We start from the raw sequence: 113,532 nt of genomic DNA, 5'->3' as shown, positions 1-113,532 counted from the left end.
CGATCATGGCCACGCGCAGGGTGGTCATGCCAGCACAACCCTTCGGTCCACGGCCACCCGGTTCCCGACGTACCGCATTGGAGCGATCTGCATGTAGAGGAGGCGGAGGGTCAGGATGACCTCGACGTCGATTTCCTCGCCGGCGTCGGGAACACGGTCCAACGGGATGATGATGTCCGGCTTGTCAGCCACGAACCACAGGGTGTCCCACTGCTCCGGAAGCTCCGCGATGGAGTAGGAACGGCCCTGCAGTTCGAAGCGGAGGGATTCCTTGGAGATCTCCACGCCGTTGACGGTTGCCGCGACGTCGTCCACGGCGGACAGCCAGAGACTCCGGTACCACGGGAGCTGGACGGCTACGGAGATGCCTTCCGGGTGCCGGCGGACGTCGGCGTCCTGGAACAGCGAATTGTGAGTTGCCATGGGCTTTCCTTACTTAGCAGTCTCGACCAAGGTCGGGTGGGAGTCGGATGCGTTCGGTACCACTGATTCTTCGATGGCCTTGCGCATGAGGGCGTGCTGCTTCTTGACGAGCTCGATGGGGTCGGATTCGCCGAGGTCGGCAAACGCGTGGCCCTCCCACTCGCTGGACAGGAAGCCCTGGTAGCCGCCCTTGACGAACTGGCGCACAATCCTCGGAATGTCCATGGCGGGTTCGTTGCCGTTCTCGTCGATGTCATAGAACTTGGCGTGGACGTGGAACATCTGCGGCATGATGTCCAGCCATTCCTCCGGTGGAACCAGGCCGTGCATGTTGAAGGCCAGCCGGGTGAAGGGACCAAGCTGCGCCGGATCGAAGTTGTTCTCCCGCAGGTAGTCCTCAAATTCCTGGTTGCGTTCCTGCATGGGCAGGGGCTTGCGCCAGATGTCCTGCATGACGGCGAAGTGTTCCTGCGGCAGGCCCATCTGGGTCAGCGTGCGGAACAGGGTGGGAGAGAGGCTGTGCATGGTGGAGCTGAAGTCAGCGGTGAAACCCAGGCGATCGCTGTCCAGCTCGGCGTACATCTCCCGGATCTGCAGGATCTTCGGATCGTTGGGGCCCTGGGGGGCGTGGATCTCGTAGCCCAGCTTCTGGTCGTACTTTTCGGCCAGGGGAAGAAGCCGCCGCAGCAGTTCCTTGCCGGCGGACCGGATCACGATCTTGTTGAAGCCGAGCGTGTTGGCGGTCTTGAGTTGCCTGGCGAAGAAGTCGAATTCCTCGTCCGGCGTCATGTCCCGGTCCTTGCGCCGGCCCATGTCCAGGTTCGTGCCGACGGCGCTCGGGGTGAGGCCGTAGCGGTCCATGCTGTCGCGCCACAGTTTCACGAAGTCGTCATCCACGTCGGGATAGGTGCGCAGCATTTGCGCGATGTTGAATTCGACGCCGGGACCCAGGCCTTCGTCGGCGACGGCCTTGATCAGGGTCTCGGGGGTGTACAGCCCGGCAGCGAATTCGGAGGTGAGTGAGTAAAGGGTGATGCCAAGCTCGATGCCGGAGCCTGCGATTCCTTCTGACATGTTCTGTGATCCCTTCGGTGTCAGCCGCGGACGGGCTGAGCGAGGTGGCTGTTGAGGATGCGTCGCGCTTCGGCGGCGTCGGTGACCATGGCTGAGCCGGCGTCGGCAGCGGCGGAGCGCTGGACGGCCTGCTCGCCGCGGATGATGTCGAACGGGTCCTGCCAGTTGTTCCAGTGCCAGCCTTCGTATTCGCTGGAAATCGCACCGGAATAGCCGTTCTCCACCAGCTGGCGGACCAGGCCGCGCACCGGCACGGACGGCTCTTCGCCGTTCTCGTCGATGCCGAAGAACTTTCCGTGGACGTGCCGGACCCACGGCATGATTTCCAACCAGGTGTCCAGCGGTGCGGGGCCGAAGAGGCCGGTTCCATTGATGGCGAAGTCGATGCCCAGGTCCGGGCGGCCGTTGCGTGCGGCCAGGCCGATAAAGGCGCCGAACCGCTCGCCGTGGACTTTCTGGGTGTTGGGCGGTCCTTCCGCGTAGAAACCGTTCCACAGGTCCACCACCTGCTGGAGCAGGTCCTCGGATGCTCCGCGGCGGCGGTATGCCTCCAACAGCGAAGGGGCGAAGCCGGTGACGGTGGCGCCCCAGTCTGCGGTGAAGCCCAGCAGTGGGGAGTCGAGCTTCTCGTAGCGGTCGCGCAGCGCAAGGACGCGTTCGTGTGCCCCGTGCTGGTCGGCGTGGACTTCCAGCGCCAGTGTGACGTTGTACTTTTCTGCGACGGGAAGGAGGCTCTCCATGGCATCGGGTGTCAGCGAGATTTGAACCCGGGCGATCGGGAAGCCGAGCCTTGCTGCCACTTCGATCTGCTTGCGCATGTATTCGACCAGTTCATCGTGGTTCATGAGCCGGTCGCGGCGGATTCCGGTGTCAACGTTGACGGCGAGCGAGGTGGGCACCAGGTCCACCTCCGCCACAAGGTCCCGGAACTGCCCCACGAAATTGTCATCGACGTGGTCGGGGAAGCCGCGCAGGCTGGAGAAGCCAATGACTTCGAGCCCGGGTCCAAAGCCCTCCGCCGCCACTTTGCGGATCAGGCCGTCGAGATCGTACTGCCGGCCGTGGAAGGCGCGGGTGAAGCTGTAGAGGGTGACGCCCTGGATGGGCGTGCCAAGGCTGGTCATCGTTGTGCCACCTTCATGGTCTTGGTGTCGTGCTCTTCGATGTGCAGCACGCCGTGGTCGGTGATGATGTACGGAATGTAGAGCTTCAGGTCCACCCGCACCTCGTGCCCAGCCTTGGAAGGATCGACGGGAAGGTCCCCGGAAAGCACGGCGGAGTCCAGCGGGAACCACCATTCGCCGGTCTGTTCCACGAGCTCCCCGAAGCTGAATGTGCGGTTGTTCATGGTCCAGCGCAGCGATTCCTCCGGTGCGGCAACACCGTCAATGGTGAGGGCGGCCCCGGCGATGCATGATCCCGGGAGGGCCCGGTACCAGGGAATGCGGACCTCGACGGCGGCGCGGCCGTCCTGGCTGGTAAGTGTTCCTTGCTCGATTATGCGGTCGGCGATCATCGAGACCTCCTTGTCTGCGGCATGCCTTGCCGGCATCGGAATAGCGGCAACGTGCGCTTATTCATTATTTAGTCATTCTATTGTCTGAATCAGACATAAGTAAAGCGTCGGCGAGTTCCGCCGCGATTTTTGCTGCGCCGCGGACCGCGAGCGCCACCGATGTCAGGGTGGGGTTGCACGCCGTGGCGGTGGGAATCACGCCGTTGCCGGCCACGAAGAGGCCGGGGACCTGCCAGACCTCACTGTCCGGGGAACACACGCTTCCGCCGTCGTCGTACTGCCCCATCCGCGTGGTGCCCTGGTAGTGCAGCGAGGCACCCGGCGGGAGGACGAACGGCCGCTCATCGATCGGCTCTCCCACGGCCCTGCCGAGCCGCACAATCTCCTCCTTGGCCCGTTCAAGCACCTCCCGGTCCTTGTCGGTCAGGCTGTAGTGGATGCGCAGGGCAGGCATCCCATAGCTGTCCACGGCGGCGTCGTCGAAGGCGACCCTGTCGTCCCGCTGGAGGTCCTTGGCGCAGAACAGCCCCAGCCCCACAATCGATCCGGGAACGACCGGGTCGTCGTCGGCAAGGGGAATGGGTGAAGCATCCAACTGCATGATCTGGCCATGGAACGGCATCTCATCCGTGTACGGCACCCAGGTCACCCCGCTCTGCTCGCTGAGGGCTCCGTCCGCGCCGGACTGCCCCTCCTCGGCACTGACGCCGCGCAGCCGGGTGGCGAACACCACCTGGGCCTGGTCATTGAGGTACCGGCCCAAGGCCTCCGGCCGGATCCCGGAAGCCCACAACAGTTGGGGGGTGCGCAGCGCGTCACCGCCCACCACCACATAGCGGGCGGCAATCCGGTGCGTGCCGCCATCGCGGCGGTCTTCCACCTCGACCCCGGCGGCGCGGCCGCCCTCAACCAGGACCCGCCGGACCAGGGACTCGTCGAACAGGTCGAACCGCTGGTTTTCCCGGGTGGAAGGACCCATCACGACGTCGGATCCGGACCATACGAGGCGGCCGTCGGCTCGCCGGTGCACGGCGAGGGGCATGGGCTGGACGCGGAAGGCCGGGCTGCGGCCGTCGTCGACGGCGGCCGCGAGCCGATCGTGGACGAGGCCGGAGAACGGTGCCGCCTCAAAGGCAGAAGTGGTGACGCCGAGGAGGCGGTCGGCTTCGTCCAGCAGCTGATCCAAGTCCGGCAGGAACCCGATGCGTTCCTTTCCGCCGGGGCGCGGGCAGGCGGCGGTCCAGTGGGCGGCCATGCCGCCCACGTTGCTGGACATTGCCGCGACGGGCATGCCGTCCTCGCCCGGGAAGGCGTAGCCGTCCTGCAGCAGATACGTTCCGGGACGGGCGCGCCGTTCGCCGCTCTTCACGGCGCCGGGCGAATTGACCGTCTCGGCCCCGGGGCCGGGGCCTTCCGAAGCCCGTTGGGCGGCTGCACGGCGGGCCTCGTCCTCGATGTTCTTGACGTGGGCGCCCGGTGGAGAACTGACCGTGGGTCCCACCTCGAACATGGCGATGCTGGCGCCGGGGGCCCGCTCACTGAGGATGCGGGCGTACGCGGATGCGGTGGGCCCGCTGCCCACGATGGCTACATCGACGGTGGCGGGGTAGCGGCTGCTGCTCACCGTCCTGCCGCCAGTTCTTGGATGCGCCGGACAGACTTGGCGGACTCAATCGTGGGGTAGTACTCAAGCCCGATGGGGCCGGCGTAGCCACTGTCCTGCAGGTCGGTGAGCCTGGCGGCCCAGTCGATGGAACCCGACCCCGGTTCGCCGCGGCCCGGTGCGTCGGCAATCTGGACGTACTTGACCAGCCGGCCCGCATTGGCGAGCTCCGCCGCCACATCCTCCCCTTCCACTGTTGAGTGGTACAGGTCGTAGAGGACGCCGAAGTTGGGCGAGTCCACTCCCCTGGCGACGTAGACGGCCTCGGAGGTCCGGTCCAGCAACGCCCCGGGGTGGTCCACCCGGATGTTGACCGGCTCCAGGACAAGGGTGATCCCGGAGCCTTCGATATGGGCAACGCCCTTGGTGAAGATCTCAATGAGTTCATCGAGCTGGTCCTGCCGCTTGCGGCCGCCGAAGCCGGTGCCGCTGCCTACGACGATCCGCGGGCAGCCCAGTTCCTGTGCGACCTTTACGCCGGCATCGAGGCCCTCGTAGAAGGGCTCGTGGTTCTTTGGCGGAATCATGAACTGCATCCGTGGCTCGGCCAGCTGGGCGGTGAGCTGGACACCGGTTTCCTCAAGTGCCGCCTTGAGAGCCGGGATGTCCTTGCCGGTGGGACCCCACATTTCCACGGCATCGAAGCCTGCCGCGGCCGCCGCGCGTACGCGGTCTGCGGCGCTGTCGCCTGCTTCGGAGAACAAAAGGTCGATATTGGGTGCGAGCTGGAACATGGCAGTCTCCTGGAATTCTTGGAAAGGGGTGGCTAAAACATGGGGTGGTCGTGCACCGGGTGGTCCGGGACGGTCTGGAGCACATCCCAGTGCTCAACGATGCGCCCGGCTTCGAAGCGGTAGATATCTGCGACGGCGGCGTCGGGACGCCCGGGTCCTGATGCCCGGACGTGCACCATGGCCAGGTCTCCGTCAACGAGGATCCGCTGGACCTCGAAGCGCGAGTCCGGTGAACCGTCGAACTTCGGCGTGAGCATCCGGATGGCGGCCTCCGGACCGTCCGGGATGGTGGGATTGTGTTGCTTGTACTCATCGGCAACAAGGAACTCGAAGGCTTCCCGCACCCGTTTTTGGGTGTAGAAGATCTCCACGAAGCGTTCAAACGCTTCGCGGTTGCCGGCCATGCGGGTCAGCCTTTGAGTCCGCCGGAGAAGCCCTGGATGAAGCGCTTTTGCGCGAACAGGAACAACGCCAGGATGGGAATCATGGACACGATGACGATCGCGAAGATGGAATTCCACTTCGAGACCAGCGACCCGATGAAGTAGTACATGGCTACCGGGAGCGTCTGGTTGGCGGATCCGCCGAGGAAGATCAGCGAGGTGAAGAAATCGTTCCACACGATCAGTCCGGCGAAGATGGTGACCGTTCCGGTGGCCGGAGCCATCATGGGAAACACCACCTTGGAGAAGACCTGGGTCTTGCTGGCACCGTCGATCGTGGCGGCTTCCTCGTAGTCCGTCCCGAGGCCCCGGAAGAAGTTTGAGTACAGGAAGATCGAGAGCGGCAGCAGCATCCCGGTATACAGGACGATCAGGCCCCAGGCCGATCCGGTGAGCCCCAGTCCACGGGCGCCCATGTACAGCGGCACTGCGCCGAGCTGTCCCGGAAGGATGATGGCTACCAGGAAGAGGTAGTACGCAGCCTTGCTCCACCTGCGCGTGCTGCGGGAAATGACGTAGCCGGTAATGGAGCCCAGTGCGATCAACCCGAGGATGCTTCCGGTGGTGATGATGACGCTGTTGACCAGTCCGGCCATGACGTTGGAATTGCCGGTTGCCGTGAGGACCTTGACGAAGTTGCCAAAGTCCGGATTGCCGGGAAGCGCCAGGGCGGAGGTGGTGTACATTTCGCTGTCCGGCTTCAGCGCCGTGGTCACCAGGAAGTAGAACGGGGCGAGGAAGACCAGGGCCAGGGCCCACAGCCCGATTTCGCGGATCAGGGTGAATTTCGTGTAGCGGAACATGGGTTAGTCCTCAGGATTCGATCGCGTCAGCCGCTGCTGGATCACGGCGAAGATCAGGATGATGAAGGCGAGCACCAGGGCCAGGGCAGCGCCGCCGCCGAAGTTGCCCAGCGCGAATGCCTGCTTGTACACCTGGGTGGCCAGCGTTTCCGTGGCCCCTGCCGGGCCGCCGCCGGTAAGCGCCATGATGGGGTCGAAGACCCGGAGGCCCTGGACAATGCCCAGCGTGGTGGCGATTGCGACGGCGGGACGGATGGCCGGCAGGGTGACGTTCCGGAAGCGCTGCCACAAGTTGGCGCCGTCGATTGCCGCGGCTTCTTCCACCTCCACCGCAACACCGGTGAGTCCGGCCATGAAGATCACCATGGCGAACCCGGTGGACGACCACACGAGGACCACCAGGACTGTCCAGATGGCCCACTGGGGGTCTGCGAGCCAGGGCTTTGCCAGTTCACCGAGGCCCGCTGCCTTCAGCAGGACGTTGATGGGACCGTTGAAATCGAAGATGTACTTCCAGATGTAGGCGGTGGCGAGGGGGCTGAGGACCACCGGCATGAAGAACAGCGTGCGGAGGATGTAGCGCGTCTTCACCACACGGTTGAGTCCCAGCGCAATGATCAGCCCGGCGATGTTGCCCAGCAGTACCGATCCGAACGCGAGGAACAGTGTGTTGGAGAGGGCGCCAACCTTGGTGGGGTCCTTGAAGATTGCCTCGAAGTTGTTCAAACCGGTGATCTTGAAGGAACCGATTCCCGTCCAGTTGGTAAAGGCGAAGAACCCGCCGATACCGGTTGCCACGTAGTGGATGGCGATGACGAGGGCGATCCCGGGGAGCGCCCACCACCAGTGTCCAAATTCCAGGGAGCGGCCCCGGGGACGGGCAGGCCTGCCCGTCCCCGGGGCGCGCTTGCCTCGCCGGGGTGCTTCTGCTGCTTCGCTCTTGGGTTGCATCGTCGCAGTCATGATAATTCCTTGCTTGTCCCGTTGAGTCGTTGGAACGGTAGTGGAGTGGAAGACTTACTGTCCCCAGGCGGCATCCATGGCCTGCAGGACCTGGTCAGTGGTCTTCTGCCCGGTGATCAACCCCTGGACGCCGGTGGCCAGGGCGTCGTAGACGGACGAGTTGGGCCACTGGCTGTTGGGGAGGGGCCCGTACTTTCCGCCCTTGATCAGGTCGGCTACGTTCTTGTAGGCACTGCCGTTGAAGTCATAGCTGTCCAGTCCGCTGACAGGAAGGGCGCCGTCAATCTCGGCAAAGGCCTTGGTCTGTTCCGGCTCAGCCGCCCAGTCGAGGAAGGCTTTGGCAGCGTCTTTGTTCTTGGAAGCGGCATTGATGGAGAACGCGTAGTTGGCACTGGCGAACGTGTAGGCCTTGTCCGAGGCCTGCTCGGCCGGGAGGGCGCGGACATCGAATTCCGAACCGGCGGCGGCGGTCTTCAGCTGCTTCCAGCTTGGGGCGGGGATGAAGCCGGCAACGGATGTTCCGCTGGCAAGGCCCTGGGTGATGGCATCAAATCCGGCGCCGGCTGCACCTTGCTGGAAGCAGCCCGCATCATTGAGCTTCTTCACGGCGTCGAGGGAAGACTTCCACCCGTCCGAGCCGGCAAACGTCACCTGGTTTGCGGTCCGCTTGGCATTCCAGTCAGGATCGCCTGCATAGACCCGGCTGGCAGCAAGGGACATGGCCATCAGCCCGGTGTTCGGGGCAGCCGCGCCGGCCAGGGCGAAGAGGGACTTGCCGGAAGACTGAAGGTTCTTGCACTGCTTCTCCATGGCGGCGAAGTCTGCGGGGAAATCGGTGATGCCGGAGGCCTTGGCGGCCGTTTCGTTGGCCACCAGGCCTACGACAGTGATCTCCATGGCTTGGCCATAGACCTTGCTGTCCGTGCCGAAGAGGGCGTCGCTGCCGGAGGGAACCAGTTTCTTGGCGGCATCGTCCAGCGGCTCCAGGAAGCCTGCCTGTGCGAGGGGAAGGATGCTGCGCCCCTGTCCGGAACCCGGCGTCGTGACCACGACATCCGAGGCGTTGCCGGCCTGGAGTTGGGTCCGCAGGGTCTGGTCGTAAGAATCATTGGGCTGCGGGTTGAACGTGATCTTCACGTTCGAGTGGGACTTCATGTAGTCCTCCGCCAGCGTCTGGAAGGGGCTCTCGATGTTGTTGGAGGTGGCGAAGGAGAGGGAAAATTCCTGGGATCCACCGGAAGAAGAGGTGCTGCTGGCGGAGGTGGAGCAGCCAGAGAGGGCAAGGGCCGCAATGGTGGGAACGGCGAGGGCGCCGACCACCTTCAATCCCGCGGGGCGACGGTGCTGTGTCATGTCCAGCCTTTCAGACTTCGTTGTCGAGGAATCCGGGGTCGTGACCCCGGTCACTCACAAGTATGCGGGAGATGTGTAGAAAAAGCACATAAGTATTGCAGATGACAGACATAAGTTTCACGAAGGTTCGCAGAAGGATCACATAAAGAGCCGCGATGATGCGGTCGGTCCGGCACGCCCTGTGCGGGCTGCCGCTCGTTGCAACGCCCCGGAGGTCGCGTGGCGGCTGCTTAGCTGCCCGGTCCCAGGTGGATGGTGACGATGGTCCCGTACTCGGGGGCGGGACCGAGGTCAAGCCGTCCGCCGGCCGCAGCGGCAATCCGGGCACAGGTTGCCAGGCCCAGGCCGGATCCGGGCGGGTCGCCCTGGCGGTCGAGGCGTACCAGCGGATCGAGCACGCGTTCGCGGTCGCCGGAGGCGATGCCCTTGCCGTTGTCGATTACGCGCAGGACCGCACCATCTTCGCCACGGTGGCCGGTGATGTGGATGACCGGCGGGACGCCAGGACGGCGGTAGGCCAAGGCGTTGTGGATGAGGTTCTGCAGGAGCACCCGGGTCTGGACCGGGTCAGCGGTAAATACCAGCTCCCCGAGTCCACGGACGCCCCCGACTCCTCCACAGCGGTGGCCAGGTCCACGATGACATCCCCCACCAGGTCCGCCAGGGAAACCGCGGCCGGCTGCAGGTCGCCACCGATCGTGGCGAAGGCCAGGACATCCTCAACCATTGCCAGCATGCGCCGCCCGGTCCGGCCCACAATGCCCAGGTACTCCGGAAGCCGGGCGTCGTCGCCTGCTTCTGCGTCCATTTCGCCCAGCTCCACGAATCCGAGGATCGAAGTCAGCGGGTTGCGGAGGTCGTGACTGATCCGGCCGGCAAACTCCGCCAGGAGGGTGTTGCTCCGCTCGGCTTCGGCCAGCGCATCAGCCAGGCGGCGTGCGCGTTGTTCCAACTGGAGGACGTCGACGATTTGGGCGGCGAGGATTTCAAGGCCTCGGAGTTGTTCGCCGCTGAGCCGGCCGGTTTCCCGGGCGCCGGCACAAAGGGTGCCAAGGACAGAGCCGTCGTCGGTCACCAGCGGAATGGAGGCGTAGAACCTGACCCTGCTGCGCCGGCCGTCCACGTAGGGGTTGTCGCGGTACCGGGAATCCAGGGAAGCGTCCTCGAGGACAGTGGGTTCACCGCTGAGGAACCCCACCGCGCACATCGAGTCTTCCCTGGTGCACAGATACGGTTCCATGCCCGCCGTGGCTGCCTGGTACTGGAGGTCTTCGGTAATGATGTTGATGGCTGTTACCGGCTGGCCACAGACCGTGCGGGCCAGTTCAACAAGATTCTGCAATCGTTCCGACGCAGCCGGAACTTCAACGTGTCCGTCCGGACCTGGAATGGGCAGTCCGGTTCCGGCGAGGACCGCGTCGCGGACCATCTCGTTCACCGTCATGACCTGCGGCCCTTGCCGTCAGCGCGCTGGAACCACCGGCCATCCGCACGTGCGGTGGCCAGGCCTTCCATGCCGGGATCGTCCACCGATCCAGCATCCCATACCGGCGCCGCCGCGCAGGGAGAACACGGGAGGGCCGGCTCAAATGCATGAGTCGGCCCTCCTTGCCTTCCCGGGCGCCGCGGCGTCACGGGGAAGGTGAACCAATCAGCCCGGGACGTTCCGGGGATCGTTGCCGTAGCTGTACTTCTCCCCGATCTGGCCGTCCTGGTTCTTGATGACGTGTTCCACCTTGTCTGCTTTCGCGGCGTCGCGGCCGGCAGCTACCGCCTCTTCCTTGGTGCCGTAGCCGGCACCAAATGCGCGGTCAGCACCTTCGCGCTTGTTCTTCCACTGGCCGTCTTCGTAGTACGTCTCAATATCGCCCTGAGCCATTGCACACTCCCTCTGCTGTTCGGTTCCAAGACACCTGCTGCGCAAGCGCGGAAAGCGAAAAGCCCCGCAGTACCTGTTGATGTAAAGCGGGGCCTCCGTGGCAACCACTCCGCCTGTTGGGGGGCTGGCGGAGAAGCTGACACCAAACTAATAGAAAGCATGCTTAGTTTTCAAGCCGGAACGGAATGCATGCTCTTCCGAATCAGGTCATGCTGCCTGCGCACCAGCAGCAAGGGGTCCACCTCCCCCAGTTCGGCGAAGGCATGGCCCTCCCATTCGCTTGACCAGTAGCCGCGGTAGCCGCCTTCGACGAACACGCGCACCAGCTCCGGATAGTCGATTGCAGGCTCGTTGCCAGCGTCGTCGATGTCGTAGAACTTGGCGTGGACGTGCAGGATCTGGGGCATGATGTCTGCCCATTCCCGCGGACTCACATGGCCGTGCATGTTGAAGGCGAGATGGGCGAAAGAGCCAAGCCGGGCAGGATCGAAGGCCCGGCCCTTCAGGTATCCAATGAACTCCTCCTGGCGCGCCCGCATCGGCGCGTCTGTGGCCCAGATGGCCTGCAGCTTTTCCACTGCTTCGTTGTCGAGCCCGGCACGGCGGACGGCCCGGAGGAGCGTGGGCGACATGCTGTGCATCGTGGAGGAGAAATCGGCGACAAAGCCCAGGAGCGGCGAATCGAACTCCGCGTACACGTCCCGGACCTTCATGATTTCCGGCGAGTTCGGCCCCAGTGGGGCATGGATTTCATACGCGAGCTGGAGTTCCAATCTTTCGGCCAAGGGCAGGAGGCGGCGCAGGAGGTCCGGTTTGGCGCTCTGGATCCGGACCAGCGGGAAGCCAAGTTTCTTGGCTCCGTGGAAAAGAGTCTCCGTGAACTCATACTCCTCGTCCGGGGTCATGTCACGGTCGCGCCGCCGGCCCATGTCCAGGTTGGCCCCAAAGGAGCTGGCGGTGAAGCCGTGCTTGTCGAAGGAAGCGTGCCACGACCGGGCGAATTCCTCCGTGACGCGTGGGTAGGAGGGCAGCACCTGGGATGCCACAATTTCGATGCCTGGTCCGATTCCCAGCTCTGCAACGCGGTTGAGCAGGCCGTCGAAGTCGTACCAGCCGGCCCTGAATTCGGAGCTTGCCGAGTAGAGCGTGAGGCCAAGCGAGAAGGGGTCCCCGGCAGCCGCGGGCGGAGGCGGCGTGTCCGCCGTCGCCAACGCAGGTGCGGGTGCCGCCCTGTCCGTGACGCTCAACTCCAGCGTCTGGTTCACAAAGTTGGGGACGTACATGCCGGGACCGCCATCCGGGCCCGGGGCAATCTGCATGTACGGCAGCCTCAGCTCACCGATGAGCTGGACCGTGTGCCGGCTGCCCAAGGTGGCGGCAGTGGCCCTTTTGGCGATGAGGAGGGGGTGGTCCTGGAGGTACCAGAGGGTTTCGCTTTGTGCGGCCAGGTCCGGAGTGCGTAGCGGATGCCACCGAGTTCCAGGGACAAGTCCCCGGCCGGGATTTCCTCGCCGTCGATGGTGAGAGTGAAGCTGGTGACCGAGGAGAGCCAGAGGCTCCGGTACCACGGCAGGGTCAGGGAGAGGGCAAGGCCCTCCGGGTGGGCCCGGAGGCTGGATTGGTCAAGAAGTCCGTTCGGCATGGGTGTCTCTTTACTGGGAGCAGGAATAGGTCAGACGAGGTCGGAGGTGATGCGCCGGATCAGGGCGTGCTGGCGCCGCACCTGTTCGATGGCCCGCCACGGAGTCCGGTCGCCCTCGTACTCGCTGGAGAGGAAGCCGGTGTAGCCGGAGTCCTTGAGGGCTTGAAGCACCGGGCGCCACGGAATCTGCTGGTCTTCCAACTGTTCGTTGATGTCGTGGAATTTCGCCTGGATGAACACCACGTATGGTGCTATGTCCTTGAGGTCTGCGGGGTCCACGCCGATCCCGTCCAGGAAGGCGGGGCGTGCCTCCCGGGTCTCGCCTTCACGCAGCGGGATGGGGCGGTCCTGGAAGATCCCGGTATCGATGAGCAGGCCGAAGTTCTTGGTGCCAGTGCGCTCGATCAAGCCAATGTAGTCATCCACCACGGGATGTTTAATGGGTGTTGGTGAGTGGATCTCGGGGCAGATGACCACGTCCAACTCATGCGCCAGGTCCAGCGAGCGCTCCACGGATTCGGTCCAGATGGGGTCCGGTACAAGGTCACCGGAGATAACGCCGATCTTGGGCCGGACAAAGCTGAAGCCCAGCCTGCCGGCAAGTTTCAGGTCGCGCTGGAGCGCTTCCGCCCCTTCCGCAGCGGTCATGGACCGGCCCGGGTGCAGCCGGGTGTCGATCCAGGACCCGTAGTTGGTGGGCTCGAGGGAGTACTTTTCCAGCAGGTTGAACCAGGTGTCGATCCAGGCCGGAGAGGGTTCCGGATAGCCGGGGATATGCGCCTCGCCGAGAATCTCCACCCCGGTGGCGCCGACATCGGCAACGTGGGCCAGGGCGGTTTCCAGGTCCAGGACCGTTCCGTAGTCGCCCATATAGCTGTAAAGGGAGACGCCGTAGCGGAACGTACCCTCGCTGCCTTCGGGGGCCAGTGTGACCTTTCGGCTGACCCGGTGGATGGTGGGCTGGTGCTCCACCGGAATGTAGGACATCCGGAGGCGCAGTTCAACCGTAAGGTCGTGCACTCCCTGCGGCAGGCCGCCGTCGAACGGCACGGTGACCACCGCCGCTTCCTCCAGCGGCCAGCGGACGCCGTCGCTGTCCCATAGCTGCCGCAGGGTAAACGTGCGGCCACCGAAACTCCACAGCGGGACGTGCGGTTCCACATCCACCAGGCCGCCGACACGCACGGCGACGCCGTCGATGAGGGACGCGGCCATGCCCCGGTAGGAGGGCATCCGGAGCCGGAACTGGAAGCCCGTGACGCGGCCGCCTTCGGTGACATTACGGAAGCCGGCCGACTGGATGAGGTCTCTTTCGAGAAGCATCGTTGCTCACTCTCTCTAGGTTCCCAACGAGCATACCAGCATTATGTCTCTTTTCTACTAAAGTATGTAGACTTCCATCCTAACTTCCCCACTTTTCAAGAATCGAGGCGTTGATGCCATGACCGAGATGTTGAATGCCCTCATCCTTTCCGGGCACATGACCCGGGAGCACGACAACGAGGTCCGCAGCTTCCGCCAGCACAACGAATGGCTCACCACCGTCCTTGAGGACACCGGCCGGTTCCGGGTCAGGGTGGTGGAGGACCCCCGGGGGCTGGGGTCGAACATCATCGACAAATACGACGTTGTCCTGGTGGTATTCGAGGGCCGCGACGGCTACCACGACAAGGCGGTGGGATTCGGCCCGGAGACCGACGCCGCGTTGCTGAAGTTCGTGCACCAGGACGGCAAGGGCATCGTTTGGTTCCATGGCTCTGCCGTGCAGGAGGACGACTGGGGCTACCCCGAGGAGTACAACATCATGCGTGGCGCGAAGCTCAGCGTGCCCACCGGACTCCGCCCGCGCCCGTGGGGGAAGCCTTGCTGCAGACCGCCGAGCCCCGCCACCCCATCACCGAAGGCATCAGCAGGACCTGGACAGTGACCGGAGACGACATCCTGACCGGCGTACAACTCTACGAAGGAGCAGAAGTGCTTCTCTCGGTATTCGACGACCTGGAATCCTACGAGCAGGCACCCATGTGGCCGATGTCCCACTATCCCGTGGCCATCCCGCTGGAAGGACCAAGCGGCCTTCCGGGCATTAACACGCAGCAGCCGCTGGCTTGGATCAACAACTACGGCGAGGGCCGCAGCTTCACCATCACCATCGGGCACGATATCGACACTTTCCGGCGGATTGAGTTCATCCGGATGTTCCCCGCGGCGTTGAGTGGGCCGCGACGGGGAAAGTCACCCTGGAAGGGCCGGACCGGCGCGGTGAGCGCCGCTTCCTGCCGTGGCCGTACTACAACCACGAAGGATAGCGGCTACCCGCCCACTGTGTTCAGCTCGGTTCGGGTGGGCGGGTTGGCGCCGGGGCGCGACACCGTGACGGCAGCCGCGCGGGCAGCGTGCGCCAGGAGTTCGGCCAGCCCTTCGGCGGGCAGGTCGCGCAGTTCCTCGCGGTTCTGCGCGCCGTCCAGCTCCCGGTCGACCAAGCCGGAGAGGAGCGCGGCCATGAACGAGTCGCCGGCGCCCACGGTGTCCGCCACCTCCACTTTGGGCGCGGGCACTGACGTTTCGCCCGCGCGGCAGATACCCCAGGGCCCGTCCGCGCCGCGGGTGACCACTACCAGGGCAGGGCCCTCCTCCCCGCCAAGCGCCAGCCATGCGCGCGCGGAGTCCAGCACATCCTGGCCGGGGTAGAGCCATTCCAGGTCTTCGTCGGAGGCCTTGACTACGTCCGCCAGGCTGACGAACTTCTCCGCCTGCCGGCGCGCGTAGTCCACATCGGTGATGATGCTGGGACGGCAGTTGGGATCGAAGCTGATGGTGGCGGACGGGTGGGCATGCTCGACGGCGGCCAGCACCTCGGCGGCGCCCGGCGCCAGCATGGTGGCAATGGAGCCGGTGTGCAGCAGCGTGGTGCCCTGCAGCATGAAGCCGAGCCGGTCCGCGAGGCCGGGCAGTTCCCAGGCGAGGTCGAAGGTGTAGGTGGCGGCGCCGTCGTCGTCAATCAGCGCGGTGGCAACGCTGGTAGGCAACTCGTCCGGAGGAAGCGGCAGCATCACGGAACTGGCGCGAAGGTGCGCGGCCACGGAGTCGCCGTAGGCGTCCCGGCCGTAGCGGCCGATGAACTGCACCGGATGGTCCAGCCGGGCCAGGCCGACCGCGACATTGAGGGGGCTGCCGCCCACGTGCGCCTCGATTCCCGAGGCACGCTGGACGACGTCGACAAGGCCTTCGCCAATAACTGTGAGCATGGTCATACTCTGCCAGAAAGCGGCCCTGGTCAGCAGTTCATGTCAGCCCAGCAGCCGGGCCGCCAGTTCGCGGCATACCGCATACGCCGGGGACTCGGGATTGATCAGGTCGAAGTGGTCACCGGGCACCATGACCAGTTGCGCAGGCACGCCTCCGGCCCCGCTTGCGTCCACGTAGAGCGCCGACATGGCCAGCGGCACGTCGTCATCCGCCTCAGCATGCACCGCATAGACCGGCACATCCAGCGGCAGGGCGGCCATGGGGTCGGCGCGGCGGTAGCGTCGGGGAAATTCCGACGACGATCCGCCAAGCAGGTTGGCCACCGCACCGTTGCTGAGGTTGAGGCGTTCGGCCTCGGCCAGGTTCAGGACGCCCGATTGGCTGACCACCCCGGCGAGGCGGACGCCGCCGGTGTCCGCGGGCTCCGCGCCCGGACCCGGCCCGGCCAGGTGCCCGCGGCCCGCCGCCCAGACGGCAAGATGGCCGCCGGCAGAATGGCCCACGGCCACCACTTTGCCGAGGTCAAGCGAGTGCTGCCCTGCCAGTTCAGCGAGTTTGTCGATCCCGGCCAGGACATCCTGGAAGGTGGCGGGCCAGCCCCCGCCTTTGCCGGCGCGGCGGTACTCCAGGTTCCAGGCGGCCATCCCATGTTCGGCAAGATCCACGGCAAGCGGCTCCCCAAGCTCTGCCCCGTACGTTGAGCGCCAGTAGCCGCCATGGATCACCACCACTACCCCCCGGGGCTGCCCGGCCGCGGGAGGATCTGGCAGGAAAAGCTCGCCCCATTGGCTGGGGGCCGCGCCGTAGGAGTACTTCAGCCGCTGCACCATGTGCCAGAGACTACAGGGGTTGCTGCAGCGCTGGCGGGCCCCTCAACGTTCTGTAATAAGCGAAAGTTCCCTCTTATTTAATTCTTCTATTTGCTGGACTTGCCTTCTGACCTGTGCTTATGCTGGGGGCTGCTGTAAAAGCAACTCTGGGGGAGGCGTTCTGAGTGAAGTCACATCTTGATCCGCGGGCTTTTCTCCGCCCCCTCCTGCTTGCCCTCGCCGCTACTGCCGCCTGGGTAGCCCTGTCCGCCGGCGGGGCCTCTGCCGATAGCGGGGCAGACGATTCTGATTCCCGGCATTCCCTGGTGGGATCCCTTAGCTCATCCCTTCGCTCGGCCACCACCAACGTTGCACATCAAGCCAAAGGTGCCTTGGAACCGGTGGAGGCCTCCATCAAGGGCGGTCCGGATCATGCGCCTGTCTCGAGTGTTCCGGCGCTGATCCCCGCGCCATCCCTGGGCCCGGCGGTGAAAGACGTCACCGGACTTGCCGATCAGGTTGTGCAGGCCGTACCTGTAGCCAACAGGGTAGTGCCGGCCGGCACGGTGGGCATGGTGGTGGACCCGGTTGCCGGCACGGTGGATACCGTTGTGGACCGTACCGTGAAAACCGTGGCCCCAGTTGCCGGCGCTGTCCTTGAGCCGCTTGACCCCGTTGTGGAACCGGTCATCGACGCAGTTCCGCTTCCCGGCGTAAACCCGAATGAACCTGACGCGGTTCTTCCCGCGGTCACCGACGCCATCGACTTTGTCGCCCCCGACCCGGCCTCCGACACCACCGCTACTGTGACCGGCGTTCCGCAGGCAGGCCAAGCAGCGGATGCGTCTGTCACGGCCACAAACACTGATGCCGCCGGCACCACGCCAGGTCGAGCCACGATGAGTCACAGGGATGCCCTGCCCGGAGCGGGCCAGGCCTGTGACACCCGAATGAAGTCAGTGGCAAACGTCCCGGCACTTGCCGAAGCCGGCCCAGACCACGCACCAATCCATGAACCTTCGGATGCCCTCCCGGGCATGCCGGGTGCCACCACCGGCGGAATCAGCTCCTCCGGCTTCAACGGCCCGGCCGTCCCCGCGTGGCTCAACGCCCACCATTTCCACGTTCCTGCGGCGGGTACTGCCGCCATCGAAGGCCGCCTGCTGGCGGCCCCCGCGCCGGTGTCTTTCGACCCCGGATCTTCTCCTGATTAGTTGAGGCCCCGCCGCGCATTCACGTGCGGAAACTGAGCCAATTCCGGGCCAAGAAATACGCCCACTTCAACTTTTCAGGAGAACTCAAAATGATGCATCGCAACATTCGCAGGTGCCTGCTCGGCACCGCATTTGCCGGCGGACTGCTGGCCTTCGGCGGTGTCGCCGCCAACGCAGCAGACACCACAACCTCGGGAAATGACGGGCTTCTTTCAGGGACTCAGGTGGTGGCTCCGATCAACATCCCGGTCAACCTCGGAGCCACTTCGCTGGGCCTTGTTGGCGATTCGTCAGCGAGCACCCAGAATGCCGGAGCACCGGCAGCACCGGCCCCGGCACCCGCTGCGACCACCACCGGCAGTGACGGCATCGCATCCGGAACCCAGGTGGTCGCCCCGATCACCGCTCCCATTACCGTGGGAGCAACCTCCGTGGGCGCCGTAGGCGACTCGGCAGCAAGCACACAGAGTCCCGCAACTTCGGGCACGGCACCGGCAGCACCCGCTCCGGCACCCGCCGCATCCACCGGCGGCGGCGAGGGCATCGCATCCGGAACCCAGGTGGTCGCCCCGATCACCGCGCCGATCAACCTCGGGGCCACGTCCGTGGGCCTCGTCGGGGATTCAGCCGCAAGTGTTGAAGGCGCCGGCACCACAGGCACCACGACGGCACCCGCTGGACCCATCACCACCGGCGGAACCGACGGACTCCTCTCGGGAACCCAAGTGGCGGCCCCGATCACTCTTCCAATCTCCCTTGGTGCCACCTCCGTGGGCGTGATTGGTGATTCGACAGCCACCGTAGTGAACCCTCCGGTTGTCACGCCGCCTGTTGTAACTCCTCCGGTCGTGAACCCCCCGGTGGTTACTCCTCCGGTCGTGAACCCTCCGGTAGTTACCCCTCCGACCGTCACCACCCCTACGGTCACCACTCCGTCCACCGAGGTTCCGGCGGCCGGCGTCTCTGACGTCCGCGCCGCAGCGGCTCCAATGCAGGCCAACTATGCTGCAGCCCCGGCCCTCGCCAACACGGGAGCAAATACGGGCATGTTGCTGGTGGGCCTGCTGTTCCTGGCCTTCGGCGGTCTGCTGACGCTGGTCCTGCGCCGGAAGCAGGGCTGACCCAATCCCGAAGTGCGGTGGGCTGCCCCAGGCAGCCCGCCGCACTTTCCCGCGCCCAAAACCCAGGGCCGCCGGGCAGGCCACAGCGGAACGGCGGCCGCAGGATCACGCGGCCAGCTTGGTGCAGACGGGTGTCAGGAATGCGTTGAGCGGATGACGTCGGCGACGCTCTCCAGGTGCACCCGCATCGCGTCAGCGGCGGCATCGGGATTGTGCGCGCAGACAGCGTCGATGATCGCGAGGTGTTGGGGCAGTGAAACTGCCGGCCGGCCGGGCTGCCTGGCGAGCCGGAACTGGAAGCGAACGGCCTGGCCGCGGAGCCGGTGGATGGTAGCTGCGGCCGTTTGCTGTGCGCTGATGTCGATGACCCTGGCATGCAGGATCTGGTTGCACTCCGAATAGGAGTCCCGGTCGCCGCGTTCCACGGCGTCCTTCATCCGCCCGGCAAGCTCCTGAAGCTCGGCGGCTTCATCCTCCGTGATCCGCTCGGCCGCCTTCCGTGCGCAGAGCGCCTCGAGGGCGGCGCGGACCTCGGTGATCTCCACGGCCTCTTCCACGGAAACAGCGCGCACACGGGCGCCGCGGTTCTGGACCCGCTCCACCAAGCCTTCGACCGTCAGTTCCGCCAACGCGGCCCTGATGTTTCCCCGGCTGGCCCCATATTCGGAGGCCAAGTCCGCCTCCACCAGACGCTGGTTTGGCACCAGGTCTCCGCCCACGATGGCGGACCTCAGTACATCCACCAGTTCGGCAACCGTAAGGGACCGGCCCGTGATGCCTTCGAGGGTTTCCATGCCTTGCCACCTCCGTGCGCTTGTCCAGGGCAAGCAATATTGTCAACAACTTTGTACCAGCCTACTTGCCCCTCCACCCAGGGACATCCACCCCCAAAGAGAACCGTCAACATAAATGTACAAGAAATTGTTGACAATCCTGAATGTAACTTGGTTCACTTGAGGCGACGGCGCCGCTATCGAGGACGCCCTCCCACATCACCAAAGGACAAACCATGGATGAGGGCATTCCCCTGGCGGCGGGCACGGGCCGCGTGGACCCAGTGGCCCCGCAGACCACGCCCGCTCACGTCGGAGACCCCGCCGGAGGCCAAACCCCCGTACCCTGCTGGCTTATGCGGGGCGGAACCTCGAAGGGTCCGTTCTTCCGTGCAATCGACCTGCCCGCCGACATTCCAAGCAGGGATGCGGTCCTGCTGGCGGCCATGGGCTCACCGGACCCGCGACAGATCGACGGACTGGGCGGCGCCCACCCACTAACCAGCAAAGCCGGGATCGTCTCGACCAGCGATCGGGCTGGGGTGGACCTAGAGTTCCTGTTCGCCCAGCTCCAGCCGGACAGCGGCCAGGTGGACACCACGCCCAACTGCGGGAACATGCTGGCCGCCGCGCTCCCGTTCGCGATTGAGTCAGGCCTTCTGACTCCCGACGGCGACACCACCACGGCGCGGGTCCTCACCGTGAACACCGGCATGGTCGCCGAGATTACGGTCCGGACGCCCATGGGGCCGGCAGGACGGTACGTCGAATACGCCGGAGACGCCCGGATCGACGGTGTCCCCGGCACGGCCGCGCCAGTGACCATCAACTTCCTGGACACGGCGGGCTCGGTCTGCGACTCACTGCTGCCCACCGGCAACCTCCGCGACACCGTGGATATCGCCGGGGTGGGGGCGGTGGAGGTGACCTGCATCGACAATGGCCAACCGCTGGTGATCATCAACGCCGGTGACCTGGGCCGCACGGGGCTGGAGTCCGTCGTCGACCTTAACAAGGACACCGAACTCAAGGGCCGCCTTGAGGACCTGCGGCTGGCATGCGGAAAACTCATGGGCCTGGGCGACGTGGCGGACAAGAATTACCCCAAAATGACCTTGGTCTCGGCACCGGCCTCCGGCGGTGCGGTCAATACCCGCAGCTTCATCCCGCACGTCTGCCATGAATCCATCGGCGTGCTCGCCGCGGTCACGGCCGCCGCCGCCGCAATCCTCAAAGGGACTGTGGCGCACGACGTCGCCGTCCTGCCAAACGGAACCACGCCCACGGTCGCCGTGGAGCATCCCGGCGGTGAATTCACCGTCGAGCTCGGCCTGGACGCCGAAGACCCCACCAAAGTGGTCAAATCCGCGCTGATCCGCACGGCCCGGCTTCTCATGGCGGGCAGCGTCATGGTCCCCGCCCACCTCTCATTCCAGGAGCACACACTGTGATTATCGATATCCACGGCCACTACACCACGGCCCCGGCGGCCCTGGGCCGGTGGCGGGACCGGCAGGTCGCCGCACTGCAGGACACCGCCTTGGCGCCTTCCCCGGAAGACTTGAAAATTTCCGACGACGAACTCCGGGAGAGCATCGAGACGAACCAACTGCGGCTCATGGACGAACGGGGGATCGACCTCACCGTCTTCTCGCCCCGGGCTTCCTTCATGGCACACCACATCGGATCCTTCGAGACCTCCGCCGAGTGGGCGGCGATCTGCAATGAGCTCTGCTACCGGGTCAGCCGGCTCTACCCGGACCGGTTCGTCCCGGCTGCGATGCTCCCGCAGTCCCCCGGCGTGGATCCGGCCACGTCCATCCCGGAACTCACACGCTGCGTTGAGGAATACGGGGCCGTGGCCCTGAACCTGAACCCCGACCCTTCCGGCGGGCACTGGACCGCTCCGCCACTGACCGACCGGTACTGGTACCCGATCTACGAAAAGATGGTGGAGTTCGACATCCCCGCCATGGTCCACGTCAGCACCAGCGTCAACCCAGCCTTCCACACCACCGGCGCGCACTACCTCAACGCCGACACCACCGCCGTCATGCAACTCATCCAGGGCGACCTGTTCACCGACTTTCCCACCCTGAAACTGGTCATCCCGCACGGCGGCGGGGCCGTCCCCTACCACTGGGGACGCTTCCGGGGCCTGGCCATGGCGCTGGGAAAACCGGCCCTGGAAGAACACCTGCTGCGCAACGTCTTCTTCGATACCTGCGTCTACCATCAGCCCGGGATCGACCTGCTCCTGGATGTCATCCCCACCAGGAACATCCTGTTTGCCTCCGAAATGATCGGCGCCGTCCGCGACATCGACCCCTGCACGGGCCACAACTTCGACGACACAGCACGCTACCTCGACGCCGCCGGGCTGAACGAAGCCGACCAAGCAGCCATCCAGGAACACAATGCCCGCACCGTCTACCCCCGCCTCAACGCCCTGCTCAAGCAGCAGGGCCGCTAGCCATCCCAGGAGCCCGAACATGCAGGAACTCGGCGTGGTCCACACCACCATCACCCGCGCAGCGGAACAAGACGTCAAAGCCCTCTCCGCCTTCGGCGTCAGCACCATCCACGAAGCCATGGGCCGGCTGGGCCTCATGCGCCCCTACCTCCGCCCCGTCTACCCCGGCGCCGCCATGTGCGGCACCGCCGTCACCGTGCTGCTCCAGCCCGGAGACAACTGGATGATGCACGTCGCCGCCGAACAGGTGCAGCCCGGGGACGTCGTGGTCGCCGCGTGCACCACCGAAAGCGAAGACGGCTTCTTCGGCGACCTGCTCGCCACCTCCCTCAAAGCCCGCGGCGCACGCGGATTGATCATCGACGGCGGCTGCCGCGACGTCGCCACGCTGCAGGAGATGAACTTCCCCGTCTTCAGTCGCGCCATCAACTCCAAAGGCACCGTCAAAGCCACCCTCGGATCCGTCAACATCCCCGTTATCTGCGCCAACGCCCTGGTCAACCCGGGCGATGTAGTGGTCGCGGACGTCGACGGCGTCGTCGTCGTCCCGGCAAACCGCGCCGCGGACGTCGCGGAGGCTGCGCGGAAACGCGAAGACAACGAAGAGGCGAAACGCCTCCGTTTTGCCAACGGAGAACTCGGACTCGACATCTACAACATGCGCGGACCCCTAAAAGCAGCAGGCCTGCGCTATGTCCACTGACGCACGCGGGACTGCCGCCCATTCAACTGCCGGCCAAAGGAACCTCATGGACAGCACTTTCACCAAGTCACCCGGCTGGCTCGACTGGTACAGCAACCCCTCCACGCCACGCTTCACGCTTCCGGCGGGCACGGTGGACGCGCACTGCCACGTCTTCGGACCCGGGAACGAGTTCCCGTTCGCGCCGGAGCGGAAGTACACGCCCTGCAACGCCGGCAAGGACCAACTGTTCGCCCTGCGCGACCACCTCGGCGTCAGCCGCAACGTGATCGTACAGGCCACCTGCCACGGCGCCGACAACAGCGCCATGGTGGACGCCGTCCAAGCCTCCGGGGGCCGCGCCCGCGGAGTGGCCACCGTCCGCCCGGACATCAGCGACGCCGAGCTGGAACGGCTGGACGCCGCTGGCGTGCGTGGTGTCCGGTTCAACTTCCTGAAGCGGCTGGTCAACGCGGCACCGCAAGAGGAACTGGCCGCAATTGCCCGCAGGATCGCCCCGCTGGGCTGGCACGTAGTCATCTATTTCGAAGGCCAGGACCTCGAAGGGCTGGAAGGGTTCTTCGGGTCGCTGCCCACTCCGCTGGTGGTGGACCACATGGGGCGCCCCGACGTGGCCAAACCAGCGACCGGACCGGAGTTCGGCCGGTTCCTGCGCTTTGTGGAGAACAATGACGTCTGGGTCAAGGTCAGCTGCCCGGAACGGCTCAGCATCTCCGGCCCGCCCGCGCTGGACGGAGAGCCCGCCCCGTACCGGGACGTGGTGGCGTTCGGCCGCACCGTCGTCGAGGAATTCCCGGACCGTGTCCTGTGGGGAACCGACTGGCCGCACCCGAACCTCACCCACCACATGCCGGACGACGGCCTGCTGGTGGACTACATCCCGCACGTGGCCACCACCCCGGCGCTTCAGCACAAACTGCTCGTCAGCAACCCCATGAACCTCTACTGGCCCGGCGAAAACGCCTAGCCCTCCCCCGGAGCCTCCGACCTCTTGCCCCAAGGATTTCAATGATGCATTCCAACGCCGCCAACCGCCTCGACCGGTTGCCAATTTCCAAATTCCATAAGATCGCCCTGGTGGCCGTCTCGTTCGCCTACTTCTTCGAGTTCGCCGACATCAACAGCTTCGCCACCACCGTGCCCAAACTGATCAAGCTGTGGGGTGTCAGCGTCAACGAGGTGGCGTACGTGACGTCCGCATCCTTCGTTGGCATGTTCTTCGGCTCACTCATCGCCAGCTGGATGGCAGACCGCTGGGGCCGCAAGAACGCCCTGGTCATCACCACCCTCTGGTACGCGACCTTCTCGCTGGTAGCCGCGTTCTCCTGGGACATCGTGTCGCTCGGCCTCTTCCGGATCCTCACCTCGGCCGGGCTCTCGGCCATGACAGTGGTGGCGGTCATCTACGTCAACGAACTGTTCCCCGCGGCCAAGCGCGGCAAATACCAGGCGTATGCGATCGTCATCGGCATCTGCGGGACACCGGCCACCAACCTCATCGCCAGCCTGGTGGTTCCCCTGGCTGACTGGACCTGGCGGCTGGTCTACGTGTGGGGCGCACTGGGCATCCTCTTCATCCTGTTCACGCGGCGGCTCAAGGAATCCCCGCGCTGGTATGAAAACAAGGGCGACTACGCCAAGGCGGACGCCATCCTCAAGGAAATCGAGGCTACCGTCAGCGCAGAAAAGGGAGCCCTCCCCGCGCCCGCCGCCCCGGCCGAGACTCCCGCCGCCGCCAAGGCACCCCTGACGCTGCTGCTGCAGAAGAAATACCTGGCACCTACCCTCCTGCTCACCGTCCTCTGGGTCACCCAGACCATCGGCTTCTTCGGCTACTCCAGCTGGGCACCGACGCTGCTGGCCAAGGAAGGCTTCAGCGTTGAAAACTCCATCTTCTACGTGGCGCTGACCACAGTTGGCGCGCCCCTCGGCTCCTATCTCGCATCCCTGGTCACGGACCGCTTCGAGCGGAAGTGGTCCCTGGTGGTCTTTGGCAGCGTCATCGCCGTGTGCGGCCTCCTCTACGGCCTCACGTTCAACCCGGTGCTGATCGTCCTGTTCGGCTTCCTGGTCAACTTGTTCGAGCGCGGCTACACGGCTCTTGCCTACGCCTACTCGCCCGAACTGTTCGACACCAACGGACGCTCCATGGGCACCGGCGTATCCTACGGACTGGGCCGGCTTTCCAATGCTGCCGGTCCGCTGATCATCGCTGCCCTCTATAACGGCAGCGGCTACCAGAGCGTCTTCTTCTTCATCGCCGGCACCTGGCTCTTCGGCGCCGTCGCCCTGGCCATCTTCGGCCCCGCAACGCAAAAGGCCCGCTTGTTCGCGGCAACGGGAGCAGGCCCCGCAGCCGGGCCGGTGGACGGAACCGCCGCAGTCAGAACGCACGACGGCGGCATCCGCCACTAATCCGTGCGATCCAGAGCCCGGTGCCGCACGGCGGCACCGGGCTCTTCCGTTAACTCCGGGGCCGCATGCTCCCCTCGGAGGGTTGACACTGCGCCACTTATGTCTAATGCTTAAACGAAAGTTTGTGCAGTGGCGCACATCCGATGGGAGCAGTCAATGACAGACACCACATTCCACAAACGGCGCAGTGCCGTTTCCCGCAGAAGCCTCCTCCTGGCCGGATTGGGAACGGCCATGTCAGCGCCGTTCCTGGCATCCTGCGCGGGGTTCGACACCAGCGGCGCGGCCGCAGGCCAGGGAACCGTAGGGTTCCTGTCCACCCAGTTCACCCCGGTGGAAGAAAAGCAACGGTACGAAGCTGTCCTCAAGAAGTTCGCCAAGGTGCCCATGGCCTACAACTCCGTGGACCCCGGCGTTTTCTCCTCAACGGTGAGCACCCAGGCGGCCGCAGGAAACGTGAAAACCTCCCTTCTGGGCGGCCTGCACGGTGAACTGGCCCCTCTCGCCGATTCCCTCGAGGATGTCGACGCCCTCCTCCGGGACCTGGCCGGGCGCGGGTTCACCAAGGAAATGCTTGACCTCACCAAGGTGGGCGGCTCCACCTCGCGGTATGTCCCCTGGATGCAAGCCACCTACGTGGTGGCCGTGAACAAGAAGGCCCTGGAGTGGCTGCCCGCCGGCGTGGACGTCAATGACCTGACCTACGAGGGCTACCTGGCCTGGGCCAAAGCCGCCAAACAGGGTGCCGGCAGGCCGGTATTCGGGATGCCCGCCGGCCCCAAAGGCCTGCACCACCGCTTCTACCAGGGGTTCCTGCTGCCCAGCTTTACCGGCGGCCAAATCACCACGTTCCGCAACCAGGATGCGGTGGCCGCGTGGTCCTATATGCAGGAACTGTGGTCCGCAATGGCCCCGGCCTCCACCAACTACGACTACATGCAGGAACCACTCGCCCGCGGCGAAATCCTGGTCGCCTGGGACCACGTTGCACGCCTGGTCAACGCGCCGGCAGACAAACCCGACGACTGGCTCATGGTCCCGGCGCCCCGTGGGCCGAAAGGGCGCGGATACATGCTGATCATCGCGGGTATGGCATTGCCCAGGAACGGCAAGGACCGCGATCTTGCCGAGAAGGCCATCCGGGCCCTGACCGAGCCGGCCTCCCAGATCGAGACCCTGCGCAGCAACGCGTTCTTCCCTGTGGTCCAGACCGAACTTCCCTCGGACCTGACCGGTGCCATCGCGCTGGAGGCCGCAGCGGTACGCCGGCAACAGCGATCCGCCGGGGCGTTGCTGGCACTTCCGCCGGTAGGGCTGGGCGCCAAGGAAGGGGAAGTTTCACAGATCTTCAAGAACTGCTTCCAGCAGATTTGCCTGGAAACCCGGCCCATCCAGCAGGTCCTCGATACGCAGGCAACCCAGCTGAACACCATCCTGAAGGGCCTGAATGTTCCTTGCTGGGCGCCCGATCCGATCTCGATGAAATGCGAGGTAGCGTAATGGCCGTAGAGGCACCCCCCACAGCAGCCGCAACAGTTGCTCCACCGCGGCGGCGCAGGATACCGCCCGCGGTCCTGCTGATTGCCCCGTCCGTCATCTTCATGGCCCTGCTCCTGGGCTGGCCCGTTATCCAAGGCGTCCTGCAGGCCTTCAAGGATGACCAGGGCTTCACCCTCGAGTTCGTCAGCCGCATGGTGCAGGACCCGTACTTTTGGCCGGCAGTCCGCAACACGCTGCTCCTGATCGTTGTGATGATCCCCCTGCAGTTCGCGCTTGCGATCGCCATGGCCCTGATGCTGCGGAGCAATCCGCGGCTGCACAAGGTCCACTTCTTCATCTGGGCCATTCCCCTGGCCCTCAGCGACCTGGCGGCCGGTTTGGTTTGGCTTGCGATCTTCAACGACCGCGGATACCTGAACTCGGTGCTCTCATGGATGGGCCTGCAGGGCACTTCGTGGCTCGCCTACGACAACCAGACCAGCATGTTCACCTGCGTCCTCATCGCCGAACTCTGGCGGGCAACCTCCCTGGTGCTGATCATCGTCGTCGCCGGGCTCCAAGGCATCCCCAAGGACTACGACGAGGCCGCGCAGGTATTTGGTGCCACGTTCTGGCAGCGCCTGCGGCACGTGACCCTGCCGCTGCTGAAACCCAGCCTCCAGGTGGCCTTGATCCTCCGGACCATCCTCGCTTTCCAGACGTTCGCCGTGGCGCAGGCGCTGACCGGCCAGAACTTCCCCCTGGTGGTGGGCGAAACGTACCGCTGGTACACCGGGCTGCAGAACCCCAACGTGGCTGCCGCACTGGCCCTGGTCATCCTCGTCGTCTCGATGGCCACGTCGATCTTTTACCTGCGGGCGCTCCGCGACAAGAACCAGGGAGGACTCCGATGAGCCCCACAGTGGACACCACACCCATCGCCCGGCAGAAGCGGAACCGGTTCCTGCTGCAGGCGGCATGCATCGCCGTCTCGCTGTTCATGCTGATTCCCATCTACCTGATCTCCCTCGCAGCGCTTTCCACCAGGGCGTCGCTCAACGATTTTCCGCTCTCGCTCCTTCCCACCAACCTCTCCGTGGAAACGCTCAACGGCTTCCTGGGGGCGACGGGCATTTTCGGGGCACTGGGGAACTCGCTGATCGTCGGGACCGGTACGCTGATCCTGGCAGCGCTGATCGGCGTACCCGCGGGATACGCGCTGGCCCGCTTCAGCTTCCGAGGCAAGGACCCCTACCAACTCTTCCTGCTGTTCACCCGTGCCCTGCCGATCGTGGTGCTGTCCGTCCCGCTCGCCAGGCTCTTCCTCACGGTGGACATCTACGACACGACCTATGCAGTGATCCTCCTGCACACCGCGCTGGCGCTGCCCACCACAATCCTGATCTCCGCCAGCGTTTTCCTCAGCGTTCCCATCGATGTCGAGGAAGCGGCACGCCTTTTTGGCTGCTCACCGCTCGGCGCGTTCGGCAGGGTGGTGCTGCCCATGGCACTGCCGGGCCTCGCCGCGGCGTCGATCTTTACCTTCGTCATGTCCTGGAACGAAGTGCTGGGTGCATCGATCCTCACCCTTGACCACCGCACCCTCCCCGCCCAGGTCCTCAGCTCGCTGTCCGACTCCCCGCTGGCTTACCGGTTTGCGGGCGGTTTTGCCCTGGTCATTCCGTCCATCATCTTCATCGCGCTGATGCGCCGCTACCTCACCAACATGTGGGGCTCAACCATCCGTTAGGCCGCGCCGGCCTGCCCCCACTTTCCCCGAAGGAGCCGATTGTGGCTGATATCCAGATTTCCAACCTTGTGAAGACGTATCCGGGCGGATCCGAGCGCGCCACGGACGACGTGTCCCTCTCCATCCGCGACGGCGAGTTCACCGTCCTGCTCGGACCGTCCGGCTGCGGAAAGACCACCTTGCTGCGGATGATCGCCGGACTCGAACTTCCGGACTCCGGCTCGATCTCCATCGGCGGCCGTGACGTCACTTACCTGCCGCCAAACAAGCGCAACCTCTCCATGGTGTTCCAGTCCTACGCCGTGTTTCCGCACCGCAAGGTCCGCTACAACATCGGCTTCGGGCTGCGGATGGCGAAGGTGCCGGCCGACGAGATTGAGCGGAAGGTCCAGTGGGCCGCCGACCTTCTCCAGCTGGGTCCATACCTGGACCGGCTTCCGGCCAACCTCTCCGGCGGACAACGGCAGCGGGTGGCCGTGGCACGGGCCATCGTGATGGATGCCGATGTGCTGCTGATGGATGAACCGCTGTCCAACCTCGACGCCCTGCTGCGCCTGACCTTCCGGTCCGAGCTGAAGAAGATCGTCCAGGACCTCGGCACCACAACGGTCTACGTCACCCACGACCAAAGCGAGGCGTTGTCCCTCGGCGACCAGGTGGCCGTCATGCGCAAGGGCCGCATCGTCCAGCTGGGAGATCCGCTGGACGTCTACGACGCGCCTGCCGACCAGTTCGTGGGCGGCTTCATCGGGTCCCCGCCCATGAACTTCCTGGATGCCGCGGTCAGCCACGACGGCGGCACGCTGGTCCTGGGTGAACAGCAGCTCATGGCGCCGTCCATCCTGCGCTCTTTTGCGGGCAAGGACGTTCTCCTGGGCGTCCGGGCGGAGAACGTGACAGTCAGCAACCAGCGCTCTTCAGGCGACGTGGCGGCCACGGTCCTCGTCGTCGAACCGATGGGATCCACCGTCCTGCTCACGGTGGATGTGGACGGCCACAGCCTCAAGGTCCAGGCACCGCCCACTTTCAAGACGGCTCCCCGGCACACCATCTGGCTGGGCTTCGCCCCGAACACTATGCGCGTCTATGACCGCGAAACATCAATGGCACTGGAGGCCAAATGAACCCGACCCGCTCCCTGTCCAGTGAAGAACTGCGCTCAGCCGCCATCGACGTCCTGAGGATCAACGACCTGGGCACCATGACCAGCGCGGCCCCCAACCTCTACCCCCATATGTGGAGCTGGGACGCGGCATTCGTTGCCATCGGGCTTGCCCGCACCAACGTCCCCCGCGCCGTCACGGAACTGCGCAGTCTGCTGGGCGCGCAGTGGTCCACGGGGATGATTCCGCACATCGTCTTCAGCGACAATGACACCGGCTACTTCCCGGGCTTCGACCGGTGGGGAACAGCAGACGCTGCAGCACTGCCCGCAGGAATCCGCAGCAGCGGCATCTGCCAACCGCCCGTGCACGCCATCGCCCTGCGCCACATCGTTGACCGCGGGCGGGAAAACGGCGGCGCCGACCAGGAAGCGGCCGAGGAGTTCCTGGCCGAGTCCTTTGACGGTTGGCTGGCGTGGCACCGGTGGCTGGCCACGGTCCGCGACCCGGACGGTGTGGGCCTGGTCGAAATCCACCACGGCTGGGAATCGGGCTTCGATAATTCACCCCGCTGGGACGGCCCCTACTCAAGGATCGCGCCGGGGGCCGTTCCGGCCTATTCCCGCCGGGACGTCCTGCACGTCGCGGACGCCAGCGAACGGCCCGACGACGCCGAGTACACCAAGTACCTCTGGCTGGTGCAGCAGATGGCAGAGGTTAAATTCGATGACACCGCAGTGCAGGACGTGGTCGACTTCCGGGTCCGGGACGTCTTCTTCTCCGCCATCATGGCGGCGTCCAGCGAGGTCCTCGCCGGCCTGGCCCTGGAACTCGGACGCGAACAGGATGCCTTGGAGCTCCAGGGAATGGCGGCGCGGTTCCGTGCGGGGGTGGCGTCCACGGTGGACCCGGAAACCGGGCTGGCCAGGGACTACGACGTGCTCGCCAAGGAGTGGATCGGCACCGAGACGGTCTCCGGCTTCGCCCCCCTCGTTGCCGGCGGCGATCCTGCCCTCCTCGCGGCCCAGCGCGACCTCCTGCGCGGACCGCGCTGGATGGGTTTCCCGGAGCTCCGGTTTCCACTGCCCCCTTCGACCTCGCCGGCCAGCGGTGCGTTCCGGCCGCGGACCTATTGGCGTGGACCGGTGTGGCCCTTCCTGAACCTGCTGCTGGGCTGGGCCAGCGCACGTGACGGTGCCACGGGGCTCTTCGAGGAGCTCCGGTCCGCATCACTCCAGCAGCTCTCCGACCTTCAGTTCGGCGAGTACTACGAGCCCTTCACCGGCGAACCGCTGGGGAGCCTCGCCCAGGCATGGACAGCGGCAGCAGCTTTGGAGTGGATGGGAACCGCGCGGGAGGACGCGTCAGGCAAGTAGGCTTGTGGACCGGGAGAAGGGGGCCGCGTGACCGTTGAGAGAGTGCCTGCCAGCTTGGGTGGAGCGACGTCGCACGGACACCTGCTGGAGCTGATCCGCGCCGCGGACGGATTGTCCCGCCAGCAGCTCCTTCCACCACCGGGATGTCGCGGGCCACGCTGTATGAACGGCTGGATACCCTCACCCGCCGGGGTTACATCTATGAAGCAGAACCTCTGGATTCAACCGGCGGGCGCCCTTCGCGGAAGATCCGTTTCGAAGACCGGGGCCGGGTGGTCCTGGCCATCACGCTCGGCCAGACCCACGGCACCGTGAGCATTGCCGACACCACGGGCAGGCAACTGCGCTCCGTGACCAGGGGGCTGGATATCAGTGATCCCGCCGCGTCCGTCCTGGATCCCTTGATCCAGGACGGACGCGCGCTGCTGGCGCAAGGCGCTGATGAGACCCTCCTGGGCATCGGTGTCAGCCTCCCCGCGCCGGTGGAGGCAGTCACCGGATTCGTAAAACACCCAACCACCATCCCAGGCTGGGCCCCGGACTCGGTGGTGTCGGCCGTAAAAGCGGCATGGGATCTACCCCTTGTCATCGAAAATGATGCGCGCGCCGCCGCCCTGGGCGAACGGAACAGCGACACCGAAACGGTTGTCTATGTGAAGGTCGGGACGGGCATCGGCTGCGGCATCGTGGTGGAGGGATCAATCCTCCGCGGCGCCCACGGGTCGGCCGGCGACATCGGCCACATCCGGATGACACCGGACGGACCGCTGTGCCGGTGCGGGCGCCGCGGCTGCCTCGCAGCCTACAGTTCCGGCCGCGCCATCCAGGACCAGCTCGGTCATCTGGACTTTTCGACGGCGGCCCAGGTCAGCGATGCAGCAATGGCCGGAAACGCCGAGGTGCTGAACGCCCTCGACTCGGCTGCGGATGTCCTGGGGCAGGCACTTGCCGCCACCGTCACCACGCTGAACCCGGACCGGCTGGTACTCGGCGGGCAGCTGGGTTCCCTGGCAACGTTCGTGGAGCGGGTGGCCCGCCGGGTCCTCGCCGACGTCGTTGACCGGATCGCCGAAGGCATGGTGGTGGAAGCAGGCCACCCGGAAGACCTGGCGGCCTGCCACGGACTCACCACACTGGTGATGCGCGACATCTTTGCCCCCCGCGCCGTTGACCGGATGTTCTCGGATGTGACGGCCTTGGCGTGACGCCTGGGCCGTCACGCCTCCCACCATCGAAGGAAAGGCTGACCGTGGCACGCATCTTCATCACCGGCTCCACTGAGGGGCTGGGCCTGGCGACGGCGGAGACGCTGCTCCGGGACGGCCACGAGGTGATCGTGCATGCGCGGTCCTCCCGGCGGCTCCCCGCAGTACAGCACCTGCTGGACCGCGGGGCGCGCAGCGTCGTCGGAGACCTGGCCGTCCTGGCGGACGTCAGGCAACTGGCGGCGGACGCCAACGGAATCGGCGGCATCGACGCCGTCATCCACAACGCCGGCGTACTCAGCGGCCCGGCCCTGCTGCCCGTCAACGTGGTTGCCCCTTACCTGCTGACGGCACTCATGCCGGGTCCGCGGCGCCTGGTCTACCTGAGCAGCGGCATGCACCGCGGCGGCGACGCCGGACTGGCGGGCCTGGGCTGGGAAGGGCGCACGACGACGGCCTCCTACTCCACCACCAAGCTCCAGGTCACAGCGCTGACCTTGGCGCTGGCCCGGCTGGTGCCACATGTCGCCAGTAACGCCGTCGACCCCGGCTGGGTGCCCACGCGGATGGGTGGCAGGTCCGCGCCGGACAGCCTGGAACTGGGCCACCGCACCCAGGAGTGGCTGGCCACCAGCGATGATCCGGAGGCCGTGGCCAGCGGCGGCTACTGGTACCACCAGAAGCGGCAAACCCCGCATCCGGCAGCCGGCGATCCCCGCTTCCAGGACGCCTTGCTGGCGCAGCTCGCGGACTACACCGGCACCACCCTGGAAGCGCTCAGCTAGACCGTTCAGAAGGCACGGATGGTGATTCCGGAAAAGACGGCCGGTCCGCCGTCGCTGTAGAACGAGATGCCGGTATCGCCGTCGGTGAACTGCACTTGCTGCGACAAGACCGTGTGCCCGGCGTTCACGAACACCTCCACGCTCTGGGTATCCACGAAGATGCGCAGGTGCACGGACCTGGCGGCGGCGTCAATGGGGGCCGCGGCACGGGTATACGGCACCAGTGAGTAGCCGGCAAGGTCCGAGGGCGCGCGGTCGACGTAGAGCTCAGCACCGTATTTGCCGATATTTGTGTGGCGGGCACCGTCCGCGGAGCGGCCGACAGACACGCCAACGTTCGCCGCGGCGCTCCAGGAGATGTCCAGCTCCAGCTCATAGGCCCTGCCATTCCAGGGCAGGACAACGCTGCCGTCCACCGTCCGGTCCGGGAGCACCATGGTGGAGGTGGCGTAGCCTGCGAGCGCGGGAACCGGGCTGCTCAAGAGGCTGTACCAGCCTCCGCCCTGGCGGACCAGGCGAAGTTCGCGAACGATCGAGTTTTGGCCGTTGTACCCGTCGGTGGCGTCCGTGGGAACATCCCGGGCCGCGTATTTCCAGTTGTTCATCCAGGCGACGGCGTATCGGCGCGTCTCCGGCGCGTCCGGCACCGGCCAGGTCACCGCCGCATACCAGTCCCAGCCCCAGTCCAGCCATTGCGGGTTGTCCACGTCGTCGGCAAGGAACTGGTTTCCGTCCCAGGTTCCGGTCCAGTAGGCGTACGTCATGGGCAACCCGATGCTGTAGGCGTCCATGCTGGCGCCCAGCACCCAATGCCAGGTGCCGTCGTCGGCCTTCATCTGGAACAGGTCCGGACACTCGATGCCGCCCAGCGCATGGTTGGGGTAGTCGAAGTTGCGTTTCAGCTGCCAGTCCCGCAGGTTCACGGATGTGTAGAAGGCGGCGTACCGGGCGCGGCCGATCACGCACACCCATTCGTTGCGGGCAGCGTCCCAGTGGATCTTCGGGTCCCGGAACCATTCCGCGTTGTCGATCTCTGCCTGTGTGGTGGCCGCCCGGCCGTCCGTGTTGACGATGACCGGGTCCGCGAGGGCCGTGAACGTGTAACCGCCGTCGGTGGACCAGTAGAGGTATTGCTCCTGGTATTTCCTGATGCCGTCCGTGGGCTGCGTGGCGAGCACGACGATCGCTCCGGCGCGGAAGCCTGCGGTGTTGGCGGTGTCCACCACTGCGGATCCGGACCACACGGGAAAATCGGGCTGCAGCGGCAGCGCCACGCCGTGATGCGTGAAGGCCACGGCGTCGGTGGTGCTGGCATGGTCCCACCCGCCCTGCCCGTTGTTTTGCGTGGAATGCAGGTAGTACAGGTGGTGGGCCCCGTTGACGAACACCGGCCGCTGGGGGTCGCACAGCCATCCCGATGGCGGGGTCATGTGGAAGACCGCGCGCAGGGAATCCCGGGCGTGCGCGGGTGGGGCGGATATGGCTCCGGCCGCCAGGAGGGCGAACGCTCCTGCTCCGGTGCCTTGCAGGATGTGGCGGCGGGACATGGCATGGGTCATCATTGACTTCCTCTCGCGGGGGCGGCGGCTCCGCCGCCGGGCGCTCAGTGGGGAACCCTCGTTGGTCCGCACGGTCACCGCAGTGATTAAGCGCTTTAGCAGGACAAGATACCCAGCCCGGCTGGATTGGTCAAGCGTTTCAGCAAAGTGGCCTACGTCATAAATGGAGCCTTGGGCCCCTCGGAAAGTATTTTTGCTAAAACGCTTGATCAGCGCTTGCTTTCACGTTAGCTTCTAGGTGATCAAACGCTTTAGCAGAACGGACATCACCGCTGATGAGCTACCCAGTCTTCTTCCAGCCCGCCGATGCGTGGGTTGGCGACCTTATCCCCTTCCAGAAGGATGGCGAGTTCTGGCTCTTCTATCTTCATGAAGTGCGCGCCGATCCGAAGCCCGGTACGGCGTGGAACCTGGTGACCACCAAAGACCTCACGCAGTTCCAGGACCATGGCGTGGCCCTCCACCACGGCACCGCAGACGACCTGGACTTCAACTGCTATACCGGCAGCATCGTCGCCGACGAGTCCGGCGTCCACCACCTCTTTTACACGGGCCAGAACCCGGCCAACCTCGGCCCCGGCGGCCTGCCCCTGCAACTGGTCATGCAGGCCACCAGCACCGACGGGATGGCCACCTGGACCAAGCACCCCGAACTCACCTTCGGCGCCCCGGACGGCTACGATTCCGCAGACTGGCGGGACCCTTTCGTCTTCCGCGATGAGGCAGCCGGCGTGTGGCGGATGCTCCTCGCCGCCAGGCACTCCACCGGACCGGACCGCCGCCGGGGCGTGATCGCGCAGTGCGTCTCCACCGACCTGATGACCTGGTCCGATGCCGAACCCTTCTGGGATCCCCGCCGGTACATCACCCATGAGTGCCCCGACGTGTTCCAGTGGGGCGGCTGGTGGTACATGGTCTACTCGGAATTCTCCGAAACCTTCACCACCCGGTACCGGATGGCCACGAGCCCCGACGGCCCATGGACCGTTCCGGCCCGGGACAGCATCGACGGGCGCGCCTTCTACGCTGCAAAAACGGCGGAGCGGGACGGCCGGCGGTTCTTCTTCGGCTGGATCGCCAGCAAGGAAGGAAATTCCGACGACGGCGCCTGGCAATGGGCGGGCACCATGGCCGTGCTGGAGGCCCGTCAAAACGCCGACGGGACGTTGGCGTTCGGGTTCGCCGACGAACTGGTGGACAGCTTCTGGGACGATGTCCCGCTTGAGCTTGGGAGCGGGCTGCCCCTCCGGCTGGACGTCCCGGACGGCTACGCTGCCGCCATTTCCGCGAATCCGATGCCCACGCAGTTCTACGCCAAGGCGGTGCTGGACATCGGTCCCGGCACCACGGAATGCGGGCTGCTGCTGCGGTCGACTGCGGACGGGGACCACTCCTACGTCCTCCGCCTCGAACCGAAACGCGGACGCCTGGTGTTCGACCGCTGGCCACGAGCCGTCACCGGCGACGCCCAATGGCACGTCTCGGGCGACGTCCCGTACGCCATAGAACTTGAACGCCCGTGCGACCTCGCACCCGGACGCCACACGCTGGAAATGGTGGTGGACGGCGATCTGTGCGTCGCCGTCGTGGACCGGCAGGTGGCCCTGAGTGCCCGCATCTACGACCTCGCCGCCGGCGCACTGGGCGTGTTCGCCGGCGAAGGTTCGGTCACTGTCACAGATCTCGAAGTCCGCAAGCGCACCGACAACTGAATACCCATCCTCCGTTCCATCCGACCCGTTCCAACGATCCGTTCAATCAAGGGAGATTGCCCCAATGAAGAACCTGCTCCGCGCTGCCGCCGTCGCAGCCGCCACCGCCCTGGCACTGACCGCCTGTGGCGGCGGCAGTTCCACGAATTCCTCCGACGTCAGCCCCACCGGCGAGATCAAGCCCCATGAGATCTCCTGGCTCCTCTCCCGCCCGGCAGATGGCGCCGTCATCAACATCATGAAGAAGCTGGCCGACGAATACGCCGCGGACCACCCCGGCTTCAAGCTGAACCTGATCACCACCCCTGACCGGCCCTCCTACATCCAGAAGCTTGAGACCCTGGCCGCGGCCAACAAACTTCCCGAACTTTTCGACACCGATGCCACCCCGTTCGCCCAGCAGCTGGCCAAACAGGGCAAGATGCTCGACGCCGAGAAGCTGCTTAATCCCTGGACATCTACGGCAACTACCGCCCGGGGGCATTGGACTACCAGCGCTTCGACGACGGCTCCCTCTACATGATTCCGTTCCAGTTCGAGCTTGAGTTCATGTGGTACAACAAGGCACTGCTGGCGAAGGCCGGGGTAGCCGTACCCAAGTCCCTGGACGATATCCCCGCCATGTGCACCGCCCTGCGCAGCAAGGGAATCACCCCCATTGCCATCGACGGCCAGGACCAGTGGCCGCTGGAGCGGTACGTCGCCTACCAGCCGTTCCGCGAAGCCGGCCCCGACTTTGTGCAGAAACTGAAGAAGGGCGATGCCAAGTTCAGCGATGCCGCCGGGCAGAAGACCGTCAACTGGATGGCCGAACTGGGCAAGGCCAAGTGCTTCCAGGACGGCTTCTCCGCACAGGGCTACTCCGACGCGCAGAACCAGTTCACCTCCGGCCAGGCCGCCATGTACAACATCGGAACCTGGGAGCTGCCCAGCCTGGCCACCGACAAGCTCAACCCCGCCGTCCGCAACGACGTCGACTTCTTCACCCTGCCCACCACCGCAGGATCGGTGACGGCGGCGAACGAGTTCGTCTCGCCGTCGGGCATTGGCATGGCCGTCAACGCCAAGACCTACGATCCCCTGGTCAGCGACTTCCTGAAGTTCGCGCTGAAGAAGTACCCGGCCCAATACGCGGCCACCGGCGCACTGTCGCCCACCACCGACGTCCAGACCACCGTCCCCGCCAACGCCACGCCGCTGTTCCAAAAGGCCCTGGACCAGGCAAAGGACCTCGGGTCCAAGCAGGCCATGCCGTGGGACACCCAGCTGGACCCCACCACCAACGGCCGGCTCCAGCAGGAACTGGTCCTGCTGGTCCAGGGCGAGGTCACTCCCCAGCAGTTCACGGAAACCCTGGACAGCACCATCGCCCAGAACGCCCCCAAGTTCTTCAAGTAAAGGTCCGCCATGCTGCCCAACAGGTCACGGACATCGGTCCTGGTCTTCCTGCTCCCGCCGCTGCTGCTCTATGGCGCCGCGGTCCTCTTCCCCATCCTCCAGTCCCTGTTCCTGAGCTTCTTCTCCTGGAACGGCATCAGCGAGATGGAATTCGTCGGCCTGGCGAACTACATCCGGATGTTCGTCGGCGATGACATCTTCTGGCGGGCGTTCCTGAACGCGCTGATCTACCTCGCCATCTGCCTGGTGCTGCAGCTCGGCGGTGCCCTGGCAGTCGCCAGCCTCCTCACCTCCCTCCGCCGCGGACGGGAGCTCATCAAGACCCTCTACCTGCTGCCGGCCGTGATTTCCACGGTGGCCATTGCCTTCCTCTTCGTCCGGATCTACTCGCTGGAACCAGTGGGGCTGCTGAACCAGCTGCTCCACTGGATCGGGCTGGGCAGCCTGGAACGGCCGTGGCTGTCGGATGTGAACACGGTCCTGGCGGCCGTGTCCGCACCGGAAGGCTGGCGGTTCACCGGGTTGTACATGCTGATCATCTACGCGGCACTGCTCGCGGTGCCCAAGGAACTGGAGGAAGCGGCCGTCCTGGACGGCGCGTCCCGCTGGACCCTGTTCAGCAAGATCCGGTTCCCGTACATCCGCCCGGTGTGGATCACCACCACCATCATGGCCACCACCTACGGCCTGCGGGGTTTCGACATCCCCTACCTGATGACCAACGGCGGTCCGGGGCAGTCCTCCGACCTGCTCACCACCTATATGTACAAGACGGCGTTCACCAGCACGGACTTTGGCTACGCGAGCACCATCTCGGTGTTCATCGTCATCGAGTGCCTCGCCGCCGTCGGCCTCATCCTGTTCCTGCTGAAGCGAAAGGCAGACGCATGATCACCCAGGCAGCCCCGCCCGCCCAGCCGCCCGCCGTCGTACCTCCCAGGGCCGCCGTGAGGCGCCGCAAACGCCGGCCGGACCTGTTCCGCACACTCTCCCGCGTGCTGATCATGCTCATCGTGATCGTGCAGGTGTATCCGCTGGCCTGGCTGTTCCTGACCAGCCTGCGCAGCGAACACGACTTCGCCACCGGCGACCCCTTCGCGTTGCCGAGTTCGCTGACGTGGGAGAACTACGCCCGGGCCTTCGAAACCGGCGACCTCGGCCGGAACATCCTGAACAGCTTCGTGGTGACCATGGGCGCCAACGTGCTCATCGTCCTGCTGGGGATGATGGCCGCCTATGCCATCCAGGTACTCGGGTTCCGGCTCAGCAAGCTGGTCCGCGGGCTGTTCCTCATCGGCATCATCGTCCCGGTGCAGATCGCGCTGGTTCCGCTGTTCATCGACTACTCGCAGGTGAACCTGCTGGATACGTACCAGTCGATGATCATCCCGCTGGCCGGTTTCTCCCTGCCCATGTCCGTCTATCTGTTCTCCTCGTTCTACGAATATATTCCCAAGGAGACATATGAGGCGGCGACCCTGGACGGGGCGGGACCGTACCGGATCTTCGGCCTGATCACGCTGCCACTGTCAGTGAACACGGTAGTCACCGTGGTCCTGGTGAACAGCATCTTCATCTGGAACGACTTCATTTTCGCCAACACCTTCGTGCTCTCCGAGGACCTCAAGACCATCCCCCTGGGCCTGCAGAACTACATCGGCGCCATGGGCAAGGTGGACTGGACGGCGACCTTTGCGGCCGTGTGCGTCACCATCACCCCGCTCCTGCTGGTGTTCCTGGTGCTCAACAAGGCCATGATCCAGGGGCTCGAGAGCGGGGCGACCAAGGGATGATGGCACCTGCTGCTGGATATACTCCTGAAGGAGGGCAGATGAGTTCAATGGAGAATGGTGCGGGCGCGGCCGGCGGCGCGCCGCAGGATCCGCCGCACGCGCCGGAGCGGGCCCACCCCGTGACCCTCCGCGAGGTCGCGGAAGCGGCCGGTGTTTCCACCGCCACGGTATCGCTGGTGGTCAACAAGAAGAAGGACGCCCGCATTGCCGAGGAAACCCGGCGGCGGGTGAAGGAGGCCCTCCGCACCTTGGGCTACCGGCCCAACGCGATGGCAAAGACCCTGGTCAGCGGCACCTCCAAGTTCATCGGGCTGGTGGCCGACGGCGTGGCCACCACGCCCTTTGCCGGCCAGATCATCCACGGGGCGCAGGACGAGGCATGGAAGCACGGGTATGCGCTGCTCATTGCCAATACCGAGGGCAACGGCGAGCTGGAGCAGGACGCCATCAGCATGATGCTCGAATACAAGGTCCGCGGCATCCTCTACTCCACCTGGTTCCACCGGGCCACCGATATCCCGGCCCCGCTGCGCGAAGCCGACTTTGTGCTGGTGAACTGCTTTTCGAACGAGCCGGGCGCCCGGGCCGTCGTCCCGGACGAGGTCCAGGGTGGCCGCTCGGCCACGGAGATCCTGCTGCGGAACGGCCACCGGCGCATCGCGTTCATCAATGCCACCATTCCGGCGCCGGCCAAGGATGGCCGGCTGGCCGGATACCGGCAGGCCCTGGAGGAGGGGGCGTCCCGTTCGATCCGGCCCTGGTGATGGAGTCCTATCCGGACCAGGAAGGCGGCTACCGGGCCACGGCGGAGCTGCTCAAACGGGATGTCACCGCCGTGTTCTGCTACAACGACCGAATGGCCATGGGCCTCTATGACGGCCTGCGGGAACACGGCCTGGCCATCCCGGACGACATGGCGGTGGTGGGGTTCGACAACCAGGAAGTGATTGCCGCCCACCTGCGCCCGCCGCTGTCCACGGTTGCCCTGCCGCATTACGAGTTGGGCGCTGCGGGTGTCCGCATGCTCCTGGGCCTCGACCCTGCCGTCGACGGGGCAGCGAAGATCCACTGCCCCGCCGTCGAACGGACCTCCGTCCAGACCAAGGCCCGGGCGTAGCCCCCGGCTGGCGAAGGGTCAGGACGCGCGGAGGCGGCGTTCGACGTCGGCCGTCTCCGGGTACGCCGCCTGGGTGCCTTTCCGGGTGGTGGCCAGGGCAGCCGCCACAGAGGCGAAGGCGGCGGCTTCGGCGAGGGCGTCTCCGGCGGCCAGCCGGACGGCAACCGCTCCCGTGAAGGCGTCGCCGGCTCCGGTGGTGTCCACGGCGTCCACGCGCGTGGGCGCCACGAAGGTTACCTGGGCGCCTGGAGCCGCCTCCGAATCCAGCACCACGGACCCGTGCGCGCCGAGGGTCACCAGGACCTGCCGGATCCCACGCCCGGCAAACCGCTCCCGGACCGCATCCCATTGCGCCGCGTGGGCGTCCGCGCCCGGGACCGAAGCCCCGGGGCCAAGGAACAGCGCCGCCTCGTGGGCGTTCACCAGCAGGACGTCTGTCAGTTCAGCCAGCTCCGCCGGAATGTGCGCGTACGGTGACAGATTCAGCAGAACGGTTGCGCCGGCGTCGTGCCCTGCCTGGGCTGCGGCCAGCACGGTGGGCATGGCCACCTCCAGGCAGAGGCTGACGACGGCGGCACCGTCCAGGACGTCCGCGGCGCCGGCGACGTCGGCCGGGGACAGGGTGCCGTTGGCTCCGGCGGAGATGATGATGTTGTTCTCGCCGTGGGCGTCCACGGCGATCACCGCGACGCCGGTGGGTTCGCTGGAGGTCCGCACGTGCCCCACGTCCACCCCTGCACCGGCAACCGAGGCCTGGAGCATGTTGCCGTTGGCGTCATCCCCCACGGCACCCACCAGGCTGACGTGTCCGCCCAGCCGGCCCGCGGCCACGGCCTGGTTGGCGCTCTTGCCGCCCGGGTTCACGGCGAATCCGTTGCCGTGCACCGTCTCGCCGGGCTGCGGCAGGCGTTCGCAGTAGATGGTCAGGTCTGCATTCAAGGAGCCGACGACGACGATCCGGCCGGTGTTCTGCGCCGCGGCACTCACGGGGCCACCTCGGCCTCAACCGGCTTGGGAATCAGCAGCGAGGCGGCGAACGCCGCCACGGTGAGGGCCAGCCCGACAAGCACGACGGTCAGGTAGGAGGCCTTCGCATCGCCGAGCGCCTGCGTGGCCACCAGGACCGCGGGCAGGATGAGGAAGCTCAGGCCCGCACCCAGGTTGAAGGCGCCGGCATTCATGCCGGGCAGGAAGCCGGGGTTGCCGGCGGGCGAGAGGACAACGCCGAGTCCGTTGAGCATGATGTTGACGGTACCGGCGTACATGATGCCCAGCAAGACGGTGCCGGCAATCATCATCGGCAGGCTGCCCAGGCCGAGGAAGGCGATGACGGCCAGTGCGGCGATGCTGCCGAGGAGCCCGATCCGCAGCACCTTGGTGTACCCGAGGACGGGGGCCAGCCGCCCGCTGAGCGGACCCACCAGCCAGCCGAGCAGGGCGTACGGGGTGAGGATGATCAGCGACATTTCGGTGGGGCCGATGCTGAAGCCGGGCGCCGCGGCCTGGACGTAGGCCGGGACGATGCCGTTGATGACGGCAAAGATGCCGGTCATGGTCAGGGTGGTGGTGAGCAGGGGGGCCCAGGTGGCGCGCTGGCGCAGGTGCACGGTTTCCACCATCGGCTGGGCGGCCCGCTGTTCGGTGCGCCAGAAGGCGAAGAAGGCGACGGCGGAGACGAGGACCAGCGCAATGCCCAGCATCAGCGTGGCGGCGGAGAAGCCGGCCACCAGCTTGGAGCCTTCGTTCAGGGCGGTCAGCAGGGCGCCCACGGCCACGACGATGAAGAAGACGCCGCGCCAGTCCATGGTGGTGCCTGCGGCAGGCTTGCTCTCCCTGGCAAGGACCAGGACGAGGGCGGTGGCGGCGGCAGCCAGGACCACCATCAGCCAGAAGATGCTGCGGAAGCCGAAGTGCTCGGCGAAGTAGCCGCCCACGAAGGAGTCGACGCCGGCCACGCCGCCGTTGACGGCGGTGATGAGGCCCATGAGCGTGCCGTATTTGCGCGGGTTGCTCACGGCGGAGCGCAGCATGATCAGGCAAAGCGGGACGGTGGGTCCGCTGACGCCCTGGATGATGCGGCCCACGAAGAGCCAGGTGACGTCCGGGGCGAGCGCGGCGATGACGGAGCCCGCGGCCATCAGCACCATCATGCCCACCAAGACCTTCTTGCGCCCCACAATGTCGCTGAGGCGGGGCAGGAACAGGGAGAACAGGGCGGCGGCGGTGAAGAACCAAGTCTGGGAGAGGCCGATGACGGCCTGGTCGGTCTTGAGTTCCTCGCCCATGGTCACCAGGGCGGGGCTGAGCATGGAGGCGTTGAGCTGGAACGCCACGCAGGCGGCCAGCAGGGCGGTCATGAGGGCTGCGGTATTGCCGCGGCCGGTGGTGGTTTCGGTGGTCGTGGCAGTCATTTACTTGACCCCTCCGGCGGTGAGGTGGGCACTGTGGCCGGGTTCGACGTCGGACGCGTTGCCGTTGTCCTTGTGGTCACCGGTGCCGGGCTCGCCGATGCGGACCAGTGCGTCGGTGACGAGGTCCCAGAACCGCGCGTGGTCCAGGTCCACGGCCACGCTGGTGTGGCAGTCGGCGGGCGCGGGGGCGCGGAAGTCGGCCACGGTCATGCCGAGGGTGAGGGTGCCCTGCAGTTCGATGTTGACCGGCACCTTGCGGGTGCTGACGATGCTGGGATCGATCACGTAGGCCACGGCACAGGGGTCGTGGACGGGCGGGTAGTCGAAGCCCTGGGCGTCCTTGTAGGTGTGGGCGAAGAAGTCCATCAGTTCGGTGACGAACTTCGCCGGGGCGGTGCCGATGGCGGCGATTTTCGCCACGACGTCCGGGGTGGCGAGCGCCTGGTGGGTGAGGTCCAGGCCCACCATCACCACGGGCCACTTCTCGTTGAAGACGATGTGGGCTGCCTCGGGGTCGATGATGATGTTGAATTCGGCCACGGCGCTCCAGTTGCCCACGTGGTAGCCGCCGCCCATCAGGACAACTTCCTTGACCCGTTCCACGATGCGCGGTTCCTTGCGGGCGGCCAGGGCGATGTTGGTCAGGCCGGCGGTGGGGACCAAGGTGACGGTGCCGGGTTCGTGGGCCATGACGGTGTCGATGATGAGGTCGACGGCGTGGCGCGGGTCCAGTTCGATGGTGGACTCGGGCAGGGCGGGGCCGTCCATGCCGGACTCGCCGTGGATGTCCGGGGCGGTTTCGATGCTGCGGACCAGGGGCCGCGGGCAGCCGGCGGCGAAGGGGACGCCGGTGATGCCGGCGATGGTGCCTACGGCCAGGGCGTTGCGGGTGACTTTTTCGAGGGTCTGGTTGCCCACCACCGTGGTGACGGCCAGCAGTTCGATGTCCGGGTTGCCGTGCGCGAGCAGCAGGGCCACGGCGTCGTCGTGGCCGGGGTCGCAGTCCAGGATGATCTTCCGGGGCTGGTGCTGACTCTGTTGCGGGTTTGGTTCCACGATGGTTCTCCACGTCATTGGGGCCTGCCGGGGAGGCAGGGGTCCAGTATTCCGGGAGTGATCATGGCACCGTTTTGTGGTCTACGTCAAGCGCTTAACGTTGCGATGGCGTTTGCCCACGTCAAACGCTTGATGCCTTGCCATCGCTTGCGGCGGCCGGGGGCCGATAAGATCGAGGCATGGATTCCGGGGAACAGGTGCAGCAGCGGGCGCGGCCCCGGAGGGTGACGGCGGCCATGGTGGCCGCGCGGGCCGGTGTTTCGGTTGCCACGGTGTCGCTGGTGGCCAACGGCAAGACGGCCGGCCGGGTCTCCGAGGACAACATTTCCCGGGTGCAGGAAGCCATTGCCGAGCTTGGCTACGTGGTGGATGGCATCGGCAAGCTCGCTGGCCAAGGGCGTCAGTTCGATCGTGATCCTGGTGGCACCGGATATCTCCAACCCATTCTTCGCCAAGGTAATCAGCGGGGTCCGGGAATCGCTGGGGCCCAATTACCAGCTGCTCCTCTCGGTCACGGACTCAGGTGAATTTCCCAAGGCTGCTGACGTCCGGAAGCTGATGTCCCTGCGGCCGGCGGGGCTTTTGGTTGATGCCCCGAATGCCGGGTTCCTGGCGGACCTTTCGGTGGCCGGCCCCCTGGTCCTGCTGGATGCTCCCGGCCTGAAGTCATTTGCGCCGGCCGTGAACCTTGACGTCGCCCAGGGTGCGCGGGAGCTGGCTGCGCACCTTGCCGGGGCGGGCCACAGGCGCGTGGCCTACCTGGACAGCGTTACCGGAACCGCCACGTTCTCCATCCGCCGGGAGGCCTTCCTGGCCGAAGCCGCATCACTGGGCATGACCGTGGATCCGGACCATATGCCCGCCACCACCATCGATGTGGGTGCTGCCGCGGCTGTCTTCGCCGACGCGTGGCCGGACTGGCAGCGCGCGGGGGTGACCGCCGTCGTCTGCGCCACTGACACCCATGCGTACGGGGTGCTGCAGGAAGCCCGCGTGGCCGGAGTGCGCATTCCTGCGGAGCTGGCCGTGGCAGGGTTCGATGACCTGCCGTATTCGGCGACCAGCAGCCCGGGCCTGACCAGTGTGCACCTGCCGGCGGCGAGCCTGGGGCTGAAGGCTGGTGAACAGCTGCGCCGGCTGATGGAAGGGCGGGCGTTGGAGCAGGAGGAACTCGTCCTGGAAAGTTCCCTGGTGGTGCGCGGCTCAACGTCGGCAGGCGAAACGTAGCGGCGCCGGCGGGTTCATGTCGGACCCCGGCCGTAAGCTGGGATTATGCCGAGTAACTGGGAGAGTCTGGACGCGCCGCAGCGTGAGTCGGTACAGCACAATGTGGAGATCTACGAGCGCGTCCGGCCTGCCCTGAAGCTCATCACCCGGGACGTCCTCCTCACCCTTCGGGACATGCTCAAGGGCACCGAGGTGACGCCGCTGTTCGTCAGCGGGCGCACCAAGACGGTGGAGTCTTTCAAGGAAAAGATCTCGCGGACCGAAGAGCCGCTGGAGCCCGGCGGCCCGCGGCTGCTCAAGTTCCCGGACCCGTTCCGGACGCTCAATGACATGGTGGGCATCCGGGTGATCACCAAGCTCCCGGCGGAGAACGCCGTGGTGGCCAACATCATCAAGCGCCAGCGGCAACTCTTCGACTGCCGTGGCGACCGGGAGAAGGACATCGGCTCCATCGAATCCGGCACCTATGGATACTCCAGCCGGCACCTGATCCTGCGGACCATCCAGAACGAGGCCGTCAAGGAGTACCAGCAGGCCTTCAATCCGGACGCAGTGCCCAACGGCAGCTACTTCTTCGAGTGCCAGATCCGTACCATCTTCGCCCATGCGTGGAGCGAGATTGAGCATGACATCAGGTTCAAGGCCGAGGATCCGCGCGCGTGGACACCGCACTTCGACCGGCAATTCACGGCCACCGCCGCCATGCTGGAAACCGTGGAAACGGCTTTCGCGGACCTGCATGAACGGTACGAGGAAGTCCGCAGCTTCTGGGACATGGACGGGGAAGGCGCGGCAGCCCTTACCCCGAACCGGATCCGCGACGTCTGGCGGACCCTGCTCCCGCACGTGGACCGGAAAGTGGACGACGACTGGGGCTGGGCCGCGGAACTCCTGGCCGCCCACGGCCTCAACCAGACCGTGCAACTCGCGGGCCTGCTCAGTGCCAACCGCATCACCGAGGTCCGCAAGGCTCTGGACCACCGCTACTCCCCCGGCCCCGACCGGCTGATGGACGACCTCCTGCTGTGGCAGTACGGCACCAAGCACATCGACCTCACCGCGGAACCGGCCGACGCCGTCCCGCACCCCCGGCGCGACAGCCTCCTGCGGCGGCTGCGGCAGATCGAGCGGTACAGGATGACGAAGACGTAGGGGTTCGTGTTAGGAGCATTTGGCTGGCTCCATGGGCGATCCCCTCTTCCCAGGCCGTTCAGGAAAGGCTGTGGACTGCCCCGGCCCAGCGGGGGCCGGAGACGGCCCGGCGGACCGCCCTGGCGCGCGCGTGGAAGTCGATCTTTGGCGTACGCGGGTAATCGTCAGCGCGACTACCGGGATCACCCAAGGTGGCGGGCGGTGCCGCATTGGCGGCTGTTGTGGCGTGGTCGGCGATCAGTCCCATGCCGGCGTATTCGCGTACAGCGGCGATGCCGGCAACGGCGTCGGTCTTGGTAGCGAAGGGCTTGGACACTGCCATAACGGTTCCATCGGGTGCTGTCAGCCGGAACCTGAACGCTGATTCTGCGTCGATAAACAGTTCGAACATTCCTGCCATTGCGATCCTTTCGTCTGCGGGATCTTTAGGCGGCGCCGTCGCCGCCAAGCAGGCACGAGGCATCGTTGCCTTCGTTTTCCCTGGTAGATCCCGCCGTCCAAATTTTCATCAATTCAGCATGCGTTCCTCGAGTTTCTCGTGGGACACCTTGCCGGCGCAAGATGTCCCCTGGCATCCGGTAGAAGTGATCATCCGCTCTCGGGTGCGGGCAGCTTTAACGAGCCGACGTGGGCCCGCGGCATGCCGTCAACACATGTTGACCAAAGTTCCCTGCGTCAACTAATGTTGACGCATGGAGGTGGAGCAGATGAAGACCTTGGTTGCATCCATGGACGGGAAAGGACCGGCTGAAGCCCTGCAGGCGGTCGCCCAGCTGCAGAAGGAAGTCGGGCGCGCGGAAGCGTCCCTGGTCCGGAAAGCCCGGCAGGCCGGCCTCTCCTGGGAAGCCATCGCCCTGTGCCTGGGCGTGAGCAAGCAGGCCGTCCACCGTAAATACGGGAAGCGGTAGATGCTGTTTCCCGACCCTGGGCTGCGGGCGTGGTGGCGGGCGGCCGCCGAGGTAGCGCGCAGCGAGGTGGCGGGCAGCCACTCCCCTGCCTCGGCCAAGGAACCTTGAAGTGCCGATAATGGAGATTATGTCAACTAGAACAATGATTATTGCATCCGATGCATGATCGTCCCTCTCCTTACCGTCACTCGCCGCCAGGTAGTCGTTCATCTTCGAAAAGTGCCTTTGCCCTGTCTCGGGCTAGGAAAGGCTGTGTATTGCCCCGGCCCATCGGGGCCCGGAGACGGCCCTGCGGACCGCCCTGGCGCGGGCGTGGAAGTCGATCTTTTGAACCATCACGGTATTGGCGGATTGACCTGCAGGATCTTCACCGGTTGAAGGTTTCGTGGGCAAGATTTCTGTGCAGGAGTCGGTGATCAGGCCCATGCCGGCGTACTCGCGGACGGCGGCAATCCCTGCGACAGCGTCGATCTTGGTGGTAAAAGGTTTGGATACGGCCATCACGGTGCCGTCTGGTGCTGTAAGGCGGAACCTGAAGGCCGATTCTGCGTCGATATAGAGTTCGAACATTCCTGCCATTGCGATCCTTTCGGTCTGCGGGATCCGTGGACGGCGTCGTTGCCGTCCGTGCGCATGGCAACGTTGCCGGCGCTTTTCTTGGTGTGTCCCGCTCCAAATTTTCATCAATTCAGCATGCGTTCGACGAGTCTTCCGTAGGTACGCCTGCTGACGCAAGGGATTCCCGGCATCCAGCCGAAGTGATGCCCGGCTCTCGGTCGGCCCGGCCGCACTTCGGGCGACGTCCCCAAGGCACCCTCAGCGCGCCGTCGTCGTTATCACCCAGGACGTTTTTCCTGCCTGAGCCCCTACTGTTGGAATGGCCGACGCGTTGCGTCCGGCGAGACCACGGCCCCAAGCCAACCTCTCTCAGACTCGAGCCCTCAAAGGAGTTCCATGTCGGACCTGGTCCCGGAGTACCTCACCTATGACTACCGCTGCACCTTCCGCGGGGTTCCCGGCGTCCATCACGACCCGGACGATTATCCGATGTTCTGGACCGTGAAGGTCAAGGGCCGGGTTTGGGAGGACGGTGATGATGGTGATGGCAAGGAAGTGACCGTCGGCGAGGCCGAGCTGTACATCGTCCCGGACGCAGGCATCATCGATCTCTTCCTGATTTTGGACGCGGTAAACCAAGAGGTCACCAACATCGGCGAGATGCTCACCGTCGACCGACCAGACCTGATCCACGAGATGAGCCTCGGCGGGGATCTGCTGATCCTGTCGTGGCTGAAAGTCGTACCAAAATTCCGCGGGAACAAGCTTGGCCACTCGATCCTGAAAGCGGTCCTCAGCACGATTGGCAGGTCATCGACCAAAGTCATCATTGAGGCCACTCCCCCTTTGACCGACAACGGTCCTACGGAAGGCAGTCCGGAATACCTTGCCGGGAAGGCCGCGCTGCGGCGGTACTGGGAAAGCTTCGGGTTCCAGCCGGCCCACGGCGACTACCTGGTCTTCGACGACATGGCCGACGGCATCGAGTGAGCCGCATCACCCCACTCCCCACCGCCCAGACCTTGACGTTCCCCCGGCACACCCTGACACTCGATTCCACAAGTTAAGGGTTGGAGGCGGCCGTGAACGGTCAGCGCATCGGCTATGTGCGGGTCAGCACGCTCGACCAGAATGAGCGGCGCCAGCTCGAGGGCCACGTCCTGGACAGGATCTTCACGGATAAGGCCTCCGGCCGGGACACCGCGCGGCCGCAGCTGACAGAGCTGCTCCGGTTTGTCCGCGAAGGTGACACGGTTGTCGTGCACAGCATGGACCGGCTCGCCCGCAACCTCGATGACCTTCGCGCCCTGGTCCAGGGGCTCACCCGACGCGGGGTGGGGGTGGAGTTCCTCAAGGAACAGCTCGTCTTTACCGGCGAGGACTCCCCTATGGCCAACCTCATGCTGTCCGTCATGGGGGCCTTCGCCGAATTCGAACGCTCCCTGATTAAAGAACGCCAGCGCGAAGGCATCGCCCTGGCCAAGCAGCGCGGCGCCTACAAAGGACGGAAGAAGACGTTGACGCCCGAGCGAGCAGCGGAACTAGTTCAACGCGCCGGCAGCGGTATCCCCAAAGTCGTCCTTGCCCGCGATTACGGAATCAGCAGGGAAACGGTCTATCAGTACCTCCGCCAAGGGGCATCGAAGTAGACCACTCCTACTCCCCCGGCGCGCTCCCAGCTAGCGTTAGGGCTGAACCCTCAGGGTTATGCACGGAACCTCAATCGGCGCTAGCTTATGTTCTGATTTGGGCTGATCACTCATCAGCCTCGCTCACTTCGAACCCGATTTGGCCGCGTTCGGCCACGGGTAGCGTTATGGGCGCACCAAAAACTTTGGATGTAATGCTTGCGATGCCTTCTCGTAGGTACGGGAACAGCGTCATAACCGCCACTTCGTTGGCAAAGAGTTCGACATTACGGCGCGGCGGCTGCTCCCCGTGAAGAAGTTTGTATTCGACGGCGGCGACTACTCGAACCTCTCCGATCGCAACCGCGACATCTCCGACGATTCGAATTCCGAACCCATCCAAATCGGCACGGTGCTGGAAGCCTAGGCTGATTTGGCCCTCGTGAGGCTCCTCTGAGTCAGGAACACCTTCAAATCTCTTCGCTGAGACCTCGTGGAACTCAATGGAAGCAAGTTCCGAACGCTGCAGAAGGTCCCTGACCAGCTCAATATCCCTTGCTGCGGCATCTTGCACAGGAGTCACCGAGCAAGAGCAAAGTCGGTTTGCTTGGATGTTGCAGCGGACCAGGCCGCACCTAGTAATGAGCTTTGCGTGTATTGGCTACGCACATCCATGAAACGTATCGCGTCGACGGGCACCCAATCCGATCTCGCAGCTGCCAGTACCAGGGACTGTCCTTGGTCGCGCTCAACTCGGTGCTCTACCAGAGCACCCACGGCGTTGGCGTACCTGCGGACCGTGGAAAGCTTTGGGTCTGAGTCATAGCGTTCGAATTTGGAAACGGCCTGCTGCGTGACGCCCATGCGATTGGCAACGTCGCCCTGAGTCAGACCGGCTTCCCGCCGCAGTGCGACGAGCTCTGAGCGCATGGTTCGGTGTTCGCGAGCCAGGACTTTGGCGCGAGCCCTGACAACTTCTGGGGTCATCAAAGGTGCCGAAAGGGTTGCGGTGGACATGTGGCAATCATTGCTCACAACCTCTAGGTTGTGCAAGCTCGATTGCTAATCGTTATGACCACATCGGGTAGCCATCGGAGTACCGCTTCACGGCGAAGTCGATCTCGTTCTGCTGCTGCCCAGAGCCCTTCATATGCTTATGAAGGGCCAAAAGCCCTTCGGGAAGTTCAGAAGGTTCGGCGTGATAAAAGCGTAGGTGCTTGGACAACGCCTTTCGCCTTAGTTCAAAAACGTCAGGATCCGCTCGAATCGGCTTGATGGGGGTTCGTGCATCCCCCGTATCCTCGAGCTTCGCCCAAAGATGCGGCCTCGAAAAGATCATCAATTTCACCGAGTTCATGACTGCGGCTGAACACGGGAAGACTCTGGATCCAAGATTCGAATGCTTGCACGGATTCATGAGACGTATCGATGTAAAAACGCCAGGTCCTCGGGTAAGGCACGGGCGTGCAGCATCTCGAGTCGCGTCCCCTACGTCGATCCATACAGCACATGCTAATAGGTGGGTCTGACAAATTGATCGATTGCGGGCGCCAGCCAGGCGCCCAGGAACAAAGTACTGCAGCGCATTCCAGGAACGCCTGCTAGACCTCCGTAGGCGGCTTCCCCGAGATAAAGCGGACCAAACTTCTCGCCAACGGATCCTTTTTGGCCAGCCGCATGGCCTTTCCTCGCAAAGCCAGCTTTACAGAATATCCACTATCGGCTCTTTAAATGCGCGGGGAGGGTCGAAAAGGGCCTTCTTTCCCGACGATAAGGGTTCTGTCCGCGGGCGGGGCGACCGCGCTCAGACCTTCGTTGCGCCCCTGTTCCGTTGGCCTGTGTGAGTTGTCGGTGGCATCCCTAGCGAACGACACCGGCTCCCGCTTTTGTGACGTCACCGGGAAAGCCAACGATCATATGGTGGGTGGACGGTGCCCGCTCTCAGACATGATCCAGCCCGCCCCTTTAACAGCCGACCCCCACCCGGCCCGAAAGTGGCCTTGTAGCTGACGGCTGCGAGGGTGGATGTGACCAGAACGACAAAAAGGTTCAAAAAACTATTGACCGGTCATTTACTTAATTGTACGGTCAATACATGAGCACGCCACTTCATGTGAAGATCCGCACAGGCCTCGAGGCGCGGATTCAGTCCGGCGAGCTGCCTCCCGGGGCAAGGATGCCGACCGAGGCCGAACTGCAGGCAGAGCACGGCGTAAGCCGTTCGGTTGCCCAGCGGGTCCTGAACGATCTGGCTCAGGCTGGGCTGGTCGTGCGTCAGAAGCGGTTGGGCACCCATGTCGCCGAAGGTGCCCGCCAAGTGAATCTGCTTCGATCCTTGGATCCTCGGATCGACAGTGCGGGCCTTCCCGGCCGTATGTTTGTGATTTCGGCCGAGATCATGCCGGCCGGCAAGGCAGAGGTCCAGGTACCGGGCCTCGATGACGATGACCCTGTTACACAGTTGGTCCGAGTCAGGCACGACCAGGACGACACCCCCATCGTCATCGAGGTCGTCGCCATCCCCTTCTCCTTGGCACCCAGGCTGCTTGAAGAACAACTCGAAAGCCTGTCAGTCAGGGCCCATTTTACGAAGAACAAAGTGTCAATCGCAAGATCGCGAATGTACTTCGACCCCATCCTGCTGGAGCCCCGTCAGGCGGACCTCCTCGGCATCGAACCAGGGGTTGCCGTACTGCGACGCCGGCGCCTGATGTGGCAGCCCAACGGTCAAATCGCGGAGTCGGCGGCGTACTACCTTCGCCCTGACGCCCTTGAGTTCTACGTCGAATACTCCGAACCAAGCCATTAAGAAGCCCAAGGACCTCATCCCTGGGCCGAAGAACAAAACTTTTCAGGAGCACACCCCAATGAAACGACGACTTACCGTCTTGGCCCTCGCCTCTGTGATGGGCATTTTCGGGATGAGCGCTTGCGCTAATCCCACCGATAACGCCGGCGCCCAGCAATCAGGCAGCACGGATATCCTTGCAGCTGTCCAGAAGGACGACGCCATCGCCGCGATGCTGCCAGAAGAGATCCGCCAAAAGGGCGGCTTCACAATCTCTATCAATGCCGACGTGGCCCCGGTCAAGTTCGTCGATGGGGACGGCAAGATCACGGGCCTGAACCCCAGCTCCTCAGGGCAGCAGCGAAAGTTCTCGGCACCGAAGCCCAGTTCCAGGAGGGCACCTTCGATGCCATGGTTCCCGGGCTGGAAGCGAAACGCTATGACGCCATCGCTTCAGTCGCTGACTTTGTCGAGAGGCAAACCCGGATTGACTTTATCGACTACCTGAAAAACGGTACGGCGATCATCGCCAGCAAGAACTTTGACAAGGACCAGGTCACCCCCGAGCAGTTTTGCGGCATGAGCATCGGCTACGCCCGCGGTACATCGCAGCAGGGCAACCTCGAGAAGTATGCCCAGACCTGTGCAGAAAAGGGAAGCTCCGAAGCTGGAAGTCAACGGGTATCAGAACTCTGGCGCCGGGATCCTATCGGTGAAGAGCGGGGCAGCGACCGCCTACTGGGGTGACCTCCCGCAGATGTCCTACAACGTCAAGACCGATCCTGACTCTTTCAAGATCGTCTACCAGGAACAAAAAAGCGTCCTGGGAATCGGCATCAACAAGGACAACCCGAAGCTCAGGGACGCGCTCCGTGCCGCTCTGCTCAAGCTGGTCGAGGATGGCACGTACGACGCTCTCTTGGACAAATGGGGCCTCAAGGACTTCGGAATCCCTGACATGCATGTGAACAGCACCAACAGGCTTGGAGGCAAATAACATGTCCAGTCTTTTGACAAAGCGACGGACAGCCCACCCGTCCACGCCTTCGAGGACGCCAACCGACCTGGCTGGCCTCAAAATCAGGCCCAGAATCGGCGTAGCCCAGTGGCTGAGCATCGCCCTTGCGGTTTATGTGGGCCTGGCAACCCTTGAGTTCTTCGCCTTCAATGACAACTGGAAATGGGATGTAGTTTTCTCCTATCTGTTCAGCCAGATCATCATGAACGGACTGTTGAACACGATCTACCTCACAGTTCTCACCACATTCTTCGGTCTGATTCTGGGTGTGCTCACGGCGTGGGCACGCATGTCCCCCCTGGTTGTGCTGCGAACAATCGCGATCCTTTACATCTGGTTGATGCGGGCCATGCCCCCGCTGGTCATGCTGCTGTTTGTGTTCTTCTTCGGCGCACTGGCGCCCACATTGGGTATTGGGATTCCTTTTGGCCCTACGTTCGCCGAAGTCCCGGCCAACGATGTCATATCCCGCTTCAGCGCGGCAATCATCGGCTTGTCAATCTACCTGGGCGCCTACTCGGCAGAAATTTTCCGCGGCGGCATATTAGCTCTGCCCTCAGGACAGTTCGAGGCCTGCAAGTCACTTGGTCTTCCGCCGTTCAAGGCCTACCAGAAAATCCTCGGCCCACAGCTGATCCGCGTCATCATCCCATCGCTGGCCAATGACGTCATCACGATCTTCAAGAGCACCTCGCTGGTCTCGGTCATCGGCTATACCGAACTTCTGACCACTGTCCAGACCATTTACGCCCGGAACTTTGAAACCATTCCCCTCCTCGTCGTCGCCGTCATCTGGTACCTCGTGCTGACAAGCATCGCGATGTTCGGCCAAGCATGGCTGGAAAAACGGTTCGGACGCGGATTTGCACGCCGGAACCCCAGCAACCCAAAGGCAGCAGCCCTTGAGAACGCAGGCAAGGAAGACCTCTGAGATGACAACCAACCTGAAAACAGAAACACCGCTGCTTCAACTCGTCGGAGTAAGCAAACACTTCGGCGCCCTCAAAGCAGTAGACGACGTCAGCCTGGACATCCGAAGCGGTTCCGTAACCTGCCTTGTTGGCCCATCCGGGTCCGGTAAGAGCACCCTGCTCCGCACGGTAAACATGATGGAAGAAATCAATGAGGGTGCCATCTTCTTCGAAGGCAAAATGATCGGACACGAAGTCCGCAACGGCCACCGTGTGCCCGTGTCCAAAAAAGTCGGGCGTAAACAGACCCTGAATTTCGGCATGGTGTTCCAGCACTTCAATCTCTTCCCGCACTACACGGCGCTGGAAAACGTAACAGCTGCGCCGATGATCGTGAAGGGCCTGCGGAAGAAGGACGCCGAAACTATCGGCCGGAGGGTACTCGAACAAGTTGGCTTGGGCAGCCGAATGGACCACTACCCCAGCGAACTCTCCGGCGGCCAGCAACAGCGCGTTGCCATCGCCCGCGCCCTGGCAATGGAACCTAAAGTCCTGCTCTTTGACGAACCCACCAGCGCTCTTGACCCCGAACTTGTCGCCGAAGTCCTGGCAGTAATGAAGGGCCTCGCCGAACAGGGATCAACCATGATCATCGTTACCCACGAAATGCGGTTCGCAGAAGATGTCGCCGACGAGGTGGTCATGATGGACGCTGGCCGCATCATTGAACGCGGAGCGCCCCAAGAGATACTTCACACCCCCAAAACACCGCGAGCAAAGAAATTCTTCGCATCCGTCGGCGCCCTCTAAGACCCGGAAAGGCTGATAACCAGTCGTGCAACACAAAGTACTCATCATCGGGGCCGGAGTCATCGGCTGCTGCCTAGCAGATGAACTAACCCGCCGGGGCGCGTCAGTCACGGTCATTGACGCAGCCGAAGTCGGATCCGCCACCAGCGCGGCCACTTTCGCCTGGGTGAACTCCAACAACAAAACCCCGGAGGAATATAGCAACCTCAATCTCCTCGGCCTTCAAGCCCACGAACGCTCAGCCGCCCGAGGCGGTGGACGGTGGTTCCACCAAACCGGAAACGTCCAGATCGCACAAAGCAACGACGAGCTCGAAGCCCTCCACCACAAAGTCGAAAAGCTCGCATCCAACGGCTACGACGTGCGCCTGCTAACACCTGATCAGGTACGGGAACTCGAACCCGCACTCGTAGCTCCACGCCTTACCGGCGGTGCCTTCTACCCGAAAGAAGGGTGGATAGACACACTTACCATGTGCTCCAGCCTTCTGAACCGAGCCATCGAGGCAGGCGCAGCCTTCGCGCCCTACCAAACCGTCACAAATATCCAGCCGAACCGTGTGACAACACAAACCCCCGACGGCAGCGTGCATGACTATGAGGCAGACACCATTATTCTGGCCGCAGGCAACGGAAACCGAAAGATACTCGCCGGCGCTGGCATCGACTTCCCCACCCTCGAGCCATCGGGAAGTGGTGCCGAAGGCGACGCGAAGAATGCCGGCATCGGGATCATCAGCACCACAGGACCCGTAGCATCCGGAATGCGCCACATAGTTCGGGCAAATGGCATCGCCATGCGGCCAGCCCGCAACGGCGGGATAACCTTCGCCGACCACCCCACAGGCGGCAAATGGGACATCGACGACCCCAGAATCTGGACAGTCCCGGCACTGTTGCTTGAGCGTGCCCGCGAACTCTACCCCGCCCTGAAAAACGTAGCCACAGAGAACGTCAGTCTGGGCATCAGGGTCCTGCCCGAAGACGGACTCACCATCGCCGACCGAGTAACCAACCACCCCTCCATCTACGCCGTTGCCACGCACAGTGGGGTCACACTCTCAGCTCACCTTGCAGAAGCTGTCGCAGAAGAGGTCCTTACGGGAAACCGGCACACGTCACTGCAGGCCTTCGGCCTGTCCCGATTCGCCGCATTGTAGAAAACAAATCCGGGGCAGTGGTTCCGCCACCGACACTGACGGAACCACTCCCCCGGCTGCACCAATCTTCTTACGCGCTTCGGAGACGTTTCGACGAGGCAAGTTTCATGAGGCCGTCCGCGCGGCTCATGTCACGGTGACCCTAGCGACGGAGCGGCCTTCGCCGCTGGAATACCAGCCAGATCGACCCGCCACAATGGCCGCACTAAAGAGGCCACAGTGCCCTTTTCGATGAAAGAAGACGATGGTTAACGTCATTATCCGTTCCAATGAGGCGAATGCCGCGGCAACTGCGCTGACCCTGGCAGCGAGGGACCACCACGTGTGTCTCCTATCGGACAAAGTTTCTCCGGGGCTTTATCAGTTCTCATATTTTGGAGAGCCACGGAACGAGGTTCTCCGTGCGGTCGATGAACTTAAAGCTGGAGCACCGGTAATCGGGGTTGTCTTCGCGGAGGGCGAGGACGTGCAGGCCGGCATGCAGGACGTCCTACGGGTTGCCTCGCCACAGCTGATGGTCATCGTCGGAGGCGGTATCACCGGCGCCGTTGAAGCGGCCGAAGCGGCGCGCCGGTTTGGTCTCGATACCTCGAGCGTGCTGCAAATCGGAGCTTTTCTGTTCGGGGGGAATCTGAGCTCAGTGCGAGCGGAAAAGCATGACGTGTTGGCAGGCTTCCTAGGGCCAGAAACCCCTGACCATCTCGTGGAGCTGGCTCTGGCGACCTTCCCCCGACTTTCATTAGGCAATCCGGCCGCAGTCGCACTGTCGAGTATCAACGCCTTGTTCCACGTCCCTCCGATGCTTCTCAACGCGATGAGTGTCGAGCGGGCAGAATCCATAAGGTTCTATGTCGAAGGGTTCGGTGACAGCGTTTGCAGGCTCCTGCTTGAGCTGGACGCAGATCGCCTAAGACTCGGCGCCGCGTTGGGTCTTGGGCTCGTGCCGGTCCAAGAGCTGAAGGCCAGGTACAGCGGACCAGATGCACCAAAAGGCTTGAGTCTGAGAGAACAAGTCAACACCCTGTCCAGCCAGACCGCCGCCCTCCCTTCAAGCTTCCACCACCGGTTCCTGCGTCACGAACTGCGGTCCTCATTTGCCCCCATGGCGGCACTGGCCGCAGCAGTCCGGGTAGACGTCCCCACCATCAGTTCCATTCTAAGGCTCAGTGAGATTTTGCTTGAAGAAGACATCCTGGACCATGCCGCACGACCGGCCCAGGACTTCCTGAACCTGATGAATACTCATTCTCTTTCAATCAACTGAACGCCCATGGTAACCACTGCGCTCGAATCGCCTGTTAGCGGCCATGAAAAACTGCCCATAGCGGCTGAGCGGCGGCGCCGCTCCGTGTCCATCGAAAATATGCGTTCGGGTCCCCATTACGTGTGGCCGTGACTGGGTTTTGCGCGAAGGATGGATACGTCCGTCACGGTCAACGCCGGATCCGCCTTGGTGCTTTTGCCCGCCCCATAGCGTGGTGAGAAGGACCTCCACGGGAACCGTGGAATGTTGCTTCGAGCACGAGTAATAGATTCCTGCCTTACTCCTGTCCTTCCCGGACGGACGCTTCAAATTCGAGCCAAGGAGGAACATCGTGGATCTCGTGCATGAACGAGCTGTAGGCATCGACATTTCAAAACGGGACGCGAAGGTTTGCGTTCGTAAGCCGGCAAAGCGCAAGGGCCAGTTCACCTCGACAGTCACGACATGGGGATCGACGACAAACGACATCCTCAAGCTTTGTCAGTTCATCGTGAGCACGCAGGCAACGATCGTGGTGATGGAGGCAACCAGTGATTACTGGAAGCCGTTCTACTACCTCATGGAGGAAACCTTGCCGGTGATGCTGGTCAACGCAAAACATGCCAGGAACATCCCGGGCAGGAAAACCGATGTCTCTGATGCAACCTGGCTTGCCCAGCTCGCTGCTCATGGGCTGCTGCGGGCATCCTTTGTCCCGCCGGCACCGATTAGGGAGCTGCGGGATCTCACCCGCGCCCGTGCGGCGGCTGTCGGAGACCGAACACGGGAAGTCCTGCGGCTCGAGAAGATGTTGGAAAGCTCAGGAATTAAGCTCTCCGGTTCGGTTGCCAGTCTGACGGGGGTTTCGTCCCGAGCGATGCTGGACGCGATGATTCATGGGGAGCGTGACCCTCAGATTCTCGCGCAGCTCGCACAGCGCCGGATGAGATCCAAAATCCCTGAACTAGTCGAGGCGCTTACCGGCAGCTTCACCGATCATCATGCGTTTATGGCTCAGCTCTATCTGGATGAGATTGACATGCATACGCGAACCGTGGACGCGCTCACCAGAAGGATAGAGAAGGCCATGAAGCCTTTTGAATCCGCTCGTGAGGCTCTCGTGACAATCCCAGGTGTTTCGGCGCTGGTCGCTGACGTGATCATCGCCGAAACCGGTGCTGACATGACTGTCTTTCCCGATGCGGCTCACTTGGCATCTTGGGCTGGAGTATGTCCGCGGGCAGACGAGTCCGCTGGTCGAATCAAGTCGTCCAAGACAATGCCCGGCAACAAGTACTTGAAGGCAGCGCTGGGTATCGCTGCCCTGGCTGCTTCTCACCACCGCAGCAGCTACCTGGCCGTGAAGTATCGACGAATTGCTGCTCGACGTGGCCCGGTAAAAGCTGTCGTGGCCTTGGAACACACCATATTGAATGCAGTGTGGAACATGCTCGGCAATGGCCAGTGTTTTCAGGATCTTGGCTCCGACTACTATGCGCGACTAAACCCGCAGGCATTGAAGGCGCGAGCCTTGCAGCAACTCCGGCAGCTCGGATACGAGGTCACCCTCACCTCACCAGGCATCCCGTGAGCACATTAATTTTCGTAATAGGCGGCCACGAAAATGCCCACTGACGGCCAGTAGAACTGCCCATCGGTGGCCATGAGATCTGCCCACTTCCTTACTTGTCCTGCCGCGTCTTAAGCGGCGGGGGCCTCTCCCCGGGATTTGATGACGGTGTCTAGTCGCATCGAATTTCGCCAGGAAGAGGCCCTGTATGAAGTCTGACGGAGAAATCATGGAAATACTCGCTGCCTACGATCTGACTGGATCGTTGCGGGCAACCGCGGAGCTGACGGGCTGCTCGCACCACACTGTTGCCAGGCATGTCGCGGCCCGAGATGCGGGCCGGCCCATCGCCGAACCAGCACCTCGCGACCGTGTCACTGACGCGTTCCTGCCCAAGATCGAAGAATGGGTCGAGGCGTCCAAGGGCAGAATCCGCGCCGATAAAGCCCACGAGAAGCTCCTCGCCCTGGGTTATCAGGGTTCGGAGCGCTCCACCCGCCGCGCGATCGCGCAGGTCAAGGCTGCCTGGCGGCTCGGTCACACACGCGTCCACCGCCCCTGGATCGCGGAGCCTGGCATGTGGCTGCAGTACGACTTCGGCGACGGGCCGCGTATCAACGGCGTGAAGACCATCCTGTTCGTTGCCTGGTTGGCGTTCTCCAGGTTCCGGATCGTGATCCCGTTAAGGGACCGGACCGCGCCGAGCGTTTTCGCAGCGCTTGACCGCTGTTTCCGGATCCTGGGTGGGGCGCCGACCTATGTGCTGACCGATAACGAGAAGACAGTGACCACCGCCCATGTTGCTGGGGTACCGGTGCGGAACCAGCAAACCCTGGACTTCGCCCGGCATTACGGAGTCACGGTGCTGACCTGCCAGCCCGCCGATCCTGCCACGAAGGGCGGGGTCGAGGCATCGGTGAAGCTGGCCAAGGCCGACCTTGTGCCCACTGATACCAATCTCCGGGCCGAATACACGTCGTTCGCTGAGCTCGAAGCAGCATGCGCAGCGTTCATGGACGAGATGAACAACCGCGAGCACCGGGTGACCCGGCGCAAACCGGCTGCGGTTCTGACCGAGGAAGCACCCCGTTTGCACCGGGTCCCGGAGACCGCACACACAGTCGCGTTTGGGCTCGCCCGAATCGTTCCGGAGAACACCCCGATGGTGACGTTCGAGAACGCCCAGTATTCCGTCCCGGCGCACTTGCTCGGGTCCCGGGTGTTCGTCCGCGCCCATGGCACCGGCCCTGGCGAGCAGGTCATCATCGTCCACCACGGCCCCGCCGGCCCGGTCGAGGTCGCCCGGCACGAACGGGCCAGGCCCGGCAGCCCGGCCATCAACGATGAGCAGTTCCCCGGGACCAGGACCCGAATCCCGGGCGATTATGCCGTGAAGGCCCGCACCGCCGACGAGGCCGAGTTCCTCGGCATCGGCAAGGGCGCAGCCACGTGGTTGATCGAAGCCGCCGCGGCCGGGACGGGCCGGATCAACGTGAAGATGGCAGAAGCGGTGGCCCTGGCCAAGATCGCCGGGACCGAGCAGGTGGACCGGGCCCTGGGCGAAGCAGCACTCTATGGCCGTTTCGCCCACGGCGACCTGGCATCGATCCTGAACGCGAACGTCAGACGCATCACCACCCACGCCGCGGACGAAACCCGCTCCCTGACCCAGGGCACCAGCGCGTGGGCCGACCTCGGCACCAGACCCGCCACGACGATGGAGGAGCAAAACCAATGAGCCCCGTCACCACCACCGCCCCACCGCTGCCGGCCGAGCTAGAAGCATTGATGCGGCAACTGAAAATGCCTCACGCCCGTGCCCTGGCACCGGAACTGATCGCGACCGCACGTGCCCAGCGATGGGAACCGGCCGAGATCATCAAAGCACTCTTCACCGAGGAAGCCACGGGCCGGGCCCGGTCCATGCTCGCCACCCGCCGCAAAGCAGCAGGATTCCCCACCGGGAAAACCTTCGACGCCTGGGACCCGGCAGTCTCCTCCATCCCGGCACCGACCCAGCAGGCACTGCGCACGCTGGAATGGATTACCCGCAGGGAAAACCTCGTCCTCTGCGGACCCTCCGGCACCGGGAAAACGTTCTTCCTCGAAGCCCTCGGCCAGCAAGCAGTCGAAGCCGGCATGCGCGTGGCCTGGTTCAGACTCGAAGACCTCGGAGCCCTCATTCGCGCCCACCGCACCGACGACAGCGTCACCCGCGCCGTCACCAGAATCCTGCGCGCCGAACTCGTGGTCATTGACGACATCGGGCTCCTGCCGGTGGCCACCGACGCCGCCGAAGGACTCTACCGGGTCGTGGACGCAGCCTACGAAAAACGCTCCGTCGCGATCTCCTCGAACCTTCACCCGGCCGGCTTCGACGAGCTCATGCCCAAAACCCTCGCCACAGCCACAGTGGACCGTCTCCTGCACCACGCCCACGTCTGCCAAACCAGTGGCGATTCCATCCGCCTCACCCAGGCCCTCGCCGGGAAAGGAGTCAACCAACTGAACTAACCAAAGCCGACGATGGCCAATCCCGCCGAACCAATCAGTGGGCAGATCTACTGGCCATCACCGGGCAGTTTTACTGGCCACCAGCGGGCACATCAACTGGCCGCCCGTGGGCAGAAACTAATGGCCATTGACAATCGCCCGCGTCCGGTCACCGGGAGCAAACATCTACAGCCTTGCAGGCAAATGGCCCGGAACCGGGCAGACCCCAAACAGGTAAGACGCTGCCTAGCACAACAACAGCAACAAGTCCCTGCGACGATGAATGTCACTTTTTCCTTGGCCCGGAAACAGACTGATCCTCAAACCCCGGCTCTGTAACTTCCAACCTGATCAGATTCCTAGACCACCGCAACCTTCTGATGCTCGCAACTCGGAAGGTTCCGGTCCTCCACCCGACACCCGCATGGGCCTGCAGTGCAGGTGGAACACTTTGAACAGCGAAGCCCTTTGGCAGAAGGAACGCGATGAAATCCGGACTATCTCCAGAAACGCGACTTGCCGACACCAATCAACTAGCTGAAGCACTGCCTCTTGAAGCCTTTGCCGCAATCCTGCGAAAACTAAATAAGGACGATCAGGTCTGCCTGCGCTTGGTTGACGGGACCAGCACCACCGGGATGGTTGACCTGATCTCCATCCACGGCGATGTCATGTGGCTTATAACTGCCGGCGGCCGACAGATGTTTATTCCGGACGACGTGAACGACATCGTCCGGAAGGCGCCCGAGCCACGAACGCATAAGGGCGCAAAGCCCTGCTAGAAGCCTTGGAACCAGCGACGAGAACCTGTTCACCGTCTGACTCGCCGAGGCGCCAGTGACGTGTGCGGATCGGGACTCGACCGCTGGAGTGCTTGATCTTTAGTGCTGGTTCCCACGCTGACCTTTGCCACAACCACGATCTACAGGAACCCGATGCGCCCACGTAAAAAAGTTGGGCGTCCGCGAAAGACCCGCGGGCGCGCCGGTCGGTTACCAGATTCCGTTTGAAGAGTTTTGCCGCGGTCCTGCGCCTGCTGCGCAAACAGGACCACGTGACCATACAGCTCCTCAACGGCCACAGCACCACCGGAACCGTCGACCTGGTCTCACTCAACGGGGACCTACTATGGCTCCATACTCCCTACGGCCGCCAAATGTTCATCTATAACGATGTCAGGGACATTACAAAATCTGCACCCGGCGGCTCCCCGTGAAGCCCAAGCGAGCATCGGTTGCCGGGCTCCATTGTCTGCGCTCCCCTGCAGGTCCCGCTCAACTCACGATCGCGCCGTGAGGACAGACGTGGAAAACCAGAGACCACAACAGAGCTAGTTTAATGAAGAAGAGCGCAGGTCGAATTCAGCGATGAAGAAATTTATCCCCCGCAAACGTAGAGCCGAGAGTAGAGGCCCTAGCCGGCCCGTTTCCCGAACCGGAGGACACTGCCCGATGACCGGGTGGTGGCAGCAGTAAGCATGGACGGCACCAAGCGCTTTGTGACTGAAGGAAGCATCATGCCTGCAAAGACGGACCAACCAGTCGAATGGATGCTCATCTCAGCTGACGCTGGACTGCGGCCGCCTACTCATGCCGTTCCCCCCGTAGGAGCCTGGATTGACTGATGTTGGCCGGCCCGTCACAGCCCTGGACGAGAAGCTTGCATTGCACTCCGTATCACTGCCCCCCCTGGCCGGGTAGGAATATGGGCATGCCTGCGGGCAGCAATAGCAAAATCGACCTCGGCATGACTGCAGGGTCATTTGAGCTACGCGTAGTTCCAGATGAGGTGGGTAGCCAAACCCGGTCTGAGATTCACTGCGAGGATGACTGCCATTACTCCACGGGCCAGAGACGGATTAGCAGCCTACGGATGCGGCGGTGCCCCCACAGGTGGGGCCTCAGTTTCCGGAGCCTCCCAATCCTCGCAACTCGGGAGGCTCCGGTCCTCAAATGACTTCAAGGCGGCACGGGATGCCATCACGGGATGTTTTCACCACTGATTTAGGTATCGGCTATGTGGATCTGCTCTCTGTCTGTGTCTCATCCGGCAAGATGTCGGAATCCGGCTCCCGGTGGAAAAAAATGAAACCGTCCACTAGGAATCAGCACCGGGACGCCATCGAAGACAGCGTCTCGTCACTCTCCGACAATGAACTGATATTGCATCACCCGGCGACTTACTGTGTGGTCGTGTTGGGTGTCATATACCCGAGCGTCGTTCGGCAGCCGCGGTACCACGACCCTTTGGCCGAACCGGCTTTGCCGGCGGGAGCCACAGAGATGAGACGGAGCACCGACATTATCTTCTACGATCCCCTTTCAAGCAGTGCCAGCTTGGAATCGCTCCGAGCGAAACGCACAGCAATTGGGGAACCGTCCCAAACGAGCGCACGAAGGACCGATATAGGTCGACAAGAAGCCATAAATGCTGTGGTAGCCGACTTAGCGCGGCTGGCGGAAAAATCACTATCGTTCAAAATCCCGCAAGGGGAACAGAAAATGCCTATGGATTAAATTCTGGACATGAAACTCAGCGGCGGCACTGTTTTCGTCGCACTCCAGAGGCTATTCAGCCGCGGTTGAGGGATCGTTCTGGCCACCCCTCAATCGGTGGCTCCGGATTCCCGCCGAAACCAGCCGTAACGGCTACGTCTCGCAGGTAGCCGGAAGACGACTGTCGGCGCGCAGTCCGAGGAACACCATTCCTACATCGTGGGCCACAGCGCCAAAACCCCGGGCCCTCATAGTCCAGTGTGGATTCTCAAATAGCACCACCAATTACAACCGGAGACCTCTCTGTGGACCAAGCTCCGCGGCATTTCAGGGCCAGTCGCTCGCACCCCGCCCGCCGAACCCTGCTGTTGGCGGGAGCCGCAGCAACAATCATGGCCACAAAAGCGCTCACTCAGCAGGACCAGCCAATTCCGGACCTGCGGCAAAGTGAAAGCTCGCCTGCCAGCGGCAACGTCGGCTCGGACCAGGAAACCCCCTCACCCCAAGTCGCGGAAACAAGTATGCAAATTGGTACCGCCGCATCGCGGTCACCGTCCCGGTTGGAAATCGTGACCTCCTACGCCGGGCGAAGCCCCCGGTACTGGGGCCTGGAGGCCCCCGGCGTCCTGACCCACCTTGCAGCCGGCTCGGAAGGGATCGCCCTGACAGTCGATGTCTGCGGTGGCCCCGGCGGCAACGACTACGATTCAGCTCTAATTACGGCATTGCGGGACCGCCACATCCCCGCGACACTGTTCCTGAATTCCAGGTGGATTACCGCCAACATAGAAACAGCCCGCCAACTCGCCGTTGATCCGCTCTTCGAGCTGGCCAACCATGGAACCTCCCACCTGCCACTGTCCACCGCTGGAAAGTCCGCGTACGGAATCACAGGCACGCAAAACCCCGGGGAAGTGTACGACGAAGTAATGACCAACACTTCCGTCCTAGCCCAACTCACTGGAATTAGCCCCCGCTTATTCAGGCCCGGAACCGCTTACCTCGACGAGGTCGCGGCAAATATCGTCAAGGCTCTAGGTATGACCCCTACAGGCTTCAGCATCAACGCAGATGGCGGAGCAACATACCCGGCAGCAACCGTGGCCAGCGAAACAAGCAAGGCCCGGTCAGGGGACATCATCATATGCCACGGCAACCATCCTGGCTCCGGGACAGCCGAAGGCCTCATGCGCGCCCTGGACACCATCGCCGCCCGAGGACTACTTTTCGTCCATCTCGACTAGGTGTCGTGCCCGGCTGCGGTCTTATCATCCACCCTGGCGCAGCTGCAACTGTTGATCTATCTCCGAGTCGTCTCCAGGCGGACTCCGGAAGGTGAAGAGCGTCAAAGGCTCGATCCAGTGATTACGAAGCCCTCTCAGCGATGACCGGCGCCGGAATGGATTACACCCCAACCTGACGCCCGAGTGTCTTGGTCTTGACTTCCTTGCAGGACGGGTTTAGAACTCAACCTCACGGGCAAAGGGTAGGAGCAACAATGGCCGGCCAGCGGATTGGGTACGTGCGCGTGAGCACTCTGGACCAGAACGAGAAGCGCCAACTAGAAGGCCAGGTTCTGGACCGGGTCTTCACAGATAAAGCCTCGGGCAGAGACACTGGTAGGCCACAGCTCACCGAGCTGCTGCGCTTCGCCCGCGACGGGGACACCGTTGTCGTGCACAGCATGGACCGGCTCGCCCGAAACTTGGACGACTTACGTGCTCTCGTCCAAGGCCTCACTCGAAAGGGGGTGCGCGTAGAGTTCGTCAAAGAGAGCCTGGTCTTCACGGGCGAGGACTCGCCCATGGCGAACCTCATGCTCTCCGTCATGGGCGCGTTTGCCGAATTCGAACGCTCCCTCATCAGGGAACGACAACGGGAAGGCATCGCCCTCGCCAAGCAGCGCGGCGCTTACAAAGGACGGCAAAAAACCCTCACACCGGAACGAGCCGCCGAACTGGTCCAACGCGCTGACAGCGGAATTCCAAAAGTCGTTCTTGCTCACGATTACGGGATTAGCAGGGAGACTGTCTACCAGTACCTGCGCCAAGCCAAGCATGCGGGGAACCCTGCTCCTGTAGAGTCGGGAGCCATTCTGTAGCTTGTCTTACGTATGAAGGGCGCTCCTGCTGCGCCAGCATCCGGCGGGTCTGTTCGCCCTTTCAAACGAAGAGCTCATACGAGCGCCCCCGCGCGGCAATTGTGTTAGATTCTATTCATCAGACATCGCCCCCCTCTGAGCCTCGGCCCAAGGGGGCGATTTTCATTGTGCGACAAACGGTGAAGCGTGGAGTATACAAAGGAATTTAAAGAGCGCGACGAGCTGCTTCAACAACTCGAAGTCCGTGGCCTCACGATTCCTGACCGCGCCGAGGCGCTCAACTTCCTGACACGCGTCGGCTACTTCCGCTCCGGCGCGTACCGGTACGTCTTCCGGAGGCTGCTCCCCGCGGACGCAATCGATGCGCGCCTGCACCAGTACCGTTCAGATGACTACATACCGGGTGCGAGCATCGATCACGTCATGAAGCTGGAAGCATTCGACTTCAAGTTGGCCCGGATCTGCCAGGAAGGCTTGCTTGAATTCGAGGTGCGCTTAAGGGCTGCCATCGCCCACACGCTCGCCTCAAGGAACGTCGCAGCTCACGCATCGAAGGAATATCTGGATGCGCAAAGTTGCGATAAAGCTGTCGGCAACCACACAAAGTTTGACGCATGGACGAAGACCTGGCGGGAAGCTGTTTCTTCTGGCGCGGAGGACGAAGACTTCATCAAGCACCACCTTTTAAAGTACCCGGAACAAGATGTTCCCATCTGGGCTGTCACTGAAGTGTTGAGCTTCGGAAATCTACCGTTCCTCTACGACCTCATGCAGACCCCGGACGCGCGTTCGGTCGCCCGCATGTTTGGATTCGCCCACCCCAGCCGCTTCGGTGCCGTGCTGCGTATGATGGTGGACTTTCGGAACACGTGCGCCCACGGTTCGCGTCTTTTCAACCGCGCCTTTAAGAGGTCGCTCTCCCTTCGCGAACATGACACAGCCGGTGAGCTCCTAGCCCACTTACTCGACCCCGACTTCACTGTCACGCCTAAAGCACATCAAAGGCTCTATATCTACGCCGCCGTCCTGGCCTTCATGCTCCGATCTCACACGAGTGGCACGAACTGGCATCTGACCTTCAAGACGCAAATCAGAAAACTCGACATCAAGCTTCAAGCGCCGGACGGTTCCGAACTCATCTCACCAGATGTGAGTATGGGCTTTCCCGCCAGTTGGTTGGACTTGGACCTATGGAAGCCCCAGCCCTGAACTTGGCTCGCGGTGCTGGTGGCTCTCTCGCGAGTAGAGCTGGCATTCGGCTGCGTGATCAGCAAGCACGCGTTTGCCCGATTTGGGTAGGTTGACGGAATCTTTATTATCGGCGTTTAAAGCACGGGAGTAGAAGTGGATGCGGGAACTCCCGTGCTTGGAGGAACCGGAGTGTTTCCGCAGGTCAGCTGCGGCGACGGCAACTACCAGTACTGTGATTGGCTTCCTTCGATAAGGAACGTCGCCCACCCCTCAGGGGCGCTGTCGCTGGAATTCAGTCCATACAGTCGGGCCAAATTTGGTAGCCCCAGTCGGGAACGGGATTGTCGTCAGGGCCGTAGAGCCACCCTTCGGCGGCCATGCTCCCGGAGGGGTCAGCTTTGGCGAGCAGCCATTCAACGTGTTGTCCGGAACGCCCGGGCATTGCCAGGCCCTTCCTGGCGTAGATCCGTGTCCCCGGAACAGCAGATGGAGTCCACCAGCCGGTGACTGGGCAGTGGATTCCTGTCGAGGACCGAACCTCGGCGCGGTCGCATAGCAGTTTCCTCAAGTTCGATGTCGTTGCTATTCGCTTCATGATCAGGATCGCCTCCGGAATACAAGTGGCGTGCTGTACATCGCGAGAAACGGTTGCCATGATTCACGCTACCACGTACTAACGCTTGTTAGTTTAGAGTCCAGAATGATTTATGTCAAGAGAAAAATGAACGTACGACCGTTTGGTCGTCTGCTACCGTCCCGCAAGCCAGCGCTGGCGGTTTGCAAGATGGGTAGGCGCGCCCCTGGGCATTAGACGAATTCCCTCGACGCACGCCCTTGGGCCCCGTTGAGTAGTTACGGTCCCATCCAATGTATGGTCTGGCTGGTTGTGGATACCCGACAAAATCCCGACCCCAGCCGGAAACTAGCGTCAGCGTTGGAACACAACCAGCGCAAAGGACGATCAATGACGATTCAGGCAGATCCGGCAACCACCCGGTACGGGATTCTCGAAACCGCCCGCCAGCAGGTCCTGGAGGAAGGACGCGGGCTGACGCAGGAGCAACTGGTGGAGGTCCTGCGTCTTCCCGAAGAGGTACTTCCCGCGGCCCTGCAGCTGGCCCACGAGGTCCGGCTCCGGCACTGCGGCGAGGACGTCGAGGTGGAGGGCATCATCTCCATCAAGACCGGCGGCTGCCCGGAGGACTGCCACTTCTGCAGCCAGTCCGGACTCTTCGACTCCCCCGTCCGTGGCGTCTGGCTGGACATCCCGGAGCTGGTCAAGGCCGCCAAGGAAACGGCGGCCACCGGGGCCACGGAGTTCTGCATCGTCGCCGCCGTCCGCGGACCCGACATCAAGCTGATGAACCAGATCAAGTTCGCGATCGACCGCATCAACGAGGAGGTGGAGATCAACATCGCCTGCTCGCTGGGCATGCTCACCCAGCGCCAGGTCGACCAGCTCGCCGAGTGGGGCGTCCACCGCTACAACCACAACCTGGAAACCGCCCGCAGCTACTTCCCGGAAGTGGTCACGACCCACAGCTACGAGGAGCGCCTCGAGACCTGCGCCATGGTCAAGGCCGCCGGCATGGAACTGTGCTGCGGGGCCCTGATCGGGATGGGCGAATCCCTCGAGCAGCGGGCCGAACTCGCCGCCCAGCTCGCGGCCCTCGAACCCCACGAGGTCCCGCTCAACTTCCTCAACCCCCGGCCCGGGACACCGCTGGAAAACCAGGGGATCATGGACGGCAAAGACGCCCTGCGCGCGATCGCCGCGTTCCGCCTGGCCATGCCCCGGACCGTGCTGCGCTACGCCGGCGGGCGGGAGCTGACCCTCGGGGACCTCGGCACCAGGGAGGGCCTCCTCGGCGGCATCAACGCCGTCATCGTCGGCAACTACCTCACCACGTTGGGCCGTCCCGCCGACGCGGACCTGAGCCTGCTGGTCGAGCTGAACATGCCCATCAAGGAGTTCCAGAAGTCGCTGTGAGCTCCTCAATGAACTCTTCACTCCGGAAACCGAAGCTCGCCGGCGTCCCGGCGGACGCGGCCACCGGCACGTTTTGCGGGCGCTGCGGGACGCCCGACGACGGCGGTTCCGGGCCGGCGTCGGACCCTCACCTTCCCTGCCGAGAACAGCTGGTGCTGGAACCGCCGCGCTATTGCGCCGCCTGCCGGCGGCGGATGAAGGTCCAGGTCACCCCGGCGGGTTGGATCGCGGAATGCTCCCGCCATGGGGTCCTGGTTCGATGACACCGTCCCAGGGGAGCCTGATTCAGCGGGACCGCGCACGCCTGTGGCACCCCTATGCCCCCGCGTCCCCGGACCTTCCGTTGTGGGAGGTCGAGGCGGCCGACGGCGTGCGGCTGCGGCTCCGCGGCGACGACGGCACCGGCCATGACGTCGTTGATGCCATGTCCTCGTGGTGGTCGGCGATCCACGGCTACCGCCACCCCGTGCTGGATGCCGCCGCGGGGCGGCAACTTGCTGACTTCAGCCATGTGATGTTCGGCGGCCTCACCCATGCCCCGGCGGTGGAACTGGCCGAGCGGCTGGTGGACATGGCCCCCTCTGCGCCCGGGCGGCCGGATCTGGCGCGGGTGTTCCTTGCGGATTCGGGTTCGGTATCCGTGGAGGTGGCACTGAAGCTGGCGGTGCAGTTCCAGACCGCGTCCGGCCACCCTGGGCGCCAGCGGTTCCTGAGCTTCCGCGGCGGATACCATGGGGACACTTTTGCGGCGATGGGGGTCTGCGATCCCGTGGACGGCATGCACTCGGTCTTCCCCGGCCTGCTGGCCGGCAACGTGTTTGCTCCCCGTCCCCCGGCCGCTGCGTCGGCAACCCCGGAGTCCGTTCAGGCGTGGGCCTCGGAACTCCAGGACACCGCGGCCGCGCATGCCGGGGAGCTGGCCGCGATCATCGTCGAACCGCTGCTTCAGGGCGCCGGCGGCATGCACGCCTACCCGGCGGAGTGCCTCACGGTCTTGCGGCAGGTGGCGGACCGGTACGGGCTGCTGCTGATTTTCGATGAGATCGCCACCGGTTTTGGCCGCACGGGCGAGCTGTTTGCCGCCGGCCATGCCGGAGTGGTCCCGGACATCATGTGCGTGGGCAAGGCCCTGACCGGCGGGTACCTGACCCTCGCCGCCATGCTCTGCACGGACGAGATTGCGTCAACGGTATCCGGAGGCCACGCCGGGGCGCTGCTGCACGGCCCCACCTTTATGGGCAACCCGCTGGCGTGCGCGGTGGCCAACGCCAGCCTGCGCATCATCGGCGACGGCGGCTGGCGGGCCGACGTCGCTCGGATCGGCGCCGGCCTGGAGACGGGGCTGGCCCCCGCGCGGGACCTCGAGGCCGTGGCAGATGTCCGCGCCCTCGGCGCCGTCGGGGTCATCGAACTCCACGACGTCGTCGATGTCCCGGCCGTCACCCGGGCCGCCATCCGGCACGGGGTCTGGGTCCGGCCGTTCCGGAACCTCGTCTACACCATACCGCCGTACATCAGCACCGCGGCGGATGTTGAACAGATCACGGCAGGTATGACGGCGGCCGTCGCCGAAGTCCATGAACGCACCCCCGCAGGGGCCTCGGCGCGGTCAGGAGACGCGGTATGAGCGCCTCGATGACCCAATGGCTCCAGCGGCAGGCTGAGGCCAGGGACCGGCGGGGCCTGGTCCGCCGGCCGCTGCCCCGGGCTGCGGATGATCGCTTCATCGACCTGGCCAGCAATGACTATCTCGGCCTGGCCTCGGATCCCCGGCTTGCGGAAGCCGCCGCGGACGCCGCTTCGCTGTGGGGCACGGGCGCCACGTCCTCGCGGCTGGTCGCCGGGACCACCCAGCTGCACCTGAACCTGGAGCAGGAACTGGCCCGCCTGGCCGGCATGGAGGCCGCCTTGGTGTTCTCCTCCGGCTATCTGGCGAACATGGGCGTGATCACCGCCCTCGGCGGGCCCGGGACCCTGATCGTGGCGGATGAACACTGCCACGCCTCGATGATCGACGGATTCCGGCTGAGCCGTTCCCGGACGGAATCGTTCACCCACAACGACCTGGAGGAGGCCGGCCGGCAGCTCGCGGCCAGGTCGGAGCCGCGGGCGCTCATCGCCGTCGAATCCGTCTACAGCGTGCACGGCGACGAGGCGCCGCTCGAGGGGCTGCTCGCCTTGGCAGAGCGGCACGACGCCGTGCTGCTCGTTGATGAGGCGCACAGCCTGGGGGTCACCGGCACCGGCGAGTTTCAGGGACACGGCTCGGTGGCCGGGACGGCCCTTGCCGGACACCCGAACGTGGTTCTGACGGCAACCCTGTCCAAGGCCCTGGGCGGCCAGGGTGGGGCAGTCCTCGGCTCGTCCCTGCTGCGCGAACACCTCATCAACCGGGCCCGAAGCTTCATCTTCGACACCGGACTGGCACCGGCATCGGCGGCTGCGGCCCTCGCCGGGGTGCGGATCATCCGGGACGAACCCTGGCGGGCCGGAGCCGTCCGGACCAACGCCGCGGCACTTGCCGCCGGGCTGGGCCCGGTCCTTACGGGCCGCGGGGCCACGATCGAGCCGACGGCGGGGGCCGTTCAATCCATCGCCATGCCGTCGGCTCAGCGTGCGGCGGCGGCAGCAGCGGCCGCACGCCAGTCCGGGGTGCGGATCGGCTGCTTCCGTCCGCCGTCCGTCCCCGACGGGATTTCCCGGCTTCGGCTCACCGCATGCGCCACGCTGACACCCGAGGACATCGACGAGAGCTGCGCAGTGCTGCGCGGCATTTTGGAGGAACTTTCATGAACCTGCCCGGAATCATCCTGGTCACCGGAACGGACACCGGAGTGGGCAAGACGATCACGACGGCGGCCCTCGCCGCCGCCCTCCAGGGACAGGGGCGCAGCGTCGCGGTTTACAAGCCCTGCCAGTCGGGCGCCGCCGTCGGCGATTCCGACACGGCAGAAATCATTCGGCTCGCCGGCGCCGTGACGGCCGAGGCCGGCGTCGTGTTGCAGGAGCCGCTGGCGCCCGTCGCGGCGGCCGCCGTCGACGGAACACCGCTGCCCCGGCTGGCCGTGCATGCCGCACGGATCCGCGAGCTCGCCGGCTCCCACGATCATGTTCTGGTGGAGGGGGCGGGCGGCCTGCTGGTGGAGCTGGACGCCGACGGCGGCACTGTCGCCGACCTCGGATCCGTCTTGGCGGCCGCCTTCGTGCTCGTCGCCCGGCCGGCCCTCGGCACGTTGAACCACACCGCCCTGACCCTGGAAGCCCTGGCAGCCCGGGAGCTCCACGTCCTGGGCATCGTTCTCGGCAGCTGGCCCGGCACCCCCGACTATCTGCATCACAGCAACCGGCAAGTCCTCGGAACACTGCCGGTGCCCTTTCTCGGCGCCCTCCCCGAACAGGCCTCCGCAATGAGCCCGGCACGTTTCCGTGCAGAAGCAGCCGCCTGGCTGAACGGAGTACCCGCATGAACCCGGCACCGGCAACCAGCTCCGCAGAGCCGCTGGTGGAAAGCCAGGAACAGACAAAAAACCGTGCACAGGCCCGGTGCCCGTACCTGGTGGTACGTGACCCGGACACCGTCCGCGACGTCCTGCATCGGCCCGGCGATTTCAGCCCCGCCAACGCACTGGTCGCGGTGACGCCCCTTGCAGGCCCTGCCCTGCGGGTGCTGCAGCGCGTCCGCTTCGCCCTGCCACCTGTGCTGGCCAGCAACGACACCCCGACACACGCCGGGATCCGCAAGGTCGTGGCAGGCTATTTCACCCCGGCCACGGTCGCCGCCATGGAGCCACGCATCCGCGAACTCGCCCGGGAAGCGGCGACGAACGCGGCGCAACAGCTCGACCGCACCGGCCACGCAAACCTCGTGCAGGAGGTGGCGGCGTTCACCCCGGCCGTCATCATGCTCGAACTCCTCGGGCTGCCCGTCCGGGACCTGGTGAAACTCAAGCGCTGGGGCCTTGACTCCATGGAACTGTTCTGGGGCTGGCCCGACGCAACTCGGCAACTCGAACTCGCCTACAGCGCCGCGGACTTCTACGTCTGGCTGCGCCAGCTCGTCACCGAATCCATCACCGCACCCGGACGCAACCTGTTCAAATCACTGGCAGAACACGGACTGTCCACCCCCGAGATCTGTTCGCTCGGCTACTTCCTCCTGATTGCCGGACAGGAAACAACCACCCAGCTGATCAGCACTGCACTCTTCCGGCTCCTCGAAGGCTCCGCGCCGGCAACCTGGACCGACGCGGCCACCGAGCCAGGGGCCCGCACCACAATCAGGCACGTGCTCACCACCGAATCATCCGTCCCCACCTGGCGCCGCGTGGCGCCGGTGTCCACCCGCCTGTCCGGCGAGCTGATCCCGGCCGGCACTGAAATCCTCCTCGAACTGACCGGCAACCACATCACCCAAGCAACCGAACCGGACGGGTGGCCCCCAAAGACACAAACCGCACCCCCCAGGCCGACAAACGCCTACGGCCTGGTCTTTGGATCGGGCATCCACCGCTGCCTCGGCGCCAAACTGGCAGAACTCGAAGCCGCCATCATTGTCCAGGAAACCGCTGCCGCACTGCCCGAAATCCAATCATGGGACCGTGAGCCTGAGTGGATCCGGTTCCTGTCCTTCCAGGCACCCAGGACAGTCACCATAACCAATAGCCAAGGTTGACCGCGCGGAAGGTGCGTAGAGACTGCATTCCTCCGCCGTTCTCCTAATTAGTCGATAGTCAGCCACTTTCTATCGTCAAATTTTGAGACGAAGTCGCATTCCGATCTTTTCGCGCCGGGGCGCCGTCGAGTGAGGACGCGAGCAGCGTGCGTGTACTCGTGCCGGGGTGGTGGAGACCGCGTCAGTGAGACCGTTCTCCACCACCTCGCCTTGGCGTATCGGCTGTGCCGCCCTCACTGCGCTGACACTTTTCTTCGTTCCAGAGACCAGTCCAGCCATAACGCCATGTGCCCGACGCCGGAAAACCATCGGATGTAGACACCACGGTCTGACGTTCCGTCCCCCTTTCGTCCCGTGCGGGGGTTGCGGCAGCCGCGGTCTCGGGTTCTTACTGGTTGCATAGGACAGGCTCTCCCGCGCACGTACAGTACTGCGGGAGAGCCTTCAAACGACGAAATTCGGAGGTTTGACGATGTTCGCTCGAGTCAGCACGTATCGGCCTGCTCCAGGCACGACGGGTGTGCCATCAGACGAAACCGTTCAAAAGGTTCTAAGCCTGCCCGGGTGCAAGGGCATCTACTACTTGGCCGGCGACGAGGGGAAATCGCTGTCAATCACACTCTGGGACGCCAAAGACTCGCTCCTGGCCAGTCAGGAGCCTGCCAACGCCATCCGCTCCGCTACAAGTACCGAACAGAACTTGGCCATTGTCGGCGTTGAAGAGTTTGAGGTGCTGACGGAGCAATTGAAGGACTGAACGACAAACCTGACAGAACAAGTGGCGGATGCGGCGGCCGCCTAGGCGAGAGCCTGAACCAGGCCGTCGCATTCCCTGATCCACTGGAGGAAAATCTGGCGGCTGATCTTCCCTCTGTCAGTCAAAGGGAGCTCCTTCAACACGAAGTATTGGAACGGCCGTTTCTTCCTGGGCAGCAGTCCCTCCAGACCTGCGGCCAGTCCTGCGGCGGTAAGCCCGCCGCAGGACGGAAGAATTCCGGCGACAATGCGCTGGCCCCGCATGTCATCGGGAACTCCGACAACCAACGCTGCGCCGACACCGGGGACAGAGTTCAGGGCCAGCTCGACCTCATGCGGATAGACATTGCTGCCCGCGGTGACGATCGTCTCCGACCCCCTGCCCAGGATGTGCAGCCGGCCGTCCGCAAGGAACCCGCGGTCCGCGACGGTGACCCAGGCACCACGACACTGGACAATGCCTGTGTCACCACCCCACAGGTATCCATCGCCGACCATGGAGCTGCGGACAAAGATGTTGCCGGCTTCACCGTCGGGAACCGCTGCCCCGTTGTCATCCAATATGCGCACTTTAACCCCGGGCAGTGGGATGCCGATGGCGGTACTCTCCCAGGCTGCGGGCGCCCCGGGGTCCAGCCGCGTGGCCGTGACGAAGCTCAGTTCTGATGCGCCGTAGTACTCAAAAATCGTCGCGTTGGGAGCCCACCGTCGCGCGGATTCCAGGGTGCGCAGGTCCAGCTTGGAACCCGCGCAGATGATGGTTCGGATCCCGGACGCGTCGACGGAACTCATCATCCCCTGCTCGCTCAATACCCGGAGCATACTGGGCATGACGACAAGGCGGGTGATTCCGTCGTGAGCTATGGACGCGTGGCCGGCCCCGACCTCAGATTCCTCCAGAGCGTGAAACGGCGCGCCGGCAAAAAGGCATTCAGCAAGGGCATAGAGATTCAGGCTTGCGGCGAAGGGGCCCGGGGCCAATGTCCTGTCATCCTGGGTCAGGTTGAAGAATTCGATCGAAGCATGAAAGGAGCGTTGCCAGGACTTCCTTGAACGGCGAAACGCTTTCGGGACCGATGTGGTTCCGGCGGTCAGTCCGACAAGGAATGACTCTGTCGCTGCTCCGTCGATGAGTTCAGTGCCGGCTTCCTGTTCGGGGCTTCCGAGCCGGGCCGCGATTTCTTCACGGAGCTGTTCAGGCCATGCCGGATCGAGGACTGCGCATTGACGCCCGCCCGCGACTGCGGCGGCAAAGGACACTATGAAGTCCAGCGTGTTGGTTCCATCGAGAACTGTGGTCCTGGGAGCGGCGACCCGGGCGGCGGCCTGGTTTTCCAGTTCTGACCACGACAGGCCACGGCCGCCGACGACAACTGCCGTGTCGTCCGGCCGTTCCCGGGCCCAACGTCTCAGCCGGTTGAGGAACGGCATCTTCTACTCCGGTTTCTCTTTGGAAGGCCGGCTGCCTGCGATGAGGCTGAGGATCACCACAGCACCGCCGCGGAGCTCATTCCACGTGACCCTCTCTTGGAGGACGAAAACACCCAGCGCCACACCGACCAGTGGCATCACATAGGTCGTGCTGGACGCTGCGACGGCTCCAACCCGTGCGATGAGTCCAAAGCTCCAGATATAGGCAAATCCGGTGCTCAGGACTCCAAGGGTGAGCATGCTCAGCACGACAGGCATTCCGAGATGAACATCCTGGGTGGCCAAGGCCGGGCCGAGCATGCCCATGATCGCCGCGGCCAGCAGCATCTGTACCGTCGCGACGGCGGCGGGTTCCTCGCCGAGGGCTGAAACAAACCTTCGGGTGTAAGCGAAGACGGCTCCCAGGCTGAGTGCCGCGCCGAGACGCGCCAGCTGACTCCACATATCGGGCCAGCTTTCCGTCTGGAAGCGCCACGGCGACAGGACCAGCAACACCCCGGCTCCCCCGGCCAGTAATGCGATCAACTGTCGCAGTCTCACTGTCTCCTGGCGGAGCACGAAGAGGGTTGCGGCAGCAGTGATCAGCGGGGTGGCGGCGTTGAAAATACTGGACAGGCCGCTGGGGATCTTCCCTACGGCCGATGCATAGAGCAGGAAGGGCACAACACAGCGAAAACAGGCCAGGACTCCGGCGTGGGCCCGAAGCTTGGGATTCAGCGGAAGCCCGCGCCGCGTAAGCAGCTGAACGAGGAGCAGCGACGCTGCGCCCAACACCACCCGGCCAAGGACGATCTGGCCGGGTGATAACCCTGTCGACGCGACCTTCATGAAGAGGAAGCTGGAGCCCCAGACGACCGCCATTCCCAGGAATCGAAAAAGATCTCCCGGTGAATGGCGGACGTCCCCTGAGGCCATGATGCTTTGCCGTGGACTACATGGTCCTTGGCTTTAGCGGCGTTATCAGCTGACGGCGATTTGGGCTTCTTCACGGCGCTTCATGAGGGCTGTGCGGCGGACCACGCAGACCATTTCGCCGCGCTGGTTGTAGCCGCGGTGTTCGATGCCAATGATTCCGGTCTCGGGCCGCGACTTGGAGATGCGCTTGTCGAGTGCCTCTGTCTCCACCCGAAGGGTGTCTCCGATGAACACCGGCTTGGGGAACTCGATCTCACGGAAGCCAAGATTCCCGAGGGTAGTCCCGAGTGTCGTTTCCTGGACGGGGATGCCGGTGACCAGACCCAGCGTGAAAATGCTGTTGACGATTTGCCGCCCGTACATGCTCTGGGACGCGAACTCGGCGTCCAGATGCAGGGGCTGTACGTTCATCGTCAGGGTAGTGATGAGAAGGTTGTCGGCTTCGGTTACCGTGCGGGTCACCTCGTGGCGAATCACTTCACCGACCGTAAAATCTTCGTAGTACATTCCGGCCATGATGTCTCCTTGGTGTGTGTGGGTAGTGCGGACGGGTCTTAGCCGTTGGCTGCCAACGCCAGGGCCTGGCGGGCATGGTTGGCGTGGGCGAGATCGATGTGGTCGCCCCGGTAGGACACTGCGCCGTGTCCTTCGCGCTGACCTTGCTCGAATGCCTCGACCAAGCCTTCGTAGTAGTCGCGGAGCTTTTCCGAAAGTCCGTATTCCTCATTGGCTACAGGCGCATGGCTAGGGTGGATCAGAACCTGGCCCGTGTAACCCAGCCCGTTGTTGTCCTGCGCGAAGGTACGCAGCCCGTCAAGGTTCCTGACTTCCTGCCAGAGACCAAGAACAATGCTCCGGAGCCCGGCGGCCCTGGCGGCCAGCACAACCTTGCTGCGAAGGTAGAGGGTTTCCGTGCCTGCAGCGGTCCAACTGAAGCCAACCTCGCGTGAAACGTCGGCATCCTTGGCTGCGGCAGCCATGACGCCGCCGACGCGTGGTCCGGCCAGAATTTCGTCGACCTTATTGATGGATGCCGCCGTTTCCAGTGACGGAATCAGTTCGATCGTGCCCCGGGGGATGCCGTGGGCGAGCTCAGCTGCTGAAACCAGGGCATCAAAGCGTACGACGTCATCGCGGGAGAACAGTTTCGGCAGCAGGAAACCGGTGAGGTTCGCGTGGGAAACTTCCGCGACGTCGGCACCGAAGTGCGTGGTGTCCAGAGCGTTTGGACGGACCAGAATGCCCTTGGCGCCGTCGTGCTTTTCCAATGCGTCGCTGGCGTTGATGCGTGCCAGTGCCTTCTCGGCGTCGGGGACGGAATCTTCGAGATCGATGATGATGGCGTCGGCGTCGGAGGCCAGCGCCTTATCGATCCACTCTCGTTTGTGGCCCGGTACGAACAGCAGGGAGCGGAAGGGCTTCACTAGTTCACCTCAGCAAGGACGAGCTGGGTCAGCAGTGTACCGGCGGCCAGGGAATCGCCGACGGCGGCGTGAATGGGACCGACGGTGCCGGCAGCAGGGGCGTGGATCGGGTTTTCCATCTTCATCGCTTCCAGGACGAACAGCAGGTCGCCCGTTTCAACACTCTGGCCTTCATCGACATTGACCTTGACGATCGTTCCCTGCATGGGAGCCTTGACACTGCCGTCGGAGGCCTTGCCCTTGTGGCGTGTCCGGCCTGGTCCGCGCTGTCGTTGTCCTGCCCCTGCGTTGTCCGAGGGCGCAGCCGGTGCGGCTGCGGCTGCCTGGAAGAACCCATTCTGACCGGGACGGTAGTCCGGGAATTGGGGGATCACATAAAAGCGTCCGACGACCTCGACTTCGTTGCGGGCCAAAGGTTCATCCTCGGGCTCGTCGGAGAAGTCAACGCTTTCTTCGAGCCAGCGGGTGGAAAACTGGCCGCTGCGGAAGTCTTCATGCCGGATAACAGTCAGCGCGGCGGGAACAGTAGTCGGCACGCCCCGCACGATCAGTCGCTGCAGTCCGTCTTCCAGACGGGCGAGGGCCGTTTCCCTGTCGGGGCCGTAAGCAATCAGCTTGCCGATAAGGCTGTCGTAGTACGGGAGTACCTCGTCACCGCTCTCGTAGCCTGCATCAAAGCGCAGGCCCTCACCTTCCGGTCCTGCCAGCTCTTCCAGGAGCCCCGGTGCGGGGAGGAACCGGCCGCCGGCTACGTCTTCTGCGTTGATGCGTGCCTCGATGGCGGCTCCCTGCGGCACCAGCCGGTCACGAAGGCTGAGTTCATTGCCGGCCGCAACCCTGATCTGTTCGGCAATCAGGTCAACACCATGCACCATTTCGGTCACCGGGTGTTCGACCTGGATGCGGGTGTTCATTTCCAGGAAGTAGAACTTGTCGCCTTCGACGAGGAATTCAACCGTCCCGGCACCGGCGTAGCCAACATGCTCTGCCAGGCGGACGGCCGAAGCGCCCATAGCTGCCCTCAGCTCTTCAGAGAGTCCGGGGGCAGGGGATTCCTCCAGCAGCTTCTGGTGGCGGCGCTGAACCGAGCAGTCGCGGTCCCCGACGTAAACAGTGTTGCCGAGCTTGTCAGCGAAGACCTGGACTTCCACGTGCCGGGCGCTGGTGAGGTAGCGCTCGAGGTACACCTCGCCGTTTCCAAAGGCAGCCGTGGCCTCCCGGACGGCCGCAGCGACGGCGTCTTCTGCCTGGCTCTCAGACTCGACGAGCCGCATTCCGCGGCCGCCGCCGCCCGCTGACGCTTTGACCAGGATCGGGTAGCCGTGCTCGGTGCCAAAGGCCACGACGTCTGCTGCTCCACTGATGGCGCCGTTGGAGCCGGGAGCCAAAGGAACTTCTGCTGCCACGGCAACAGCGCGCGCAGCGACCTTTTCGCCCATGGTGGAGATGGCTTCGGGGCTCGGCCCGATGAAGACCAGACCGGCGTCACTCACGGCGCGGGCGAACGAGGCGTTCTCGGACAGGAATCCGTAGCCTGGATGAATGGCCTGGGCTCCCGTGGCTTTGGCCGCGGCGAGAATCTTATCGACGTTGAGGTAGTTCTCGCTTGCCGCGCCGGGACCGAGGTCTACGGCTTCATCCGCGAGGCGGACGTGGTAGGAGCCGGAGTCGGCTTCGGAGTGAACCGCAACGGAGGCAATGCCCAGAGAGCGGCAACTGCGGATGACGCGGACCGCGATTTCTCCGCGGTTTGCGATCAGGATCTTGGTGAACATGGATGTCCCTTGTCTTGTGCGTTGGAGAGTGTGAGCCGTCTAGAAGACGACGCAACGGTTTGAGGTTGCGCCCAGGGTGCTGATGCTGGTCTCCAGCAGCGACCCTGCGGCGAGGAATTCCTTGGGCTCGCGGCCGTCACCAACTCCGCCGGGGGTGCCGGTGAGAATGACGTCGCCGGGCCGGAGGGTGGTGATGGCCGAGATGTACCGGATCAGCTCTACTGGACCGAAAACGAGTTCCGAGGTGCGGGAATGCTGTTTGGTGGTTCCGTTGACGGCGCAGGTGATTTCGAGGTCCGGTTCCGGACCTGTTTCATCAACCGTGACCAGGAAGGGTCCAAGGGGTGTGGTCCTGTCGAAGGTCTTACCCTGCAGCCACTCTGGTGTGCGTCGCTGGAAATCACGGGCCGAGACATCGTTCGACACCGAGAATCCCGCGATGGCGGTTCGTGCGGCTGTCTCGTCTGCGCGGCTGACGGTGGTGCCGACCACGACGGCCAGTTCACCTTCCCAGTCGACCCGGTCCGACCCGGGAGGGAGCACGATGTCATCGTTGGCGCCGACGAGAGAGTCGGAGAACTTGGCGAACAGCGTTGGGTACTCCGGCAGTTCGCGTCCCATCTCCAGGATGTGGTCCCGGTAATTCAGGCCGACGCAGATGATCTTTCCGGGAGAAGGCAGCAACGGAGCAAAATCAGCGTCTGCCGCAGGCACCGGCTCTCCCGCCATGTGCTCACGCCAGTTGGGGGATTCTGCGTTCAGCCAGGCTCCGACATCGGACAAGTCCAGCGGTTGCAGCAGATCGCCGTCCAATACGGCCGCGTGCGTTTTTCCGTTTGTCCTGATCGTTGCGACCCTCATGCTTCCCACCCCAGATTGACCTTAAGCTGACTTTTCACGAGCTTTCCCGCCGACGACCGCGGAAGTTCGTGCGGTTGAACGAACACCATCTTCTTGGGGATCTTGTAGCCGGCCAGGTGTTGCCGAAGGAAGCCGGACAATTCCATGGCGTCGGCTGACCGCCCCGTTCGCAGGACCACAACAGCACGGACTTCCTCATCCCACTTCGGATCCGGAACCCCCATGACCACTGCCTCAAGAACGGCCGGGTGAAGGTGCAGAACCTGTTCTATTTCGGCGCAGTACACATTCTCGCCGCCGGTTTTGATCATTTCCTTGAGGCGGTCGCGGAAGTAGAAGTAGCCACGCTCGTCCTGGACTGCCAGGTCACCCGTGTGCAGCCATCCCCCGCGCATCGCCTCGGCCGTGGCCTCGGGTCGGCCGAAGTATCCCGTCATGAGACCGGGACCGCGTACGCAAATCTCTCCGAGTTCGCCGGCGGGCACGGGGTGGCCGTATTCATCCTGGAGCTGCGCTTCAGCGAGCAGGTACTCGGTGCCGATGGATCCGTCGACACGCGGATCCAGCATGTCGACAGGTTTCAGCCGTGTGACCATGGGACCGGCCTCAGTAAGTCCATAGCGGAAGTACAGTTCTGCCCCCGGCAGCATCTCGGCAAACAATTGCTTGTCTGGCATGCGGAGAAGTCCTGCTCCGGTGTGAACCGCTTTGAGGTTCCTGCGTACGTCCGGTTCAGCCAGGACTCCCCCGTCCATGAGGCGGCGCATCATGTTGGGGATCATGAAAGTATTCGTAATCGATTCCCGGCCCACGAGATCCACCACGGCTTCATCGCTGAATTTTTGGGCGATGACGCTCGTTGCACCGGCGATGAAATGGGGAACCAGCCAGCAGAGAAGGGCAGCGGAGTGAAAGAGCGGGGTGACGATCAGGCCGCGCTCGTTTTCGCGACTGCCAACACCGCAGTCGTACATCTCGTTGAGTGCATTGGCCAGTGAAGACCGGTGTGAGAGCACCACACCCTTCGGCGTTCCGGTGCTTCCGCCGGTGTAGACGATACACAGCGGCGATTCAGGTTCTGCCACGTCCTCCAAGGGGCCAGTTCCGGTTCGCAGTGCGTCGATTTCGATGCCCTGCCGGACGACCCGCGGAAGCGACTCGGTCTTTTCCACCAGGATCGCCAGCGCTTCATTGAGCAGGGGCAGGTGGGTTTCTTCGACGATGATGACTTTGGCTTGTGTTTCGAGGATTCCGGCGGCAAGTTCTGCTGGCGCCCAGCGCCAGTTGTACGCGATATAGACACCTCCGCTGGCGGCCGTGGCCAGGAAAGATTCTGCGTTGAATACTGTGTTCCCGGCGAGGACTCCGACTCCGTCGCCGGCTTCGATGCCGGCGCTGCGCAGTCCCCTGCCCAGCTGCCAGGCTCTCTCTGCCGCTTCGCCGAAAGTGACCCGGCCGTCAACACCGACGAAGGCCTCTCTCGCTGGGTTCCGCCGGCTATTTAGGCGAATCCAGTCTCCGATCGTACGCATCGTTGCCTTTCTGGAAGGGAAATAAACCCGCTGTCCCGGGCCGACCTCTCTGCCAGCCCATCTAATACGAACAAGCGTACGTCCGAGCATGGGTAAGCGCAATGCAGGATCGGAGAAATCGGCTTTAAGCCTTGCGGTCCACCCTCTGGTCCGCGTCGACGACGTTCAGTTCGCGGAGTGCCAGCTTCGTGTAGGTCGCCACGATCTCGGCAAGGCTAAGGCGACCGCCCGGCTTGTACCAGCCTGCAATGTGCGTGGCCTGGGCGACGAAGCTGTACATGTGGATCTTGGAATCGATGACGCTCGCCAGGTCCGCAGTGCCAGTGGCCTCGATGAGCTCCTGCAGTAGGGACTCATACTCATGCCGCTTTGCCTCCACGACCTGGCGGGCGGACTCAGAAAGCGATCGAAGTTCGGCGTTGCCAATAAAGACTTCCTGCGCACGCTCGGCATGGAAACGGATATGCGCAGCCAGAACCGCCTGCAGCTGATCGACAGCATCACCGCCCGAAGCCAGCGCGGACCGGGCATCGGCGAGGAGGTCATCGATGATCCCGCCCATGATCTGCAGGAGAAGGTGCTCCTTGCTATCGATGTGGTTGTAGAGGCTTCCGACCTTCAACCCTGCGGCCGAGGCCACCTGGCGCAATGTCGTGGCGTCGTAGCCGCGGTCAAAGAATAGTTTTGCGGCCTCGGCGCGAATGACTGCCGCGCTGTTCCGTTCACTGGTCACAGTCATTGGATTGCTGTCCCTTTCCTAACTTCTGACTTCATGTTATCCACTCCACCCTTCACGGATGCTGTTCCATCCGGCCAAAACGTTGACTTTCGCGGGCCGGCATCCAACACTTATATGAACGTACGTACGATCGTAATGATCCCACACGAGGTGACCTTTTGTCCGAGAGACTTTTAAGCCAGTGGTCCTTGGCGGCCAGGTTCTGCCCAACCGCATTGTCCTGCCACCACTCACCCGCAGCCGGGCGAACGACGATGGCACGCCCACTGAGCTCATGTCCCGCTATTACCGCCAGCGCGCCAGCGCCGGCCTGGTCATTTGCGAAGGCACCGTCGTCTCTCCCCAGGGGGCCTCCTATGCCCGCGTGCCCGGCCTCTATTCCCAGGCCCAGGTAGATGCCTGGCGGCCGGTGGTCGCAGCGGCAAAATCCAACGGAGCCGCCGTTTACGCCCAGCTTTGGCACGTGGGACGACAGGCTCATTCTTCCGTCCAGCCGGACGGCCTGCCCCCCATGGCCCCGTCGCCCATCCCCATCCTCGACTGGAAGTATCGAAGCCCGCACGGGAGGATCCCTTTTGAGACGCCAAGGGAACTGAGCGCTGAAGGCATCGCTGAGATTGTGGGGCAGTTTGCAGGCGCGGCGCGAAATTCGCGCGAGGCCGGCTTCGACGGGGTCGAACTGCACGCCGCCAACGGCTACCTGTTCGACCAGTTCCTGAATTCGGGGTCGAATGTGCGAACTGACAGGTACGGCGGGCCGGTCGAGAACCGGCTTCGTTTCGTCAATGAGGTCCTCGATGCTGTGGGCCAGATCCTGCCGCTCAGTCGGGTCGGTATCCGGCTGTCCCCGTCCTCGAGCTGGATGGACGTGACGGACCCCGACAAGAAGTCCCTGTATTCGGCACTGATCCGCAATGTGAACGCCCGCGGGCTGGCCTACCTGCATCTGGTGGAACCCGGCATCGCAGGCTCCCTGAGCGTTAATTCGGACCCGGAGTCCATTCCCAGCGCAGACCTTGCCCGCCTCTTTGACGGTCCGGTGATCATCACCGGTGGCCTGTCTGCAGAAACGGCAGCTGCATTGGTTGCCGCCGGTGTCGCGGATCTGGTCGGTTTTGGCCGGCTGTTTATCGCCAACCCCGACCTTCCCCACCGGTTCCGCCACGGTTCCGCTCTGGCTGAAGTCCGCTCCGATGGGCTGTATTCCGGCGAAGAAGCCGGCTACACGGACTATCCGCACATCCATGCCCCCGAATGACACCTGGAGAGTCAATGCAAACGCGTAGCTTGAACGTCCTTATTACCGGCGCCGCCGGCGGCATGTGCCGCGGCATCAACAAGAGATTGGCGGCCGCGGGACACACGCTGGTGTGCGTGGATCTTGATCTGGAGCGGTGCCAGGCCGCCGCGGAAGAACTCCGGCGCCAAGGCGCCCAGGCCTTTGCCTTCGCGGCCGATGTCACCCGGGAGGAAGAGATCGAAAGACTCCGCCGGGACGTCCGTGCAGAGGTGGGCGACATTCATGCCATAGTCAACGCAGCCGGCATCCTCGACCGAAAAATGCTTCTCGACCACGACGTGGCGTCGTTCACGCGTGCCATCAATATCAACCTGATCGGCCCCTTTGCCCTGATCCGCGCCTACGCAGAGGAACTTCTGGCAGCCGGTTGGGGAAGGATCGTGAACATCTCATCCATTGCAGGCACCCGAGGCTACCCCTACCCGAGCTACGCGGCCTCCAAGGCCGGGCTGTCCAACCTCACCCGCTCGCTGCTCATGGATTTCTGGGGTACCGGGATCACTGTCAATTCAGTGTGCCCCGGTGTCGTGGACACACCCATGGTCGTCCAGGCGGTGAGGGACCAGATCGCTCACAAGGTACCGACCGGTCAAATCATTGACCCCGACGAAATCGGCGCCGTCGTGGCCTTCCTCCTGACGGAGGACGCACGAAGCATCAACGGAGCCGATCTGGTTGTTGATGGTGGGGCGACTCAGCTGTTCCGGCTTTTCGACCCCGCGGCCGTTTGATGGGCGTAACGGTTGAGATCACCGGGACGCGGCAACGGGAGGCATGGCAACAAAAGTTACTGCCACCGGTAGAGCTAGTAGCTGACGGAGTATGGTCAGTGCCGATCGTGTTCCCGGGGAACCCGATGCGCTACACGCTGAGTTATGTTCTGGTTGAGGGCGATGAATGCCTCGTAGTGGATCCCGGATTCGACAGCCAGAAAGGGTACCGGCAGCTGCAGTCCGGACTCGCACAGGCCGGCCTTGGGCTGCGGGATGTCACCGGGATCCTGGCCACCCATTTCCACACCGACCACTTGGGCATGGCCAAGCGCCTCGCGCGCGACTCAGGGGCGTGGATTGGACTGGGGCGGGCGGAAACGCGCAATATTTCGATCTTCGAAGACGCACAGGCGGAGTCGGAAGCCGACAAGGCCAGAATGCGCGGATGGGGCGTTCCCGAAGACAGGGTCCCGGAAGCTGCACTGGACGTTGCGGGGCTGATGCATCTGCGGGGACTCGCAGACCCGGACATCCGTCTCGCTGATGGAGAGAGGGTACCGTTTGGGCAGCGCTCCCTCATGGTGATCGAGACGCCGGGCCACACCCCGGGGCATATCTGCCTCCGGGACGCGGAGCGGGAGATCTTCCTGAGCGGAGACCACGTACTTCCAAGGATCACTCCCAACGTCTCGTTGGAGATCCGCGGCGACAAGGATCCGCTCCGCCACTGCCTGGAGTCTCTGGAGCGCATTGAAGCCGATGACCACTTTGAGGTTCTCCCCGCCCACGAATACCGCTTCCGGGGTTTGGCGCAGCGCGCAAGGGCCCTCCATCAGCACGCGTTGGAGCGGACGGCGGAAGTGATGCTCGCCCTGACGTTCCACGATGAGGCCACAGTCTGGGACGTAGCTTCAAGCCTGAGCTGGTCCAGGGGCTTTGACTCTCTCTCCGGACTGCAGCTCCGGCTGGCGCTGAGTGAAACGGCCGCACATCTGCAGTACCTGTCTACCCTTGGCGTCCGCGACGGCGTGCCTGGACTCCCTGCTGTCTAAACCTGAAAAGCACGCCTCCCTTGTGGGGAGGCGTGCTTTTTCCGTGTGGGAACCTCTACCCGTTCAGGTCGATTTCCCGCTCCTCGGCAAGAAACCATTGAACGTTGTCCAGGAACTCGTGCTCGTGGGCGAACAGCTCCTTGGCTTCATCTCCGGCATATGCCTTCCTGACGTCCGCGACGGAGTCAAACCACAGTTCGGCCATGCCGCTGAACGGCCAGGTCTTGGCGTGGTCAATGGCAGGATTCTGCCGGTAGCGCCGAATCCCCGGCAGACGCCTGACGAAGGCAGGATGCTCGACGTTCCAGAGCCGGATAAATTCCTCGCGGCTCAAATCGGGCTTGGCGGTGATGACAGCAACGACTTTAATCACGCACGTTTCCTTAGACAGGGGTGACGGCCTGGCGCCGCTCCACCGGCACGGTCTTACGGCGGCCGTAAAGGTCAAGACGGTTCATCAGGTCCGCACGCAGGTCATTGGCGGGAACGACCGCCTCGACTGCGTTGGCATTGGCAATCTTGAAGACGTCGATGCCCTCGGCGTATTCGCTGTGCTTCTCCATGATGAACTTCTTGCGTTCCTCCGGATCCTCAATCTCGTGGATCTGGTTGTAGTAGACCCCGTTGACGGCAGCGTCAGGGCCCATCAGGGCCGGCCGGGCGGTCGGGAGGGCGATGACGGCGTCAGGGTTCATCGGGGCTCCGGACATGGCCAAGTAGCCGCCGCCGTAGGCCTTGCGCACCAGCACTGTAATACGCGGCACACGGCACTCCGAGACAGCGAAGATCATCTTGGCGCCGTGACGAATGATCCCCTGGCGTTCCACGGCCGAGCCGATCATGTAGCCCGCGATGTCGACCAAGAAGATGATCGGAATGTTGTAGGCGTTGCAGATCCAGATGAATCGCGCAGCCTTGTCCGAGGAATCCGGGAAAATCGAACCGCCCATGTGCTTGGGCTGGTTGCCGACGAGGCCCACCGGGCGCCCGCCGATCCTTGCGAACCCGGTCAGCATTTCGGGAGCGAACAGCTCCTTGTACGGGAACCAGCTGCCTTCATCGACAAGGGACTCAACAAACTCTTCCATGTCGAAGACCTCAGCCTCGCGAAGCGGCACGATCTCCTGCAGTGACCGGCCCGGGCGCGGGTCCGTGGACGGTGCAACGGGTGCAGGCAATTCCCAGCTCGCCGGGAGAAAACTGAGCCAGACGCGGATGGCGGCGATAGCCTCGGCGTCGTCCTCGACGAGAACATCACCCAGCCCTGAAACCGTGCAGTGCATCTCCGCCCCGCCCATCTCCTCCAGGGTGACCTTCTCCCCCGTGACCATCTCTGCCAGGCGCGGCGAGCCAAGATACGCGGTCGCATGCCCGCGGACCATGATCGTCAGATCACAAAGAGCGGGAACATAGGCTGAACCTGCCGGGGAGGGTCCGAACAGGGCGCATACCTGCGGCACGCGGCCGGAGATCTGAACCTGGTTGTAGAAGATGTTGCCCCAGGCATGGCGGCCGGCGAAGCTTTCGAACTGCTCGTCGATACGCGCACCAGCTGAATCAAACAGGTAGACGATCGGGATGCCGGCGGCGTTGGACTTTTCCTGCGCAGCGGTGATCTTCTCGAACGTACGGTTGCCCCACGTCCCAGCCTTCACGCTGTAGTCGTTGGCGATCACGCATACCTGGCGTCCGTCGACCTTGCCGAAGGCGGTGACGACGGCATCACCGGGAAGCCCGTCCTCGAAGCGGGCCAGCAGACCGTCCTCGGTGTACTCGTTATCGTCGAACAGCAGGGCCAGTCGCTCGCGGACCAGAAGTTTCCCCGACTCCACGATCTTGCGGCGGTTCTTCTCTGAACCACCGAGGCGTGCTGTACCGAGCTTCTCGACGAGAAGCTCATGTACCGTCGGGGCCTGGACCTCCGGGGTGATGGTTGTGCTCATGCGGGCCTCCCAATAGGAAAAGCAAAAATATTTACCCCTCTAGTATACGAACAAGCGTTCGCTAGTCTAGTCTTGATTCATCGGAATTTACCGCCAGCGGCAATGAAGCCGCCCGTCCCGAGGGGGAGATATGCAAGACACCGCCGCATCCGGAACCGATCAGGGCATCAAGGAAGTAAAAGGCCGGCCCGATCACTACTGGGACGCCCTGGTGGAGGGCGACCGGATCGACAGCCCCGCAATCACAGTTACCGAAGCCCATTTGGTGCAGTGGGCCGGCCTGACAGGCGACTGGGTATCCCTGCACCTGGATGCCGAATACGCCGCCACCACACCCTTCGGACAGCGCATCGGCCACGGGCCACTGACCCTGGCGGTCGGGCTCGGTCTCATGACCCAGACCGGATATTTCACCAATGTCGTCGCCTGGCTCGGACTCGACGAAGTTCGAGCCGTTCAGCCGGTGTTCATCGGTGACACCATCCACGCGGAAGTAACGGTGCGGACGGCGCGGGCAACCAAACGCCCTGACGCCGGCATCTGGACCCTGGACTACACCATAGTGAAGCAGGACGGCACCACCGTGATGACCTTCACCACCAGCCTGATGATCAAGAGGCGCTGACCGGTGGCCGTGGAACGCAGAGTCGGAACACCTCTGCCCGCGCCCCAGGCGGCCGCGGGAACACGCTCCCGCCGCGAACAACCCCGCGCTGCTAGCCTGCGGACGCGTGTCCGTGCCCTACTGGACGAGCACGTCACCCAGGAACGGCTCCGCCACTTCGATGAAGCCGAAGAATACGACCTGGAACTCTATAGGGAATTGGGCAAGGCCGGGTTGCTCGCTCTTGAGGACGACGCACACCCTGGCCACCCCTCACATGTCAGTCAGACCGTCGTGCTCGAGGAACTGGCGGCGGGCCCCACATCGGTCGCGGTCAGCATGGTCGTGCAATACATGGGCGTGCAACTGCTGCATTCCCACGGGACCGCCGACCACAAGGGGCGGTTCCTCGATCCCCTGCAGAAGGCCGAAGCCCGCATGTCCTTTGCCCTGAGCGAGCCGGGCGGGGGTACGGATGTTGCCCGCGCCATGCAGACAATGGCCATCCGTCGCCCGGATGGCAGCTACTCCATTACCGGCCGGAAAAAGTGGATCGGCGGGGCCATGGATGCGGATTTCCTTGTCGTGCTGGCCCGAACGGGCAGCGCCGGCTCTGCCATTGACGGGATAACCACGTTCCTCGTACCCCGGAGCACGCCCGGCATCCGGACCGAGGAGATCCCGACGATGGGAATCCGGGCCTTGGCCCAGTGCGATGTCTACTTCGACGACGTCCGCGTACCCGGGGAATTGGTCCTGGGCGAAGTGGGCAAGGGATTCCGACAGGTCCTGGGCACATTGAACGGCGAACGACTGAATGCTGCCGCCGTCGCACTGGGCATCGCCCAAGCGGCACTTGACGCCGCAGTCGCGTGGTCGAAAACCCGTGAGGCGTTCGGGCATCCCATCGGGCACTTCCAGTCCCTGCAGCACAGCCTGGTGAACGCGGGTCTCAGCGTCGAATCCGCAAGGTTGCTGCTTCGGGAGGCGGCCGAGTCTTCGGACGCCCATGATTCGCCGGATGAAACGCTCTCCGCCATGGCCAAACTGGGCGCCTCGAACGCAGCCACCCAGGCGACCGACGCCGGAATGCGCCTTATGGCCGGCTGGGGCTTCGCACGCGAGCTTCCGATGCAGCGGTATTTCCGGGATGCCCGCCTGTACACATTCGCCCCGCTCACCGATGAGATGATGCGGAACTTCCTCGGCGAAAAGTTGCTGGGACTGCCCCGCTCCTACTAAGCAGCCCCGCACAACCTGCGAGCCCGGCACGACCCGGACATCCGACAAATGAAACTCCGCACGGCATACCGGGCGGAGTTTCATTTGTTTGGCCGTGCGTGCCCCGTTCCGGCATCCAACCAGAACGGGGACCGGCGGAACGGTTCTTCTATGACTGGTAGTCGATTTCCAGGTCGAAGACTTCCTGGTCCTTGAGGTTGACCACGATGTTGTCCGGGGTCCGGGTGGTCATCCAGATCAGTTCCTCGGTCTTGGATGCGTTGCCCTCGATGTGGGGCATGTAGGGAGGCACAAAAACGAAGTCGCCTTCCTCCAGGTAGACAATTTCGCCGTACCCTTCCCCGTAGCGAATGAATCCGCGACCCTTGAAGACGTAGCCGCCGGTCTGCGCCTCGCCGTGGTGGTGCGGATCGGAAACTTCGCCCGGACCCGTGTAGACCTTGCCGAACCAGATGTGGTCGGCGGCGCTGTTTTCCTTGCTGACACCGGAGATGCGCCGGGCATGGAGCGTCTGACCCGGAGCTGCTTCCAGATCTGCTGCACGGTTGACCCTGAAGATGTCGGTGTTCTTGTTGATGTCGAAGGCGACGTCTGTCATCGCTGATCCTTTCGAGGTGACTTCGCTGGCACGTCTTTCCCTCCAAGGAGGCTGAAGGGAGCGCTAATTCCAGTATCCCGGTGAAGCCTCCCATGGTCAAGACAAACGTTCGTTCGTGGTTTCATATATGTTTCACGCCCGCCCTTTCGAAACATCTTTGTTAATTCGTGAGGAAAGTCACGATCTCCCTTGACATGCGACTGTTGCGCGGACCACACTCATTTATACGAACAAGCGCTCGTACTGAAAGCTTCTCGGGACAACGACGTACCCCGCTCTCGGACGCCCTTGTCCCCAAGACACACAGATGGAAGTGAAAAATCGATGAAAGCAACGACCCGCGTGGCCCTGCCTGCAGCTGTCCTGACCGCCGTAGCGCTCCTGGCCACGGGCTGCGCCAGCACCGAAACGAACACCGGCGCCGCGGCCGCGCAGCAGACCGGCGCGACGACCTTCGGCACAGGCGATATCACCCAGTACTGCCCGAAGGAACCCACCAAGGTGGCTTATGCCAAGGGCAGCAACAACTCCTGGACCGCGATCACTCTCGCGGAAATCCGGGATGAAGCGTCCAAGTGCAAGACGATCACTGATGTCATCTTCACTGACGCCCAGGGAAACCAGCAGCAGGCAGTGTCCGACCTCAACGGGCTTGTCGCCCAGGGGGTGAAGGCCATCGTCGTGCAGCCGGAGTTCGGCCAGGCGCAGATCCCGTCCATTGCCGCCGCACACAACGCCGGCGTCGGAATTGTCCCGCTCATTTCAGATCCGGGCGGATCCCCGGGTACGGACTACTCCCAGGCCGTCCTTCAGGACTATGCAGGAGCCGGCAAGGATTGGGCGGACTGGCTGAACAAGACCGTCAAAAAAGGCACCGTTGCCTTCCTAGGCGGTACCCCGGGCGCCGCCTCGAGCGCATCGTTCTTCAACGGCCTCAAGGAAGCACTCAAGCAGTATCCGGACCTAAAGCTCGTCTCCGACTCCGTCATCGACACCAACTGGGACGCAGGACAGAAGAAGCGCGTCGTTTCGGGCCTGCTAGCCCAGCACGGCCGCATCGACGCCGTCGTCTCCGACTACGGACTGACTGACACCGGCGTCATCGAGGCCTACAAGGCCGCCGGCGTCAAGCTCCCTGCGCTTGCGACGCTGGCCAGCGGCAACGCGAACGGATGCCAGTGGAAGCAGGACAACTTCCAGTACCTGAGCCTCGACGAGACGACCACCCTGGGCCGGATCGCACTCCGGAAGGCCCTGGCCGCCGAGCAGAAGATAGAAAACAACGAACCAACAACCATCAGGCTCCCAATTTCCATCGACACGACCGCTGGAAAGAACCCGAAGTGCGAATCGACTCTGCCCCCGGATGCTGACCTGAGCTCCAAACTGTCGGTAGAGCAGCTCAAGAAACTGTTTGGATAATCATGACTCAGATAGCAACGGAACCCTCGGAGGCCGTGACGGCTGACGTCGTGCTGGAAGCCTCCGGGGTGTCCAAGAGATACCCCGGCGTTGTGGCTCTGGCCGACGTCGACCTGAGGGTCGTCGCCGGTGAGGTCCATGGCATCGTCGGTGAGAACGGCGCCGGAAAGTCCACCCTAATGGGTGTCGTATCAGGCTCGGTGGCACCGGACACAGGCAAGGTCTGTATCGCAGGCTCCGACCTGGCTCCTTTCGCCGCCTCGACGGCCAAAACACTTGGGCTGTCGATCGTCCGGCAGGAACCGGCACTGCTGCCGGATCTTTCGGTGGGCGAGAACCTGTTCCTGGGCATGCCGACGGAGCAGCGGCCGCCGGTGGCCAAGATTAACTCATGGGCAGCTGAGATTCTGGCCCGGTGGGACAAGGATTTTGCCCTGGACCCCCGGACTCGTGTTGAGCAGCTGCTTCCCGAACAACGGTTCATCGTCGAGATCTGCAGAGCACTGGCGTCCGGGCCGAAAGTCCTGGTTCTGGACGAGCCTACAGAGCACCTTGCCGCGGCAGACGTCGAAAAGCTCTTCACGCACGTACGCCGCATCGCTGCAGAAGGCACGGCCGTCATTTACATTTCCCACCGGATTCCTGAGATCAAGGCTATTGCCCGGCGGATTTCAGTCCTGCGCAACGGCCGTTCGCAAGGAACCTATGACGCGTCCGGGCTGAGCGAATCCGATATCGTCAATCTGATCGTTGGGCGGGTGCTCGAAGCGACTTTCCCGCCGAAGGGAAACCCGACCGGCACAACGACGCACCGGCTTCTCATCGATGGATTCACCGCACCCCGATTCACGAACATCGATTTGAAGGTCGCACCTGGCGAAGTCGTGGGCCTGGCAGGCATTGAAGGAAACGGGCAGCGTGACTTCCTGCGGGCCCTCGCAGGCATTGACCGCCATACAGGTCAGCTAAGCATCGACGGGAAACCTGCTTCAATTGCAAACACAACACAGGCCTCGGAAGCCGGTGTCGCGTATATCGCCCCGGACCGTCACCGAGAAGGCATCTTTGCGGGCCTTAGTGTCCGCGAAAACATCGCGGCCCGGAACCTGTCACGGTTCAGGACACGGGGCCTGATCTCGAGCAAGGCCGAAACAGCGGCGACTTCCCGCTATGCCAAGGAATTTGCCGTAAAAACTCCCGGCATCGAGACAGACATCGCTTCACTATCCGGCGGAAACCAGCAAAAAGCGGTCCTCGCGGGTGCCTTCGCTTCAGAGCCCAAAGTATTGCTTCTGGACGAGCCAACCCAGGGCGTCGATGTCGGAGCACGCAGTGAGATCTACACCCTCATCCGTGAACGTGCCACCGAGACCGGCATGGCAACAGTCGTTGTGTCCTCCGACGCCATGGAGCTCGCCGGCCTATGCGACCGGGTCCTCGTTTTCTCCCGCGGCAGGATCATTGCCGAATTCTCAGGCGACGACGTCTCCGAGGAACACATCACAGACGCAGCACTTCAGGCCACCGCTGTGCGGGAGAAGCCGAAACAACGCCACAACGCCTTCCTGGAATGGCTTTCAGGTGACTGGGCGCCGGCCGCACTGGTTGGCGCCGCGCTCGTCACCCTCGCTGTTATCGCCCAGATCAGCAACCCCCTGTTCCTCAGCCCGCTCAGCATTGCCAGCCTGCTGACCCTTGCGACAACACTGATCTTCGCTTCGCTCGCGCAGAATCTCGTGCTTCTGGTGGGGGGCATCGACCTGTCGGTGGGCCCCTTCATGGGTTTCCTTGTCGTTGTGATGTCCTTCTTCCTGGTCAACGGCACACCCGTCGCCGGCCAGTTGACCGGCTGGCTGCTCGTCATCGTGCTGCCGATAGTTCTTGGCCTGATCAACTGGGCGCTCAGTGACGTGGCGAAGATCCACCCCATGATCGCCACACTGGTTACATTCATGGCTCTACAGGCACTGTCCCTGATCCTCCGTCCCGTCCCGGGCGGCGTCATCAGCAGGAACATTACTGTCCCGTTGACCATGAAAATCGGTCCAATTCCGGTGGTCTTCATTGTCGCTGTACTCATCAGTGTCGTTCTTGGCTGGTGGCTGACACGAACTCGGGCCGGGGTCGTCCTGCGCGCCGTCGGTTCCCGTTCAGAGACCGCCAAGGTCAACGGCCTGCCTCCTGCGAAGGTCCGGTTGCTCGCATACGTTGGAGCGAGTCTCCTCGCCGCGCTGGGTGCAATCACGCTCATGGCCCAGCTGGGTTCCGGTGATCCCAACGCCGGCAGTTCCTACACCTTGTCCTCAATCAGTGCCGCGGTTATCGGCGGCGCCAGTCTTCTGGGCGGACGCGGATCATTCCTCGGCGCGCTCCTTGGCGCGCTGCTGATTCAGACAGCAATGTCGGTGACAACGTTCATGGGACTGGACTCAGCCTGGCAGTCATTCCTGCTCGGCGGACTGACGATTGTCGCCGTGGCCGGATACTCCAAGAGCCGGCAGCTCGTGAAAGTAGAGGCACACTGACATGGAAACAAACGTAAAGACGACGGTCGGCCTCCCACAGCCGGCAGGCACCGCTGTGCCGCGAAAGAAGCTCCCTCCATTCACAGCCATTGCCGTCGCGACAGTCCTTTTGTTCGCCATCAGCGCGAGCGTCGCACCTCGAACGATGTCCTCCATCTCGCTTCTTGCCATGCTCCCGTTTGCCGCGGTGCTGGCAGTCGCGGCTGTGGGACAGACCTTCGTTGTTCAACAACGGGGAATCGACCTGTCCGTCGGCGGCACGATCTCACTGGCCGCGATCACAGTCTCCGTTGTTCCCGCCCGGACCGGAATCCCGACGGTGGCCGCCGTTGTCCTTGCGCTGGTGCTATGTGCATTAGTCGGGGCACTCAACAGCATTCTGGTATCCAAACTGGCCATTACACCCTTGGTATCCACCCTCGCAATGAACGCACTGCTTACGGGCGCAGTGGTCCTGTACACCAAAGGGTCCCCTGCGACAGCGCCCCAGGATCTCTCCGACGTCGTATCCGCAAATTTCCTGGGCCTTCCTGCTCTTGTATGGTTCGCAGTGATTTTTGTGGCCATCATCGCCCTGTTTGCAAGCAGGACAGTCACTGGCCGCCAGTTCGTTCTGTCCGGGGCGAACCCGTCCTCGGCCACAATCTCGGCCATCAGGGTCGACAGGAATATTCTCCTTGCCTACATTGGCGGGGCACTATGCTACGGAACCGCGGGCGTCCTCCTGGCAGGATTCCTGCGGAACACAGCGGTCGGCGTTGGCAACAGCTACCTCATGTCAGTCATCGCCGTCGTAATCGTCGGTGGTACGCCATTGACCGGCGGCAAGGGAACGATCATCGGCACCGCGATCTCCGCATTGTTCCTTTCCCAGCTGATCCAGCTTGTCCTTACTTTGGGTGCACCAACTGCTTCGCAGCTGCTGATCCAGGCAGTCGCGATCGCCGTGGCCGCGATTCTCGGAGGCGTCAGCAGCCAGAAGATCCGCAGTTCCCTCGGCAAATTGGTTTCCAGAAAACAGCAGCCGGAGCATGCTTAACGACATGACCAAGGAGGGAACGACATGATCGGAATCCACGACCTTGGAGGCTTCGACAATCTCGGCCGGGTGCACCCTGAACACGACGGAAATTTCCATGAGGAATGGGAAAAGGTGACGTCGGTCTGCAGATGCTCGGCGCAGCCGTGGGTGACTGGACCGCGGATGAATACCGCCATTACATCGAGCTTATGCCTCCGGCCGACTACATGAATGCCTCCTACTACGTCCACTGGTTGGTGGCGCTCGAGGAGCTGTACACGAGCCGAGGGTTTATGACCAGGGACGAGCTGGCGAAGCGGCAGGAGGAGATTCGGGCCGGTGCGGAGCTGCCACCTCCCGCACCTATAGACCCGGAAGTCCCTGCTCGGCTCATAGCCGCCATGAAGCAGGCAGCCTTCCATGGAGGTGGTGTCAGAAAACCTGGTCCGGAACAGACCTTCGCCGTCGGGGATCGGGTCCGTGCGAAAACCCGTGCAATCCCGGGACATACACGGTTACAGCGATATGCATTCGGCATGTCAGGCGTCATCATTTCGTACAAGGGGGTCTACGCCCTGCCGGAGACAGCGGCAAAACGCGATGTTGAAACAGTATCGGAACCGGTCTACGGTGTGCGGTTTGAAGGAACGGATCTGTGGGGCGAGGGCGCCGAACCCGGCACCAGCGTCACCCTTGATCTCTGGGAGAGCTATATAGAACACGACGACCAGTCCACACAGAAAGGAGCCCACTAATGGGCGGCAACAACCACCCCTCAGAGCTGTCCGATGGGGAGGTCAGGGCCCGAGCCCTGGAATCCCTGCTGCGTGAGAAAGGAATTCTCCAGGGCGATGTAGTGGACGAAATCATCAGCGTCTACACCAGCGACATCGGGCCCCTCAACGGCGCCCGCGCAGTCGCTAAAGCCTGGACAGACCCGGATTTCAAAAAGCGCCTCCTCGAGAACGCCACGAAAGCGTTGGCGGAACTGGGTATCGGAGGAATGGAGGGCGAGAACATGATCGCCCTGGAAAACACCGACACGGTACACAACGTGGTCGTCTGTACACTCTGCTCCTGCTACCCATGGCCCGTTCTGGGTCTCCCTCCGACCTGGTGTAAGGACGCGCCTTATCGGGCACACGTGGTCCGTGAGCCGCGGGCCGTCCTCGCGGAATTCGGTACCAGCGTACCGGCTGACCGGGACGTCCGAGTCTGGGATAGCAACTCCGAGATCCGCTACTTCGTTCTGCCCCAGCGCCCTGCCGGGACCGACACCTTTAGCGAGGAACAACTTACGACACTCGTCCCGCGGGACTCGCTGATCGGTGTCACGGTTCTCCCGGACGTCACGGAATTGGCAGGTGCGCGATGACCAGCGAAGCACCCGTCTGCCAGACGCAGTCACCCGGGGCTGAGGTTGACCGCAATGTCTCATCAATGACAGAGGGTCTCGCCGTTCCGCGCAGCAACGGAGAACTGGTGTTCGACGCCCCATGGCAGAGCCGCGCTTTTGGCATGGCCGTCGGCCTCTCCCAAGCAGGGCTGTTCACGTGGGACAGCTTCCGTGCTGCCTTGGCGAAGGCCATCGCAGACAAGGGGTGGCTGGGCGTGGACGAGTACTATGCCCGCTGGCTCGATGCCCTGGAAGCTGTTCTGGAGTCCTCCGCCGGGCTCGACCATGAGGCGCTCCATCTCCGGGAAGAAGAATTCCGCACACACACCAGGGATGAGGTCTTCTGATGCCCGATTCCCCCCAAGGCGCCTCAGCTCCAAACCAAGCTGTCCGTCTCCTCGCCCGGGAGATCGGCGTTCCGATCGATCCCGCCGATTTCGGCATGATCGCCGGAATGGTCCAGGCGCTGTGGCGAAGCGGCGGAAGAATCAGATCGGCCTTCGACAACAATGTGTCAGTGATCCCCCTGACAGCAGTCCCTGACCACATCCCCGGAGTAAGTGAATGAGTTTGAGCCAGATCGTCCCTGGTGACATTGCCGAGGCAGCAGCCCTGATCCGCAACCGCGAAATCACATGTCGGGAACTCGTGGACGGGTACCTGGAGAGAGTAGAACTCGCTGAACCGACCATCAACGCCTTCATCACCATCGCCGCCCGTCAGGCCCGTGAATCTGCCGATGCTGCTGACGCGATGCTCCGCGCCGGTTACTCTCTCGGACCCCTGCACGGTTTGCCGGTAGGCGTCAAAGACAACATCGATACGGCAGGGATCAGGACGACGTCCGGTTCCGGGATGTTGCGGGATAACGTACCGTCCCGGGATGCGACGGTCGTGGACCGACTCAAGCGTGCGGGTGCCATCGTTATCGGCAAGACTAACCTCCACGAATTTGCCTGGGGCGGCAGCACCGAGAATGAACATTTTGGTGCAACAAAGAACCCGTGGGACATAGCCCGGAATGCCGCCGGCTCCAGCGGAGGCTCCGGCGCAGCAGTTGCTGCCGGCGAGTGTTTGTTCTCACTCGGAACTGACACCGGCGGATCCATCAGACTGCCCGCCGCTGCGGCGGGAATCTCCGGCCTTCGTCCTACCGTGGGACGTGTCAGCAATTCCGGCGTCATGCCACTTGCATGGACCATGGACACCGTCGGCCCGCTCGCCCGAACCGTGGACGACGTTGCTCTTGTCCACGGAGTAATCGCCGGTCACGACCCGGCAGACCAAGCATCTTCAGGGCGGACCGTCCCGGAGTTTGTCCGGCGTGCCCGCGGGTTACAGGGGGCACGCCTCGGCATCATCAAGGATTTCAGCCTTGCGAAGATGCAACCCGCGGTAGAGGAAGCGACCCGGAGTGCCTTGCATGAAATCCAGTCGGCTGGAGCCGAAATCGTCGAGGTTGATCTTGGGGATATCTCTCAGTTCTACGATGCCTGGCTGGCCATCCACGTCGCAGAACCCAGCGCCGTGCACCAGCAGAGGCTTCGGACCAACCCCGAGGCCTTCGGCGACGATGTCCGGGCCTTCCTGCAGGCGGGGGAATTCATACTCGCCACGGACTACATCCAAGCCCAGCGGTACCGCAGTCACCTCCGGGCAAGATTCCTGTCAGCCTTCGAGGGGATTGATGCGCTCCTGACACCCACCGCAGCGGCACCTGCCGCCCTGCTGGGGGCTTCACCTACTGCTTTTGCCAGCTCGCTGGTGGATCCTAACGGGGAACTGAACTTCTTCACGGGGCTTCCAAGCGTCCTGGCATTCCCGGCGCTCTCCGTTCCCTGTGGTTTCGCTGAGGATGTGCCTGTCGGCCTGCAAATCATTGGACGGCCCTACGACGAAGCCGGAATCCTGGCCATCGGATCCGCCTACCAGGCAGCTTCGGATTGGCACTCACACCGCGCGCCCCTGCTTCAATCCCTGGGCGCCGCCCCTCCAAAGGATTGAGAGCTGAGTGACTACTGCTCTGACGCTCGAAACACCCCTGGGTTCCGGATGGAAACGTCAGGAAAAGGCCAAGCTGACAGGCATCCTAGGTGTCATCGCGGCGTTGCACATAGGCGGAATCGTCCTCTACTTGGCTGGGCAAGGTCAGATAGCTGGGGCAAGCGGCCTGGTGGGAGCCGGGGTTTTGGCTTACGTGCTGGGCATGCGCCACGCCTTTGACGCTAATCATATAGCCGTCATTGACTACACCACCCGGGCCATGAGCTACAGGGGAAGCAGGCAGCACCATCGCCGTCCGTACCCTGATGTATCTGAGCCGCACCGGCTACAGCCCTGTAGGTCTCTTCCTGAGGACCAACGGCGAAGCACGCGTCGCGATAGGTAAGAACCCGGATGCACGGATTGAAATCCCGCTGCCCAACACCCATAACCAGTGGCGGTACGTCACTTTTGACGTGGATGCAGAAAAGTTGACCGGTATTGACCTCGGCGGGGAGAACCTGGCCTACCTCACTGTCGTCGGAACCGGCGTCAGCGTCGACTTCGACCACGTCAACCTTGAAGCGAAAAACCAACTGACGATTCCTCAGTTTTCCTCTGATGCCGCCACCCCGATTATCGGCCTGGCTGGAACGGAATTGAGTCTTTCGCTGTCCGCCACTGATGCAGCAGCCGAAGTGCTTCGCTACACAGCTTCCGGCCTGCCCGGGGGAGCGCGCCTTCATCCCGAGACCGGCATTCTGACCTGGAAGCCGAAAGCCTCCAGTATGGGAAGCCAAACCATCCAAGTCACTGCCGATGACGGGACCACCCTGGCAACACGTCCGGCCAACGTCGTGATTGCTGCCGACCGCCCATCAGCATTCGATCAGGCAATGGCCGGCTATGACCCGGCCTCCACCTACGTGGCTGCCTCGCTGGCAACCTTCATCACAGTCAGGGATGAGGTACGTGCGTCAATGGCCACAGACGGAGACAGCCAGTACATGGGGCAGCTTGTCAGGCTTCAGCAGGCAGTCAACGCCCTCCAGCTACTCACTCCTCGACTGACCGACGGATCCATCGATTACAGGGCAATGGTCGCCACCAATCCAACATCCGTTCAGCCGCGCAACTTGGTCGACGGGGACTTTAATACAACGACCGGTGACCTCCGGGCGCCCTTCAGTATCGACTTCGGCGCCGACTTCCGGGTATCAGCAGACGCGATCGGTCTGCAAGCGCGGTACAACTTCGCAAACCGATCAGAAGGCGCAAACGTGTATGGCTCCGAGGACGGGAGCATATGGACGCTCCTGACCGAACGGGCAACCACCAACACCACTGCGTCAGGCTTTGGAATGGAAACCATCCCCGTACGGAAAGTAGTGCGCGGCCAACAGTTCCGTTTCCTGAAAGTTCAGGTGGACAACCCAGGCGCACCGACAGACCCGGTATACCCGGGCATCTCATCATTCAGCGAGCTCCGTATCCACGGTGAGCGCCATGAGTAAGGCGCCTGGTAGATATCGGTCCTCCTCGATGAGCGTCGTTTTCAGAGAAGAGGGCTTCCCCACTATGGGAGACCTCCTCTCTGTCGTCCGGTCACGGACTCTGGAGGTCAAAGGGAAAGACACGCGCACAAGATTCGGGCGTCTCGCACTGTCCGTGAGTTCGTCCAGCTGGAGCCCATCCCGCCCTAACAACCACGGTCAGTGCCCTAGCCAAGCGCCAAGGCACCTACGAGGGCCGGACAAAGACCCTCACACGGGGAACGCGCGGCGGAACTTGTTCATCGCGCCGGCCCGGTATTCCGAAAAGTGGTCCGTGCCCGCGACTGCGCGGTCAGCAGGGCGACCGTCTACCAGTACCTGCTGCGCCACGCCAATCCCGAGTGAACCGCTCCCTGCTCGATCGGCCGTCATGCTGTAGTCGAACCGGCCGTAGCCTGACGGGAGGTCAATCGACCGCGTTTACGACCCGAGGGCAGAAACGATGTGCCGACTGCGCACAGCTACCGAGGCGGTAGTGCGATGGCAGTTCGACTGCGCCAGGGCCGATGACGTCGCACTGCAAAATGACAAAGAGCGTGCGCTGGCGACGGGAATCACCGAAAGGCCCGGAGGTCATCATGAGAGTCATTTCTACCTAGTAGAATTGGGTGATGATGACCAGCATGGAAAGGGCGGGCCGCGGCATGTCTGATGGTGTGGTTGAGGAGCGGAAGAAGGTCGACGCGGTGGAGCGTGCCCTTTCGATTCTTGGGGCTTTCGATGACCGGTCCCCTCGTCTGTCCCTGTCGGAAATTGCCAAGCGGACGGGGCTGTACCCGAGCACGACGCTGCGTCTGGCCGGTTCTTTGGAGTATTGGGGCTATCTGCGCCGGGATGCTGATGGGCACTTCCGATTGGGGCCGACGGTGCTGCGTCTGGGGTCCTTATACCAGGACTCATTTGACCTCGGTGGCGTGGTCCGGCCGGTGTTGAGGAATTTGAGTGAAGAGTCTGGTGAGACTGCTGCGTTTTACGTGCGCGAGGGCGACGATCGTGTCTGCCTCTACAGGCACCACTCCAGGCACCCCTTGCGGCATCACATTGACGAAGGGGTGCGCCTTCCGCTTGACCGCGGTGCTGGCGGGCATGTGCTTTCCGCCTATACCGGTGGCGATTCTGAGGTGCACCGCGCGGTCCGGGCTGAAGGTTTTCGGGTCTCCTTCGGGGAACGCGACCCGGAGACGGCGGCCGTTTCCGTTCCGGTGTTCGGCAGTGGTGGCTCCTTCCTGGGAGCCCTTACCTTGGTGGGAACCCGGACAAGGATCACAGATGAGGTCGTGCCGCAGCTTGTTGGGCTCCTGAAGGAAGCTGCAGTCCAATTGCAGGACGAGCTGGACGGTCGCCGGACTCCTGTCAGGGCCTAGCAGCTAGCCCTGCGGCTGAGATGAGTAAGGGGTGCCGGGAGGCTGGTTAAGCTTCCCGGCACCCCTTACTGAGTTGGTGTTGGTGCGTTGATCCTCAGACGCGGGTGATGGCGTCTGCAGGCAGGGAGATGGTCCCGGCGTCGAGGAGTCTGTCGATCTCGTCAGGACCGTACCCGAGGGCCTGTGCGATGTCGGCGCTGTGTTCGCCGGGCTGCGGCAGGTCAAGCCGGACGCCGAGGCGTTGACCGTCCATCTCGATGGGCAGGGCCGGCAGGGGCAGTTTCCGTCCGTTTGGCAGCGTTACTTCCGGCATGGCGCCGGGCTGTGCGAGGTGGGGGTCGTCGAAGAGGTCTTCGGGTTTCTGCAGCGGGGCGAACGGCAGGCTGGCCTTTTCGCAAAGTTCGGCCGCTTCTGCCCGGGTGAGCTCGGCAAGCCGGGCACGGACGACCGGGATGACCCTGTCGCGGGCGGCCACACGTCCTGGGTTGGTGGCCAGGGTGCTGTCGGCGGCAAGCTCGGGCAGGTCGAAGGCGGTGCAGAAGGCGCGCCAGTTTGTGTCGCTGACGACGCCGATGAAGATTTTCTCGTCTTTGGTGTCGAAGACTTCATAGATGGCCCAGGCCGAGAGGCGTGCCGGCATTGGAGAAGCGGGGACACCGGTAACACCGTACTGGGCCATGTGCTGTCCGACGAGGAAGGCGTTGTTCTCGAACAGGGAGCTGCGTACGAGCTGTCCGCGGCCGGTGCGTTGGCGTTCGATCAGGGCGGCCATTACGGCCATGGCCCCGAACAGCCCGCCCATGATGTCGTTGACCGAGGTCCCGGCGCGGAGCGGCTGGCCTGGGTTGCCGGTCATGTAGGCGAGCCCGCCCATCATCTGGACTACTTCATCGAGCGCTGCCCGGTGCTCGTAGGGACCTTGGAGGAAACCCTTCATGGAGAGGTAGATCAGTCCGGGGTTGTCCTGGCTGAGGCGTTCGTAGCCGAGTCCCATGGCTTCCAGCCCGCCGGGCCGGAAGTTTTCTGTGACGACGTCGGCTTCGGCGATCAGCCGCCGGACCAGGTCCAGGCCTTCCTCGCTTTTGAGGTTCACGGCGAGGCTCTTTTTGTTGCGGTTGAACATCGGGAAGTAGCCTGCCCCGGAGCCGGGCAGGGAGCGGGTCTTGTCCCCCTCTCCGACCGGTTCGATTTTCACGACGTCAGCGCCGAGATCAGCCAGGGCCAGCCCGGACGTTGGCCCCATGACCATGTGGGAGAACTCGACGACCTTGATCCCGGCCAGGGGCAGTTCCCGGTTCATCGGGCTGCTACCTGGTCAGCGGCGTAGGCGAAGCCCTTGTGCACGCCGGCGTCCGGTACGTGCCCGTACAAGGGCTCCCCGGGAAGGCCTTCGGCGACGATGGCACGGGCCGCGATCAAGCGGTCGAGGTCAACGCCGGTGCGCAGGCCCATGGCCTCAAGGAGGTAGACCAGGTCTTCGGTCACGATGTTTCCGCTGGCGCCGGGGGCGTAGGGGCACCCGCCGAGGCCTCCGTGGGAGGAATCGAACACCCGCACTCCCGCGTCGAGGCCGGCAACAACGTTGGCCAGACCCTGACCGCGGGTGTTGTGGAGGTGGGCGCCGCCGGCCTTGTCGCCGAGTTCGCTGCGCAGGCGCGTGAACATCCGGCGCACCTGGGCGGGGTTGGCCATGCCGGTTGTGTCAGAGAGCCCGACGCTTTGGGCTCCGGCCTCGGCGCACTGCACTGCCAGGTCGATGACCCAGTCCTCGGAGACGTTTCCTTCCATGGTGCAGCCGAAGGCTGTGGAGATGCCTACCTCGACGCTTGTCGCTGCCGGCTGGGATGCGAGCAGTTCGGCGACGAGCTTGACTTGGCCGACCGCTTCTTCGGGTGTCATGCCGATGTTTGCCTGGCTGTGTTCGCGCGATGCCGATACCGGCATGGACAACGCCCTGGTGCCTGCAGCCACGGCGTTCTGCGCCCCGCGCAGGTTCGGAACCAGAGCGAGCACGTTCAGGTTTTCAATGGTTTGGGCGTGCTCCACCACCAGAGCGGCATCGGCCATCTGGGGCAGCCGCTTCGGGGAGACGAATGATCCAACCTCAATCTCCCGCAATCCGGCGTCGGCGAGGGCATCAATCCATCGGAACTTCAGCTCCGTGGCCATGGTCCGGTCCACACTCTGCAGCCCGTCGCGGGGGCCCACTTCGCTGACCAGTACATCAATCTCATCCAGTTGTGACATCGCTCGGCGCCTTCTCTTTCTATCTAATAGAACTCGTGTCTATCTGATAGAAACTTTAGACCCGGAAGGCGGGCGGGTCAATACATTCAGTGGCACCGTCAGGAGCTTGACGTGGATCACATGCTGAGCCTATGGTCTTCTATCTGATGAACAACAGTTCTATCTGACAGAAAGAGAATGTGAGCATGATGAACACTGAAGGAGCTAGGAACCGCTGCTGTTTCCGAAGCGCCAATACCCACCACAGGGCAAAGCGGCGAGGGGATGTTGTACGCCGATGAACCTCAGCGGCCACATCAAGACACGTCAGATGGAAGTGTTCAGTTCCATGCCGGACGCCCTGCGTGCACCCCGTGAATCCTCTGCGTGGGCCAAGGCCAATAAACCTGGGCATGTCGTCGACGCGTTCATCGAAGGCCCCACGTTCCTTCCGGACGGACGCCTGGCCATCACGGATATCCCGTTCGGCCGGATCCTGACCGTCACCCCCGGGGGTGACTGGGAAGTCATCGCCGACTATGACGGTGAACCCAACGGCATGGTCCTGGATATCGATGGCAGCCTCGTCATCGCCGACTACGCACGGGGGCTCCTCCGGCTGCACGTTGCAACGGGTGCAGTAGAAGCTGTTCTTCCCCGCCGCAACGGCGAGGGATTCAAAGGGTTGAACGATGTAATCCGCGCTCCCGACGGGGAACTGTATTTCACCGACCAGGGGCAGACAGGACTGCACGACCAAACAGGCCGGGTGTACCGTCTGTGCGATGGACGCCTTGATGCGCTGCTCGGCAACGGCATCAGCCCGAACGGGCTGGCGCTCACACCCGACGGGCAGGTGCTGTTCGTCGCGATGACCCGCGACAACAGCGTGTGGCGCATCCCGTTGCTCACGGATGGCGGAGTGGCCAAGGTGGGCCGCTTCTGCCAGTTGTTCGGTGCCAGCGGACCCGACGGCATGGCGATGACCGTTGCCGGTGAGCTGCTGGTAGCCCACGCTTCGCTGGGTTCGGTGTTCCGCTACGCACCCAACGGAGAGCTCATCGAACGCCTCGCCTCGCCGGTCGGTTCCACGGTCACCAACCTGACCTTTGACCCGTCCGATCCCCACCGCCTCGTGGCCACGGAATCCTCCAGTAACACCGTGCTGACCACCACCCTCGACGTCGCCGGCGTTGTCTAGGGACTTTTCCTTCGCGGGCACGGGCCCGTCACCAGCAGGAGCAAATAATATGACCACCACCGCTACAGGGCCGATGATTTCGATCCGCGGCGTCAACAAGTACTACGGGCCTCTCCACGTGCTCAAGGACATCAATCTCGACATCGCCCCCGGCGAGGTCGTTGTCGTCCTCGGACCTTCCGGTTCCGGAAAATCCACTCTCTGCCGCACCATCAACCGTCTGGAAACCATCAACAGCGGCGAAATTCTCTTCCAGGGCCGCACGCTACCGGCCGAAGGCAAGGACCTGGCTGCTCTGCGGGCCGAGATCGGCATGGTGTTCCAGTCGTTCAACCTCTTCGCCCACAAAACGATCCGGGAGAACATCACCCTGGCCCCGATCAACATCCTGAAGCAGAAGAAACAAAAGGCCGACGCTAAAGCAGACCGGCTGCTGGATCGGGTCGGCGTCGGACAGCAGGCCGACAAGATGCCCAACCAGCTTCTCCGGCGGACAGCAGCAGCGCGTGGCCATCGCACGGGCACTGGCCATGGGACCCAAGGCGATCCTCTTTGACGAGCCGACCTCGGCCCTCGACCCGGAAATGGTCACCGAAGTACTCGAAGTCATGAAGGAACTGGCCGCCTCCGGCATGACGATGGTCGTGGTCACCCATGAGATGGGCTTCGCACGATCGGCGGCTGACCGCATCGTCTTCATGGATGCCGGAGAGATTGTCGAGGTCGCAACTCCCGAGCGGTTCTTCGCCCGTCCGGAGTCCGAACGCGCCCGTGACTTCCTGTCTAAGATCCTCGTCCACTAGGAGCCTGCCCCATGCGAGCAATCCGCACCGTCACCGCGCCCGCTGTCTTCCTGCTGGCCCTGGCGTTCGTCGCCCTCTTCGGCTCCACCTCCCTGGTCAGCCCCGGCCTTGAAACCCCACCCGCACAATCACCCCAACTCGTCCCCGGCAGCACCCCCGACACCATTGCCAAGCGCGGCGTCCTGCGTGTCGGCGTGAAATTCGACCACCCAGGACTGTCGATGAAGAACCTCCAAGGGACACCGGAGGGCTTCGAAGTCGACATGGTGGAGTACGTCGCCGCGAAAATGGGCCTGTCCAAGGACGCCATCGAATGGACCGAAGTCACCTCGGCCAACCGCGAGCAGTTGGTGAACCAAGGCAAAGTCGACATGATTGTCGCCACGCTCACCATGACCGAGAAGCGCATGAAGATCATCGACTTCGCCGGGCCATACCTGGACATCACCCAAGACCTCATCGTGCCCATGGGCAACCCGCAAGGGATCAAGTCCCCTTCCGATCCGGCCGGTATCTCGGTCTGCTCGACCCTGGGCGGAGCCGTCTCCCAGGCCACCCGCAAGGCCTACCCCGACGTCAAACTCATCGAGTTCGACAACTCGGCCAAATGCATCGACGCCATCAAGACGGGTGCCGTGGACGCCTTCGCCACCCAAAGTGCGATCGGTGCCGGTTACGTTTCCAAAGACAAGGAATACCTCGAAATGCTCGGCAACCCCTACGGCCCCGAAAAATGGGGCATCGGGCTGAAAAAGGGCGACCCCACCCTGTGCTCCTTCATCAATGAACAGCTGGCATCCTTCGAATCCGACGGCTCCTACTCCGAAGCCTGGGACAAATCCATCGGCCAGTACTCCAAAGAACCGGCCGCCCTGCCCGAGCTGGTGAAGTGCCAGTGAGCATCCCCCAGCCCATCCCCACCCGACCCCACAGCCAAAGGAGCCTCCCGTGGACGTCGTGCTGAACAATATGGACCTCCTGCTGCAAGGGTTTGCTGTCAGCCTGCAACTGATTGGCCTGTCGACGGTATTCGCGTTCGCCGGCGGCTGCATCCTCGCAATGATGCGCATATCTCCCGTGCCGCTGCTGCAGAAACTCGCTACCGGATACACCGAAACCTTCCGGAACGTGCCCACCGCGGTGATCCTCTTCTTCACCCTCTTCGCACTCCCCCAGGTCGGACTTCAGCTCTCATTCTTCGGAGCTGCCGTCGTAGGTCTGTCCATCTACTACGCAGCGTTCTTCGCCGAATCAGTCCGCTCCGGCATCAACTCCATTCCCACCGGACAGTTCGAAGCGGCCCGGGCCGTCGGCATGCCCTTCGGCCTGACCGTCCGCCTCGTGGTACTCCCGCAGGCCCTGCGCGCTGTTGTGCCGCCGCTGATCAACAACTTCATCGCCCTGACCAAGAGTTCCGCCATTGCCAGCGCCTTCGGCGTAGGTGAGCTCCTGACATCGGCCGACCAACTGATCCCGGCCAACCCCGATGCAGTCATGTTCATCCTTACCGCTGTGGCCCTGTTCTACCTTGCCATCACGATCCCCGCCGGACTCTTCTCACACTTCCTCGAACGAAAGGTGGCGATGACCAAATGAGCGCCCCCGCCATGTATGACGTGATGGGACCGCAGGCCGAACGCCGCGTCCGCCGCTTCACAGCCACCGGCGCTGTAATCGCCGCTGCCATCGCCGCCCTCGCCCTCTGGCAACTGGGCGCCCACGGACTGCTTCGCTGGGAAGTATGGTCCATCCTGACCAACCGCGACTTCGCACGGCTCATGTTCGACGGCGCCTGGGCCACCCTCCAGGTGGCGCTGATCGCCATCGTCCTGTCATTCGCAGGTGGCCTCGGACTCGCACTGTGCGCCCTGTCCGACTCCAAGGTTCTGTACTACATCACCAAGGTCTGGATCGAGATCTTCCGCGGTGTCCCGCTGCTGGTGCTGGTCTTCTTCCTCTACCTCGGCCTGCCCGCCGTCGGTATCGTCCTGAACCCCTTCTGGTCCCTGATCCTGGCAATCGCGCTGTACAACAGCGCCGTCATGTGCGAGATCCTCCGCTCCGGCGTCAACGCTCTCCCGCGCGGCCAATCCGAAGCCGCCTACGCCCTCGGATTCCGCAAATCCCAGGTCCTGGCCAAGGTCGTCCTGCCCCAGGCGATCAAAATCATGCTGCCCGCACTCGTGAGCCAAATGGTCATCGTCCTCAAAGAAAGCTCCCTCGGCTTCGTCATCGGCTACGGCGAACTCCTGCGCAACGGACGCATCACCGTGGACTACTCCGGCACCATCCACGCCATCCCTGTGTACATCACCATCGCGCTGATCTACCTCTCCATCAACATCCTGCTCTCCAAAATCGCCCGCGAAATCCAACGCCGAAACTCCCGCGAAGCCACATCCTAAACGGAAACCACGCAACCTTCAGGCCCGTCTGCCACGGGTGCTGAAACCATTTGAAGGGAAAGCCATTGCCCGCCACCATCCTGACCATTAGGGACCGGACCCCCGCCATCGCCCCCGAGGCCTGGATCGCACCAACCGCCGCCGTCATCGGCGACGTCACGCTGGGTCCCCACACCGGGATCTTCTACGGAGCCGTTCTCAGAGCAGACATGGAATCCATCACCATCGCGGAGGGAACCAACGTCCAGGACACCGCGGTCATCCACGCAGACCCAGGATTCCCTGCACGAATCGGACGGAACGTGAGCATCGGCCACGGGGCCGTTCTTCACGGCTGCACCGTTGGGGACGGGTCCCTGATCGGCATGAACGCCACCGTGCTCAACGGAGCCGACATCGGCGCAGGGTCCCTCGTGGCAGCCAACGCGCTCGTCCTTGAAGGCACCCAGATCCCTGCAGGATCCCTCGTCGCCGGAGTTCCCGCTAAAGTGCGGCGGGCCCTGACCGCCGAGGAGATCGCCCACTGCACCGCCAATGCCCGCACCTACCAACGGCTGAAAACAGAACACGCGGACGCGCTGGACCTGAACTCTGCGCCGGAAACCGTTTAGGCATGCCCCTGACGGAAACCGCGCCCGAGGAAAAGGAAAAGGAGGAGTCCTCACCCGGGCACCAGCGCCCGGGGAAGGGCGCAGGAGCACATGAAGGATCCCGTGCGGCCGGGCCCATGGCGCGGCCGCATCGCGGCGTTGCTGGGGATCCTGGCGCTGGCCCTCAGTCTGAGGGCCGCTGTCGTCGCCGTTCCTCCCCTGCTCGGCAGCATCGGCCCCGAGCTTGGGTTTGACGCCTTCGGCACCGGCCTGCTGGCCATGCTCGCCCCCGTGGTCTTCGCGGCCGCCGGCATCACCACGCCGTGGCTGATCCGACGGCTGGGTATCAAGACGGTCCTGGTCGCGGCCGTGATACTCGCAGCTGGAGGTCAGGTCGCCCGGGCATTTACGGGTGATGTTCTTTCCTTCCTCTCCTTCTCGGCCGTGACCATGGCTGGCTACGGGATTGGCAACGTGGTGCTGCCGCCGCTGGTCAAAAGGTACTTCCCCGACAGGCTCGGCGCGGTCACGGCCGGCTACGTCACTCTCCTGGCCGTGGGAACAGCCATGAGCCCGCAATTCGCCGTGCCCTTGGCCGAAGCCGTCACCTGGCGCTTCTCCATAGGCTTCTGGAGCCTGGCAAGCCTCGTCGTCTTGGCTCCCTGGGCGGTCCAGCTGATCAAGGACAGCAATGACGCCAGACAGGTGCGTCGTTCGCAGACCCCGGCTTCAGCCGGCACGAACGGAATTCGGCACGGCCAAGAACCGCGGTTGAACCCCTGGCGCTCACCGGTCGGGTGGGGCCTTGCCCTCTTCCTGGCAGGCAATTCAGCCCAAACCTACGTCTACTTCACCTGGCTGCCGCCCTACCTTGCATCACAAGGCATCGATCCTGCCACGGCGGGCAGCGCCCTGGCATACTTCGCAATCCTCGGCCTGCCCGTGAGCCTCCTGGTACCGCTCTGGGTCCCCCGGCTAAGAAACCCCGTCCTGGCAGTGCTGCTGTTTACGGTCTGCTGGATCGCAGGCCACACCGGGCTGTACCTGCTGCCGCAGGAGAACACCCTGCTCTGGGTCACGTTCGCCGGACTCGGCCAAGGGACCTTCGCCACAGCGCTGCTCATGATGAACCTGCGTTCCAGGACCACACACGGATCCGCGATGCTCTCAGGCTTCAGCCAAGGCATCGGATACTTCGGGGCCGCCCTGGTGCCCATGCTTTTCGGAGTAGTCCACGACGCGACCGGCACCGGGGGGCTTCCTTCGGCATGCTTGGCCTGTGCATCGTGGCGATGCTCATAGGAGCCACCATAATCAACGGACCACGCCGGATCGAAGATCCGAGGAGCACACAGACACATACGCTGTACTCCCGGACGCCACCGAAACCGGAACGCCGGGCGGTGCGGCAACAACAAACAGCAGACGCGGCAGGATCGAACCTGGACCGGACCCTATAAAGCTCCTGACAGGGGCGCGGGGACCCCGCCAGCAGGACAGGACCACCCCACCACATCAACAAAGGAAAGACCCATGACAGCCCAGACCGCAGCAATGTCACCCGCCGAGCATTTCCAACGCGTCCTCAACTGGTGCCAACTCTCACGCACCGAAGAAGTAACCGTCCACCGGCCGAACCAAAACATGATCACCGGCCGCATCGACATGGTGGCCCTGGACGGAAGCGTCTTCTGGATCATCCTCGATGACGGAAAAGGACGCACCATGATCCACCGGAACGACAACGCGAAGGTCTACCGCGCATAGCCCCAAGCCCTGACCCCCAACACGGTCGTCCTACGGATGCGCTTTGGGACTGTAAGAAAAACGGTGTGTGAGGGTCCGGCCTGATCCGAAAGGAGACGGCCGTGTCAGAGCCCACGACCGAGATGACAGGGGTGATGATCGATCCTGTGACGGGAGAGATCATCGATCAGAAGGAGCTTGCGGAGCGGTTGCTCACGCAGGCCAACGAGCAGGGCGTGAGCCTGGTGGGCCCGGGCGGGCTGCTGAACCAGCTTACGAGGAATGTGCTGGAGACCGCGCTGGAAGCGGAACTGACCGAGCACCTGGGCCACGAGCATGGCCAGACGCCTGTCGGCGCTAACATGCGGAACGGCACGAGGTCCAAGACCGTGCTGACTGAGATCGGCCCGGTCGAGATTGAGGTGCCCCGGGATCGGGACGGGTCGTTCGAGCCGGTAATCGTGCCCAAGCGGAAACGGCGTCTGGACGGGATCGACCAGATCGTCCTCTCGCTGTCCGCACGGGGGCTGACGACCGGGGAGATCGCGGCGCACTTCGAGGAGGTTTACGGGGCCAAGGTCTCTAAGGACACCATCAGCCGCATCACGGAGAAAGTCGCCGAGGAACTGGCCGAATGGTCGGCCCGGCCTTTGGATCCGGTCTATCCGGTGCTGTTCGTTGATGCGGTCGTGGTCAAGGTCCGTGACGGGCAGGTGCGCAATACCCCGTTCTATGTCGTCATGGGCGTGACCGTGAACGGGGATCGGGAGATTCTGGGGATCTGGGCCGGCGACGGCGGCGAGGGTGCCCGGTTCTGGCTGCAGGTCTTCTCGGAGCTGAAGAACCGGGGCGTGGAGGATGTGTTGATCGCTGTTTGCGATGGGCTCAAGGGCTTGCCGGAGGCGATCACGACCACGTGGGAGCGGACGGTGGTGCAGCAGTGCATCGTGCACTTGATGTCCCTGCGCTTTCCCGGTGCCTGGCAGGTTGACGCGGTCGCCTGCCGGCGCGGCCTTAGCCGCAGCCGAAACGGCCTTTCATCCATCGATCCTTCTTCCTGGCCCTGCCACCGTCCTTCGGGATGGTGTGAAAAACTGGTTCCTTAGATCAGTCAGGGGAGTATCGAGCACGTGTCGACACATAGCATTGCCGAGGCCTCGGCCGACTCTGCGCCGAGCATGAACGACGTTGCCCGGGTGGCCGGGGTATCTCTGGGAACTGTTTCGAATGTGCTGAATAAGCCAGAGATCGTATCGGAGAAGACCCGGCGTAAGGTGCAGGCTGCCATTGACGAGCTCGGGTTTGTCCGTAATTCGGCGGCACGTTCACTGGCGGCGGGAAGCAGCAGGACCATCGGACTGGTCCTTACTGATGTGGGAAACTCCCTCTTTGTCGACATAGCCCGGGGGGCCGAAAGCGCTGCTGCCGAGCAGGGCCATTCCCTGCTTTTGGCCAACAGTGATGTGGACTTCCAGAAGCAGGAGGGATATCTCGATATCTTTGATGAGGCCCGAGTGGCAGGCATTATCCTTGCCCCGTTGGACGCAGGGCTCGAAGGGGTGGACCGGGTCCGCCGCCACGGACGGAACATTGTTCTCGTCAACTACGCCGGCGGAAGGACGGATTGCTGCAGCGTTCTTGTCGACGAGGAACACGGGGGCTACCTGGCGGCCCGCCACCTGATCGGCCTTGGCCGCCGTCGGCTGGTATTCGCCGGTGGTCCCGATGATCTGCATGCTGTGAACGACCGCCGCAAGGGAGCCATGCGTGCTGCTTCCGAGACCAGGGGCATGGTTTCGCTTGAGGTGATCATGGGGCGGAGCCTGAACAGCCCTGAAGGCCGCCGGATCGCCGGGGACCTGGCAAGCCGTGGCCGGAGCAGGATGCCTGATGGCATCATCGCGCCCTCAGACCAGTTGGCGGCGGGGATCATTCATGAACTCACCGGCACTTACGGCCTGAAAGTCCCGCAGGATATTGCGGTGATTGGCTACGACAACAACCAGTTCGCGACCGAAGGCGCCATTCCCATGTCCACCGTCGGGCAGCCAGGACACGAGATGGGCCGGGTGGCCACTAAGCTCTTGTTGGAGGAAGTGAACCATCCCGGCCAGCACGTGCACCGCAACCTGATGCTGGAGCCGACACTGTTTGCCCGAGCCAGCACACTGGGGCGCTAAGCCACCGTTTCCACCACATAGTTAAACGTTCCCGAGCCGACCTCCAGCGGCTCCTGGCCGGGAAGTTCCACCCTTGCCGTGCAGCCCGTTGGCACCTCGACTTTGACCTCGAGGCCCGCAGCTTTCAGTGTCCAAGTGATCGAGGCTGTTCCATAAGGGGTTTCGTGCCGCGCGGACGCGTGGGTGAGGTTTCCGCCGGGACGTGGTTTGAACAGGATCTTGCGGTACCCGGGCTCAAGCAGGGACATCCCGGCCACTACACGGTGCATCCAATCCGCCACGGCTCCGAGTGCGTAGTGGTTGAAAGAGGTCATGTTGCCGGGG

At 63.5% G+C, this 113,532-nt stretch carries 111 protein-coding genes and 6 pseudogenes (2 of these 117 only partly in view); 75 read left to right on the top strand and 42 right to left on the bottom strand.

Annotated features, from left to right (window positions below; all coding sequences use genetic code 11):
* The 17 genes from ACX5I6_RS05790 to ACX5I6_RS05710 all read right to left on the bottom strand — a co-directional run.
* Positions 1–28: the beginning of a Gfo/Idh/MocA family protein gene (locus ACX5I6_RS05790; RefSeq protein ID WP_461839813.1), read on the bottom strand. 1,160 nt of this gene lie to the left of the window's left edge; the window shows 28 of its 1,188 coding nt (coding positions 1–28); its start codon is at positions 26–28; its stop codon lies beyond the left edge, outside the window.
* The gene (locus ACX5I6_RS05785; protein WP_285246684.1) at positions 25–423 is read right to left on the bottom strand and encodes a C-glycoside deglycosidase beta subunit domain-containing protein; all 399 of its coding nucleotides are present in this window, start codon (positions 421–423) and stop codon (positions 25–27) included. Before ACX5I6_RS05785 ends, ACX5I6_RS05790 begins: the two co-directional genes overlap by 4 nt.
* A gap of 9 nt (positions 424–432) precedes the next feature.
* On the bottom strand, positions 433–1,497 hold the full coding sequence (locus tag ACX5I6_RS05780; RefSeq protein ID WP_461839812.1) for a sugar phosphate isomerase/epimerase family protein: 1,065 nt from the start codon (positions 1,495–1,497) through the stop codon (positions 433–435).
* Between the two features lie 20 nt (positions 1,498–1,517).
* On the bottom strand, positions 1,518–2,621 hold the full coding sequence (locus tag ACX5I6_RS05775; protein WP_461839811.1) for a sugar phosphate isomerase/epimerase family protein: 1,104 nt from the start codon (positions 2,619–2,621) through the stop codon (positions 1,518–1,520).
* On the bottom strand, positions 2,618–3,013 hold the full coding sequence (locus ACX5I6_RS05770; RefSeq protein WP_285246681.1) for a C-glycoside deglycosidase beta subunit domain-containing protein: 396 nt from the start codon (positions 3,011–3,013) through the stop codon (positions 2,618–2,620). The genes ACX5I6_RS05775 and ACX5I6_RS05770 overlap by 4 nt, the downstream gene beginning before the upstream one ends.
* A gap of 64 nt (positions 3,014–3,077) precedes the next feature.
* Complete coding sequence (locus ACX5I6_RS05765; protein WP_461839810.1) at positions 3,078–4,637, bottom strand: GMC oxidoreductase; 1,560 nt, start codon at positions 4,635–4,637, stop codon at positions 3,078–3,080.
* Positions 4,634–5,410, bottom strand: coding sequence for a TIM barrel protein (locus ACX5I6_RS05760; protein ID WP_109044136.1), 777 nt, complete (start codon positions 5,408–5,410; stop codon positions 4,634–4,636). The genes ACX5I6_RS05765 and ACX5I6_RS05760 overlap by 4 nt, the downstream gene beginning before the upstream one ends.
* A 32-nt stretch (positions 5,411–5,442) precedes the next feature.
* Positions 5,443–5,814 carry a nuclear transport factor 2 family protein gene (locus ACX5I6_RS05755; protein ID WP_461839809.1) on the bottom strand — a complete coding sequence of 124 codons (372 nt, stop codon included), beginning with the start codon at positions 5,812–5,814 and terminating at the stop codon, positions 5,443–5,445.
* Between the two features lie 5 nt (positions 5,815–5,819).
* Entirely contained in the window at positions 5,820–6,656 is an 837-nt protein-coding gene (locus tag ACX5I6_RS05750) for a carbohydrate ABC transporter permease (RefSeq protein ID WP_285246677.1), read from the bottom strand.
* Between the two features lie 3 nt (positions 6,657–6,659).
* Positions 6,660–7,619: a carbohydrate ABC transporter permease gene (locus tag ACX5I6_RS05745; RefSeq protein WP_461839808.1), complete on the bottom strand. Its 960-nt coding sequence runs from the start codon at positions 7,617–7,619 to the stop codon at positions 6,660–6,662.
* A gap of 54 nt (positions 7,620–7,673) precedes the next feature.
* Positions 7,674–8,972 (bottom strand): ABC transporter substrate-binding protein, encoded by a 1,299-nt coding sequence (locus ACX5I6_RS05740; RefSeq protein WP_461839807.1) that lies wholly within the window; start codon positions 8,970–8,972, stop codon positions 7,674–7,676.
* 230 nt (positions 8,973–9,202) lie between these two features.
* Positions 9,203–9,493, bottom strand: a complete 291-nt coding sequence (locus tag ACX5I6_RS05735; protein WP_461839806.1) for an ATP-binding protein — start codon at positions 9,491–9,493, stop codon at positions 9,203–9,205.
* The gene (locus tag ACX5I6_RS05730; protein ID WP_461839805.1) at positions 9,412–10,416 is read right to left on the bottom strand and encodes a histidine kinase dimerization/phospho-acceptor domain-containing protein; all 1,005 of its coding nucleotides are present in this window, start codon (positions 10,414–10,416) and stop codon (positions 9,412–9,414) included. Before ACX5I6_RS05730 ends, ACX5I6_RS05735 begins: the two co-directional genes overlap by 82 nt.
* A 207-nt stretch (positions 10,417–10,623) precedes the next feature.
* Positions 10,624–10,851, bottom strand: coding sequence for a DUF2188 domain-containing protein (locus ACX5I6_RS05725; RefSeq protein WP_461839804.1), 228 nt, complete (start codon positions 10,849–10,851; stop codon positions 10,624–10,626).
* A gap of 170 nt (positions 10,852–11,021) precedes the next feature.
* Positions 11,022–12,170: a pyruvate formate-lyase gene (locus ACX5I6_RS05720; RefSeq protein WP_461839803.1), complete on the bottom strand. Its 1,149-nt coding sequence runs from the start codon at positions 12,168–12,170 to the stop codon at positions 11,022–11,024.
* An 11-nt stretch (positions 12,171–12,181) separates the two neighbouring features.
* The gene (locus tag ACX5I6_RS05715) at positions 12,182–12,493 is read right to left on the bottom strand and encodes a C-glycoside deglycosidase beta subunit domain-containing protein (protein WP_461839802.1); all 312 of its coding nucleotides are present in this window, start codon (positions 12,491–12,493) and stop codon (positions 12,182–12,184) included.
* Positions 12,494–12,523: 30 nt separating this feature from the next.
* The gene (locus ACX5I6_RS05710) at positions 12,524–13,816 is read right to left on the bottom strand and encodes a C-glycoside deglycosidase beta subunit domain-containing protein (protein ID WP_461839801.1); all 1,293 of its coding nucleotides are present in this window, start codon (positions 13,814–13,816) and stop codon (positions 12,524–12,526) included.
* Positions 13,817–13,934: 118 nt separating this feature from the next.
* On the opposite strand from ACX5I6_RS05710, the gene ACX5I6_RS05705 reads away from it, so the two are divergent.
* Complete coding sequence (locus ACX5I6_RS05705; protein WP_461839800.1) at positions 13,935–14,420, top strand: hypothetical protein; 486 nt, start codon at positions 13,935–13,937, stop codon at positions 14,418–14,420.
* Positions 14,345–14,644, top strand: a pseudogene (locus ACX5I6_RS05700) (ThuA domain-containing protein); the annotation flags it as partial. The gene ACX5I6_RS05705 and the pseudogene ACX5I6_RS05700, both read left to right, overlap by 76 nt.
* A 161-nt stretch (positions 14,645–14,805) precedes the next feature.
* On the opposite strand, the gene ACX5I6_RS05695 reads toward ACX5I6_RS05700, so the two are convergent.
* On the bottom strand, positions 14,806–15,741 hold the full coding sequence (locus tag ACX5I6_RS05695; protein ID WP_461839799.1) for a carbohydrate kinase family protein: 936 nt from the start codon (positions 15,739–15,741) through the stop codon (positions 14,806–14,808).
* Positions 15,742–15,783: 42 nt separating this feature from the next.
* Positions 15,784–16,572 (bottom strand): alpha/beta hydrolase, encoded by a 789-nt coding sequence (locus ACX5I6_RS05690; protein ID WP_461839798.1) that lies wholly within the window; start codon positions 16,570–16,572, stop codon positions 15,784–15,786.
* A gap of 164 nt (positions 16,573–16,736) precedes the next feature.
* On the opposite strand from ACX5I6_RS05690, the gene ACX5I6_RS05685 reads away from it, so the two are divergent.
* Positions 16,737–17,765, top strand: coding sequence for a hypothetical protein (locus ACX5I6_RS05685; protein WP_461839797.1), 1,029 nt, complete (start codon positions 16,737–16,739; stop codon positions 17,763–17,765).
* A gap of 89 nt (positions 17,766–17,854) precedes the next feature.
* The gene (locus ACX5I6_RS05680) at positions 17,855–18,886 is read left to right on the top strand and encodes a chaplin family protein (protein WP_461839796.1); all 1,032 of its coding nucleotides are present in this window, start codon (positions 17,855–17,857) and stop codon (positions 18,884–18,886) included.
* 134 nt (positions 18,887–19,020) lie between these two features.
* Here ACX5I6_RS05680 and ACX5I6_RS05675 read toward each other — a convergent pair whose 3' ends face one another.
* Positions 19,021–19,680 (bottom strand): GntR family transcriptional regulator, encoded by a 660-nt coding sequence (locus ACX5I6_RS05675; RefSeq protein ID WP_461839795.1) that lies wholly within the window; start codon positions 19,678–19,680, stop codon positions 19,021–19,023.
* Positions 19,681–19,895: 215 nt separating this feature from the next.
* Between ACX5I6_RS05675 and ACX5I6_RS05670 the strand changes: the two genes are divergently transcribed.
* From ACX5I6_RS05670 to ACX5I6_RS05615, 12 genes are all read left to right on the top strand, one after another.
* Positions 19,896–21,110, top strand: a complete 1,215-nt coding sequence (locus ACX5I6_RS05670; protein WP_461839794.1) for a 4-oxalomesaconate tautomerase — start codon at positions 19,896–19,898, stop codon at positions 21,108–21,110.
* Positions 21,107–22,132 (top strand): amidohydrolase family protein, encoded by a 1,026-nt coding sequence (locus ACX5I6_RS05665; protein WP_461839793.1) that lies wholly within the window; start codon positions 21,107–21,109, stop codon positions 22,130–22,132. The genes ACX5I6_RS05670 and ACX5I6_RS05665 overlap by 4 nt, the downstream gene beginning before the upstream one ends.
* 19 nt (positions 22,133–22,151) lie before the next feature.
* Positions 22,152–22,835: a 4-carboxy-4-hydroxy-2-oxoadipate aldolase/oxaloacetate decarboxylase gene (ligK, locus tag ACX5I6_RS05660; RefSeq protein WP_461839792.1), complete on the top strand. Its 684-nt coding sequence runs from the start codon at positions 22,152–22,154 to the stop codon at positions 22,833–22,835.
* 46 nt (positions 22,836–22,881) lie between these two features.
* The gene (locus ACX5I6_RS05655) at positions 22,882–23,802 is read left to right on the top strand and encodes an amidohydrolase family protein (protein ID WP_461839791.1); all 921 of its coding nucleotides are present in this window, start codon (positions 22,882–22,884) and stop codon (positions 23,800–23,802) included.
* Positions 23,803–23,843: 41 nt separating this feature from the next.
* Positions 23,844–25,250, top strand: a complete 1,407-nt coding sequence (locus tag ACX5I6_RS05650) for an MFS transporter (protein WP_461839790.1) — start codon at positions 23,844–23,846, stop codon at positions 25,248–25,250.
* A 156-nt stretch (positions 25,251–25,406) separates the two neighbouring features.
* A complete protein-coding gene (locus ACX5I6_RS05645; protein WP_461839789.1) occupies positions 25,407–26,750 on the top strand; it encodes an ABC transporter substrate-binding protein in 1,344 nt (447 codons plus the stop codon).
* Positions 26,750–27,643 carry a carbohydrate ABC transporter permease gene (locus tag ACX5I6_RS05640; protein ID WP_461839788.1) on the top strand — a complete coding sequence of 298 codons (894 nt, stop codon included), beginning with the start codon at positions 26,750–26,752 and terminating at the stop codon, positions 27,641–27,643. The genes ACX5I6_RS05645 and ACX5I6_RS05640 overlap by 1 nt, the downstream gene beginning before the upstream one ends.
* Positions 27,640–28,479, top strand: coding sequence for a carbohydrate ABC transporter permease (locus ACX5I6_RS05635; protein ID WP_461839787.1), 840 nt, complete (start codon positions 27,640–27,642; stop codon positions 28,477–28,479). The genes ACX5I6_RS05640 and ACX5I6_RS05635 overlap by 4 nt, the downstream gene beginning before the upstream one ends.
* Before the next feature lie 41 nt (positions 28,480–28,520).
* Positions 28,521–29,603, top strand: a complete 1,083-nt coding sequence (locus ACX5I6_RS05630; RefSeq protein WP_018762747.1) for an ABC transporter ATP-binding protein — start codon at positions 28,521–28,523, stop codon at positions 29,601–29,603.
* The gene (ggh, locus tag ACX5I6_RS05625) at positions 29,600–30,958 is read left to right on the top strand and encodes a glucosylglycerate hydrolase (RefSeq protein ID WP_461839786.1); all 1,359 of its coding nucleotides are present in this window, start codon (positions 29,600–29,602) and stop codon (positions 30,956–30,958) included. The genes ACX5I6_RS05630 and ggh overlap by 4 nt, the downstream gene beginning before the upstream one ends.
* A 143-nt stretch (positions 30,959–31,101) precedes the next feature.
* Entirely contained in the window at positions 31,102–32,163 is a 1,062-nt protein-coding gene (locus tag ACX5I6_RS05620; RefSeq protein ID WP_461839785.1) for an ROK family protein, read from the top strand.
* A 44-nt stretch (positions 32,164–32,207) separates the two neighbouring features.
* The gene (locus ACX5I6_RS05615) at positions 32,208–32,948 is read left to right on the top strand and encodes an SDR family NAD(P)-dependent oxidoreductase (protein ID WP_461839784.1); all 741 of its coding nucleotides are present in this window, start codon (positions 32,208–32,210) and stop codon (positions 32,946–32,948) included.
* A gap of 5 nt (positions 32,949–32,953) precedes the next feature.
* Here the strand turns inward: ACX5I6_RS05615 and ACX5I6_RS05610 are convergent, their stop codons facing one another.
* A complete protein-coding gene (locus ACX5I6_RS05610; protein ID WP_461839783.1) occupies positions 32,954–34,507 on the bottom strand; it encodes a glycoside hydrolase family 32 protein in 1,554 nt (517 codons plus the stop codon).
* A 275-nt stretch (positions 34,508–34,782) separates the two neighbouring features.
* On the opposite strand from ACX5I6_RS05610, the gene ACX5I6_RS05605 reads away from it, so the two are divergent.
* The 5 genes and pseudogenes from ACX5I6_RS05605 to ACX5I6_RS05585 all read left to right on the top strand — a co-directional run bounded on the left by ACX5I6_RS05605 (position 34,783) and on the right by ACX5I6_RS05585 (position 40,527).
* Positions 34,783–36,219, top strand: a complete 1,437-nt coding sequence (locus ACX5I6_RS05605) for a glycoside hydrolase (protein ID WP_461839782.1) — start codon at positions 34,783–34,785, stop codon at positions 36,217–36,219.
* Between the two features lie 64 nt (positions 36,220–36,283).
* A pseudogene (locus tag ACX5I6_RS05600) lies at positions 36,284–37,617 on the top strand (ABC transporter substrate-binding protein).
* Positions 37,618–37,626: 9 nt separating this feature from the next.
* Entirely contained in the window at positions 37,627–38,508 is an 882-nt protein-coding gene (locus ACX5I6_RS05595; protein WP_461839781.1) for a carbohydrate ABC transporter permease, read from the top strand.
* Positions 38,505–39,410, top strand: a complete 906-nt coding sequence (locus ACX5I6_RS05590; protein WP_461839780.1) for a carbohydrate ABC transporter permease — start codon at positions 38,505–38,507, stop codon at positions 39,408–39,410. Before ACX5I6_RS05595 ends, ACX5I6_RS05590 begins: the two co-directional genes overlap by 4 nt.
* Positions 39,411–39,457: 47 nt before the next feature.
* Positions 39,458–40,527, top strand: a pseudogene (locus ACX5I6_RS05585) (LacI family DNA-binding transcriptional regulator).
* Between the two features lie 18 nt (positions 40,528–40,545).
* Here ACX5I6_RS05585 and ACX5I6_RS05580 read toward each other — a convergent pair.
* Genes ACX5I6_RS05580 through uriH form a run of 3 tightly spaced genes read right to left on the bottom strand, consistent with a single transcriptional unit; the run spans position 40,546 to position 44,012 of the window.
* Positions 40,546–41,514, bottom strand: a complete 969-nt coding sequence (locus tag ACX5I6_RS05580) for a ribokinase (RefSeq protein ID WP_018762757.1) — start codon at positions 41,512–41,514, stop codon at positions 40,546–40,548.
* Complete coding sequence (gene uriT, locus ACX5I6_RS05575) at positions 41,511–42,938, bottom strand: uridine transporter UriT (RefSeq protein ID WP_461839779.1); 1,428 nt, start codon at positions 42,936–42,938, stop codon at positions 41,511–41,513. The genes ACX5I6_RS05580 and uriT overlap by 4 nt, the downstream gene beginning before the upstream one ends.
* A complete protein-coding gene (uriH, locus tag ACX5I6_RS05570) occupies positions 42,939–44,012 on the bottom strand; it encodes a uridine-preferring nucleoside hydrolase UriH (protein WP_461839778.1) in 1,074 nt (357 codons plus the stop codon).
* Between the two features lie 218 nt (positions 44,013–44,230).
* Between uriH and ACX5I6_RS05565 the strand changes: the two are divergent.
* A pseudogene (locus ACX5I6_RS05565) lies at positions 44,231–45,221 on the top strand (LacI family DNA-binding transcriptional regulator).
* Positions 45,222–45,266: 45 nt separating this feature from the next.
* The gene (locus tag ACX5I6_RS05560; RefSeq protein ID WP_461839777.1) at positions 45,267–46,373 is read left to right on the top strand and encodes a GTP pyrophosphokinase; all 1,107 of its coding nucleotides are present in this window, start codon (positions 45,267–45,269) and stop codon (positions 46,371–46,373) included.
* Between the two features lie 58 nt (positions 46,374–46,431).
* Here the strand turns inward: ACX5I6_RS05560 and ACX5I6_RS05555 are convergent, their stop codons facing one another.
* Positions 46,432–46,773, bottom strand: a complete 342-nt coding sequence (locus tag ACX5I6_RS05555; protein ID WP_461839776.1) for a YegP family protein — start codon at positions 46,771–46,773, stop codon at positions 46,432–46,434.
* A 292-nt stretch (positions 46,774–47,065) separates the two neighbouring features.
* Between ACX5I6_RS05555 and ACX5I6_RS05550 the strand changes: the two genes are divergently transcribed.
* A complete protein-coding gene (locus ACX5I6_RS05550) occupies positions 47,066–47,281 on the top strand; it encodes a transcriptional regulator (RefSeq protein WP_109044167.1) in 216 nt (71 codons plus the stop codon).
* Between the two features lie 240 nt (positions 47,282–47,521).
* Here ACX5I6_RS05550 and ACX5I6_RS05545 read toward each other — a convergent pair whose 3' ends face one another.
* The gene (locus ACX5I6_RS05545; protein WP_461839775.1) at positions 47,522–47,860 is read right to left on the bottom strand and encodes a YegP family protein; all 339 of its coding nucleotides are present in this window, start codon (positions 47,858–47,860) and stop codon (positions 47,522–47,524) included.
* 375 nt (positions 47,861–48,235) lie between these two features.
* Between ACX5I6_RS05545 and ACX5I6_RS05540 the strand changes: the two genes are divergently transcribed.
* Positions 48,236–48,829, top strand: a complete 594-nt coding sequence (locus ACX5I6_RS05540) for a hypothetical protein (RefSeq protein WP_461839774.1) — start codon at positions 48,236–48,238, stop codon at positions 48,827–48,829.
* Between the two features lie 92 nt (positions 48,830–48,921).
* Complete coding sequence (locus tag ACX5I6_RS05535; RefSeq protein ID WP_461839773.1) at positions 48,922–49,488, top strand: recombinase family protein; 567 nt, start codon at positions 48,922–48,924, stop codon at positions 49,486–49,488.
* A 106-nt stretch (positions 49,489–49,594) separates the two neighbouring features.
* On the opposite strand, the gene ACX5I6_RS05530 is transcribed toward ACX5I6_RS05535, so the two are convergent.
* A complete protein-coding gene (locus ACX5I6_RS05530; protein WP_461839772.1) occupies positions 49,595–50,041 on the bottom strand; it encodes a hypothetical protein in 447 nt (148 codons plus the stop codon).
* Positions 50,042–50,046: 5 nt separating this feature from the next.
* Positions 50,047–50,484 (bottom strand): helix-turn-helix domain-containing protein, encoded by a 438-nt coding sequence (locus tag ACX5I6_RS05525; RefSeq protein WP_311262656.1) that lies wholly within the window; start codon positions 50,482–50,484, stop codon positions 50,047–50,049.
* 1,078 nt (positions 50,485–51,562) lie between these two features.
* Here ACX5I6_RS05525 and ACX5I6_RS05520 point away from each other — a divergent pair.
* The 22 genes from ACX5I6_RS05520 to ACX5I6_RS05415 all read left to right on the top strand — a co-directional run bounded on the left by ACX5I6_RS05520 (position 51,563) and on the right by ACX5I6_RS05415 (position 74,665).
* Positions 51,563–52,276, top strand: coding sequence for a GntR family transcriptional regulator (locus ACX5I6_RS05520; RefSeq protein WP_461839771.1), 714 nt, complete (start codon positions 51,563–51,565; stop codon positions 52,274–52,276).
* Positions 52,277–52,432: 156 nt separating this feature from the next.
* The gene (locus ACX5I6_RS05515; RefSeq protein ID WP_461841677.1) at positions 52,433–53,002 is read left to right on the top strand and encodes a transporter substrate-binding domain-containing protein; all 570 of its coding nucleotides are present in this window, start codon (positions 52,433–52,435) and stop codon (positions 53,000–53,002) included.
* Entirely contained in the window at positions 52,968–53,252 is a 285-nt protein-coding gene (locus ACX5I6_RS05510) for a transporter substrate-binding domain-containing protein (RefSeq protein ID WP_461839770.1), read from the top strand. The genes ACX5I6_RS05515 and ACX5I6_RS05510 overlap by 35 nt, the downstream gene beginning before the upstream one ends.
* 1 nt (position 53,253) lies before the next feature.
* On the top strand, positions 53,254–54,204 hold the full coding sequence (locus ACX5I6_RS05505) for an amino acid ABC transporter permease (protein ID WP_461839769.1): 951 nt from the start codon (positions 53,254–53,256) through the stop codon (positions 54,202–54,204).
* Complete coding sequence (locus tag ACX5I6_RS05500; RefSeq protein ID WP_461839768.1) at positions 54,176–54,994, top strand: amino acid ABC transporter ATP-binding protein; 819 nt, start codon at positions 54,176–54,178, stop codon at positions 54,992–54,994. Before ACX5I6_RS05505 ends, ACX5I6_RS05500 begins: the two co-directional genes overlap by 29 nt.
* A gap of 25 nt (positions 54,995–55,019) precedes the next feature.
* Entirely contained in the window at positions 55,020–56,153 is a 1,134-nt protein-coding gene (locus ACX5I6_RS05495) for an NAD(P)/FAD-dependent oxidoreductase (protein ID WP_461839767.1), read from the top strand.
* A 244-nt stretch (positions 56,154–56,397) separates the two neighbouring features.
* Positions 56,398–57,417: an NAD/NADP octopine/nopaline dehydrogenase family protein gene (locus ACX5I6_RS05490; protein ID WP_254752972.1), complete on the top strand. Its 1,020-nt coding sequence runs from the start codon at positions 56,398–56,400 to the stop codon at positions 57,415–57,417.
* 331 nt (positions 57,418–57,748) lie between these two features.
* Positions 57,749–58,987, top strand: coding sequence for an IS110 family RNA-guided transposase (locus ACX5I6_RS05485; protein ID WP_461839766.1), 1,239 nt, complete (start codon positions 57,749–57,751; stop codon positions 58,985–58,987).
* Positions 58,988–59,174: 187 nt separating this feature from the next.
* Positions 59,175–60,704: an IS21 family transposase gene (gene istA, locus ACX5I6_RS05480; protein ID WP_461839765.1), complete on the top strand. Its 1,530-nt coding sequence runs from the start codon at positions 59,175–59,177 to the stop codon at positions 60,702–60,704.
* The gene (gene istB, locus ACX5I6_RS05475; protein WP_347887677.1) at positions 60,701–61,480 is read left to right on the top strand and encodes an IS21-like element helper ATPase IstB; all 780 of its coding nucleotides are present in this window, start codon (positions 60,701–60,703) and stop codon (positions 61,478–61,480) included. The genes istA and istB overlap by 4 nt, the downstream gene beginning before the upstream one ends.
* Before the next feature lie 464 nt (positions 61,481–61,944).
* Entirely contained in the window at positions 61,945–62,241 is a 297-nt protein-coding gene (locus ACX5I6_RS05470; RefSeq protein WP_254752970.1) for a hypothetical protein, read from the top strand.
* Positions 62,242–62,513: 272 nt separating this feature from the next.
* Positions 62,514–62,675, top strand: a complete 162-nt coding sequence (locus ACX5I6_RS05465) for a hypothetical protein (RefSeq protein ID WP_461839764.1) — start codon at positions 62,514–62,516, stop codon at positions 62,673–62,675.
* Between the two features lie 1,800 nt (positions 62,676–64,475).
* On the top strand, positions 64,476–65,198 hold the full coding sequence (locus tag ACX5I6_RS05460; protein WP_461839763.1) for a polysaccharide deacetylase family protein: 723 nt from the start codon (positions 64,476–64,478) through the stop codon (positions 65,196–65,198).
* 254 nt (positions 65,199–65,452) lie between these two features.
* Positions 65,453–66,055, top strand: coding sequence for a recombinase family protein (locus tag ACX5I6_RS05455; RefSeq protein WP_461839762.1), 603 nt, complete (start codon positions 65,453–65,455; stop codon positions 66,053–66,055).
* A gap of 186 nt (positions 66,056–66,241) precedes the next feature.
* Positions 66,242–67,264, top strand: a complete 1,023-nt coding sequence (locus ACX5I6_RS05450) for an Abi family protein (RefSeq protein ID WP_461839761.1) — start codon at positions 66,242–66,244, stop codon at positions 67,262–67,264.
* A 946-nt stretch (positions 67,265–68,210) separates the two neighbouring features.
* Positions 68,211–69,236, top strand: a complete 1,026-nt coding sequence (gene bioB / locus ACX5I6_RS05445) for a biotin synthase BioB (RefSeq protein WP_461839760.1) — start codon at positions 68,211–68,213, stop codon at positions 69,234–69,236.
* A gap of 8 nt (positions 69,237–69,244) precedes the next feature.
* Positions 69,245–69,499, top strand: coding sequence for a biotin synthase auxiliary protein BsaP (gene bsaP, locus ACX5I6_RS05440; RefSeq protein ID WP_461839759.1), 255 nt, complete (start codon positions 69,245–69,247; stop codon positions 69,497–69,499).
* Positions 69,496–70,863: an adenosylmethionine--8-amino-7-oxononanoate transaminase gene (locus ACX5I6_RS05435; RefSeq protein WP_461839758.1), complete on the top strand. Its 1,368-nt coding sequence runs from the start codon at positions 69,496–69,498 to the stop codon at positions 70,861–70,863. The genes bsaP and ACX5I6_RS05435 overlap by 4 nt, the downstream gene beginning before the upstream one ends.
* Positions 70,864–70,871: 8 nt before the next feature.
* Positions 70,872–72,029, top strand: a complete 1,158-nt coding sequence (locus ACX5I6_RS05430) for an 8-amino-7-oxononanoate synthase (protein ID WP_461841676.1) — start codon at positions 70,872–70,874, stop codon at positions 72,027–72,029.
* Positions 72,026–72,703: a dethiobiotin synthase gene (gene bioD, locus ACX5I6_RS05425; RefSeq protein WP_461839757.1), complete on the top strand. Its 678-nt coding sequence runs from the start codon at positions 72,026–72,028 to the stop codon at positions 72,701–72,703. Before ACX5I6_RS05430 ends, bioD begins: the two co-directional genes overlap by 4 nt.
* Positions 72,700–73,908, top strand: coding sequence for a cytochrome P450 (locus ACX5I6_RS05420; RefSeq protein WP_461839756.1), 1,209 nt, complete (start codon positions 72,700–72,702; stop codon positions 73,906–73,908). The genes bioD and ACX5I6_RS05420 overlap by 4 nt, the downstream gene beginning before the upstream one ends.
* Before the next feature lie 520 nt (positions 73,909–74,428).
* Complete coding sequence (locus ACX5I6_RS05415; RefSeq protein WP_461839755.1) at positions 74,429–74,665, top strand: hypothetical protein; 237 nt, start codon at positions 74,429–74,431, stop codon at positions 74,663–74,665.
* Positions 74,666–74,706: 41 nt separating this feature from the next.
* Here ACX5I6_RS05415 and ACX5I6_RS05410 read toward each other — a convergent pair whose 3' ends face one another.
* The 8 genes from ACX5I6_RS05410 to ACX5I6_RS05375 form a co-directional block, all read right to left on the bottom strand.
* The gene (locus ACX5I6_RS05410) at positions 74,707–76,095 is read right to left on the bottom strand and encodes a class I adenylate-forming enzyme family protein (protein WP_461839754.1); all 1,389 of its coding nucleotides are present in this window, start codon (positions 76,093–76,095) and stop codon (positions 74,707–74,709) included.
* A gap of 3 nt (positions 76,096–76,098) precedes the next feature.
* The gene (locus ACX5I6_RS05405) at positions 76,099–76,956 is read right to left on the bottom strand and encodes a DMT family transporter (protein ID WP_461839753.1); all 858 of its coding nucleotides are present in this window, start codon (positions 76,954–76,956) and stop codon (positions 76,099–76,101) included.
* A 99-nt stretch (positions 76,957–77,055) separates the two neighbouring features.
* Positions 77,056–77,526, bottom strand: coding sequence for a MaoC family dehydratase (locus ACX5I6_RS05400; protein WP_461839752.1), 471 nt, complete (start codon positions 77,524–77,526; stop codon positions 77,056–77,058).
* A gap of 38 nt (positions 77,527–77,564) precedes the next feature.
* On the bottom strand, positions 77,565–78,434 hold the full coding sequence (locus ACX5I6_RS05395; RefSeq protein WP_461839751.1) for an HpcH/HpaI aldolase/citrate lyase family protein: 870 nt from the start codon (positions 78,432–78,434) through the stop codon (positions 77,565–77,567).
* A complete protein-coding gene (locus tag ACX5I6_RS05390) occupies positions 78,434–80,209 on the bottom strand; it encodes an acetyl/propionyl/methylcrotonyl-CoA carboxylase subunit alpha (RefSeq protein WP_461839750.1) in 1,776 nt (591 codons plus the stop codon). The genes ACX5I6_RS05395 and ACX5I6_RS05390 overlap by 1 nt, the downstream gene beginning before the upstream one ends.
* Positions 80,210–80,248: 39 nt before the next feature.
* Positions 80,249–81,070 carry a fumarylacetoacetate hydrolase family protein gene (locus tag ACX5I6_RS05385; RefSeq protein ID WP_461839749.1) on the bottom strand — a complete coding sequence of 274 codons (822 nt, stop codon included), beginning with the start codon at positions 81,068–81,070 and terminating at the stop codon, positions 80,249–80,251.
* A complete protein-coding gene (locus ACX5I6_RS05380) occupies positions 81,067–82,692 on the bottom strand; it encodes a class I adenylate-forming enzyme family protein (RefSeq protein WP_461839748.1) in 1,626 nt (541 codons plus the stop codon). Before ACX5I6_RS05380 ends, ACX5I6_RS05385 begins: the two co-directional genes overlap by 4 nt.
* Before the next feature lie 34 nt (positions 82,693–82,726).
* A complete protein-coding gene (locus ACX5I6_RS05375) occupies positions 82,727–83,341 on the bottom strand; it encodes a TetR/AcrR family transcriptional regulator (protein WP_461839747.1) in 615 nt (204 codons plus the stop codon).
* A 181-nt stretch (positions 83,342–83,522) separates the two neighbouring features.
* Between ACX5I6_RS05375 and ACX5I6_RS05370 the strand changes: the two genes are divergently transcribed.
* From ACX5I6_RS05370 to ACX5I6_RS05360, 3 genes are all read left to right on the top strand, one after another.
* Positions 83,523–84,599: an alkene reductase gene (locus tag ACX5I6_RS05370; RefSeq protein ID WP_461839746.1), complete on the top strand. Its 1,077-nt coding sequence runs from the start codon at positions 83,523–83,525 to the stop codon at positions 84,597–84,599.
* 14 nt (positions 84,600–84,613) lie between these two features.
* A complete protein-coding gene (locus ACX5I6_RS05365) occupies positions 84,614–85,372 on the top strand; it encodes an SDR family NAD(P)-dependent oxidoreductase (protein WP_461839745.1) in 759 nt (252 codons plus the stop codon).
* A 98-nt stretch (positions 85,373–85,470) separates the two neighbouring features.
* Positions 85,471–86,406, top strand: a complete 936-nt coding sequence (locus ACX5I6_RS05360) for an MBL fold metallo-hydrolase (RefSeq protein ID WP_461839744.1) — start codon at positions 85,471–85,473, stop codon at positions 86,404–86,406.
* Between the two features lie 55 nt (positions 86,407–86,461).
* Here ACX5I6_RS05360 and ACX5I6_RS05355 read toward each other — a convergent pair whose 3' ends face one another.
* Positions 86,462–86,779, bottom strand: a complete 318-nt coding sequence (locus ACX5I6_RS05355; protein ID WP_461839743.1) for an EthD family reductase — start codon at positions 86,777–86,779, stop codon at positions 86,462–86,464.
* Between the two features lie 10 nt (positions 86,780–86,789).
* Positions 86,790–88,349 (bottom strand): acyl-CoA carboxylase subunit beta, encoded by a 1,560-nt coding sequence (locus tag ACX5I6_RS05350; protein WP_461839742.1) that lies wholly within the window; start codon positions 88,347–88,349, stop codon positions 86,790–86,792.
* 130 nt (positions 88,350–88,479) lie between these two features.
* On the opposite strand from ACX5I6_RS05350, the gene ACX5I6_RS05345 reads away from it, so the two are divergent.
* Together ACX5I6_RS05345 and ACX5I6_RS05340 are read left to right on the top strand one after the other, a co-directional pair.
* Complete coding sequence (locus tag ACX5I6_RS05345; RefSeq protein ID WP_461839741.1) at positions 88,480–88,974, top strand: MaoC/PaaZ C-terminal domain-containing protein; 495 nt, start codon at positions 88,480–88,482, stop codon at positions 88,972–88,974.
* Positions 88,975–88,983: 9 nt separating this feature from the next.
* Positions 88,984–90,195, top strand: a complete 1,212-nt coding sequence (locus ACX5I6_RS05340) for an acyl-CoA dehydrogenase family protein (RefSeq protein WP_461839740.1) — start codon at positions 88,984–88,986, stop codon at positions 90,193–90,195.
* A 148-nt stretch (positions 90,196–90,343) separates the two neighbouring features.
* Here the strand turns inward: ACX5I6_RS05340 and ACX5I6_RS05335 are convergent, their stop codons facing one another.
* Positions 90,344–90,793 carry a cupin domain-containing protein gene (locus tag ACX5I6_RS05335; RefSeq protein WP_461839739.1) on the bottom strand — a complete coding sequence of 150 codons (450 nt, stop codon included), beginning with the start codon at positions 90,791–90,793 and terminating at the stop codon, positions 90,344–90,346.
* A 324-nt stretch (positions 90,794–91,117) separates the two neighbouring features.
* Between ACX5I6_RS05335 and ACX5I6_RS05330 the strand changes: the two genes are divergently transcribed.
* The 12 genes from ACX5I6_RS05330 to ACX5I6_RS05275 all read left to right on the top strand — a co-directional run bounded on the left by ACX5I6_RS05330 (position 91,118) and on the right by ACX5I6_RS05275 (position 102,057).
* Complete coding sequence (locus tag ACX5I6_RS05330) at positions 91,118–92,215, top strand: substrate-binding domain-containing protein (protein ID WP_461839738.1); 1,098 nt, start codon at positions 91,118–91,120, stop codon at positions 92,213–92,215.
* A 2-nt stretch (positions 92,216–92,217) separates the two neighbouring features.
* A complete protein-coding gene (locus ACX5I6_RS05325; protein ID WP_461839737.1) occupies positions 92,218–94,740 on the top strand; it encodes an ATP-binding cassette domain-containing protein in 2,523 nt (840 codons plus the stop codon).
* A gap of 1 nt (position 94,741) precedes the next feature.
* On the top strand, positions 94,742–95,779 hold the full coding sequence (locus ACX5I6_RS05320) for an ABC transporter permease (protein WP_461839736.1): 1,038 nt from the start codon (positions 94,742–94,744) through the stop codon (positions 95,777–95,779).
* A 24-nt stretch (positions 95,780–95,803) separates the two neighbouring features.
* Complete coding sequence (locus tag ACX5I6_RS05315; protein ID WP_461839735.1) at positions 95,804–95,992, top strand: hypothetical protein; 189 nt, start codon at positions 95,804–95,806, stop codon at positions 95,990–95,992.
* Positions 95,911–96,516 (top strand): nitrile hydratase subunit beta, encoded by a 606-nt coding sequence (gene nthB, locus ACX5I6_RS05310; RefSeq protein WP_461839734.1) that lies wholly within the window; start codon positions 95,911–95,913, stop codon positions 96,514–96,516. Before ACX5I6_RS05315 ends, nthB begins: the two co-directional genes overlap by 82 nt.
* Positions 96,516–97,136: a nitrile hydratase subunit alpha gene (gene nthA, locus ACX5I6_RS05305; protein WP_461839733.1), complete on the top strand. Its 621-nt coding sequence runs from the start codon at positions 96,516–96,518 to the stop codon at positions 97,134–97,136. The genes nthB and nthA overlap by 1 nt, the downstream gene beginning before the upstream one ends.
* Positions 97,133–97,504, top strand: coding sequence for a nitrile hydratase accessory protein (locus ACX5I6_RS05300; protein WP_461839732.1), 372 nt, complete (start codon positions 97,133–97,135; stop codon positions 97,502–97,504). Before nthA ends, ACX5I6_RS05300 begins: the two co-directional genes overlap by 4 nt.
* Positions 97,504–97,725, top strand: coding sequence for a hypothetical protein (locus tag ACX5I6_RS05295; RefSeq protein ID WP_461839731.1), 222 nt, complete (start codon positions 97,504–97,506; stop codon positions 97,723–97,725). Before ACX5I6_RS05300 ends, ACX5I6_RS05295 begins: the two co-directional genes overlap by 1 nt.
* Positions 97,722–99,161: an amidase gene (locus tag ACX5I6_RS05290; RefSeq protein ID WP_461839730.1), complete on the top strand. Its 1,440-nt coding sequence runs from the start codon at positions 97,722–97,724 to the stop codon at positions 99,159–99,161. The genes ACX5I6_RS05295 and ACX5I6_RS05290 overlap by 4 nt, the downstream gene beginning before the upstream one ends.
* A gap of 7 nt (positions 99,162–99,168) precedes the next feature.
* Positions 99,169–99,546, top strand: coding sequence for a HoxN/HupN/NixA family nickel/cobalt transporter (locus ACX5I6_RS05285; RefSeq protein ID WP_461839729.1), 378 nt, complete (start codon positions 99,169–99,171; stop codon positions 99,544–99,546).
* Positions 99,467–100,654 carry a discoidin domain-containing protein gene (locus ACX5I6_RS05280; protein ID WP_461839728.1) on the top strand — a complete coding sequence of 396 codons (1,188 nt, stop codon included), beginning with the start codon at positions 99,467–99,469 and terminating at the stop codon, positions 100,652–100,654. The genes ACX5I6_RS05285 and ACX5I6_RS05280 overlap by 80 nt, the downstream gene beginning before the upstream one ends.
* Before the next feature lie 650 nt (positions 100,655–101,304).
* The gene (locus ACX5I6_RS05275; RefSeq protein WP_461839727.1) at positions 101,305–102,057 is read left to right on the top strand and encodes an IclR family transcriptional regulator; all 753 of its coding nucleotides are present in this window, start codon (positions 101,305–101,307) and stop codon (positions 102,055–102,057) included.
* A 94-nt stretch (positions 102,058–102,151) separates the two neighbouring features.
* Here the strand turns inward: ACX5I6_RS05275 and ACX5I6_RS05270 are convergent, their stop codons facing one another.
* Both ACX5I6_RS05270 and ACX5I6_RS05265 read right to left on the bottom strand, forming a co-directional pair.
* Positions 102,152–103,357, bottom strand: a complete 1,206-nt coding sequence (locus tag ACX5I6_RS05270; RefSeq protein ID WP_461839726.1) for a CaiB/BaiF CoA transferase family protein — start codon at positions 103,355–103,357, stop codon at positions 102,152–102,154.
* Complete coding sequence (locus ACX5I6_RS05265) at positions 103,354–104,304, bottom strand: hydroxymethylglutaryl-CoA lyase (RefSeq protein WP_461839725.1); 951 nt, start codon at positions 104,302–104,304, stop codon at positions 103,354–103,356. The genes ACX5I6_RS05270 and ACX5I6_RS05265 overlap by 4 nt, the downstream gene beginning before the upstream one ends.
* 310 nt (positions 104,305–104,614) lie before the next feature.
* Between ACX5I6_RS05265 and ACX5I6_RS05260 the strand changes: the two genes are divergently transcribed.
* The 10 genes and pseudogenes from ACX5I6_RS05260 (at position 104,615) to ACX5I6_RS05215 (ending at position 113,208) form a co-directional block, all read left to right on the top strand.
* A complete protein-coding gene (locus tag ACX5I6_RS05260) occupies positions 104,615–105,484 on the top strand; it encodes an SMP-30/gluconolactonase/LRE family protein (protein ID WP_461839724.1) in 870 nt (289 codons plus the stop codon).
* Between the two features lie 49 nt (positions 105,485–105,533).
* Positions 105,534–106,287 (top strand): annotated as a pseudogene (locus ACX5I6_RS05255) (amino acid ABC transporter ATP-binding protein).
* Between the two features lie 11 nt (positions 106,288–106,298).
* A complete protein-coding gene (locus ACX5I6_RS05250) occupies positions 106,299–107,186 on the top strand; it encodes a glutamate ABC transporter substrate-binding protein (protein ID WP_461839723.1) in 888 nt (295 codons plus the stop codon).
* A gap of 49 nt (positions 107,187–107,235) precedes the next feature.
* Positions 107,236–107,883, top strand: a complete 648-nt coding sequence (locus ACX5I6_RS05245) for an amino acid ABC transporter permease (protein WP_461839722.1) — start codon at positions 107,236–107,238, stop codon at positions 107,881–107,883.
* Entirely contained in the window at positions 107,880–108,692 is an 813-nt protein-coding gene (locus tag ACX5I6_RS05240) for an amino acid ABC transporter permease (RefSeq protein ID WP_461839721.1), read from the top strand. Before ACX5I6_RS05245 ends, ACX5I6_RS05240 begins: the two co-directional genes overlap by 4 nt.
* A 65-nt stretch (positions 108,693–108,757) precedes the next feature.
* A complete protein-coding gene (locus tag ACX5I6_RS05235) occupies positions 108,758–109,303 on the top strand; it encodes a gamma carbonic anhydrase family protein (RefSeq protein ID WP_461839720.1) in 546 nt (181 codons plus the stop codon).
* Between the two features lie 90 nt (positions 109,304–109,393).
* Positions 109,394–110,584 carry an MFS transporter gene (locus ACX5I6_RS05230; protein ID WP_461839719.1) on the top strand — a complete coding sequence of 397 codons (1,191 nt, stop codon included), beginning with the start codon at positions 109,394–109,396 and terminating at the stop codon, positions 110,582–110,584.
* 231 nt (positions 110,585–110,815) lie between these two features.
* Positions 110,816–111,049: a hypothetical protein gene (locus tag ACX5I6_RS05225; RefSeq protein ID WP_461839718.1), complete on the top strand. Its 234-nt coding sequence runs from the start codon at positions 110,816–110,818 to the stop codon at positions 111,047–111,049.
* A 134-nt stretch (positions 111,050–111,183) separates the two neighbouring features.
* Positions 111,184–111,999, top strand: a pseudogene (locus ACX5I6_RS05220) (IS256 family transposase); the annotation flags it as partial.
* Between the two features lie 159 nt (positions 112,000–112,158).
* Positions 112,159–113,208: a LacI family DNA-binding transcriptional regulator gene (locus ACX5I6_RS05215; protein WP_461839717.1), complete on the top strand. Its 1,050-nt coding sequence runs from the start codon at positions 112,159–112,161 to the stop codon at positions 113,206–113,208.
* Here the strand turns inward: ACX5I6_RS05215 and ACX5I6_RS05210 are convergent.
* Positions 113,205–113,532, bottom strand: the end of a protein-coding gene (locus ACX5I6_RS05210) for a family 78 glycoside hydrolase catalytic domain (RefSeq protein ID WP_461839716.1). Its footprint extends 2,255 nt past the window's final position; 328 of the gene's 2,583 nt are visible here — the last part of the coding sequence; its start codon lies off the right edge, out of view; the stop codon is at positions 113,205–113,207. The two genes, ACX5I6_RS05215 and ACX5I6_RS05210, sit on opposite strands and share 4 nt — an antisense overlap.

Source organism: Arthrobacter sp. MMS24-T111 (assembly GCF_054888995.1).
Note: the sequence above shows the minus strand (reverse complement) of the source record. Positions and strands in the feature narration are given on the sequence as shown.

Excerpts from the sequence above, each read along its gene's own strand:
- ACX5I6_RS05430 (WP_461841676.1), top strand. The coding sequence starts at position 70,872 with ATGACCCAATGGCTCCAGCGGCAGGCTGAGGCCAGGGACCGGCGGGGC.
- ACX5I6_RS05705 (WP_461839800.1), top strand. The coding sequence starts at position 13,935 with ATGACCGAGATGTTGAATGCCCTCATCCTTTCCGGGCACATGACCCGG.
- ACX5I6_RS05375 (WP_461839747.1), bottom strand. The coding sequence starts at position 83,341 with ATGACTGTGACCAGTGAACGGAACAGCGCGGCAGTCATTCGCGCCGAG.
- ACX5I6_RS05470 (WP_254752970.1), top strand. The coding sequence starts at position 61,945 with ATGAAATCCGGACTATCTCCAGAAACGCGACTTGCCGACACCAATCAA.
- ACX5I6_RS05610 (WP_461839783.1), bottom strand. The coding sequence starts at position 34,507 with ATGACCCATGCCATGTCCCGCCGCCACATCCTGCAAGGCACCGGAGCA.
- ACX5I6_RS05715 (WP_461839802.1), bottom strand. The coding sequence starts at position 12,493 with ATGCCGAACGGACTTCTTGACCAATCCAGCCTCCGGGCCCACCCGGAG.
- ACX5I6_RS05335 (WP_461839739.1), bottom strand. The coding sequence starts at position 90,793 with ATGACAGACGTCGCCTTCGACATCAACAAGAACACCGACATCTTCAGG.
- ACX5I6_RS05490 (WP_254752972.1), top strand. The coding sequence starts at position 56,398 with ATGGTTAACGTCATTATCCGTTCCAATGAGGCGAATGCCGCGGCAACT.
- ACX5I6_RS05300 (WP_461839732.1), top strand. The coding sequence starts at position 97,133 with ATGACCAGCGAAGCACCCGTCTGCCAGACGCAGTCACCCGGGGCTGAG.
- ACX5I6_RS05505 (WP_461839769.1), top strand. The coding sequence starts at position 53,254 with ATGTCCAGTCTTTTGACAAAGCGACGGACAGCCCACCCGTCCACGCCT.
- uriH (WP_461839778.1), bottom strand. The coding sequence starts at position 44,012 with ATGACGTGGAGAACCATCGTGGAACCAAACCCGCAACAGAGTCAGCAC.
- ACX5I6_RS05640 (WP_461839788.1), top strand. The coding sequence starts at position 26,750 with ATGGCCGTAGAGGCACCCCCCACAGCAGCCGCAACAGTTGCTCCACCG.
- ACX5I6_RS05750 (WP_285246677.1), bottom strand. The coding sequence starts at position 6,656 with ATGTTCCGCTACACGAAATTCACCCTGATCCGCGAAATCGGGCTGTGG.
- ACX5I6_RS05405 (WP_461839753.1), bottom strand. The coding sequence starts at position 76,956 with ATGGCGGTCGTCTGGGGCTCCAGCTTCCTCTTCATGAAGGTCGCGTCG.
- ACX5I6_RS05675 (WP_461839795.1), bottom strand. The coding sequence starts at position 19,680 with ATGGAAACCCTCGAAGGCATCACGGGCCGGTCCCTTACGGTTGCCGAA.
- bioB (WP_461839760.1), top strand. The coding sequence starts at position 68,211 with ATGACGATTCAGGCAGATCCGGCAACCACCCGGTACGGGATTCTCGAA.
- ACX5I6_RS05680 (WP_461839796.1), top strand. The coding sequence starts at position 17,855 with ATGATGCATCGCAACATTCGCAGGTGCCTGCTCGGCACCGCATTTGCC.
- ligK (WP_461839792.1), top strand. The coding sequence starts at position 22,152 with ATGCAGGAACTCGGCGTGGTCCACACCACCATCACCCGCGCAGCGGAA.
- ACX5I6_RS05295 (WP_461839731.1), top strand. The coding sequence starts at position 97,504 with ATGCCCGATTCCCCCCAAGGCGCCTCAGCTCCAAACCAAGCTGTCCGT.
- ACX5I6_RS05420 (WP_461839756.1), top strand. The coding sequence starts at position 72,700 with ATGAACCCGGCACCGGCAACCAGCTCCGCAGAGCCGCTGGTGGAAAGC.
- ACX5I6_RS05725 (WP_461839804.1), bottom strand. The coding sequence starts at position 10,851 with ATGGCTCAGGGCGATATTGAGACGTACTACGAAGACGGCCAGTGGAAG.
- ACX5I6_RS05545 (WP_461839775.1), bottom strand. The coding sequence starts at position 47,860 with ATGGCAGGAATGTTCGAACTCTATATCGACGCAGAATCGGCCTTCAGG.
- ACX5I6_RS05690 (WP_461839798.1), bottom strand. The coding sequence starts at position 16,572 with ATGGTGCAGCGGCTGAAGTACTCCTACGGCGCGGCCCCCAGCCAATGG.
- ACX5I6_RS05620 (WP_461839785.1), top strand. The coding sequence starts at position 31,102 with ATGTCGCGGGCCACGCTGTATGAACGGCTGGATACCCTCACCCGCCGG.
- istA (WP_461839765.1), top strand. The coding sequence starts at position 59,175 with ATGAAGTCTGACGGAGAAATCATGGAAATACTCGCTGCCTACGATCTG.
- ACX5I6_RS05695 (WP_461839799.1), bottom strand. The coding sequence starts at position 15,741 with ATGCTCACAGTTATTGGCGAAGGCCTTGTCGACGTCGTCCAGCGTGCC.
- ACX5I6_RS05330 (WP_461839738.1), top strand. The coding sequence starts at position 91,118 with ATGAAAGCAACGACCCGCGTGGCCCTGCCTGCAGCTGTCCTGACCGCC.
- ACX5I6_RS05380 (WP_461839748.1), bottom strand. The coding sequence starts at position 82,692 with ATGCTCGGACGTACGCTTGTTCGTATTAGATGGGCTGGCAGAGAGGTC.
- ACX5I6_RS05550 (WP_109044167.1), top strand. The coding sequence starts at position 47,066 with ATGGAGGTGGAGCAGATGAAGACCTTGGTTGCATCCATGGACGGGAAA.
- ACX5I6_RS05385 (WP_461839749.1), bottom strand. The coding sequence starts at position 81,070 with ATGAGGGTCGCAACGATCAGGACAAACGGAAAAACGCACGCGGCCGTA.
- ACX5I6_RS05785 (WP_285246684.1), bottom strand. The coding sequence starts at position 423 with ATGGCAACTCACAATTCGCTGTTCCAGGACGCCGACGTCCGCCGGCAC.
- ACX5I6_RS05270 (WP_461839726.1), bottom strand. The coding sequence starts at position 103,357 with ATGAACCGGGAACTGCCCCTGGCCGGGATCAAGGTCGTCGAGTTCTCC.
- ACX5I6_RS05555 (WP_461839776.1), bottom strand. The coding sequence starts at position 46,773 with ATGGCAGGAATGTTCGAACTGTTTATCGACGCAGAATCAGCGTTCAGG.
- ACX5I6_RS05320 (WP_461839736.1), top strand. The coding sequence starts at position 94,742 with ATGGAAACAAACGTAAAGACGACGGTCGGCCTCCCACAGCCGGCAGGC.
- ACX5I6_RS05410 (WP_461839754.1), bottom strand. The coding sequence starts at position 76,095 with ATGCCGTTCCTCAACCGGCTGAGACGTTGGGCCCGGGAACGGCCGGAC.
- ACX5I6_RS05520 (WP_461839771.1), top strand. The coding sequence starts at position 51,563 with ATGAGCACGCCACTTCATGTGAAGATCCGCACAGGCCTCGAGGCGCGG.
- ACX5I6_RS05390 (WP_461839750.1), bottom strand. The coding sequence starts at position 80,209 with ATGTTCACCAAGATCCTGATCGCAAACCGCGGAGAAATCGCGGTCCGC.
- ACX5I6_RS05260 (WP_461839724.1), top strand. The coding sequence starts at position 104,615 with ATGGAAGTGTTCAGTTCCATGCCGGACGCCCTGCGTGCACCCCGTGAA.
- ACX5I6_RS05740 (WP_461839807.1), bottom strand. The coding sequence starts at position 8,972 with ATGACACAGCACCGTCGCCCCGCGGGATTGAAGGTGGTCGGCGCCCTC.
- ACX5I6_RS05225 (WP_461839718.1), top strand. The coding sequence starts at position 110,816 with ATGACAGCCCAGACCGCAGCAATGTCACCCGCCGAGCATTTCCAACGC.
- ACX5I6_RS05670 (WP_461839794.1), top strand. The coding sequence starts at position 19,896 with ATGGATGAGGGCATTCCCCTGGCGGCGGGCACGGGCCGCGTGGACCCA.
- ACX5I6_RS05275 (WP_461839727.1), top strand. The coding sequence starts at position 101,305 with ATGATGACCAGCATGGAAAGGGCGGGCCGCGGCATGTCTGATGGTGTG.
- ACX5I6_RS05230 (WP_461839719.1), top strand. The coding sequence starts at position 109,394 with ATGAAGGATCCCGTGCGGCCGGGCCCATGGCGCGGCCGCATCGCGGCG.
- bsaP (WP_461839759.1), top strand. The coding sequence starts at position 69,245 with ATGAACTCTTCACTCCGGAAACCGAAGCTCGCCGGCGTCCCGGCGGAC.
- ACX5I6_RS05400 (WP_461839752.1), bottom strand. The coding sequence starts at position 77,526 with ATGGCCGGAATGTACTACGAAGATTTTACGGTCGGTGAAGTGATTCGC.
- ACX5I6_RS05720 (WP_461839803.1), bottom strand. The coding sequence starts at position 12,170 with ATGCAGATTGCCCCGGGCCCGGATGGCGGTCCCGGCATGTACGTCCCC.
- ACX5I6_RS05525 (WP_311262656.1), bottom strand. The coding sequence starts at position 50,484 with ATGTCCACCGCAACCCTTTCGGCACCTTTGATGACCCCAGAAGTTGTC.
- ACX5I6_RS05755 (WP_461839809.1), bottom strand. The coding sequence starts at position 5,814 with ATGGCCGGCAACCGCGAAGCGTTTGAACGCTTCGTGGAGATCTTCTAC.
- ACX5I6_RS05760 (WP_109044136.1), bottom strand. The coding sequence starts at position 5,410 with ATGTTCCAGCTCGCACCCAATATCGACCTTTTGTTCTCCGAAGCAGGC.
- ACX5I6_RS05775 (WP_461839811.1), bottom strand. The coding sequence starts at position 2,621 with ATGACCAGCCTTGGCACGCCCATCCAGGGCGTCACCCTCTACAGCTTC.
- ACX5I6_RS05645 (WP_461839789.1), top strand. The coding sequence starts at position 25,407 with ATGACAGACACCACATTCCACAAACGGCGCAGTGCCGTTTCCCGCAGA.
- ACX5I6_RS05290 (WP_461839730.1), top strand. The coding sequence starts at position 97,722 with ATGAGTTTGAGCCAGATCGTCCCTGGTGACATTGCCGAGGCAGCAGCC.
- bioD (WP_461839757.1), top strand. The coding sequence starts at position 72,026 with ATGAACCTGCCCGGAATCATCCTGGTCACCGGAACGGACACCGGAGTG.
- ACX5I6_RS05345 (WP_461839741.1), top strand. The coding sequence starts at position 88,480 with ATGCAAGACACCGCCGCATCCGGAACCGATCAGGGCATCAAGGAAGTA.
- ACX5I6_RS05745 (WP_461839808.1), bottom strand. The coding sequence starts at position 7,619 with ATGACTGCGACGATGCAACCCAAGAGCGAAGCAGCAGAAGCACCCCGG.
- ACX5I6_RS05605 (WP_461839782.1), top strand. The coding sequence starts at position 34,783 with ATGAGCTACCCAGTCTTCTTCCAGCCCGCCGATGCGTGGGTTGGCGAC.
- ACX5I6_RS05780 (WP_461839812.1), bottom strand. The coding sequence starts at position 1,497 with ATGTCAGAAGGAATCGCAGGCTCCGGCATCGAGCTTGGCATCACCCTT.
- uriT (WP_461839779.1), bottom strand. The coding sequence starts at position 42,938 with ATGACTGCCACGACCACCGAAACCACCACCGGCCGCGGCAATACCGCA.
- ACX5I6_RS05240 (WP_461839721.1), top strand. The coding sequence starts at position 107,880 with ATGAGCGCCCCCGCCATGTATGACGTGATGGGACCGCAGGCCGAACGC.
- ACX5I6_RS05590 (WP_461839780.1), top strand. The coding sequence starts at position 38,505 with ATGATCACCCAGGCAGCCCCGCCCGCCCAGCCGCCCGCCGTCGTACCT.
- ACX5I6_RS05250 (WP_461839723.1), top strand. The coding sequence starts at position 106,299 with ATGCGAGCAATCCGCACCGTCACCGCGCCCGCTGTCTTCCTGCTGGCC.
- ACX5I6_RS05455 (WP_461839762.1), top strand. The coding sequence starts at position 65,453 with ATGGCCGGCCAGCGGATTGGGTACGTGCGCGTGAGCACTCTGGACCAG.
- ACX5I6_RS05280 (WP_461839728.1), top strand. The coding sequence starts at position 99,467 with ATGTATCTGAGCCGCACCGGCTACAGCCCTGTAGGTCTCTTCCTGAGG.
- ACX5I6_RS05265 (WP_461839725.1), bottom strand. The coding sequence starts at position 104,304 with ATGTCACAACTGGATGAGATTGATGTACTGGTCAGCGAAGTGGGCCCC.
- ACX5I6_RS05595 (WP_461839781.1), top strand. The coding sequence starts at position 37,627 with ATGCTGCCCAACAGGTCACGGACATCGGTCCTGGTCTTCCTGCTCCCG.
- ACX5I6_RS05540 (WP_461839774.1), top strand. The coding sequence starts at position 48,236 with ATGTCGGACCTGGTCCCGGAGTACCTCACCTATGACTACCGCTGCACC.
- ACX5I6_RS05635 (WP_461839787.1), top strand. The coding sequence starts at position 27,640 with ATGAGCCCCACAGTGGACACCACACCCATCGCCCGGCAGAAGCGGAAC.
- ggh (WP_461839786.1), top strand. The coding sequence starts at position 29,600 with ATGAACCCGACCCGCTCCCTGTCCAGTGAAGAACTGCGCTCAGCCGCC.
- ACX5I6_RS05435 (WP_461839758.1), top strand. The coding sequence starts at position 69,496 with ATGACACCGTCCCAGGGGAGCCTGATTCAGCGGGACCGCGCACGCCTG.
- ACX5I6_RS05730 (WP_461839805.1), bottom strand. The coding sequence starts at position 10,416 with ATGACGGTGAACGAGATGGTCCGCGACGCGGTCCTCGCCGGAACCGGA.
- ACX5I6_RS05710 (WP_461839801.1), bottom strand. The coding sequence starts at position 13,816 with ATGCTTCTCGAAAGAGACCTCATCCAGTCGGCCGGCTTCCGTAATGTC.
- ACX5I6_RS05560 (WP_461839777.1), top strand. The coding sequence starts at position 45,267 with ATGCCGAGTAACTGGGAGAGTCTGGACGCGCCGCAGCGTGAGTCGGTA.
- nthB (WP_461839734.1), top strand. The coding sequence starts at position 95,911 with ATGCTCGGCGCAGCCGTGGGTGACTGGACCGCGGATGAATACCGCCAT.
- istB (WP_347887677.1), top strand. The coding sequence starts at position 60,701 with ATGAGCCCCGTCACCACCACCGCCCCACCGCTGCCGGCCGAGCTAGAA.
- ACX5I6_RS05770 (WP_285246681.1), bottom strand. The coding sequence starts at position 3,013 with ATGATCGCCGACCGCATAATCGAGCAAGGAACACTTACCAGCCAGGAC.
- ACX5I6_RS05365 (WP_461839745.1), top strand. The coding sequence starts at position 84,614 with ATGCAAACGCGTAGCTTGAACGTCCTTATTACCGGCGCCGCCGGCGGC.
- nthA (WP_461839733.1), top strand. The coding sequence starts at position 96,516 with ATGGGCGGCAACAACCACCCCTCAGAGCTGTCCGATGGGGAGGTCAGG.
- ACX5I6_RS05650 (WP_461839790.1), top strand. The coding sequence starts at position 23,844 with ATGATGCATTCCAACGCCGCCAACCGCCTCGACCGGTTGCCAATTTCC.
- ACX5I6_RS05315 (WP_461839735.1), top strand. The coding sequence starts at position 95,804 with ATGATCGGAATCCACGACCTTGGAGGCTTCGACAATCTCGGCCGGGTG.
- ACX5I6_RS05325 (WP_461839737.1), top strand. The coding sequence starts at position 92,218 with ATGACTCAGATAGCAACGGAACCCTCGGAGGCCGTGACGGCTGACGTC.
- ACX5I6_RS05460 (WP_461839763.1), top strand. The coding sequence starts at position 64,476 with ATGCAAATTGGTACCGCCGCATCGCGGTCACCGTCCCGGTTGGAAATC.
- ACX5I6_RS05655 (WP_461839791.1), top strand. The coding sequence starts at position 22,882 with ATGGACAGCACTTTCACCAAGTCACCCGGCTGGCTCGACTGGTACAGC.
- ACX5I6_RS05350 (WP_461839742.1), bottom strand. The coding sequence starts at position 88,349 with ATGAGCACAACCATCACCCCGGAGGTCCAGGCCCCGACGGTACATGAG.